Below are 112,661 nucleotides of genomic sequence, written 5' to 3'. Positions count from 1 at the left end.
ACCCCGGCATGACGCGGAAAGGCGCGCCCCGGACGGCGTTGGACGCCGTGGCGGACGCAGCGAGAACTGCTGACATGGTTGCTCCCTTATTACAAATTCTTCTATAAGGGCTGCATACTCTCATCTGCGCTTCATATTACAAACGAAGCATTTTTCATTTGGTTAGACGTTTACGCTATATGGTTTTCAAGAAACCAGCTTCGCCGCGACCGCGACCAGGGTGAAGGCCAGCAAGCCGCGCAGCAGGCGCTCCGGCACCGCGCGGGCGGCGTAGGCGCCGATGGTGATGCCGGGCAGCGAGCCGACCAGCAAGGTCAACAGCAGGCTCCAGTCGATCGAGCCCAGCCACCAGTGGCCGACGGCGGCGATCGCCGTCAGCGGCACGGCATAGGCGATGTCGGTGCCGGCCACTTCGGCGGCGGTCAGGCGCGGGTACAGCATCACCAGCAGGGTGGCGCCGATGGCGCCGGCGCCGATCGAGGAGATGGTCACCAGCGTGCCCAGCACGGCGCCGGAGATGATGGTGGCGATGGTCAGCGCCCTGCCCTGCAATTGGCGCTCGGGGCGGGCCATGACCCAGTCCAGCATCTTGCGTTTGAATAGCAAGGCGACCACGGTCAACATCACCGAGCCGGCGATCATATAGCGTATGACCTGGCCGATTTCCTTGTTGAGCGTGCCGAAATATTTGAGGGAGAAACTGGCCAGCAAAGCGGCCGGCAAGGCGCCGAGGCAGAGCCGGCGCACGATTTCCCAGTGCACCGTGCCGCGCATGCGGTGGGTGAAAGTGCCCACGCCCTTGGTCAACGAGGCGAAGGCCAGGTCGGTGCCGACCGCTACCGAGGGGGACACACCGAACAGCAGCGTCAACAGCGGCGTCATCAGCGAGCCGCCGCCCACGCCAGTCATGCCGACCAACAGGCCGACCGCGAAACCAGATGCGACAAATGACAAATCCATGCAAATCCCCAAGAGTAGACTGCAGAGTAACTACTCTAGGGGAATATCCAAACAACGCAATCCTTATTTGCTTATGCGTTTATTTATTTGGCTGGGGTGTGACGCGCAAGTAAGGTCGTGCCGCGGTATAACCCTTCGGATACTTTTGCTTCAACACGTCCGGATCCTGCACGGTCAGCGGAATGATGACGTCGTCGCCGTCTTTCCAGTTGCCTGGCGTGGCCACGGTGTAGCCGTCGGTCAGTTGCAGGGCGTCGATAACACGCAACACTTCGTCGAAGTTGCGGCCGGTGCTCATCGGGTAGGTCAGGCTCAGGCGCACTTTTTTGTTCGGATCGATCACGAACAGCGTGCGCACGGTGGCCGTGGTCGACGCGTTCGGGTGGATCATGTCGTACAGCGTCGACACTTTACGGTCGGCGTCGGCGATGATCGGGAAGCCGACCACGGTGCCCTGGGTTTCCTGGATATCGGCGATCCAGGCCTGGTGCGATTCGGCCGGGTCGACCGACAGCGCGATCGCCTTGACGTTGCGCTTGTCGAACTCGGGTTTCAGCTTGGCGGTCAGGCCCAGTTCGGTCGTGCAGACCGGCGTGAAGTCGGCCGGGTGCGAGAACAGCACCACCCAGGAATTACCAGCCCACTCATGAAAGTGCAGCTTGCCGATGGAAGAATCTTGTTCAAAATCAGGGGCGGTATCGCCCAGTCGTATCGTCATGGTCAGCTCCAGATGGGAAAAAGAACACCGGCTCTCAGTCAGCCGTCAGCCTGCTATTCTGCGCCTTTTCTACTAAAAAATACAATGTTTCGAGACCTTCCGGCCGTGATTACTTGGGCTGGTAGATCTGGTCGAACAGGCCGCCGTCGGCGAAGTGCACCTTCTGCGCCCTGGTCCAGTCGCCGGCCACGTCGGACAGCTTGAACAGTTTCACGTTCGGGAATTGGGCAGCGTATTTCTTCGCCTCTTTTTCCACGGCCGGACGGTAGTAGTTCCTGGCGATGATTTCCTGCGCTTCATCGGTGTACAGGAAGTTCAGGTAAGCCTCGGCCACCTTGCGGGTGCCGCGCCTGTCGACCACTTTGTCGACCACGGCCAGCGGCGGCTCGGCCAGGATGGACACCGACGGCGCGATGATGTCGAACCTGGTCGGGCCCAGTTCCTTGATCGCCAGCAGCGCCTCGTTTTCCCAGGCGATCAGCACGTCGCCGATGCCGCGCTCGACGAAGGTGGTGGTGGCGCCGCGCGCGCCGGCATCGAGCACCGGCACGTTCTTGTACAGCTTGCCCAGGAAGTCCCTGGCCGACGCTTCGCTGCCGCCCGGCAGGCGCAGCGCGTAGCCGTAGGCGGCCAGGTGGTTCCAGCGGGCGCCGCCGGAGGTTTTCGGATTCGGCGTGATGACGGCGATGCCTGGCTTGACCAGGTCGTTCCAGTCCTTGATGCCTTTAGGATTGCCCTTGCGCACCAGGAACACGATGGTCGAGGTGTACGGCGTGCTGTTGTGCGGCAGCTTCTTCTGCCAGTCCGGCGCCAGCAGCTTGTGCCCGGCGATGGCGTCGATGTCGTAGGCCAGCGCCAGCGAGACCACGTCCGCTTCCAGGCCGTCGATCACGGCGCGCCCCTGCTTGCCGGAGCCGCCGTGCGATTGTTTGATTTTCAGCACGTCGCCGGTCTTGGCTTGCCAGCTTTTGGCAAAGGCGGCGTTGACGTCCTGGTACAGCTCGCGGGTCGGGTCGTAGGACACGTTCAACAGCGAGATTTCAGCCGCCAAGGCTGGAGCGACGGCGGCGACGGCGAGTATGGCGGCAGCAATAATTTTCTTGGACAGCATGTTGTGGATCCCCTGGTAGTGAAGGTCTCCAGCTTACGGCGGTCCTTTATAAATTAAAACTAAGCTTTTAGCAGTTCCTTATACCGAAACTTTATATACGCTCAATAGAAACGGTTGAACAGCACCACGCCCCAGGCGCCCGCCGCCAGCAAACACGTCAGCAACACGGCGGCGCTGCCGAAGTCCTTGGCGTTCTTGGACAGCGGATGGCGTTCCAGCGATACGCGGTCGACCACGGCTTCGATGGAGGAATTGATCAGTTCCACGATCAAGATCAACATCAGCACGCCGATCAGCACCAGTTTCTCGAACGCCGAGATGCGCAGCGCCAGCGCGACGATGGTGCCGACAGCAAACAGGCTGACTTCCTGGCGGAAAGCATGCTCATGCTTCCAGGCCGACTTGAAGCCGTCGATCGAGTATAAAAAGGCCGAAAAGATACGTTTCAGGCCGCTCTTGCTCTTGAATTCGCTCACTGGTTCCATGAATAAGCCGCAAATGGTGAATCTATCATTATGCATCAATTCCTATTTTTTTCACATTATGGTATAAAGTAGCTATCGCATACTGCACCGCACCAACCACATCATGAAAATCGAAACCGTTCCAGAGCAAAAGACCACTATCCAGGTGATCGAGCGCATGGTGGCGCTACTCGATGCGCTCGCCAAATATCCCGACCCTGTCAGCCTGAAGGAATTGTCCAAGGTTTCCGGGCTACACCCTTCGACCGCCCACCGGATTCTCAACGACATGGTGCTGACGCGCTTTGTCGACCGCATCGAACCGGGCACCTACCGGCTGGGCATGCGGCTGCTGGAACTGGGCAATGTTGTAAAGAGCCGACTGTCGGTGCGCGAGGCCGCGCTGGACTTCATGCGCGCACTGCACAAAAAAACCCAGCAGACCATCAACCTGTCGGTGCGCCAGGGCGACGAGATCGTCTACATCGACCGCGCCTTCTCGGAACGCTCGGGCATGCAGGTGGTGCGCGCCATCGGCGGCCGCGGCCCGTTGCACCTGACCTCGACCGGCAAGCTGTTCCTGTCGGTGGACGAGCCGAAAGCCATCCGCGCCTACGCCACGCGCACCGGACTGGCCGGCCACAACAAGAATTCGATCACCGATCTGGCCAAGCTGGAGCGCGAGCTGAGCCTGGTGAAGTCACGCGGCTACGCGCGCGACAACGAAGAGCTGGAGCTGGGGGTGCGCTGCATGGCCGCCGGCATCCACGACGACAGCGGCAAGCTGATTGCCGGGCTGTCGATCTCGGCGCCGGCCGACCGTCTGCAGGACGAGTGGCTGGAAGACCTGGTCGCGACCGCCAACCAGATCTCCGCCACGCTGGGTTACATACCGGTCGAATAAGACGAAGGTGAACTGAGCGGCGAGCTGAGGGCGGCGGGCTTCAGCGCCTCCAGCCATTTGCGCATGCGGCCGGCATCGGCGGTACGCGACTGCTTGCCCTTGGAATCGAGGAACACCATGATGACCGAGCGGCCTTCGATGACCGCCTGCATCATCAGGCAGCGCCCCGCTTCGTTGATGAAGCCGGTTTTCTGCAAGCCGATCGCCCAGTCCGGATTGGCCACCAGGTGGTTGGTGGTGCCGAACTGCATCGTACGGCCGTTGGTTTCGACCATGGCCTTGGCGTCGGTCGAGTACTGGCGCAGGATGGGCTGCTGATAAGCGGCCATCGCCAGCTTGGCCAGATCGCGCGCGCTGGCCACATTCATTTTCGACAGGCCGCTGGAATCGACGTAATGGGTGTCGACCATGCCCAGTTCGCGCGCCTTGGCGTTCATCGCCTCGACAAACGCAGCCTTGCCACCCGGATAGTTACGGCCCAGGGCCGACGACGCGCGGTTTTCCGAGCTCATCAGAGCGATGTGCAGCATGTCGGCGCGGCTCAGCTGGGTGCCCACCTTCAGGCGCGAGCTGCTGAATTTTTCGCGGTCGACATCCTCGTCGCTGATGCTCAGGATCTCGTCCATGTTCTGCTTGGCTTCGACCACGACCAGGCCGGTCATCATCTTGGTGATCGAGGCGATCGGCAGGGCGACGTTGGAATTCTTTTCAAACAGTACTTCGGAATTGGCCTGGTCCAGCACCAGCGCCACGTTCGATTTCAGGTCCAGCGGATCGCGCGTCATGTTCAGGCCGGCCAGGTCGCCCATGGTCGGCACCGCCGGCGCGGCCACGATCATGCGCTGGTACACCACTTTGCGGCGGCCATTGACCTTGATCACACGCTTGACCACGCGTTCGCCAGGCTCGGCGGCGGCCACCCGCACAGGTCCACGCGCCTTGACCTTCTTCACATGGTGTTTTTTCGATCCGGCGCCATCGGCAGCCTGGGCTGCTGTTCCAGTGAGCGCCGTGGCGGCGAACATCAGCGAAATGAGCGCACTTAAAGCTAGTTTATACATTCATATCCCCGAAAAGAACGGTGTGGAGAAAGCGAAAGACCTGTTGCAGTGTAGCAAAATACTGAGCAATCGCAAGCAAATTTAACATTGAGAGCATCGATGGTTGCGTCGACACAATATGGCGCCGTAGGTTTTAAACAAGCTAGCTCTAACCAACAAATTTAACAAATTCCTCAAGCGCCATACGCTCCGTGATCAAGGTATTTTCAACTTTCGAGCGATCGGCGTAACCGAGCGCCATGCCGCACACCACGGTTTCGTTGTCCGGCAATCCCAACTGGCTGGCTATGATTTTATGATACTGGGTAAAGGCCGCCTGCGGGCAAGTATCTAGGCCCCGCGCCCGCGCCGCCACCATGATGTTTTGCAGGAACATGCCGTAGTCCAGCCACGAGCCCTGCTCCATGATGCGGTCGATGGTAAAGATGAGACCTACCGGAGCGCCAAAAAATTCATAATTGCGGCCGTGTTGCGCGGCCATGCCGACCTTATTGTCGCGCGTCAAACCCAGCAAGGCATACAAATCCCAGCCAACCTTGCGACGGCGCTCGATGAAGGGGGAAACCCACTCGCGCGGATAGTAGGCGTATTCCTCGCTATGCTGTTTTGCCTGCTCTGGATCACTATGTGCGGCCAGAATCGCCGAAGACAACTGCTGCTTGCGCTCGCCATCGAGCACATACACTTTCCACGGCTGGGTATTGGTGCCGGACGGCGCCCGCGCCGCCACCTGCAAAATCTGCGCGACATCCTCGCGCGCCACGGCCTGCGGCAGGAAGGCGCGGATCGAACGGCGGCTGGTGATGGCGGCGTCCACCGCCTGCTGGTCGGGAGTTGAGATCATATGCACTCGCTTAGTTGGTTTTCTTGACTACAAATATCACACCGGTGACCGCCAGCGCCATCCCTGCCATGCCGAGGGCGTTGAAAGCCTCGCCAAACATCAGCCAGGCCATGACGGCGGTGGTTGGCGGCGTCAGGTACATCAGACTGGTGACCTGGGTGGCGTCGCTGCGGCGTATCAGCGCGAACAACAGGAAGATGGCGCCGATCGACAAGCCCATCACCGACCACAGCAAGGCGCCGACGAAGCGCGGCGTCCACTGCACCGCAGCAAAGTCCGGCGTCAAGCCTTCGAAGACGATCGCCAGCGGCAACACCAGCACCAGCGAGGCGGCAAACTGGATCACGGTGCCGGTGCGCAAGTCGAAATGCGGGCAATAGCGCTTTTGATACAGGGTGCCGGCGGTCATCGACAGCAGCGCCAGCACGCACAGCAGGATGGCGTCGACCGACAATCCGACCAGCTTGATCTTGGCGGCCACCACCAGCCCCACCCCGGCCAGGCCGAAGACCAGACCCAGCCATTGTAGCGGCCGCACTCGTTCGCCGATCAGCGGCGCGGCGAAGGCGGTCAGGATGGGCTGCATGCCGACGATCAGCGCCGACAGCCCGGCCGGCATGCCCAGTTTGATGGCGCACCAGACGCCGATCAGGTAGCCGGCCTGCACCAGCAGCCCGGCCAGGGCGATCTGCCAGACCTTGCCCTGCGGCCAGGGCGCCTTCAGCAGCAGCACGGCCGGCACCAGGAACAGCAACACGCCCACAAAGCGCATCACCAGGAAGGTCAGCGGCGGCGCGTACGGCAGGCCGAACTTGGCGACGATGAAGCCGCTGCTCCACAACAGCACGAAAAACAGCGGCAGCGGCGACAGGAAAGTGGCGTGTTTGACGACCGCGGCGGCGCTCGGGGTGTTGGGCATGGGGAAACCGGTAAAACTTGCTTGCAGCATGAAAGGGAATCGGCGCCGGTTTGCGGCGCCGACTCGACAGCGTGCAAGTCTATCACGGCGACCGTTACGCCACCGGCGATGCCTTGTCGAGGCGCATTTCCCCCATGGAAATACTTTCCTTAAGCTAGATTTGGTTCTTTGGTGCAACGCACAAAAAATCGCTTGACTTAATTTCTGAAGGCCGTAAAATCGGGTTTGTTGCGTTGCACAATTAGTTGTTCGGTCTGAAACGTGGATAGCCTGTTTCTCACCGGCCGTAAGAAACAGCATTACCTAAGCAGTACTTAATCAATGACTACTTTCCTGGAGATTCAAATGTTTTCTATCCCTGAGCAATTTTCCAATGCGACCAAAGCCAATTTCGAAGCTCAATTTGCGATCTTCTCGGCCCTGACCAACAAAGCTTTTGAAGGCGTGGAGAAGTTTGTCGATCTGAACCTGACCGCTGCCAAGGCATCGCTGGAAGAGTCGTCGATCACCACCAAGCAACTGCTGTCGGCCAAAGACCCACAAGAATTCTTCTCGCTGGCTTCGGCACAAGCCCAGCCTAACGCAGAAAAAACCATCGCTTACGGCCGTCACCTGGCGACCATCGCTTCGAGCACCGGCGCCGAATTCAGCAAAGCTGCTGAAACCCAGATCGCTGAAACCAACCGTAAAGTCATCTCGCTGGTGGAAGAAGTCAGCAAGAACGCCCCAGCTGGTTCGGAAAACGCTGTCGCCATCCTGAAATCGGCCATCGGCAACGCCAACGCCGGCTACGAGCAGTTCGCCAAGACCGCCAAGCAAGCTGTTGAGTCGATCGAATCGAACATGACCTCGGCCGTGAACCAGTTCACCGCTGCTGCTGCAAAAGCTGCTCCAGCCAAGAAGTAATCAAGGAATTCCGGCGCGGTAGGGCGCCGGTTCCTTCAAAAGCCTCGGCCATGGCCGAGGCTTTGTTATTTCAGAATCACACCACGATCCAAAGACTCATCTACTTGCCGATTGAACGTCAGCATTGCCGAGCTCACACGCGACGATTCTTCCGCATCCAGCACGTTTTCACCGCACGCCGGACAACTATTCCCCTCAACCGCTGTGATCAAGACCGACCGGCCTTTGTACATGTAAGCGATATCGCGAATATCATGCACCAACGCAGCTTCGCCACAGACGGGACATATCATATCTATAGCTCCTTAAACGACACAATGAGCACGCCATCGATAACAGTAAGTTTTAGATAAACTCTACCAACCTTGGTAATGGGCCGATAAACATCTTGCCAAACACGATGGTCCGCCTGTGTAGTCATGCTCTTGTAAAAGTCACGCGGGCAAAGTGCCATGACTACGCTAAGCATCTCACCAAATCCTATACCAAGCGCTGCGGCGCCGGACAATGCTGACAGGGTCGCTCTAACTTTTCCTGAAATGACCAAGGCTTTCACAACAGACAGCCGGTAATGAGGCCTGTGCTTTTCCATTTCATATTAACCCATATGCCAAATTCGACGCGATTCAAACACTACCTTGCCTAGTAGCGCATGAGGACAAATCACCGCATTGGGAATAGTCAGAAGTAAACCAAAAAACCGGAGCAAGCTCCGGTTTTTTTAGCGGCAAAAGTCACTATTCGCCGAGGTAGGCCGCTTTGACGCGCGGGTCGTCCAGCATGTCCTTGGCGTTGCCGGTCATGGTGATGTGGCCGGAATCCATCACATAGCCGCGATGCGCCGCTTGCAGCGCCAGCTTGGCGTTCTGCTCCACCAGCAGGATGGTGATGCCCTCTTTCGAGACGTTGCGGATCACTTCGAAAATCTTCTCGACCATGATCGGCGACAGGCCCATCGACGGTTCGTCCAGCAGCAACAGCTCGGGATGCGACATCAGCGCGCGCGCCATCGCCAGCATCTGCTGCTCGCCGCCCGACAGCGTGCCCGCCATCTGCGCCGCGCGCTCCTTCAGGCGCGGGAACACGTCGAACCACTTGCCGATGTCGGCGTCGATGCCGGCCTTGTCGTTGCGGGTGTAGGCGCCCATCATCAGGTTTTCCTGGATCGACATGCGGGTGAACACGCCGCGCCCTTCCGGCACCATCGCCAGCCGCTTCTCGACCAGATGGAAGGACTTGCTGCCCTTCAGCGACTCGCCCTTGTACGACACCGTGCCCTCGACCTTGCAAGGCGGCAGCGTGCCGGTGATGGCTTTCAAGGTGGTGGTCTTGCCGGCGCCGTTGGCGCCGATCAAGGCCACCAGCTCGCCCTTGTTCACTTCCAGATCGATGCCTTTGACGGCCTTGATGCCGCCGTACGCGACTTTCAGTCCCGATACTTTAAGAACGTTGTCGCCCATTAGTGCGATCCTCCCAGGTAGGCGTCGATAACCGCCTGATTGCTTTGTATTTCCGCCGGCAGACCTTCGGCGATCGGCTTGCCGTATTCCAGCACCATCAGCCGGTCGCACAAGCCCATCATCATCTTGACGTCGTGCTCGATCAGCAGCACGGTCTTGCCTTCGTTCTTGATCTTCACCAGCAGTTCGCGCAGCGCCAGCTTCTCGGTGGCGTTCATGCCGGCCGCCGGCTCGTCCAGCGCCAGCAGTTGCGGATCGGTGGCCAGCGCGCGGGCGATTTCCAGCCGGCGCTGGTCGCCATACGACAGGAACTTCGAGGTGCGGCTGGCGAACTGGCCGATGCCGACGAAGTCCAGCAATTCCTGCGCGCGCTTGCGGATGGACGCCTCTTCCTCGCGCGCCGCCTTGTGGCGGAACACGGCGCCGAACACGCCCTGGTGCGAGCGCACGTGGCGGCCGACCATGACGTTTTCCAGCGCGGTCATCTCGCCGAACAAACGGATGTTCTGGAAGGTGCGGGCGATGCCGGCCTTGGCCACCGCATGCGGGGCGGACGGCGAATACGGCTTGCCGGCCAGCTCGAAGGTGCCGGTGTCCGGCTGGTACAGGCCGGTGATGACGTTGAAGAAGGTGGTCTTGCCGGCGCCGTTGGGGCCGATCAGGCCGTAGATCTGGCCCTTCATGATCTTGATGCCGACATCGGTCAGCGCCTGCAAGCCGCCGAAGCGCTTGTTGACGCCGGCGATGTGGAGAATAACTTGTTCGCTCATGTCTGCTTTCCTCAGGCCGCCACGGTGCCGGACGATTGATCTTTGGTGTCGGTGTCGCCGTCGGGACGGTCTTCATGCTTGGGCGCCGGCCACAAACCCGCCGGGCGGTTCAGCATGATCAGCACCATCGCCAGGCCGTACAACAGCTGGCGCAGCACTTCCGCTTCGATCAGCACGTGGCCGAACAGTTTTTGCTGCAACGGCTCGACCACGTGGCGCAGCACTTCCGGCAGCGCCGCCAGCAACGCGCCGCCCATGATGACGCCAGGGATGTGGCCGATACCGCCCAGCACCACCATCGCCAGCACGGCGATCGACTCGGTCAGCGAGAACGATTCCGGCGACACAAAGCCCTGGAACGAGGCGAACATGGCGCCGGCGACGCCGCCGAACGAGGCGCCCATCGTGAACGCCAGCAACTTGACGTTGCGGGTGTTGATGCCCATCGCCTTGGCGGCGATCTCGTCTTCGCGGATCGCGACCCAGGCACGGCCCAGGCGCGAGTGCTGCAGGCGCGAGGTGATGAACACCACGGCTATGCACAGGAACAGGAACAGGAAGTAGTAGGCGTTCACCGACGGCATGGAGTAGCCGCCGACGATGACGTTGGCGCGCGAACCCGCCTCGCCCGCCAGGTTGACGCCGAACACGCGGATCGGGTCGATCAGGTTGATGCCCTGCGGACCGTTGGTGAAGTTGATCGGCTCGTTCAGGTTGTTCATGAAGATGCGGATGATCTCGCCGAAGCCCAAGGTCACGATGGCCAGGTAGTCGCCGCGCAGCTTCAGGGTCGGCGCGCCCAGCAGCGCGCCGAACAGGCCGGCCAGCGCGGCCGCCAGCGGCACGATCAGCCATACCGACAGGTGGATGCCGTTTTGCTGGATGTCCGGTCCCAGGATGGCGACCAGGGTATTGCCGACCATCGGGTACCCGTTGATCAGCGATTCGAGCAAGGTCGCGAACTGCGGCGAAGCCAGCAGGCCGGTCATGTAGGCGCCCACCGCGTAGAAGGCGATGTAGCCCAGGTCCAGCAGGCCGGCGAAGCCGACCACGATGTTCAGGCCCAGCGCCAGCATGATGTACAGCAGCGCCATGTCGATGATGCGGACCCAGGAGTTGCCGAACTGCGAGGCGACGAACGGGAAGATCAGCAAGCCGATCAGGACCACAGCCATGCTGCTGTAGGCCTTGCGCGGGTTGCGGGTGGTGTCGAAATTCAGAATAGCCATGTGTAGTTCCTCCGCTTAGGCACGGTCCGCAACGCGCTCGCCCATGATGCCGGACGGACGCACCGTCAGCACAATGATCAGCACGACGAAGGCAAAGATGTCCTGGTAGTGGCTGCCGAGGAAGCCGCCGGTCAGGTCGCCGATGTAGCCGGCGCCCAGGCTCTCGATGATGCCGAGCACGATACCGCCTATCATCGCGCCATAGATGTTGCCGATGCCGCCCAGCACCGCGGCCGAGAAGGCTTTCAGGCCGGGCACGAAGCCCATCGCAAACTGGATCGACGCGTAGTTGGCGCCCCACATCACGCCGGCCACGGCGGCCAGGCCCGCGCCCAGCGCGAAGGTGGCGACGATGACCTTGTTGGAATCGACGCCCATCAGGCCGGCGACCCGGGGATTTTCCGCCGTGGCGCGCATGGCGCGGCCCATCTTGGTTTTTTCCACCAGCAGCACCAGGCCGGTCATCGACAGCGCGGCCAGCACCAGCAGCAGGATCTGGGTCTGCGAGATCAGCGCGCCGCCGACCGTGATCGGTTCCGACGACAGCAGCTGCGGGAAGGCCAGCGGGTTGCGGGTCCAGATCATCATGGCGACGGTTTGCAGCAGGATGGAGACGCCGATGGCGGTGATCAGCGGCGCCAGGCGCGGCGCATTGCGCAGCCGGCGGTAGGCGACGCGCTCGATCAGGATGTTGACGACGATGCAGACCGGAATGGCGCCGCCGATGGCGATCGCCAGCTTGACGTAGCCAGGCAGGTCCGGTGCGTATTCGTTCAGGTATTTGAGGATGGTCAGGCCGGTCATCGCACCGATCATCAGCACATCGCCGTGGGCGAAGTTAATCAGGTTCAACACGCCGTACACCATGGTGTAGCCCAGCGCGACCAGTGCGTACATGCTGCCGAGCACCAGCCCGTTAATAAGTTGTTGGATAAATGTATCCATGAAGAGTGCCTTTACTTTTTGTGTTATGCCTGCACAGCGGTTCATCTAACAAAAACGGCACCCGGAGTAGGTCTCCGTAGTGCCGCCGTTGACTACACGTTCATGATGCAAATTTCATGCCTGAACCAGTAGCGTCTCCCTGCGAGCCGCGCCCTCTTTTTATAAGCCTAAACGACAACTTTTTGAGAGCGAGGCAATGATAGCGAGATTCTGGAAAAACTAACTGCGGAATAACGGAAAGATGCAAAATTTAATTCCGTTTCATCCCGAAAGTTGTTAAACCACGCCCTCTGCCGGTGCAGCTTTCTGTCCATCCAGGCCTCTGGGCAGCGGGAAAGTGACCGCTTCCTGCACCCCGTCGAGCGTGCGCACGCTGCGCGCGCCCAGTTCCTTCAGGCGGTCGATGACCGCTTGCACCAGCACTTCGGGCGCCGACGCACCAGCGGTGACGCCGACGCGCAATTTGCCTTCCAGCCAGAGCGGATCGATCTGCGTGGCGTTGTCGACCATGTAGGCCGGCGTGCCCTTCTTCTCCGCCACTTCGCGCAGGCGGTTGGAATTGGAGCTGTTCGGGCTGCCGACCACGATCACCACTTCCACTTGCGGCGCCATGAATTTCACGGCTTCCTGGCGGTTGGTGGTGGCGTAGCAGATGTCGCCCTTTTTCGGCTCGATAATCGCCGGATATTTACGCTTCAGCGCTTCGATGATGTCGGCGGTGTCGTCTACCGACAACGTTGTCTGCGAAACATAGGCCAGTTGGTCCGGCTTGGTGACGTTCAGCTTGGCGACGTCGGCCACCGTTTCGACCAGGTACATGCCCTCATCGGTCTGGCCCATCGTGCCTTCGACTTCCGGGTGGCCGTCGTGGCCGATCATGACGATCTCGCAACCCTGCTTGCGCATCTTGGCCACTTCCACATGCACCTTGGTGACCAGCGGGCAAGTCGCGTCAAAGATGCTGAGGCCGCGCGATTCCGCTTCCGCCCGCACCGCCTTGGACACGCCGTGCGCCGAGAACACCAGCGTGTTGCCGGCCGGGACGTCGTCCAGGTCTTCGATGAAGATGGCGCCCTTGTTGCGCAGGTCTTCCACCACGTAGGCGTTGTGGACGATCTCGTGGCGCACATAGATGGGCGCGCCGAACTGGGTCAGCGCGCGTTCGACGATTTCAATGGCGCGGTCGACGCCAGCGCAAAAGCCGCGCGGCTGGGCCAACAGGATTTCTTTATCGCTCATGAGTTCCTCACAGCACGGAAATAAGTTTGACTTCGAATTTCAGCGGCTGGCCGGCCAGCGGGTGGTTGAAGTCGAACAAACAGGTTTCATCGCCCAGCTCGCGCAGGATGCCGGCGAAGCGGCCGCCGCCCGGCGCGGCGAAGTCGACCAGGTCGCCCACCTTGTAGTCGGCGCCCGGCACCGAGTTGTCGTCCAGCGTGGCGCGGGTGACTTCGCGCACCAGTTCCGGGTTGCGCGGGCCGAAGCCGACGCCCGGCTCCAGGTCGAACGTCTTGTGCGTACCTTCAGGCATGCCGATCAACAACTCTTCCAGCACCGGTGCCAGCTGGCCCTGGCCCAGCATCAAGGTGGCGGGATTTCCGCTGAAGGTTGTAACGATATCAGTACCGTCCAGCGAGGCGAGACGATAATGCAGAGTTAAGTAAGCCGATTTGGTGACAACAGCAGGTTGCGCGTTAGACATGACGTGGGATTCGGTAAGCTGGCAAAGGCTATATTGTAAGCCACCTTGCCTGCCGCGCCTGTCGTCTGTGCTGATTTGCGGAGGATATCGATGACAATTAACGAATGGCCGCTGGAACGCCGCCCGCGCGAACGGCTGATACGCGAGGGCGCGGCGGCGCTGACGGACGCCGAATTGCTGGCGGTTTTCCTGCGCACCGGCGTACCGGGCAAGGACGCGGTGCAGCTGGGACAGGAGATGTTGCACCATTTCGGCTCGCTGCAATCCATGTTCGGCGCCAGCCTGGCGGAGTTTTCCGCGCTGCGCGGGCTGGGCGCGGCCAAGTTCGCCCAATTGCAGGCGGTGATGGAGCTGGCGCGGCGCGCCATCCTGGAGGAAATCAAGACCGGCAACACGCTGAGCTCGCCCCGTGCGGTGAAGGAATACCTGCGCATCACCTTCAGCGGCAAGGACTTCGAATCGTTTTACGTGCTGTTCCTGGATGTGAAGAACCGCCTGATCGACGCCAAGGAAATGTTTCGCGGCACCTTGACGCACACCAGCGTCTACCCGCGCGAGGTGGTCAAGGCGGCGCTGGCCTGCAACGCGGCCAGCATCATGCTGGCCCACAACCACCCGTCCGGCACGCCCGATCCCAGCGAATCGGACTTGCTGCTGACGCGGGCGCTGGTGCAGGCCATGGCGCTGGTCGATATCCGCATCCTCGACCATTTTGTCGTGGCCGGCCACCAAGTTCACTCGTTTGCCGAGCACGGCCAGCTGTGAGTTTACCCCTATGGGCTCAAGGGTTTACGAGCGAATTCATAATTGTTAAATATTTTTAGATATGCGAGACACAATTGTTTTTCACAAGTCATTGAAAAAGCTGAGGTTTTTGGATATACTCTTGTTTTTCCAATTGTGGAATGTCTTTTAAGGAGTGCGTTATGGCACGTGTTTGCCAAGTTACTGGGAAGAAGCCGATGGTCGGCAACAATGTTTCCCACGCAAACAACAAAACCAAACGTCGTTTCCTGCCTAACCTGCAGAACCGTCGTATTTTTGTTGAATCTGAAAACCGCTGGGTCTCCCTGCGTCTGTCCAACGCTGGTCTGCGCGTAATCGACAAAGTCGGCATCGATGCCGTACTGGCCGACATGCGCGCCCGTGGCGAAAAAGTCTAATTAGGAGCTACCATGGCAAAAACTGGCCGCGACAAAATCAAACTGGAATCGACCGCAGGTACGGGTTTCTTCTACACCACTACCAAGAACAAGCGCACCACGCCTGCTAAAATGGAGATCATGAAGTTCGATCCTAAAGCACGCAAGCACGTTATGTTCAAAGAAACCAAGATCAAGTAATTCGATCTTCGCTTCTCGCAAAAAAGCCGCTCAGCATCAGCTCAGCGGCTTTTTTATTTTATAAACAACCTTCGATATATTGCACTTCCTTCCAGGCGCCGGCGTAGATCGCGCCCACTTTGCCTTTGCTGGTGTCGAAGCGGATCGCGTACTGGCCGCCGCCGGCCTTGATGGTCAGGGTTTGTTCGCTGTCATCGTAGCCCTGCGGCGCGGTGGTCACCGCCTCGCCGTAGACTTGCCTTATCTTTTCCACCGGGTCGCCCAGGCCGATGCCGCGCTCGGAGAGTATGCCCTCTTCCATCACGTCCACCCGCTTCAACACATCGCCGACAAACATCAGCAGCAAACCGGGCTGGCGCGCCGGCTCCAGCTGGAAGCAGTTCGGCGAGCCGCGCAACGCTTTCGGCGTGCGCTCCATGTGATCGCCCAGCACTTTGTTGACGGCGTCGAAGCGCATGCCGATCTTCAACGGGCCGGCGCCGTCGAAGCGCACGGTCCAGTCGGCGGCATGCGCGCCGCACAGCGGCAGCGCCAACGCCAGCGCCGCCAGGTGGGTTCGCAATCTCATGTTGGTCCTTGAAATGGAAAACGGCCCCGAATCTCGGGGCCGTTCAATTGTATCAATACTTTCTTATGCGTAGCTGCGCAGGCGGAGCGAGAAGTCTTGCAGCGACTTGATGCCCGACGCTTCCGCGCGGTTGCACCAGTCTTGCAGCTTGTGCAGCAACTGGTCGCGGGTGAAGTGCGAACGCTCCCAGATCACGCCCAGCTCCACGCGCATGGTGTGCATGGTTTCCAGCGCCTTGCTGTGCTGAAACAGTTCCACCAGCTGTTGCTGCTGCGGCGCCTCCAGCTTGCCCGGCTCGCGCTGCAACAGCTTGCGCGACGATTTCAGGAAGCGGGCTTCCAGCTGGGCCTTGTCTTTCAGGTGTTCCAGCTCTTCTTTCCAGGCGTGCTTGACCGATTTGGCGTACTTGGCCATCACGTCGTAGCGGTTGGCGATGACCGATTGCAGCGTGTCGAAGTCGGCTTCGATCTTGCCTTTGGCGAACTTCGGCTCCGGTGCGCGTTTCTTGACCTTGGCCAGGCCCACCATTTCCAGCGCGCGGATGTAGCCCCAGCCGATGTCGATCTCATACCACTTCGACGACAGCTTGGCCGAGGTGGCGAAGGTGTGGTGGTTGTTGTGCAGTTCTTCGCCGCCGATCAGGATGCCGAACGGGATGATGTTGGTCGCCGCGTCCGAGCAATCGTAGTTGCGGTAGCCCCAGTAGTGGCCGATGCCGTTGATGATGCCGGCCGCCGTGACCGGGATCCACATCATCTGCACGGCCCACACGCTGATGCCGATCACGCCGAACAGCACGAAGTTGATCACAAACAGCGCTGCCACACCCTGCCAGCTGAAGCGGGTGTACAGGTTGCGCTCGATCCAGTCGTCCGGCGTGCCATGGCCATACTTCTCCATGGTTTCCAGGTTCTTCGATTCGGCGCGATACAGCTCGGCGCCTTGCCAGAAGACTTTCTTGATGCCGCGCGTGACCGGGCTGTGCGGATCTTCCTCGGTGTCGCACTTGGCGTGGTGCTTGCGGTGGATAGCCGCCCATTCCTTGGTCACCTGGCCGGTCGTCAGCCACAGCCAGAAACGGAAGAAGTGGCTGGGGATGGCGTGCAGCTCCAGCGCGCGGTGCGCCTGATGGCGGTGCAGGTAGATGGTCACGCTGGCGATGGTGATGTGCGTCACCGCCAGCGTATAGAAGAACACTTGCCAGGCGGTGAGTCGGGTGACGCCGTTAGACAAAAAATCCAGTACAGCATTTAAACTAAAAATCATTACTACTCCAAAGTGGGCGTGTCTCGCTATGCGGTCGTTCCGCCAAGATTGCGTTTTTAGCAGGCGCAGGAAGTCCGTCAGTCGTACTTTTGGACGTTATTGTACGCTGATTTAAACGTGATTAGCGGAAGGATTTCCCTCGGTCACCGACGATTTCCGTGGCACGGTCGTGCTTTCCTGCGGGCCCATTTGCTCCGGCATGGGGCCGAGGATGCGCATTTCGCGCTGCGGGAACGGCACGGAAATGTTGGCGCCCTTCAACGCGCGCCAGATCGCGCGGTTGACGTCCGAGATCACGCCGCTGCGGCCGTTTTGCGGATCGTTGATCCAGAAACTCACTTGCAAGTCCAGGCCGTCCGCGCCAAAGCTCATCAGCTGCGCCGACGGCAGCTTGTCCTCCTTCTGCACCCGCTCCACCGTCAAGGCGGCGTCTTCCAGCAGTTTGAGCACCATGTCGACGTCGGTGTCATACGCCACCGACACCTTGGTCGAGATATTCAGCATGCTGCTCGACAGCGAGGAATTCTGCACCGCGCCCGACACCAGCATCTCGTTCGGCACGATGGACTCGACGCCGTCCAGCCCTTGCAGCACGGTGTAACGGGTGTTGATCTGCGTCACACGACCGCTATATTTGTCGACGGTGATCATGTCGCCGATGGTCAGGCTGCGGTCCAGCAGGATCACGAAGCCGGACACGTAGTTGCTGGCGATCTTCTGCAAGCCCAGGCCCAGGCCGACGCCCAGCGCGCCGCCGAACACCGACAGCACCGTCAGGTCGATGCCCACCAGCGACAAGCTCATCAGCACGGCCACCAGGATCAGCAGCGCGCGCGCGGTGCGCGCCACCACCACCCGCAGGTTGGAGTGCATGCCCTGCACCTTCATCAACTGCTCTTCCAGCGTGGCGCCGGCCCACATCGCCAGGATCAGCAGCACGATCACCGAAACGGTGGCCTGCAGGATGTCGGCCAGCGACACCTTGTATTTACCCAGCGGCAGGATGGTGCCGTCCATGAAGTCGAACACTTCCTGGTACAGGCCGGTGACATACAGCACGAAAGCCAGCCACACCAGCAACTGGAACACTTTCTCGAAGGCCAGCATGGTGGCGCTGATCTGGCCGTGGCGCGCAAACACGCGGCGCAGCAGGTAGACCGTGAAGCGGATCACCACCAGCGAACCGAAGATGGGCAGGGCCACCTTGATCAGGTTGACGTGGAAGTGGTACTTGGTCAGCGCCACGCGCGCCAAGGCCAGCAGGCAGACCACGGCCAGCGGCGCCATCACGCGGCCGAAACTCTCCACCCCGAAGCCCAGCACGCCGCTATGCACTTCCTGGCGGCCAAAGCGTTTCTTCAGCAAGCGCGCCAGGCCCCAGCCCAGGATCACGGAACCGATGATGACGGCGAATTGCCAAAGTCGGCTGGGATCCTGCAGGTCGCCGGTCAGGTCCTCGATCAGGTTGAGCAGGGGCTGTTGTTGAGTCATAGCGCTGGGTGTGTAGTCTGGGGTGTGTAGATTAACGTAAAAAAGGCCGGAAGCCCGGCCTTTTGCGATGAGACGTGCGGCCGATTACTCGTCGCCGGCTTGCTCGTCATCCTTGACGATGACTTTCTTGGCCATCGGCTTGCGCTCGAACACGGCGGCGAAGAAGCCGTCGGTCTGGTGCTTGTGCGGCAGCAGCTTCAGATAGTCGCCCATCTCCAGCTCGATACGCTGCTCTGCCAGAACCTTGCTCATCGGCACCAGCTCGAAGTCCGGATGGGTATCCAGGAATTGCTTGGCGATGAACTCGTTCTCGTCGTCCAGGAAGCTGCAGGTGGCGTAGACCAGGCGGCCGCCGCCCTTCAACAGGCGCGCGGCGCCGGCCAGGATGGCGGCCTGCTTGACCTGCAGTTCGCCGATCGCGCTCGGCTGCTGGCGCCATTTGACGTCGGGGTTGCGGCGCAGGGTACCCAGGCCCGAGCACGGCGCGTCGACCAGCACGCGGTCGATCTTGCCGGCCAGGCGCTTGATCTTGGCGTCGCGTTCGTGCGCGATCTGCACCGGATGCACGTTCGACAGGCCGCTGCGCGCCAGGCGCGGCTTCAGCTTGGCCAAACGCTTCTCGGACACGTCGAAGGCGTACAGGCGGCCGGTGTTGCGCATGGTCGCGCCCAGCGCCAGCGTCTTGCCGCCGGCGCCGGCGCAGAAGTCCACCACCATCTCGCCGCGCTTGGCGCCGACGATGGCCGACAGGATCTGGCTGCCCTCGTCCTGCACTTCGATATGGCCGTCCTTGAACAGCGGCAGGTTTTGCAGCGCCGGCTTTTGCAGCACGCGCAGGCCCAGCGGCGCGAACGGCGTCGGCGTGCTGCGGATCGGCGCTTCGGCCAGCTTGGCGGCGACCTCGTCGCGGGTCGCCTTGATGGCGTTGACGCGCAGGTCCAGCGGCGCAGGCGAGTTCATGCCGTCGGCCAGCGCCAGCGTTTCCTCTTCGCCCATCTGCTCGACCAGCTTGTCGAACAGCCACTTCGGCATGTTCGAACGGCTCGACTTGTGCATCAGCTTGCGGTCGATCAGCAGGATGCGCTCGACCCAGGACACTTCGTCCTCGGTCAGGCCGCCCAGCGATTCAACGCCGACCGCGTCCGCCATGCCCAGCAGGGTCAGGCGACGCATGGTGGCGCCGCCGCCCGCTTCGGAGAAATCGGTATAGAACGATTTATTGCGCAGCACGTTGTAGATGCACTCGGCGATGGCGCCGCGCTCACGGCCGCCCAGGCGATGGTGGTCTTTGAAATAGCGCGACAGGGTGGTGTCGGCCGGCGCGGCAAAGCGCAAAATCTCGCGCAACACTTCTTCGGCGTTGGCGAGTATCGCTGGTGGCAATCTCATGGAATTCCTTGGTTAGTTTTACTTTGTGTGGTCCACGTGGACCGCGCCCTGCGCTATCGTCAACCTGTCTTCGACAAACCAGCGTATCGCACGCGGGTAGATGACATGCTCCTGCTGCAGCACGCGGGCGGACAGGGTTTCAACCGTATCGTCGGGCAACACGGAGACGGCGGCTTGCGCCACCATCGGCCCGTGATCGAGTTCGGCCGTCACGAAATGCACCGTCGCCCCATGCTCCGCCACGCCGGCGGCCAGCGCCTGCGCGTGTGTCGCCAGGCCGGGGAACAGCGGCAGCAGCGATGGATGGATGTTGAGCATGCGGCCGGCGTAATGCGCGACAAACTGCTCCGTCAAAATCCGCATGAACCCTGCCAGCACCACCAGATCGGGCTGGAAGCCGTCGATCACGGTCTGCAGGGCCGCGTCGAACTCGGCGCGGCTGGCATAGTCTTTATTGGCAACAATTGCCGTCGGGATTCCATGTTCAGCAGCGAATACCAGCCCGGAGGCGTCGGCGCGGTTGCTGATGACGGCGGCAATACGGGCAGGCCAGCGCTCGGCTTGCGCCGCGCGGACGACCGCTTCCATGTTGCTGCCGCGACCGGAAATCAAGATGACGATGTTTTTCATAGGCCGACATTGTACCTTGTTCAGGCAGTCGGGACTACAACTGAACAAGATTTGTTGCAATGCAGCAGGGCACGCCGGGGCGCAGAACACCCGCTCCCACGCTGGCGTGGGAGACGGTTCCGGCTTACTCGAAGGAGTAAAATACCCGGAACGGGACTTTTTTGTCGGCCCAGTAATCGGCAGCGTCGCGGAAAACGTCCAGCAGGGTTTCCCTTGCTTCCTTGTCAAATTTCTGGGTATTGGGCAATTGCTCCAGCACCACCAGGAAACCCTGCTGGGCGCCGGCGCCGGCCATGGTTTCGGTCAATGTTGTCCGCAAACCATCGAAATTCTTGCCTATACCCTTGGGGAACTGAAACGATTCCGCAATGATGCCCAGCACTTGCTGCTTGGTCGCGCCGGCGATGCAATGCGCGTACAGGAAGTGGTGTCCGAGGCGGGCCGCTTCCTCTTGCAGTTCGACCACGCGGAAGGCGCGGATCGATTGCACGAGGTTGGGCGGCACGGTCATTAGCAAACTCATGTTTCCCTCAATTTGACCTGATATGTACGGTGTGTCCACTTTTCTGTCGAGCGTGCCTATTTTGTGAATTAAAGAGTAAATAATTTGAGCACCTGTCCACTTTACACGGCAAACTGGTCTGCGTTTGCCATGGCTGATTCAATATGTTTCTCGAATCCCATACGCATATTAGGGTAACGTGTTGTTCCTCCTAGATCAACACGAATGTGATGGCCCACGTAATATTTGTTAAAAACAGAACATTTTGTAAGTGTTTTAGGGGTCAAATCGGCACATTTCCCACTTTTGGCCGGGCGACGCCGTTTTGTGACCACTGTTACAATTTGTTGCCACAGATACCTGTCTAACACTAGTTGCGACCTGCATACGGGATTACTATACCAACCATGCAATATCAGAGCCCCTGATAAGACATCCAAACTGAAACGAGGTACCAAATGAACTTGCAAGCCAAATTGATCGCATCCGTACTTTGCTTAGGCTCCCTGCCTTTCGCCGCTCAAGCCGCCGATTTCGAAGATTTCGGCCGTGTGGTTCGTGTGACCCCGCAAGTGGAGCAAATCAATCGTCCGCGCCAGGAATGCCGCACCGAAGTTGTCCAGGTCCAGCAGCCGGCGCCATCGCGCGGCGTGGGCGGCGCCATCATCGGCGGCCTGATCGGCGGCCTGGCCGGTAACCAGGTCGGCGGCGGCACCGGCCGCTCGGTCGCCACCGCGGCCGGCGCCATCGCCGGCGCCGTGGCCGGCGACCGCATCGACAACGCCAACACCCCGTCCAGCGGCGGCGTGCAGGAACAGCAAGTGAAGCAGTGCCGCACCGTCGACCACTGGGAATCGCGCACCTCCGGCTATGAAGTCACCTACGACTATCGCGGCCGCAACTACACCAGCGTGATGTCCTACGATCCGGGCGAGCGCGTGCGCCTGCGCGTGGTGGTGGAACCGATGCAGCGTTAATCTCCCGCCGCTCCCCCAGCACTGCCGGTCCGATGACCGGCAGTGTCGTTTTCAGGCTTGCTTTGCTGCAAGGCATCGCGGGATAATGACGGTTCACCTCTGTCGCCCCTCCATGCCATGCTGATCAAACGAAAATCCGTCGAACAAGTAGAATCCTCCCGCCCGGCATCGCCCCCCGCCCGCAAGCCCAAGTACGCGCCGGTGACGCTGTCGGAGCAGGATGGCGTGCGCTACCTGCATTTCGGCACCGAGTGGGTGCAGGGCGCGATGCGCCTGCGCAAGCCGAACTGGCCCGAGCTGGAATACGCGCAACAGATGATGGCCTGGATGCTGTGGCTGGAAAAACCGGCGCAGATCGCCCAGCTGGGCCTGGGCACGGCCACGCTGACCAAATACTGCTACACCACCTTCCCCGAGGCCGCCGTCACGGCCGTCGAGCTGAACCCGTCGGTGATCGCCATCTGCGCCTCGATGTTCAAGCTGCCGGACAACGACGCCCGCCTGCGCGTGGTGGAAATGGACGCCCTCGACTACGTCAACGACGAGGCCAACGCCGGCACGCTGGACGTGCTGCAGGTGGACCTGTACGACGCCACCGCGCGCGGCCCGGTGCTCGACAGCGCCGAGTTCTACCAGTCCTGCAACGCCTGCCTGACCGACGACGGCATCATGACGGTCAACCTGTTCGGCGACCATCCCAGCTACGCGCGCAACATCAAGGCCATCAAGTTCGCGTTCGAGCAAGTCATTTGCCTGCCGCAGGTACATGATGGTAACGTGGTGGCGATCGCCTTCAGGCGCAAGCGCGCGATCGACCTGGAGGCGCTGGCCGCGCGCGCCGCGCAGATCGCCGCCGACACCAAGCTGCCGGCCAAGACCTGGGTCATGGGCATCGCAGCGAAGTAAGCAGCAGAGGCAATGCGGCAGCGGGCCGTTCCGCCGCCGACTTTTGAAAGTGGCACGATGTCCGCAACGTCCGCACCCAGCATCAGTCCCGCCGTCAAACCGGCGCCGCTCGATCTGCAACAGATCTACACCTGGCTGCTGGCCGACGGCATGATACGCAAGGCCGAAGTCAAGGAACTGTACGCGCACAGCCAGGGCATCCTGAAGAACGCCATCGGCCCCATGCATCCGCTGTGCGCGGTGGCGCATGGCAAGCTGCTGTCGGCGCTGCCGCCGCACAAGCTGCTGACCCTGGACGCGCTGTGCGAATGGCTGGCGGCGCGCACCGGCCTGGCCTTCACCCGCATCGATCCGCTCAAGATCGACTTCACCCGCGTGGCCGACGTGATGTCGGCCAGCTACGCGGCGCGCTTCAACATCCTGCCGCTGGAGCTGAACGGCGACACGCTGGTGGTGGCCACCGCCGATCCCTACGCGGTCGAGTGGGAGGCGGAGATCGCCAAGATCTCGCGCCGCACGATACGCCGCGTGATCGCCAACCCGCTCGACATCGCGCAATACACCACGCAGTTCTTCAGCCTGGCCAAGTCGATCAAGAAGGCCAACAAGAACAACAGCAACGACCTGGCGCTGCGCAACAACTTCGAGCAGCTGGTCGAGATGGGCAAGACCAACAAGCAGGTCGACGCCAACGACCAGCATGTGATCAACATCGTCGACTGGCTGTGGCAGTACGCGTTCGAGCAGCGCGCCTCGGACATCCACCTGGAGCCCAAGCGCGACATGGCGGCGATCCGCTTCCGCATCGACGGCGTGCTGCACCAGGTGTACCAGGTGCCGGCGGTGGTGATGATCGCCATGACCGCGCGCATCAAGCTGCTGGGACGCATGGACGTCATCGAGAAGCGCCGCCCGCAGGACGGCCGCATCAAGACCCGCACCGCCGGCGGCCAGGAAATCGAGCTGCGCCTGTCGACGCTGCCGACCGCCTTCGGCGAAAAACTGGTGATGCGCATCTTCGATCCCGACGTGGTGGTCAAGACCTTGCCGGAACTGGGCTTCCCGGCCGACGACGCGCAGCGCTGGGACGAACTGACCGCGCGCCCGCACGGCATCATCCTGGTGACGGGGCCGACCGGCTCCGGCAAGACCACCACCCTGTACACCACGCTGAAGGCGCTGGCGACGTCGGAGGTCAACGTCTGCACGGTGGAGGATCCGATCGAGATGGTGGAGCCGGCCTTCAACCAGATGCAGGTGCAGCCGGGCATCGACCTGTCCTTCGCCGACGGCGTGCGCGCGCTGATGCGGCAAGACCCGGACATCATCATGGTCGGCGAGATCCGCGACCTGGCCACCGCCGAGATGGCGATCCAGGCCGCGCTGACCGGCCACCTGGTGCTGTCGACCCTGCACACCAACGACGCGCCGTCGGCCGTGATGCGCCTGCTGGAACTGGGCGTGCCCTACTACCTGCTGGAGGCGACGCTGATCGGCATCATGGCGCAGCGCCTGGTGCGCACGCTGTGCGCCGAGTGCAAGAAGGACGACGGCGAACTGACCGACGACATCTGGCACAGCATAGGCGGCGCCTGGGACTTGCCCAAGCCGACCACCGTGTATCGCGCGGTGGGCTGTCCCGAATGCCGGCAGACCGGCTATCGCGGCCGCACCGGCATCTACGAGCTGCTGACGGTGACCGAGGGCTTCAGCGACATGGTGCGCGAGCAGACCGACATCCAGGCGCTGCGCCGCCAGAGCGTGGCCGACGGCATGAAGCCGCTGCGCATCGCCGGCGCGATGAAGGTGCAGGAAGGCGTGACCACGGCCGACGAAGTGCTGAAGGTGACGGCGGCCTTGGGCATGAAATAAGAAGCAGCTAAATTGTTTTCACAAAACCCTTTGCAGTTCGCGGCAGGCTGTATATAATACGGCCTCTTTCGGGGGTCGTTAGCTCAGCTGGTAGAGCAGCGGACTTTTAATCCGTTGGTCGCAGGTTCGAATCCCGCACGGCCTACCACCGAATTCGCAGTAGCAAAATGAAGCAGTTACGAGTGATCGTAATTGCTTTTTTTGTTTCCGGGGCCAGTCCTTGGCCGGCCTCTGCGTCAGGGCCGCGCCGCGCCAACGTATTGCTTCACGATCGAGTCATACGCGCCATTGCCGCGGATGATCTTCAGGCCGGCATTGAAGGCGTCGCGTACGCGCACATCGCGAAATACCGCCTTGCGCGGGCTTTCCGCGAAAATCCTGTGGTAGGTGACCGCCTGCGTGGCGTCGATCTGCGGTTCGAGCTTGTCGCGGAAATAGTTGAAGATCAAGCGATCCCCCACCACCACATCGACCCTTCCCATAAAGAGCAGCTTGTTTTGGGTGATCTGCGTTGGCAATTCCCTATAGTCAGAATGCCCGCTCACGACCAAAGCAAAACGCTCGCCCAGAACCATGCTGGCATTCTGGAAAGCCGCCACGGAATAGTTGGACAAATCCTCGATTTTGCGAAGTTTCAAGTTGCGGCTGGTGAGCGTGGTGGCGACGTTTTGATAGACGATGTAAGCATCGGTAAAGTAATCCTGGCCGCCGATTCCTTCCGTCGTCGACAGCATGCCGTCGAGCCGGCCGGCGCGCAGCATCGCCAGCGCTCGCGTCTGCGGCAACATATGGCCAAACAGCTTGTAGCCGCCGGCCGCCAGCGCCTGTTTGGCGATATCGTAGTCCAGACCTGCCGTACCCGATTCCATGATGTAGGGTGGCTTGGGCAAGCCCATGCCCACATGCACTTCCTGCAATATCAATTCTTGTGCGCTCGCCGTCCCGCCCAGCGCGCAAGCGCTAGCAAGCAGGAAGACCAAGAGCGACCATTTGCCCGGTTGCGCGCGCAACCACGGTGCATGGTGAAACAGCATGCCGCCCCCAAAGCTGTGGATGATAGGCAAGACAATATACCAAGCTGAGGGAAATGCATACTATCTCTCCGCCGCTGGCGCCATTCCTAGCTGGGCGTGCGCCAGGAGCGCTGTATGGTGGCGCGACCCGAATCTTCCCATGTGGCCAAAGGTTGCAGCATCAAATCGCGCAAGCCTTGCAAATCCAGAGGGTTCACTTCCGTCACCCCGTACCAGCCGTCGCGGCCACCGTTCTTCACCCGATACAGGGACGCATCCGCAAGCTCCCTGACCGCCTGCCAGTCCAGCGCACGGGGAAATTGACGGGCGGGCGGGAAACACGCATAACCGACCGAGCAGGTTTTCGACAGCAGGCGTCCGTCCGGCAGCGCGAACGGCTCGCCGGCCACCGCCGCGCGCGCGCGCTCCGCCAATTCCGCCGCGCGCTCGCGCCGGGTGCCGCGCGCGACCACCAGGAATTCCTCGCCGCCCCAGCGAATCACATAATCGCTCTCGCGGAAGATGCTGAGCAAGCGGTGGCGCATCTGGCTGAGCACCGCGTCGCCGCCGCCGTGCCCGTACTGGTCGTTGACCTGCTTGAAATGATCGATATCGATCAGGAAGAAGATCAGATCGGCCTCCTCGCCTGGCGTCTCGGGGCGGCGCTGGCGGTCCTCATGGTGGCGGATCGACAGCGCGATGTCCGCATCGATGCGCTCGGCAAGAAAGCGGCGGTTGTGCAAACCGGTCAGCGGATCGGTCAGGCTGGCCATCTCCAGCGCCTGCGACTTGACCGCCAGCGCGGCCGCCATTTCCTGCAGCTCCGCGGTGCGCTCGGCGATGCGCGATTCCAGTTCCTCCTGGCCGCGGCGCAGGCGCAGCGTGCGCCACTGCACCAGGCCCATCACGGCGGCGCCCGCCAGCGCCAGCATGGCCAGCCTGGCCCACCATGTTTCCCACCAGGCCGGCAACACCTTCACCGCCAGCGACGCCTGCGCATCGCTCCATACGCCGTTGCGGTTGCTGCCCTGCACCTGCAGCGTGTATTCGCCGGGCGGCAAGTTGTCGTAGCTGGCCACGCGCAGGTTGGCGGCCGTTTCGCGCCAGCCGGTATCGTACCCAAGCAGCCGGTAGCGATAGCGGTTGCGCTCGGGGGCGCTGTAGTCGAGCGCGGTGAACTCGGCGCGGAACGAGCGCTGCGGCGGTGCGACGGTGATCCCGCCCGACGCCGGGAGCTCCACCTGCCGCGCGCCGACCGACAGCGCGGTCAGCAACACCGGCGGACGATACGACCAGACCGCGTACTTGTCCGGCTCCACCACCAGCAGGCCGGACGAGCCGCCGAACAGCATGCGCCCGTCGCGCAATTGGGCGTACGAGCGGAACCAGCCGGTGCCGATATCGACCCCGTCGGCAAGGCTCAATTCGTCATAACGCCCGGAGGCGGGGTCGTACATGCCGCGCTGGGTCCAGATCCTCCCGGCCCGGTCGCGCAGTAAATTGACGCCGATCGGATGCCCGCCCGCCCCCTTGTTGTCGATGGCCAGCGTATAGCGCGCCGCGTCTCCGTCAAACCGGTCGACGCGATAGCGCCCGCCATCGGAGTCGATCCAGAGCCCATCGGCATCGGCCAGCATGCCTTTCACGGCGTAGTGGCCATCGGCCGGTGTCGGCCGCGCTTGCAGTTTGTGCGCCGTGGCGCTGGCGGCGTCGATGCGGAACACGCCGGCGCCAGTGCCGGCCCACAGACGCCCGGCGGGATCCTGCGCCACGGCGTCGACGATGCCGCGCATGAGGCCGCCGCCCGCCAGCAGCACCGGCGCCGGCGCCCCCGCGTCCGGGGCCTTGCGCAGCAATCCATTCGGGGTAGCGATCCATAACAGGCCATCGCGGTCGGCCAGCATCCGCCGGGCGCCGCCGGCGACGTCGAAGCGCCGGATCAAGCGACGGCCCTGGTCGAATTCATACACGCCGGTGCCGGTGCCGGTCCAGACGTGTCCGTCGCGCCCCTGCGCGAGACTGATCACCTGCTCGTCGGGCGCGCTGCCTCTTGCGGGCTGGGCGGGCAGCGCCAGGTCGCCGCTGCGCTGCAAGGTCTGGTCGAGCACGGAAACGCCAAACTCTCCGCGCCCCAGCCAGATTTCGCCGTTGCGCAGTTCAACGATGCTGCGCGTGGCGATGCCGTCCGATGGATCGTCGAGCGCAGGCCGGTGGACGGCAATGCCCGGCAGTGGCGGCACATAGCGCTGCACGCCGCCGCCGTAGGTGCCGACAAACAGCACCCCCGAACGGTCGCGCACGATGCCCTGCACCACCGGCGCAGCCAACGAGCCTATCCGTCTGGCGATGTGCCGTATCCGCTGCTGCACCGCGCCGCTGTCGGCCGCGCGGATTTCTATGCCGTTGGTCCGCCCTATCCACATCTGGTTGCCATCGGTTTCCACGATGGCGTTGATCGCGCTGCCCGGCGCGGTCTCGCCATCGAGCAGCCAGGTGGCCTGTCCGGATGCCGGGTCCACAATCAGCAGCTCGCCGCTCAAGGTGCCGACCCACAGGCGGCCGGCGCGGTCTTCCCGCAGCCTGGACACCACCTGGCGCGCCAGCCTGGCCCTGTCCTGCGGATCGCGCAGCACCGGCAGGTAGCGGTCGGCCGCGCGCGCCTTGCGCACCAGTCCCTTCTCACTGCCCACCCACAGGTCGCCGCGGCTGTCGAGCAGCAAGGCGGCGATATTGTTGTCCAGCGGGCCGCCATCCGCGGCGCGCACATGCGAGAAGCGGCCCGTGGGCGGGTGAAAGTGATCCAGTCCCCCTCCCAGGGTGCCGATCCAGTAGCCATCCGCGCCGTCGGCAATGATGGCGCGGACCGCGCCCTGGGTCAACGATTGCGGGTTCTTCGGATCGTGACGGTAAAACACCGAGCGCCCGCTGCGCGGGTCCAGCGCCACCAGGCCGACCGAGGGCAGGCCCAGCCACAACCGGCCATCGCGCCCGGCCGCGACGGTCGAGACGAAACTGTTCAGCTCGGCGTCGTCGGCGCGCTCCTTCAGCGGGAATCTGACGAATTGATAGCCGTCATAGCGCGCCACGCCGGTGGCGCCGCCGGCCCAGATATAGCCCTGGGCGTCCTGCGCCACCGCGCTGACCACGCCGTCCACAATGCTGTTGTTGGTGAGCGTCTGCACGAACTGCGGCTCGGAAAGATGCTGGGCGCCAGCGCCCGCCTGCGACGCCTGCGCCCACAGCAGGAACAGCAGCGACCGCCGCCAGCGATGCGGCCAGCACCGAGTTCCGGCAGCGGGACGCAACCTGGCAGTCTTCAATGCTGCGCCGATCGCAAGATCGGCACCGTGATATAGCTGCGATTCGACCATTCCACCCTCAGCTTCTCCTTCGCATCGGCAATAGTTTCATCGCTCACATCCTTGCCGGTGCCGTAGTTCAGTTGTGAGAACGGATTCTTGTTCACGTTCAGGTAGACCACCAGCCGGCTCCCCTTGCCCAGTCGTTTGCTGACCAACTTGGTCATGCCCAGCGGGATGCGTTCAAGCCGGCCAGGCGTGAGCAGCATGCGGCGGCTTGCATCCTTCGCATAGCTGGCGCGATTGATGATGTAAGCGAGGTGGAAGTACTTCCCCTCCGGCGTCAGCTCGTACACAGTCACGCCCAGGTCAAAGTCGCGCTTGTTGATACGCGCGAAGATCTCGCCGCCAAAGGCGCCGTTGTACAACACCTCGTCCGCGAACGGTTCGCCGATAAAAATGTAGCCGTTGCTCGTATCGATCTCGTCCGTCACGATCGCGCCCGGGTAGTAGTCATTGTTGAACTGCTTGCGGTCCCGAAAGTCGACCACCTGTTTGAGCACGGCCGGCTTGCCCGGCTCGGTGGCGCTCAGCAGGTGCGCGCGAAGCTTGTTTGCGCTGGCGAGCGGCGCATTGCTCAAGTAGAGCTTGAGCGTTTCATTGCTCATGGCCGCCAGCGAAGGCGCGCTGCGCCACTGCTCGGTCCCCATGACCTGGTAGTTGATCTTGTCCTTCAACACGCCGGGCTTGGGCCCGCCTTTCAGGATGTAGTCCAGCCATTGATACGTGATGGCCTTGGTATCGATCAGCGCAGCATCCGGCACTTCCATGCCATTGATGAGCTTTTCGCCGCCGCGCTGCGCCCCGAAGTGGCCGTAGGGACCGATGATCAGGTAGTGCTCGGCGTTCGGCACATGGCGCAGGTGCTCGCGCAGATAGTTCACGCCGGATACCTGCGAATCGTTGTAGTAGCCGTCCACCGACAATACCGGTATCCGGATCTGGGCGAACTCTTGCTTGTACGGCGCCATCGCCTGCCAGTAGGCGTCGTAGGATGGATGCCGCATCCAGCGCTGCAGCAAGGGATTGGGCACGCCGTCGATCTTGTCAATGGTGCGATAGGCGGCGCCGCTGTTCCACCAGGCGAACTGCATCTTGCGGAAGCGCTCGCGGTCGTCGTTGACGGCGCTGTCGAGGGTCTTGTTGTTGCCGACGTAGAAGGCCCACTGGTAGTTCGGATTGATGAAGACATTGTTCTCCATCGGCAAACCCATTCCCGGGCGGTTCGCCACATAGGGCACGATGGTCTTGAGGGCCGGGTGCAAAGTCTTGGCCGCCGCCCATTGCGTAAAGCCGTTGTAGCTGCCGCCGAACATGCCGACCGCGCCATTGCTCCAGGGCTGGCGACTGATCCAATCGATGACGTCGTAGGCATCCTTGCCGTCATGCTCGTACGGTGCGATGGGGTCCGGACTCAGGTATTTGCCGCGGCTGTAGGCCATCACGGCGACATAGCCGCGGTCGGCTATCTCCTTCAGGCTCGCCAGGTCCCGCTCGGGGCGAACGTAGATGGTGAACTGCAGCACCGTCGGCAACGTGGGCGCCGCATCTGTTCGGCGCACCAGCATCCCCGACACGGTGGCGCCGTCGCGGGTCGTGAGCACTACCTTGTCTCGCACTTCGTAGTCGGCGCCCAGGGCTGGCTGCGCATCGGCCACGCCGGCCATCGACAACAGGAGTGCGATTATTACCGGGATATTCCTCATTGGCCGCCTTTCATTCCACCTGATAAGTGCCGACGTAGCGCGCACGTGGCCGTATCATACCGCCATCGGCGATCTGCTCGGCGGCGTGAGCGATCCAGCCGGCCGAGCGGGCCAGCGCGAACAGGATTTCTCCGGCCGCCGGCGGCCAGCCGCAGACGATGCTCATGGCGGCCAGCGCGAAGTCGGCATTGGCCTGCATGCCCAGGCGGGCGCCGACACGCTCGCCGATCGCCAGCACGGCGCCTGCTTGCGGCCACGCCGACATACGGGCCAGCAGGCAGGCGCCGCGTGGATCGCCTTGCGGATACAGGGGATGCGAGAAGCCGACCACGCTTGGATCGCGCCCATCGAACCAGACGGCGATGCCGCGCTCGAGCTTGTCTGCTGCCAGGGCCGCTTCCAGCATGGCGCGGATCGCGCTGCTGCCGCCGCCGTGCAGGGGACCGGACAAGGCGGCCAGGCCGGCGCTGAGCGCGGCCGCCTGGCTGGCGCCGGTCGAGGCGACGCAGCGCACGGTGAAGGTGGACGCATTCAACTCGTGATCCGCCAGCAGCACCAGCGCCGCGCGTATCCAGTCGGTCTGCGCGGCGTCGGCCTGCCAGGCCTGCGCCACCTGCAGATGCAGCTGCTGCACGGACGGTGCGCGGTTCAGCAGCAATGCCGCCAGCATGCGCATCGAGGCGGCGCCGGCGACGAAGTCGTTGCGCGCGGAGAGCGAGCGCGCGCATACAGGCAGCATGCACATTGCAGCCTCCAGCGGCGGCATGGACTGCACGCTGCCGATGGCCACGACTACGCCTGCGGAAAACGGCGCGTGTACGGCATCGGCCGCTGCGGCGAAGTAATCAGTGCCGCCGTCATCCCACAACAGGCAAGCCACCTGCTCCAGCGTGGCGTTCGCGGCCAGCGTCAACACGTCATGGCCGCGATAGTGCAGCTGGCCGTCGGCGATGCGCGAGATGCGCGTCTCCAGCACCGGCGTGCCCCAGTTCATCGCGGCGGCGACCTTGTGCCCTCCCCGTTTGCCGTCGGCCTTGCGCGCCGCCAGTCGCAGCACCTCGTCGTGCGGATAGCGTTTGCGGCGCTCGGCCTGCGCGCTGCTGGGCGTCAGCAGGCCCCGGCTGACGTAGGAGTACAAGGTGGCGAGGCTGACGCCGAGGATGCGCGCCGCCTCGGATGCGGACAGGTCTTTGTTCATGCGCCTATTGTAATGTCGATTGCAGGAATCAAGATTGACCCGCCTGGCGATGCACTTCTAGACTTCAGCCATGCAATCGCCTCCCTACAACATCTCGATTTTCCAGCCGCTGCGCCATGCGCGCTTTCGCCAGCTGTGGCTGGCCAATCTGCTGTCCAACCTGGGCAGCCGGATGCAGGCCTTCGCGGCGGCGTGGCAGATCGCCTCGCTGTCGCATTCGCCGCAGCTGACAGCGCTGGTGCAGACCGCGACGTGGGCGCCGATGCTGCTGTTCGCCCTGCCCGCCGGCGCGCTGGCCGATACGCTGCACCGGCCCACGCTGCTGTTCCGCACCAACGCAGTCATGGCGCTGGCGGCCGTCGCGATGGCGCTGCTGGCCTACAGCGACAGCCAGCCGGTGCCGGTCCTGCTGCTGCTGACCTTTGCCATGGGCGCCGGCCTGGCGTTCACCATGCCGGCCTGGCAGGCCTCGATGTCCTCGCTGGTGCCGCTGCAAGAAGTGGAGGCGGCCGCCATGCTGAATAACCTGAGCTACAACCTGGCGGCGCTGGCCGGACCCGCGCTGGGCGCAGTGCTGTTCCAGCTGGCCGGCGCCGGTCCGCTGTACCTGTTTAACGCGCTGTCGTTCAGCGCGCTGCTGTGGATCTACCGGCAATGGCGGTCGGCGGAACCACCGCGCGCGACGACGCCCATCGCCCGCCGCCACAGCGTGGGCAGCGCGCTGCGCATCAGTTGCGCCTCGCCGCGCTATCGATCGCTGCTGCTGCATGGGATGGGCATCTTCTTTGTATCGGCGGCGTTCGCGGCGCTGCTGCCGCTGCTGCACCGCGACGCCGGCACCTACGGCGCGCTGATGGGCGCGCTGGGCGCCGGCGCGGTGCTGGCCGCTGTCGTGCTGCCGGCCGTGCGCCGCCATGCGGCCAGGCGCACGGTGCTGGCCGGCGGCCTGGCCGTCCATGGCGCCATGCTGGCGACCATCGGCATGACCGCCTCACAGCCGCTGCGCCTGCTGCTGGTGGTGACAGGCGGCGTGGCATGGTCGGCCATCGTCGCCACGCTCAACGGCGCGGCGCAAAAGGCCTTTCCCGACGCGGTGCGCGCCAGGACGCTGTCGGTGCACATCCTGGCGATCGCCGCCGGCCAGACCGCCGGCAGCGCGGCATGGGGCCTGCTGGCCACGCACTACGGCATCGCTCCGGTGCTGACGGCGGCGGGCGTGGCCACGCTGGCCTGCGCGGCCTCGGTCGCCTGTTCGGAAGATTTTTTGGAGACCACATGAACGACATCCTCATCAGAACCCTGCAACATAAAGACGCCGCGCCGCTGCTGCAATTCGAGCGGGAGAACCGGGCCTGGTTCGAGCGGCACATCGCGCCGCGCGCGCGGGAGTTCTATACGCAGCAAGGCGTGCGGCAGCATATCGGGCTATACCTGGACGGCTACGCCGCCGGCGCCTGGCATCCCTGCGTCATGCTGGACGGGCAAGGCCGCATCGTCGGACGCGCCAACCTGAAGGACATCGACCGCCAGGCGGCCAGCGCGGAAGTCGGCTATCGCATCGCCAGCGACCAGGCCGGCCAGGGCTTGGCCACGCGCGCGCTGCACCACCTGATCGCGCTGGCAAACCAGCGTTGGCAGTTGCGCTGCTTGCTGGCCTACGTCGCCGACGACAATCCCGCCTCGGCCCGCGTGCTGCGCAAATGCGGCTTCGTGCAGGGCGAGCATCAGGCGGGGATGGAAGTGATCGCCGGCGCGCTGCGCGACGGCCATCGATTTGTCCGCCTATGCCCATGAGACGCCGGAGCGATAGTGGTGTAAACTTGTCATCAAAGCGCGCTCAATGCGCTATGGAGAGAGACAGATGGCAGGACAGCAAAGCAGGTGGAGCCGGCTGCTCGGTGCGGCATGCTGCGCGCTCGTGCTATCGGCCAGCCTGCCGGTCCATTCCATCGTGCTACGCACCGCCGCGCAGGAAGGTACGGAACCCAAGTTCATCGCCGACGGCAAGGACCACATCATCGGCCTGTGCATCGACATCCTGCGGGCCGTCGAACAGATCGACCCCACGCTGCAATTCGTCGGCGACCAGCAATGGAAGCCGCTGATACGCGCCTACTCGGAAATGGAAACCGGCCAGCTGGACGTGCAGTGCGCCATGCAACGCACCGCCGAGCGCGAACAGCGCTTTCATTTTCTCGGCCCGCCGCTGTACAGCATCAATTACCACTTCCTGGTGCGCGCCCAGGACCCGATCAATATCACGCAGTGGGACGACGTGCGCCGGCTGGCGCCCGACAATATCGTACTAATCAATCGCGGCTTCGCGGCCGGCGAGGTCCTGGCCGCGATGGGTGGCATCGAAGTCGACGCCAACTCCACCAATCCGCAACTGAATCTGCAAAAGCTGATCGCCGGACGCGGACGCATGTTCTTCCACCGCGGCCCCGGCCTGCAACGGCTGCTGGCGCGCACCGGCACCGCCGACAAGGTGCGCATCCTGCCGCAGGTGATGTACAGCGCCAAGCTGTATTTCGTGACCAGCAAAAAACTCGCCGCCTTCATCAACGAGCGGCTGGAGCGCGCGCTGTTCCAACTCGAAAAAAGCGGCGAGCTGGAACGGCTGATGCGCAAATGGGACTAGCATGAAGCCCGGCGTCCTGGCGATGCTGGCGTTGCTGCTGTCGACGACGGCGCGCGCGCAGGACGGCGAGCTGACGCTGCGCATGGCGCCGCAGCAGGCGCAGCAAGCGATCCTGCAAGCGGTGCAGCGCCTGCCCGCGCAACGCGAAGAACACCGGCGTTACCGCATGGCCCTGCCCTACGGCGCACCGCTGTTCCCGCCCGACGCCGACCTGGCCTTGCCGCCGGCCAGCCCGGCGCTGACGGCATGGCTGCGGCTGCCGGCGGAACAGCGCCGCCACGATGTGCTGATCACGCCCGATATCGACTACTACTGGAACGCCGAGGGCCGCCGGTACGCCTGCCAGTTCATCGTGCACCTGCGGGCGGCGGGCGGCGGCCAGTCGCAACTGGCCGTGCTGCAAGTGCGGCCCACCGTCTACGCCGGCAAGTCCTTCAAGCTGCTGGGCCGCACCGGTCCCGGCGCCTACCAGGATCTGCGGCCCACCACACCGTCAGCCCAGAGCGCGGCCGAACTGCGCGCCTTCCTGGCGGCGGCGCTGGCCCAGCCACAATAGCGGCAGGCCGACCACCACCAGCCACAGGCTACCGGGCGAGGGCACGGCCGTCACCGCCAGCGTGACCGCGAGCGGCGCCAGCTGCACGTCCGACGCTTGCAGGAAGATACCACCGGCCAGCGGATCGCCGCTCCACCATTCGCCGGACAGCGAGAAGCTGCCGCTGTCGCTCATGCCCGGCACGGCGAACGAAAAAATCTGCAAGCCATACAGGCCGGTGTGCGCCAGCGCATCGAAAGCCACGCTGGCGCTGGCGCCCGGCGCCAGCGTCGGGAAGTCGAAGTAGCTGGCGTCCGGTATGCCGATGCTGAACGACGACGCGTTCAGCTGGGTCGGCACGAACCAGTTCAGCGTGTCCGTGTTGACCAGCTGGTAGCCCCACCCCACCGTATCGCCGGGATTGCCGGTCAGCGCGCCGCCGGCAGGCAAGGTGGCGAAGGTGAACACCACCGGCGCCGCCTGCGCGACGGGCGCCCACAACAAAGAGCACAGCAGCATATTCCACAACAGCGCGGCCAGCGCGCACAAGTATCGGGGTTTCATAGCGGTTCCTCCGGTTTATTTAGAGATGACGGATTGGGCCTGCGAGTAGGCGTAGATCACGCCGCCCAGGTCGGTGACGCTGCCGTTTTCGATCACGCTGAAGCGCTGCACGGTGGCGGGCACGTTGAACGTCAGGCGCACGGTGAAGAAGCTGCCGACGTCGACGTTCGGCGTCACCATCGGCAGCGCCGGCGACAAGGCGGTGTTGAGCGTGACGGTGCCGGTGCCGGCCAGCGTGCGCAGCGACAGCGAGGACAAGGTCATGTCGCGCGCGGTGCCGACGCCGATGTTGGTGAGCCGCACATCGACGCCGATGACGCCGGGCGCCACGGTTTCCTGGCCGACGATGGCGGCGGTAAAGTCGGGCCGCCCCGGCACCTGCACCGCGCCGGTGACGAACACCGTCAACGAAGCGCTGTTGTGGACGGTGGCGACACTGGTGCTCTGCGCCGAGACCGTGATGCTGTCGGAACTGCCGATGCGCGCGCTGGCCGGCGGCGTCAGCGTGACGCCGACATTGGCGCTCTCGCCGCTGGCCAGGGTCAGCGTGGTGGGCGTGACCGCGGCGATGTAGTGCTGGTCGTCGGTGGCGCTGATGGTGAAGGTGCCGGCCGGGCCGTCGTTACGCACCTTGTACATCAGCGTGGTGCTCATGCCGGGCCGCAGGTCCTGGCGCGACGGCGGCGTCACCGACACCGTCTGCGGCTGCACCATCACGCTGACCAGGCGCTGATACGGGAAGCCGGAGCTGTCGCTGCCGGTGGCGTAGGCGACGAAGGCTTCATTCGGGATGGTCAGCGCGCCGAAGAACTTGCCGCCGTCGGTCTGGTCCTGCTCCAACGCCAGCGCCGACAGCGGCTCGAAGTTCTTGCGGCGCAGCTGGAACTGCGGCGCGCTGGCGATGCCGGTCAGCGTGGCCACCGCATACAGCGCCTGGCCCGGCCCCGGCTCGCCGTCGATGGCCAGCAAGCCCTGGTGCGGCGGCTGCGCGCCGAAGCGGTTCAGGCGGAAGGAATTGAAGGCCAGGTCGGCCACGCCGTTGACGTTGACGTAGGTCTGGCTGGCCGAGCCATTGATGGCCAGCGTCCAGGCGCCGCGCGGCGGGCTGTCGATCGAGATGATGACCCCGCTCGACAGGCTCAGGAACTTGGTGGCGTTGGCGGCGGTGATCACCACGCCGTCCGGCCGCGTCAGCGTGACCACCGGCTGCACGCCCTGCGAGGTGCCGCTGACCGACACCGTCAGCCGGCTCATGCTGCTGTCGACCGGCACCGTGTAGCTCTTGGCGGTGGGATAGGTGTCGACCAGCGACAGCACTTGCACCACGTTGTTGCGCACCACCAGGTCGGCCAGCTGGGTGACGTTGGCGGCCTCGCTGCCGAACAGGAAGAACACCTGGCCGCCGGTCTCGGCCGCCGCCTGCAGGAAGCCCGGCGTCAACGGCGAGCAACTGCCGAACAGCACCGGATAGATCTTGATGTCCTTGCTCTTGGCCAGGCTGATGACGGCGCCGGCCAGGCCGGCGTCCTTGGCGGTGGCGTCGGTGTACATGAACAGGTCGCCGCCCGGATCGGCCAGCGACAGGCCGTTGTACATGCCGGTCATGGCCAGCTCGGGACAGTCGCCGCCGCCCGAGGCGCCCAGGCCGCTGATGGCGCCCTTGAACAGGCCGGCGTCGTTGGTGGCGATGGTGGGGCCGGTGAACGGGTCGCTGAACGGCGCCAGCACGTATTGCAGCGGCTCCTCGTCGGTGCCGAGGCGGGCGTCGACGATGCTGGTGGCCGAGGCGCGCACGCCGGCGATGATGCCGCCCATGCTGCCGGTGGTGTCGATGGCGAAGGCCAGCGTGGGGCCGGCGCCGAGCAGCGCCTTCAGCTGGGCCGGCGTGATCTCGGCCTTGATGTCTTCGACGAACTGCTGGGTGCCGGCGATGGCGGCCGCCGCCGCCGTGCCGTGGAAGCCGCTGTGCGGCGAGATGTCGCAGTACAGCGTGTCCTTGTTGATGCCTTCGCGGAAGTAGCCGAGCAGGTCGCTGGACGGCGAGCTCTTGTCGAGCGGGCCGCCGTGGCTGCACTTGAAGGCGCCCGGCTTGACCCGGTCCTCGCCGCCGTAGTAACCGCTGGTGAGCAGGCTGCCGGTCAGGTTGGACGAGTTGGCGCAGAACAGGCCGGTGTCGGTGAAGCCGGCGCAGGTCGGCGTGGCGGGACCGGCGAAGGCCAGCGGGCCGGGCCGGCCGACGCCGGGATGGGCGCCGCTGTTGCCCTGCTCGACCCAGTTGCTGTGCGAATAGAAGTCCTGGATGGTGTGCAATGCGCTGCCGAGGTTATCGCGCGCGCCGGTGGTGTTGATCGGATCGCTGCGCAGCGCGTCCAGCACGTTCTGCTTGAGCGTGGCCAGCCGCAGCTGGGCGCCGGCCGCGTTCTCGCCGTCGAAGTGCTTGGCCGAGCTGGTCTGGTCGTCATCGACCTTGGCGTCGGCCTCGATGATCTGGTCCAGCGCCTTCTGCATCGACGCCGTCAGCTTGGGCACGGCGAAGTAGCGCTTGTCGAGCGCTTCGATGCCGCGTTGGGTGATGTCCTGGTGGGTCAGGCTGCCGGCCGACTTGGACGTGATGAAACAGACAAAGCCGTTCTTGGGACAGAAGGCGTTGCCGGGAACGCTGGCCGCCAACAACAGCGAGGCCAGCAACAGAGAGGGAGCAATGCGCATACGATATCCTTTCCCATGCGTGGAAACACCAGTCCGCGCCATGGCGGACACGCGGCGGTCCGACGCAACTATCGTGCCGTGCTCTGCTCTTCCTTTGTAATCAAGCGATTGGCGCGCGCGGGGCGGCCGGCGCGCATTCCATTGTCAAGTTCGCCGACAGGATCACAACGGCGCGCCCAGCAATTTCAGGTGCTGGACGGCATTGCCGTTTTTCGGATCCAGCTGCAGCGAGCGCTGGTAGTGCTGGATCGCCAGCGGCTTGTCCTTGGCGGTCTCATAAGCTTCGGCCAGGCTGTCGTGGGCATTGCCGCTGTCCGGATGCAGCGCCGTCACCAGCTTGAGCACGGCGATGGCGCCCTGCTGGTCGCCGGCGCGCAGCAACTGGTAGCCCCAGTAGTTGAGGGACGACTCGCTCACTTCGAATTTGGGATCCAGCTTGCGCATGCCGTCGTACACCTTCTGCACCTCGGCAAAGCCGCTGGCGGCCGCCTCGTGGGCCAGCATTTCCAGCGTCGGCGGCGGGCCTTCCGACAAGTGGGTCGACACCGTCAGCAGATGGTTCGGCACGCCGTTCTGGGCGGGCGGCTTGGTCAGGAAAGCCTTGGCGCCGGCCTGCTCTTTAAGGTAGGCGTCCAGGAATTGCAGCGTATAGCGCGCCATCCAGCCGTGGGCCTGGCTCACTTCCGCCGCCGTGTAGTCGTTGTAGGCATCGTCGCCGATGAAGCGCAACGCCTCGGAGGCGAAGGCGAAATGCTCCATCGCCGGCAACGTCACGGTGTACAGGTCGGAATACTTGAGGTCGTTGAGGAAGCTGGCGTTGGGCTTGCCGCGCTTGGCGAGATCCTCCAGCGAGCGCGGACGCGCGGCCAGGAACAGCATCGGCACGGCCACGCGCGCCGGCTGCACATACTTGGCTTCCTGGACGCGCTCCGGCCAGTAGCGCACCGAGCCATCCAGATTGACCAGCGCCTTGACGCGGCTGTCGCGCGCGGCGACGAACACATTCGAAATGCCGCCCCAGCTGTAGCCGGCGACGGCGATGCGGCCGGTGTCGGCCTGCGGCAGCGTGTGGGCATAGCCGATCAGGAAGGCGATGTCGCCGGCCTGCGCTTCGATGCCTTCGAGGTCGTCGGTCATGACGCGCGCACGGGCGCCCATGCTGGGACTGGCGATGACGACATAGCCGTGGCTGGCCAGGTATTCGCACAGGTCGGCGTTTTCAAAGGTCTGGGCGCCGAAGCTCGGCGCATAGATCACCACCGGGAATTTGCCGGCGGCCGGCTTGGCGTCGCGCAACGCCCACATGCGGCGCTTCATTTCCTCGCGCGCCCGCGCGGCGCCGACCGGTGCGCCAGTCAGGCGGGCTTCGACGTTGGCCGCGATGGCCGCCTCCGTCTGGTCGAAGCGCTCCTCGCTGGCGGCCAGGCGGAAGTAGTCGCCGTACACCACCGCCTTGCCGGATTTTTGCGCCGGATACCAGATCACCGTTTGCATCGGCCGCGCGCTTTCGCCGCTGACCGGCTTGCCGGTGACGACATCGTATTTGCCGAGATAGCCGCGCCCGTAGTCGTACTGCCCGACCACGCGCAGGCCGACGCTGTGCGGCCCCGGCGCGACGTCGAAGCTGAAGTTGGACGCCTGCCCGAGGCCGGCGGCAAAGCACATAATCAGGGTGAGCAAGTTACGCACTGGTATACTTTCCTAAAGTAGAGAAAAGTAAGTATATAGCAACATTTCACCGCTAGGGCAGATATGTCGCCGAGGAGGAAACCGCGCAGGACGATGGCCGCAGGCATGCTGCTGATGCTGCTGGCCGCGCCGTCGCCCCCGACTGCGGCGCAGCCGGTGACGCTGCGGGTGGCGGCGCAGGAAGGCACCGAGCCCAAGTTCATCGCCGCCGGCCAGGACCGCATCGTCGGCCTGTGCGTGGATATCTTCCGCACCATCGAGCGCATCGATCCCGGCCTGATCTTCGTCGGCGACCAGCAATGGATGCCGCTGATACGCGCCTACTACCTGGTGGCGGCGCAGCAGCACGACGCGCTGTGCGCGGTCCGGCACAGCGAGGAACGCGACCGGCAGTATGTGTATCTCGATCCGCCGCTGTTCCCCATCAACTACATGCTGCTGGTGCGCGCCGGCGACGAGGTGGTGATCAACAACTGGGACGATGTGCGCAAGCTCGGCCAGGACGGCGTGGTGCTGGCCAACCGCGGCTACGCCACCACCGATTTCCTGATCGCGCAGGGCGGCTTGCAGATCAACGCCAGCGCCACCAGTCCGGTGATGAACCTGCAAAAGCTGGTGGCCGGGCGGGCGCGCTTCTTCCTGCATCGCTCGCCGGGGCTGGCCGGCGTGATCGCCAGCGCCGGCGCCACCGGCAAGGTCAAGGTACTGCCGCAGGTGATGTCCGTCGCGCAGCTGCACATGGTGATGGGCCGGCATGTCGACCCCGGTGTGGTGGCCCGGGTGCGGCGCGCGCTGGAGCAGATGGAAAAAACCGGCGAGCTGGCGCGCCTGCTGAAGAAGTGGGACTAGTGGCGGGAAACTAGTCGCCCAGCATGCGGGCATTGCCGGAGACGCGGATCGAACTGCCGGCCTGCCTGGAAATCTCCACCCGCAGATGACAAGGCGCGCCCATGTCCTCGCCCTGGATGATGTCGATGGCGCCGCCGTGCGGCCAGTCGAGGTCGCGCAGATAGCCGCCCAGCGCGGCCGCCGCGGCGCCGGTGGCCGGGTCCTCGTACACGCCGCCGGAGGCAAACGGATTGCGCGCATGGAAGCGCTGCAAGGTTTCCGCGTGCACCAGCGAAATCGTCGCCAGGCCGTGCTCGCGCATCAGGCTGCGGCCGTCCGCCAGTTGGTAACGCATCGCCCGCAACTGCTCGCGGCTGGCCAGCGCCAGCACCAGGTGGTTGGCGCCGCCGTTGGCGATGGCCGGCGGGATGCGGTCGTCCAGGTCGGCAAGGCTGTAGCCGAACAGCGCCAGCGCCGCCGTCACCAACGCGGCCGGAGCCGGCGCGCTGGAGGTGGCCGGCGATTGCAGCGCGGCGCTGCCCTGCCCGCCCTTGCTATGCGCTTCGACGGTGACGCGGGCGTGGTTGGTGGTCAGCGGGAAGATGCCGTCGCCGTTCTGATGCGCCAGCACCGCGCCCAGCGCGATGGTGGCGTGGCCGCAGAACGGCACTTCGCCGTCCGGCGAGAAATAGCGCACCCGCCAGCCGTCGCCTGTCGGCGCGGCAAACACGGTTTCCGAGTAACCCATCTCGGCGGCGATGCGCTGCATGGCGGCCTCCTCCGGCAGCGCCGAACGGATCATGACGCCGGCCGGATTACCGCCCAGTTCGCCTGCGGTGAAGGCGGCGACTTTGTGGATCTTGGTGATGGTCTGCATAGATGGCTACTCCACGGGTTGGATGGATACTTGATTGACAGCAATGGGAGATTTGGTCACTATCGACGCTTCACCGACTTTCGAGCGACCTCGTCATGACTATACCGCGACTTTCCATTTTTGCCATATTGATTTCGGCCGGCCTGGCCGGCGGCCCGGCGACGGCCGCCGACGCGGCCGCGGCCGCCAGGCACGCGATCACCCACGAAGACGTGTGGCTGATGAAGCGGGTCGGCGCGCCGCTGCCCAGCCCGGACGGCAAATGGGCCGTGTTCTCGGTCACCGATCCGGCCTACGACAGCAAGGAACAATGGTCGGACCTGTGGATCAAGTCGCTGACCGACGACACGCCGGCGCGCCGCCTGACCTTCAGCAAGAGCGGCGAGAGCGGCGCGGTCTGGTCGCCGGACGGCAGGCAGCTGGTGTTCGTGGCCAAGCGCGACGGCGACGACGCCGCCCAGCTGTACCGCATCGACGTGGCGGCCGGTGGCGAGGCGCAGCGCCTGACCACGCTGACCCTGGGCGCGCGCCAGCCGAAGTTCAGCCCGGACGGCAAGCAGCTGCTGTTCGTCAGCGATATCTACCCCGGCAACGCCAGCGAGGCCGACGTCAAGCAGAGCGCCAAGGAACGCAAGGACCGCAAGTACACCGCGCGCGCCTACGAGACCTTCCCGCCGCGCTTCTTCGACAAGTGGCTCGACGATAAAAAAGTGCGCCTGTTCGTGATGGACGCGGAAGTCGGCGCCAAGCCGCGCGACCTGCTGTCCGGCAGCAAGCTGGCGGCGCTGCCGGGCTTTGGCGGCGGCCAGGGCGACGAGGGCCAGTCGCTGGACGCGATCTGGTCGCAGGACGGCAAGACGGTGGTGTTCTCGGCCTCGACCAACCGCGACGAAGCGGCGCGCGCTTCCGGCTACACGCAGATCTTCAGCGTGGCGGCGGCCGGCGGCGAGCCGCAGCGGCTGACCCAGGACAAGCACAGCTACCACGGCCTGAAATTCAGCGCCGACGGCAAGACGCTGTTCACGCTGACCGAGGCCGAGGAGGAAGGCAAGGTCTACGACGTCAGCCGCCTGGCCAGCTTCGCCTGGCCGCTGAGCAATCCAACGCCGAAAGTGTTGACGGCCACGCTGGACCGCTCGATCTCGCGCTTCGCGCTGCCGGCCGGCGCCAACCGCATCGTGTTCAGCTACGAGCACGCCGGCCTGGAGCAACTGCATTCGATCAACTACGCGGGCGGCGACCTGCGCGACGAGGCCTCGCCGCCGACCGGCAGCATCGGTTCGCTGGCGGCCGGCGGCAAGGCCGTGGTGGGCGTGTGGGAATCGTCGATCAACCCGCCCGAGGTGTACGCCTTCGGCAACGGCGCGCCCAAGCGCCTGACCTCGTTCAACACCGAGCGCGCGGCCGGCATCGACTGGCAGGCGCCCGAGCATTTCTGGTTCAAGGCCAGCGACGGCCGCATGATCCACAACATGATCGTCAAGCCGGCCAATTTCGATCCGGCCAAGAAATATCCGCTGTTCGCGGTGATCCACGGCGGCGCCGCCAATATGTGGCGCGACCAGTTCGTGATCCGCTGGAACTACCACCTGCTGGCGCAGCCGGGCTATGTGGTGTTGCTGACCGATTACAAGGGTTCGACCGGCTACGGCGAGGAATTCGCCCGCGCCATCCAGGGCGATCCGCTCAAGGGTCCGGGCGACGAGGTCAACGAGGCGGTCGACGAGGCGGTCAGGAAGTACGGCTATGTCGACGGCAGCAAGCTGGCGGCCGGCGGCGCCAGCTACGGCGGCCACCTGGCCAACTGGCTGCAGGCGACCACCACGCGCTACAAGGCCTTCGTGTCGCACGCGGGCGAGATGGACCTGGTGATGCAGTGGGGCAGCAGCGACAGCATCCACGGCCGCGAAGTCAACAGCGGCGGCCCGGTGTGGGGCGACAAGGCGGTGTGGCGCGAACAGAGTCCGGTGATGCAGGCGGGGAATCATGCCAAGGGCACGGGCTTCACCACGCCCATCCTGATTTCGGTGGGCGAGCTGGACTACCGGGTGCCGGCCAATAACGCGCTGATGAATTATGCGACCCAGCACCGCTTGAACGTACCGGCCAAGCTGCTGGTGTTCCCGGACGAAAACCACTGGATCTTGAAGGGCGATAACAGCCGCTACTTCTACAGCGAAGTGCACGGCTGGCTGGCCAAGTACCTGAAGTAAAACCGGCGGGCCATGAAAAAGCCCCGCCTGCACCGGGCGCGCTGTTGAGCGCGTCCAGGCAGGCGGGGCTTTTTAACGCCTGAAGGATCAGGCCTGCTTGCGGCGGCGAGCCACGCCAACCAGCGCCAGGCCGGCCAGCATCATCGCGTAGGTTTCTGGTTCAGGCACGGCGGTCACCGAGTTGATCCAGGAAATATGCGAGTAGGTCGCGGTGGAACCGGACAGGTCGCCGTAGCTGGAGCCGTTCTTGTCCGCGACATCGCAACCGGCCAGGCCGATGATGCCGCAAGCGCTGGTGCCTTGCCAGCCCCACGAGTGCACGCCGGACAGCAGCCATTCCGTACCGTTCCAGACGAAGTCACCACCGCCGGAATCGCCACCGGCGATCAGCGCTTCACTCGCGCCACGTCCAGCGCTGCTACCCCAATGATTACCGGTGATGTCGGCAATACGGCCCAGCGTGTTTTGATCGGCGCTGCCGTTGTCGAAGTCACTCATATAGGTGGCGCCCGGAGCGTAGTCGGCAGGGTTGTAGCCCCAGTCGGCGACTTTATCGCCATACGCTTGGTTGAAGGTCTTGCTGTCGACGTCGAAGGTGTTGTAGCCGTAGTGGCCGTAGCTGCCATCGTTCCAGTTGGTCGGGCTATTGGTGGTGGCCTTCTGGGTGGTGCCATAGCCGGCCATCAGGTAGTCCTTGCCGACGTCGTTGGTCGTGCTCAGGTTGTAGCCTTTGATGCCGGTGACGACGGTGTCCAGTTTCAGGATCGCGATGTCGGCGCCGGTGTCCAGCGTGCCGGTCCATGCCTTGTTCACATAGGCATTGCCAACGGAGACATTGCGGGTCACTGCTGCCTTGCCGGCCTCCCAGCCGAACTGCACAGTCATCTTGGTGAAGTCATCGGCGCAATGGGCGGCGGTCAGCACGTATTGGCCGCCTGCCAGCAGCGAACCGGAACAAGCCCAGTTGCCATCAGCATTGCTGAAGCTCAGCCGAGCGACGCCGTCCAGAGCGCCAACCACGCCGTTAAAGCTCTGGCCCGCGGTGAAGCGCCAGTTGGTCACTGCCGAGGTGTTACCGGTCATTGGATCCAGCTTGGTCAGATCGGCGGTCAGGCCGGCGGAAGCTTGGGCTGCACCGGTGGCCATCAGGGCTGCGGCCAGGGCAACGAGTTTGAATTTTGGAGTATTGAAGATCATGAAAACTATCCTTACTATTTTGGTTTCTTGTGGAAAGATTTATAGCCCTGAAATATCAACCGCCAGCCATCATCACCGAAGTGCATCCCAGATGGCTGTGGTCTGAAAAGCAATATAGCATTGTTCTTTTATGAAGTAATCTTGTTGTAACAATATTTATTTTCGTGCCACTTTATTGATATTTGTTACGATTTGTGACAGATATTGCAGAGTTCGCCTAAATCTAGTTGAAACTTAGACCACTGTTGTTGGCGTTGCTCAACGTTTTAGCTTTCAGGTCGATGGTGAAGTGATCGCTGGGCTTGCCCGAGCCCAGGCCCTTGAAGATCGCGTACACCTGTTTGAACTGGTTCTGGAACAGCACGTGCACCGGATTCTGGTCCGACGGCAGATCGCCGATGCGCACGATGGCCGCCGGCGACGCCGGGAAGGCCGCCATCAGCAGCTTGTACCGGGCCACCCGGTCCGCGCCCATGTCGCGCAGCGCCAGCTCGCCGGCGTAGACGGTGCGGTGGAAGTCGCCGTAGAACTCGTAGGCGCTGATCTTGGCGAAATCGGCCAGCTTCAGGTTGGCGGCGGCGGCCAGTTGCTCGGCCTTGGCGGTGGCGCTCGCCCAGTCGGCCGTCAGCTGGCTGGCGGCGACGCCGCCGTCGGCCGGCGTGCCCTTGGCGGCGCAACTGGCGGTGAGCGGCAGCACGCCCGGATTGTCCTTCAGCTGCGCCAGCGTGACCCTGGTTTGTAGCTGCGACAGGATCAGCATCTGGCGCGCGTCCAGCGCCATCGCCGCCTCCTTCATCTCGCACGGCCAATAGTCGCTCATGAAACGCAGGCGCGACAGTTCGCCGAAATAGGTGCGGGTGAATTCGCCGTAGGACTTGGTGTCGAGGATGGAACGGTTCCAGCGCTTGGCGACGTCGGCCGCCAGCACGCTGCCTTGCAGGTAGTCGTACTCGGTCTGGTACAGCGGGAACAGCTCGTTGTAGCGGGCGACATTGTCCAGGCCCACGGTCTGCACGTCGATCAGCTCCTTGCTCTGGTAGCTGACGATCTTGTAGGCCGCGCCGAACACCGCCAGCGACGGCGCCTGCACATTGACCAGGTAGTTGCCGGCCGCGTCCTTGTAGTCGTTGGTGCCGTTGAAGTGCATATGGCCGCCCATGTGCAGCGGCAGGCCGGTGGCGGCCAGCGCGGCGGTGGTGGCGGCGGCCGGCATGCGGGCGACCTGGAACGCGCCCGCCTTGAACACCGCCTTCATGGCGTCGGTCTGGTTGGCGTAGAAGTCCATGGTCGGGTAGTGCGAGAAGGCCATCAGCTGCTTGCCCTGGGCCTTGGCGCGTTCGGTCACGGACTTGATCCACTCCATCTGGTGGATCTTGTGGGTGAGCACCTTGTTCCAGCCGGCGTCGCCGGCGCCGTCATAGCCTTTGAACGCGCTCGGGTTGGCCGGGTCGAACTTGGCGTTGGGGACGTGGACGTTGGCGTCCAGCGCCAGCAGCCAGATGCCCTTGACCGGCTCGACCAGGTAGCTGGCGTCGATGATGTTGCCGCAGCGCGTGTAGGATTTGCCGAGCTTGGTTTCGCCGGCGGCCTTGTAGCTGCCGCCCTCGCCTTCGGCGCAGATCTCGAACTGGCGCTTGCCGAGGTCGGCGGCGGCGCTGGCGGCGGCGTAGCTGTACTTGCCGTCGGCGTATTTGGTGAACGGGGTTTCCCAATACACGTCGGCCTGATTGGGCATGTAGCCGAAGTCGCCCAGCTTGGTCAGCAGCTTGGCATAGCCCTGCTCCAACAGCTGGTTGGTGCAAAGCACGGTCGGGTCCTTGGCCTTGCAGGCGGCGGCGCCGGTGGCGTAGATTTTCTGTTCCTTGCCGTCGCGGGTCAGGAAGTCGTTCTTGCCGGCCTCGTCGTCGTCGAACGGTTCGTTGGGGTCGTGGTTGCCGGGCGCGATGAAGAAGCGCATGCCCTTGGCCTGATACTCGTGCAGGATGTCGGCGATGCCGTCGATGTTGATCGGCTGGGCGTCGTCGGAGATGTCGCCCGGCAGCGCCACCAGGCGGATGTTCTTGCCGTAGGCGTCGTCCAGCGCGGCGCGGAAGGCGAAGTAGTTCTCGTTGAACAGCCGGGTCGAGGTCAGCTGTGCGTACATGGTGCGGATGGTGGCGTTCTTGCCGTCCTTGGTGGGGATGCCGGCAAACTGGGTGCTCTTCAGGTCGCCGTAGATGTTCTCGAAGTGGACGTCGCTCATGAAGGCCACCGGGCTGGCGTTGTAGCCGTTGCCGGGATTGGTTTCGGTAACGGGCAGGCCGTCGCTGCCGCAGGCGGTCAACAGCGAGGTCAGGACGGCGGCCGCGATCAGCGGTAGGGCAAGGCGCATGCAAAACTCCATCGGTCAGTGTAAGGGCGAGCGCATTGTTGCATCGGCAAGTGACAAGCCGATTACATTCTGGAAGCGATTCCAGCCTCGCTCGCGGCGCAAAGCCGTGTAGCATGTCTTTCCATCAACAAATCAACAGGAGCAGGGATGACGATTGCAAACTGGTGTGTTTTGGCGGCCTGCCTGCTGCCGACCGCGACGGTCGGGCTGGCGAAGCTGGCGTCGGCCAGGCTGCCGTCCGGCGGCGGACGCTATGACAACAAGCAGCCGCGCGCGTGGGCGGCCGGGCTGAGCGGCTGGCAGGCGCGCGCCAATGCGGCGCAGATGAACGGCTTCGAGAGCCTGCCGCTGTTTATCGCGGCGGTGGTGCTGGCGCAGCAGGCGCACGCCGACCAGGCCGGCGTCGATCTGCTGGCGCTGGGCTTTATCGGCCTGCGGCTGGCCTACATCGGCCTATACCTGGCCAATGTCGATGTGCTGCGCTCCCTGGTGTGGTTTGCCGGCGTGGGCGTCAGCATCGCGCTGCTGGCGATGGGCTGACGCCCTGGCCTCACGCGGCCTTGGCCGGCGCGGCGGCACTGGTGGCCGCGGCCACGGCCGGCTTGCGGATCAGCAGGATGATGCCGGCCGCCACCAGGCAGGCGGCGCCGGCGGCGAACAGCGCCGGATTGTAGGTCAGCATCAGGGTGCGCACGCGGCCGGCGCCGTACGCGGCCACGGCGGCGCCAAGCTGGTGGCCGGCAAACACCCAGCCGAACACCATGCCGGCCTTTTCCTTGCCGAAGGTGGCGCCCGCCAGCCGCACGGTCGGCGGCACGGTGGCGATCCAGTCCAGGCCGTAGAACATGGCGAACAGCGACAGGCCGTACAAGGTGAATTCCGAATACGGCAGCCAGAACAGCGACAGCCCGCGCAAGCCGTAGTACATGAACAGCAGCTTGCGGTTGTCGTAGCGGTCCGACAGCCAGCCGGAGGCGATGGTGCCGACCAGGTCGAAGGCGCCCATCATCGCCAGCACCGAGGCGGCCGGCACCGCCGACAGGCCGGCGTCGCCGCACAGCGAGATGAAGTGGGTCTGGATCAGGCCGTTGGTGCTGAGGCCGCAGATGAAGAAGGTGCCGAACAGGATCCAGAACACGCGATTATTGGCGACCTCGGCCAGCACCTTGAACGGCGTGGCGAAGGTGATCCGCATCGGCGGCGCCAGCGGCGCGACCGGCGTGCCGGCCGGCGCGCCATACGGCGCCAGGCCCACTTCATTGGGGCGGTTGCGCATCAACAGCAACACCAGCACCGCCACCAGCGCGCAGGCCAGCAGCACCGGGATCACCGCCGTGCGCCAGCCGTAGTGCTCGATCAGCCAGGCGCCGATCGGCAGGAACACCAGCTGGCCGGTGGCCGAGGCGGCCGTCAGCATGCCGACCACCAGGCCGCGGTGGGTGTCGAACCAGCGGGTGGACACCACGGCGCTGAGCACCAGCGCCGTCATGCCGGAACCGACGCCGAGCATGATGCCCCAGAACAGCACCAGCTGCCAGAACTGCGTCATCTGCATGGCCAGCGCCATGCCGCTGGCGACCAGGGTCAGCGCGGTGACGACGACATTGCGCAGGCCGAAACGTTCCATCAGGATGGCGGCGAACGGCCCCATCAGGCCGAACAGCACGAAGCGCACCGCCAGCGCCGACGAGATCTGCTCGACGTCCCAGCCGAATTCCTTCGACAACGGTTGCAGCAGCGCGCCCGGCAGGCCCAGCGCGGCCGAAGAGCTGAGCCCGGTGAGGAAGGTGATGGCGACGATCACCCACGAAAAGTGCAGGCCGCGGCGTTGCAGCCAGCGGGAAAACGGTAAGGCGAACATGACGGTCCTCGCGTAGTCGGTGCGCGCGGAAGGCACGCTCGCACCGATTTTAAATGACGATCATCATGAATGCAAGAAAAAAAAGGGACCGCGGGCCGGCGGTCCCTGACGGCCCGGAGGCCGGCGGGGGACAACTTACTTGATGCGCAGCGAACTCTGCACCTTGTTCACGCCCTTGACGTTGCGGGCCACATCGACCGCCTTGTCGACTTCCGCCTGCGAAGGCACGAAGCCGCTCAGCATGACGGTGCCGTTGGTGGTTTCCACGTGCACGTCCAGCGATTTCAGTGCGGGCTCTGCCAGCAGTTCGGTCTTGACCTTGGTGGTGATCACGGAATCGGCCACAGTGTCCTTGGCCATCGCACCCTTCTGCTTGGTTTCGCAGGAAGCCTTGTCGGTGCCGCTCATGGTGCTGCAATCGATGCCGGTCTGGGCGACGTCGGCCATTTTCTTGCCGGCCTTGGCGTCGTTGATGGCGGCCACGTGGACCGACTTGGCGGTGCCCAGGCAGCTGTCCTTGTCGGCGCCGGTCATGGGCGCGCATTTGGCCTTGGCCAGGTTGTAATCGGCGTCAGCCACTTCGGTCTGGGCTTTCTGCACCGAGCGCTTGTCGTTCTTGTACTGCAGCGTGGCGTTGGCCTCGCTGTTGGCGCGGGCCACCTTGGCCTGCTCGACGCAGATATCCTTGGCGGTGCCCGCTTGCCCGTCGCAAGCCGCCTTGGCGCTCTTGTAGTCGATCTCGGCCTGCTTGACCGTGGCCTTGTACGCCACCGTATCGTTATTGGGCGTGCTGGCGGCGAAGCTGGCGCTGGCGGCCGTGGCCATGACGAAGAGGAGAATTTTGTTCATGATGTGTCCCTTTGTGGTGGTTGATGGACACATTAAACGCCCGCCGGCGCTCCCGCTCTGTGCGGAAACGTACAGAGTCGCGGAATTGGCCTGCGGGGGCTATTCGTCGTGCAACAGGCCCTGGCGCCACAAGCTGGCGGCCTGCTCGAACAGGGGCTGGGCGGGGTTGAAGGCGGCGCCGGTGGGCGCCAGTTGCAGCCAGGCCAGCGTACCGTGCGAACTGGCGGCGGCGGTGGCGGTGGCGGACGCCGGTTGACGCACCTGCCGCATCCAGGCGGCGACGGCGTTGTATTGTTGCGGATGGCGGCGCTGGGTCCAGGCCAGCGCGACCAGGTCGGCAAAGCCCTCCTCGCGCCGGGTCAGGCGCAGCGCCTGGGCTTGTTCCAGCGCCGGCCGGGAGGACTCTTCAAAGCCGGCCGGCAGCACATGCCACACGCCCTGCGCATAGCGCCAGCAGTGGCCGATCTCGTGGGCCACCATAGCTTCGATCATCAGCGCCTGTTGCTCGGCGGGCACGCCGGCGAGGACGTCTTCCGCGTTGGGGTTGCCGCGCATCGACAGCACCAGCTTGCAGCGGCCGCCCTGGAAGCCCAGCGCCAGCGGCACGTCGGTGGGGCGGGCCTGCGGTTGCACGGTGATATCGATCGGCAGCTTGAGTTCCTGCTTGGCGTAGCCCAGCACGGCGGAACCGGCGGTGAGCCAGCGGGTTTCCATATCGGTCAGCTGGGCGGCGGAAGCCAGGCCGGCGGACGACAGGAGCAGCAGGAATAAGGCGCGCTTGATCATGATGATCAAACTGTAGCATGTGACGGGCAATATTTATTGCCACCAAGCAGGTTCTACAACAGATTATTTCTACGTAGAAAAAGATGAATGATTGAGGTTTTGAAACGGCCGGGGGTCAAGTCTGACATTCGGACACGGCCTCTACCGTAGCAGTCGCTACGGTAGAGGCCGTGTCCGAATGTCAGACTTGACCCCCGTGGTTTATTTGCCCAGCAGCGTGTTGGCGGTCTTGAATTCAGGACGGATGTCGTTCGGCACCGTCTTCATCTTGTCCAGCGCCTTTTGCACGTCGGGACGGATCACCACGTACTTGGCCATCATCTCCTTGGCGCGGGCGTAGTCGCCGGTGGCTTCGATGGTCAGGAACTCGCGGTCCAGGTCGATCACCGCCTGCTTGATCTTCTTGTAGTCCACCGCGAACGTACCGTCGCCGTGCGAGATGAAACCGCCCTTGTCGAGGATGTAGTTCATCTGGATCGCCATGCCGCGCGCGTGCGAGTCGGTCAGGCCGAAGTGCAGCGTGCGGAAGGCCGAGGCCAGGAAGGTGGTGTACAGCTTGCGCTCGGCGGCCGCGCCCTGCCCCAGCGTGCCGGCCAGCTGGCCCTTGTCCATCATGTAGGCCAGCGCGTACAGGCCGGTGATGTCGGCCTTGGCTTCTTCGATGGTCGAATAGGCTTCCTTCAGGTCCTGGCGCGGCGTCGATTCGGCGCCGTTGTTCTTCGTGATGTGCGGCCCCAGGCCGTGCGTGATTTCATGCGCCAGGATGTGGGTGAAGAAGGAGTCGAAATCGACATCCTTCTGGTCGGCCGGCTTCAGCACCAGCTTGGAGATCGGCGTCAGCGTGGATTTGAATTTGGCTTGCTGCACGTTCTTCAGCATCACGCGCTTGGAGCCGCGCTGGCTGATGATGCGCTCGTCGTTCGGCAGGTTGTAGGCGGCCGTCTGCACGCCCATGTTGCCATCGCCGGCGCCGTACACCTGGTTGACCACCACCATCGGCGCCAGCGCGCCGACTTTCGGGTTGCGGTACTTGGCGTCCAGCGGCAGGTTGTCTTCCAGCTCCTGCATGTGCTTGGCGAAGAAGTCCAGCTTCTGCGTTTCCTTCTGGTCGCGGATGTTGACGTAGGCCTCGAACGCGGCCTTGTAGCCGAACAGTTCGTCGTTATAGGTTTCGTATGGGCCGATGGTGATGTCGACCGGCGCATCCAAGTCCATCCAGGCGAAATCGGAGGCCAGGTAATCGTTGCTCAGGAAGGCGTCGGCGCGCAGCTGCAGGAACTTCTTCAGCGAGGCGTTATCGGTGTCGGCGGCGGCTTGCTTCAACAGCGCGGCGGCCTTCTCCAACTCCGGCTTGTACTCATCCGAGTACTTGACGATGCTGAACTGGCCCGCCGCGTTCTTGCGGATGGTGGTGAAGAACCACTGGGCCTGCTCTTTGTCTTTGGCAGGCAGCGCGTTCATCCAGCTTTCCAGGGCTTGCTTGGTCGCGCCTTCGGGATAGAAGTTGCCGGCTTCCGGCTTCTTGGCCGGGATGGCGATGCCGGACAGTTCGGCCGGCAGGAAGCTTTGATGGTCGTCCAGGATCGACCACGGCCCCTTGTTGAGCCAGAAGTAGTTCAGGCGCGCCTTGCCCAGCGGCGTTTGATCCTTTTGCAGCGCGGACCACAGCGCCTCGTTGCCGGACCAGCGCTGGCGCAGTTGCAGCACGTCGATGATCTTGGCCGCTTCGATCAGCTTGGCGATGGCCTTCTTGTCGCCGGCCGAGAGTTGGCTGGTGTCGGCGGTCAGGGCGACCGGCGCGAAGCGCTTGGTCATCTTGTCCAGATCGGTCACGCTGGCCGGTGCGGCATAAGCGGAGGCGCAGGCGACAGCCAGGGCCAGAGGGAGCAGTATTTTTTTCATTCGAACCTCAGGGTGGAGTGAGATCCGCATTGTAGTACAACGGATCTCACTCCCTCACCTCTACCAGGCCCGATAGACCTGCCCCGTTTGAGCGCCATCGACGCTGCGGGCGTAGGACAACGCTGCGCGGCTGCCCTTGATCGGCTCGAAGCCGGTGAACAGGTTGCCGAACAAATGCACCGACTCCTGCAACACCGTCGGGCTGACCGCATTGATGCGCAGGCCGCGCGGCAGCTCGATCGCGGCGGCCCGCACAAAGCCCTGCACCGCCGCATTGGCCGTCGATGCCGCCACCGCTCCGCGTATCGGATGCTCGGTATCGACGCCGCTGGTCAGCGTGATCGAACCGCCGTCGTTGAGGTATTCCTGCGCCACCAGCGCCACGTTGACCTGTCCCATCAACTTGCCGTTCAGGCCCACATGGAAATGCTCCGGCGTCAGCTCGGCCAACGGTCCCACATGCAGCGCACCCGCGGCCACCACCACCGCATCGACGCGGCCAACCTTGTCGAACAAAGCCCGCACCTGCGCGATGTCTTCGATGTTGACCTGTTGCTGCCCGCCGCGCGCGCCGACCACCACCACCTCATGGCGCCGCCCCAGTTGCTCGACCACGGCGCTGCCGATGGTGCCCGTCCCGCCGATCACGACTACCTTCATGCCGCTGCGCCCCAAGCGCGGTAGACCTGCCCGGTCTGGGCGCCATCGACGCTGCGCGCATACGCCAGCGCCACACGGCGCGCAGGCAGCGGCTCGAAGCCGATGAAGAACGGCCCGTAGCTGCCCATCGATTCCTCCAGCACCGTCGGGCTGACTGCGTTGATGCGCAAGCCGCGCGGCAGCTCGATCGCGGCCGCCCGCGCAAAGCCTTCGACTGCTGAGTTGACCATGGTGGCGCTGACGCCGTTGCGGATCGGCTCATCGGCCACGATGCCGCTGGTGAGCGTGATCGAACCGCCGTCGTTCAGGTATTCCTGCGCCACCAGCGCGACGTTGACCTGTCCCATCAACTTGCTGTTCAGGCCCACATAAAACTGCTCCGGCGTGAAGCCGGCGAGCGGCGCGAAGTGCAGCGACCCGGCCGCCACCACCACCGCATCCACGCGGCCGATCTTGGCGAACAAGGCGCGCACTTGCGCGATATCGGCGATGTCCGCCTGATACTGGCCGCTGGAGGCGCCGACCGTGACAATCTCGTGCCGCTGGCCCAGTTGCTCGACGACTGCCTTGCCGACCGTGCCGGCCGCACCTATGACGACTACTTTCATGCTGCTCTCCCTGTGAGTGAAAACACCAGTATCGGCCACAACGTCCAGGGAATAAATGAGCTAAGATGACGATCATTACTAACCCACGATTAGCAATCACATGGACAAGCTGCGCAGCATGGAGATCTTCGTCGCCGTCGTCGACGCCGGCAATTTCACGGCCGCCGCCAGCGCCTTCCAGCTGTCGCCCGTCATGGTCGGCAAGCACATCGCCCACCTGGAGGCCACGCTGGGCGCGCGCCTGCTGACGCGCACCACGCGCCGCCAAAGCCTGACGGAGATCGGCGCGCAGTACGTCGAGCAGTGCCGCGCCATCCTGGCGCAGATCGCCGCCGCCGAATCCGGCGCCGAAGCGATGCGCAGCGTGCCGCGCGGACGGCTCAGGATCACCGCGCCGGTTTCCTTCGGCAGCGAATGGCTGGCGCCCGCGATCAGCGACTACCTGCGCCTGCATCCCGAAGTCGGCGTGGACCTGAACCTCAACGACCGCATGGTCGACATGGTGGAGGAAGGCTACGACGCCGCCGTGCGCATCGGCCCCCTGGACGATTCCGGCATGATCGCACGCCCGCTGTTCAACTACGGGATGACGATCTGCGCCTCGCCGGCCTATCTGAGAAAACACGGCACGCCGCTCACGCCGGACGACCTGGCGCGGCACGAATGCCTGGACTTCATGGTGGGGGCGGTGGGGGTGCAATGGCGCCTGCAATCGGTACGCCAGGTACAACCAGGACGCGGCAAGCGCGAGCTGCCGGCCAGCCGCTTCCGCACCAACAGCGGCCAGGCGCTGCGCATGGCCGCGCTCAAGGATTTCGGCATCGTGATGCAGGCCGAGGTGCTGCTGGCGCAGGACATCGCCGCCGGACGGCTGGTGCCGGTGCTGTGCAACTACCTGCCGCCGGCGCGGCCGATGCATCTGGTCTACCAGCGCGACCGCCGGGCCACGCCCAAGCTGACCACCTTCATCGACTTCATCGTGGAACGCTTCGGGCCAGCGGCAGCACTGCCGCTGGCCTCTTCCGCGTAGGGACCAACGCCCGGCATTGCACCGGACGGCAAAGCTTTACTGCGCCAGCGGCTTGATCGCGCCGTTCTGCGCCACCGTCGCCAGCTGCGCCGACGGCTGCCAGCCCGCGCCCAGGGCGCGCGCCACCGACACCGCCGCCAGCAGGCGCTGGGTGTTGATCTGCACCGCCGCGCGGTCGGCCGACAGCGCGCTGCGCTGCGCGTCGGTCACGTCCAGGTAGGTCGATACGCCACGCTCGTAGCGCGCACGCGCCACCAGGTAGCCGCGCGCCGCCGCCACTTGCGAGGCCGACTGCGCCTCGCCCTGCAACTGGCGCTCCTGCACGTCCGACAAGGCGTCTTCCACTTCACGCAGGGCCGTCAACAGCTTGGTCTCATGGTTGGCGATCGCCTCTTCATAGCGCGCTTTCGAAATAGCCAGGTTGGCCTTGTTGCGGCCACCGTCGAAAATCGGCAGCGACAGCGCCAAAGGACCGATGCTGAACTGGCGCGAACCGCCCTTCCCCAGTTCCTTCAAGCTCTCCGACGCGTAGCCGAAATTGCTGGTCAGCGTCAGCGAAGGATAGAACGCGCCTTCGGCCACGCCGATCTGCGCGTTGGTAGCGCGCAGGTTGGCCACGCTGCCAGCCAGGTCCGGACGGTGCGCCAGCAGGCTGGCAGGCAGGCCGACCGGGATCGCCGGCGGCTGCGGCAGCACGGCGGCGTTGGCCTTGGGGGCCGTCAGCAGCGCCGACGGCGAAGCGCCGACCAGTGTCGCCAGGCTGTGTTCCAGCAGGTTGCGCTGGCGCTGCACTTCATGCAGGTCCGCCTGCGCATTGGCGCGCTCGATGCGGGCGCGCGACACGTCCAGTTCATTCGACAGGCCGGCGTTGAAGCGCGCCGTCACCAGTTCCTCGGTTTCACGACGGGTGTCCAGCGCGCCTTTCAGGATCGCCATCTCGGCGTCCAGGCCGCGCAGCTGCCAGTAGGTGGTGGCCAGTTGCGACGACAGCAGCAACAGCACGCCGTCGCGGTCGGCCTCGGCCGCCAATGCCTGCGCATCGGAGGCTTCGACCAGGCGGCGCACGCGGCCCAGCAGGTCGACTTCATACGACAGCGCAGCGCCCACCGCGTAGTTGTTGCCCTTGATCGAACGACCGCCCAGCGCCAGCCCTTGCGAAGTCTCGGCCGAGGTGCGCGAGTTCGACACCGAGGTGTTGACGCTCAGCGAAGGCTGCTGGCTGGAGCGCGACACGCCGGCCTGCTCCAGCGCGATCACCAGCCGCTGTGCGGCGGCCTTGATGCTCGGGTTGTCGCGCAGCGCGGTTTGCTCCAGGCGGTTCAGTGTGTCGTCGTTGAACACGGTCCACCACTGCGCGGGCAGATGCGCCTCGCTGGCGCCGGCTTGCGGCAGGTGGCGGAACGACGCGTCGGCGACGTTCTTCGGCGCGGCGAAATCGCTGCCGACGGTGGCGCAGCCGGTGATGGCCAGCGTTACGGAGACAGCGAGCGTCAGGCGCTTCAAAGCTGAATTCAACATGGTGTTACCTCACTTAAAATTTTATTGAAGAACGACGCTTAGTGCGCGCCGCCGCCACCTGCCGAAGGGGCTTTGACTTTGTCCGAGAACCACAGCACGCCGATGCAACCGAACAGCACCATCGCGACCAGGAAGAAACCGTCGTTGTAGGCCATCACATAAGCCTCGCGCCGCACGATGCCGTCGATCGCCTTGAGCGCCATGTCGCCGGCGCTGGTGGCGTCGAAGCCCTTGCTCATGAACGACTGCGTCAGCGCGGCCAGGCGTTCCTGCGTGGCGGCCGCGAAGCCGGTCACCGATTCGCCGATGCGCTGCGAGTGGAAATGCTCACGCGACGTCAGCGCGGTGGCCAGCAGCGCGATACCGATCGAACCGCCCAGGTTGCGGGTCATGTTGATCAGGCTCGATGCCGACGGCATGTCTTTCGGCGAGATGCCGTTCATCGCGAAGTTCGACAAGGTCAGCATCACGAACGGCTGGCCCAGCGCCCGCACCACCTGCGACAGCAGCAGCTGGTCGTAGCCGGTGGTGGCGTCCATGTAGGCGTTCATCAGGCAGGAGCCGCCGAACAGCAGCAGGCCGAAGGAACACAGGATGCGGTTGTCGATCTTGGACGACAGCTTGGCCACGAACGGCATGATGAACAGCTGCGGCAGGCCGACCCACATGATGACTTCACCGATCTGCATCGGCGAGTAGCCGGCGATCTGGCCCAGGTACAGCGGCAGCAGGAACGAGGAGCCGTACAGCCCCATGCCCATCGCCATCGACAGCGCGGTGGCGGCGAAGAAGTTGCGGTGGCCGTACAGGCCCAGGTTGACGAAGGGCTGCTTGCGCGTCGCCCCGGTCACCATCCAGCCCAGCAGGCCGATGATCGCCATCGCCGCGAAGGTGATGATGAAGGGCGAATCGAACCAGTCCTTGCTGTTGCCCTCTTCCAGGAAGATGGTCAGGCTGCCCAGGCCCAGGGCCATGAAGCCGATGCCCAGCCAGTCGGCGTTGAACAGCTGGTTGAGCTGGATCTTTTCCTTGTCCAGGCCGATCGCGATGCCGCCGATCAGCAGCAAGCCAGGCACCCAGTTGATGTAGAAGATCGACGGCCAGCCATACAGCTCGCTCAGATAGCCGCCGAAGGTCGGGCCCATCGCCGGCGCCAGCGTCGCCGTCAGGCCGAAGATGGCCATGCCGGTGGCGCGCTTGGACGGCGGCAGTTTGCTCATCACCAGCGTCATCGCCATCGGGATCAGCGCGCCGCCGGTGAAGCCTTGCAGCATGCGGAACACGATCATGCTCGGCAGGTTCCAGGCGAAGCCGCACAGCGTCGAGAAGACCAGGAACAGCGTGGTGGTGCCCATCATGTAGGCGCGCATGCCGAACACCCGGGTCAGCAGGGCCGTCATCGGAATCACGATGATCTCCGCCACCAGGTAGGCGGTGGCGATCCACGAGCCCTCTTCCTGCGTGGCGGACAAGGTGCCGAGGATGTCCTTCAGCGACGAGTTGGTGATCTGGATGTCGAGCACCGCCATGAAGGCGCCCAGCATGCCGGCGGCCACCGCCATCCAGGTGCGGCCCGAGACCTTCTCGCCCGGCATGATAGGCGCGAGCGCGGGTTTCCCCACGCCGCCGGCCGGCGTATCGATTGTGGTGCTAGCCATGACAGTGCTCCTTAGTGCGCGGCTTTGGCTTCGGATTGGTTCACTGCGACTTCGGCGATCGCCGACATGCCCGGCACCAGACGGCCGCTCAGTGCCTTGACGTCTTCCGGCTTGAAGGTGATCTTGACCGGCACGCGCTGGACGATCTTGGTGAAGTTGCCGGTGGCGTTATCGGCCGGCAGCAGCGCGAACTGGGCGCCGGAGGCTGGCGCGAAGCTGTCGACCTTGCCGATCAGTTCACGGCCCGGAATCGCGTCGATCGAGACTTTGACTTCCTGGCCCGGCTTCAGGTCGGCCAACTGGGTTTCCTTGAAGTTGGCGGTCAGCCAGACGTTTTCCTGCACGATGGCGGTCAGCTGCTGGCCGGCCGTCACGCGCTGGCCCACTTCGATGCTGCGCTTGCCGATACGGCCGCCGACCGGCGCCAGGATGCGGTTGTACGCCAACTGCTGCTGGGCGTCCTTCAATTGCACGCGCAGCACGTTGACCTGCGCCTTGAGCACGTCGCGCGCCGAATGGGCGGCGCTGATCTGGGCCTTGGCGGCGACGGCGTTGTCCTTGCGGGCGGCCAGGTCGGCCACGGCGCTGGCGCGGCCGGCGACGGCGCTGTCGAGCTCCGCTTTCGAGACGGCCTTCATCTGGCTGTTATACAGCTGGCCGTAGCGCTCGGCGTCCTGTTTGGCGCGCACCAGCTGCGCTTCCGACTGCGCCACCTGGGCGGCGGCGGCGCTGGCCTGGGCCTGGGTCTGGGCGATCTGCGCGTCCGACTGCGCCACTTGCTGTTCGGCGGTGGCGATCTGCGCCTGGATCTGCTCGACCTTCACGTGCTGGTCGAACGGATCCAGCTCGGCGATGACATCGCCTTCCTTGACGATCTGGTTGTCGTCGATCAGCACCTTGGTGACCACGCCGGCGATGCGGGCCGAGACCGGATGCACGTGGCCGGCCACATAGGCGTTTTCCGTCTCGACGAAATAGTGGCTGCGGTACCACATGCGGCCGCCGGCGGCCAAGGCGGCCAGCGCGACGACGGCGGCGATCACCAGCACGCGGGTATTGGACTTGGCCGGGCCGGCAGGCGCAGCGGCGGCATGCGCCGAAGGCTGGGCAGCGGGGACGGCGCTGAGCACTTTTTGTTCTTGGGTGTGCTGGATGGACATGTGCAGCTCCAAATAAATGAAATGGGAGAAGTGCATTATTAGCCCGAATTTCGGCAAAGTCAAGAAATGAAACGATTGCATTTCATTTTATTTTGGACTACGATGTCCGCATCCATTACCATGTCTGCCCATGAAGATCACCGCCAACGCCGCCGCCCTGGACGAACCGGATTGCCCGGAAGACGCCGCCAATGACTCCCCCGACTCACCCTGCTTCGGCAAGGTCGCCGGCCGCCCGCGCGCGGCCGACAAGGAAGCCCGCCTGCAGTCGCTGTTGCACACGGCGGCCAGGCTGTTCCTGGAGAAGGGCTACAGCAAGGTCAGCCTGGAAATGATCGCCCGCGAGGCCCACGTCGCGGTGCGCACCATCTATGTCAAGTTTGGCGGCAAGGCCGGGCTGCTGAACGCCGTCATCACCAATGGCCGCGCGCGTTTCTTCGCCGGCATGACGGATCTGGAGGCGGACCTGAGGCCGATCCGCGAAGTGATGGATGATTTCGCGCTGCGCTTCCTGGAGCTGGTGACGGCGCCCGCCTTCGTCAGCCTGCACCGCATGGTGGTGGCCGAGGCCAGGACCACGCCGGAGCTGGCCGACACCTTTTACCAGGCCGGCCCCTTGCGCACCCGCCAGGAACTGATGCGCTTCTTCAGCCGTCCCGACATCCGCGCCCAGCTGCGCCCGGAAATACCGGTCGAGACGCTGGCGGTGCATATGCTGGCCTGCATCATGGGCGACACCATGGTGCGCATGCTGTTCCCGGCCGACCAGCCGCCCACCACCGAAGAACTGCGCGCCCGCGCCACGCAGGGGCTGGACCTGTTCTTCCGCGCCGTGCTGCGTTAGAAGCTGTGTATTTTTGTCATTTGCTCTATACTGTTTTTTTACCCACGGAGCACACATGAGCAAATCGAATCGACTGGACTGGAGCAGGCAGGTAACGCTCATGAACGAGCGTATCAAAATGTTCCAGGCCAACCCGGGCCAGGAACAGCTCGACGCAGTCATCCAGGAAATGCAAGCCTACGCTGAAGCCGCGCGCAACGGCGGCATCGAAATCCCGACCCGCTTCACCGTCAACTGACACGCCGGCGCCGTGCGGCTGTCCACTCAGCCGCGCCCAGAGGCGCGAATTGCTCGCGCATCCAGCTGACAAATTCGGCGCTGGCGGCCAACTTATTTGCGCGACATCGCCACCAGCGCGTCCAGCACCTGCAAGGTCGCCTGGTCCAGCTGCGGACGCGGGATGCCCGGGTTGCTGGTGTCCACCATCGAAGGATTGGTCAGGTAGCGGCCGTTGACGATCAGCGTCGGCGTGCTGTTGACTTCATACGTGCTGGCCACGCGGCCGGCGCTTTTCAGCTTGGTGATGACCGAGAACGAGTTGTACATGGCCAGGTATTTATCCTTGTCGACGCCGTTCTTGACCGCCCAATCGACATTGTCCGCATCGCTCTTCAGGCGGCGGCGCTCGACGTGCCAGGTGCTCAGCAGCTTGGCGTGCAGCGACTCTTCCAGCTTCATCGCCTCCAGCGTCAGGAACATATGCGCTTCCGGATCGTTCTCGCCGGTCAGCGGCAGGTGGATGCGGCGGAACACGATGCCGTCGCCCTGCTTCTTCACCCACGCCAGCATGGCCGGCTCCAGCGCGTAGCACGCCGGGCAGTGGTACATGAAGAACTCGATCACTTCAACCTTCTTGCCGTCGGCCAGCACCGGCTGCGGCGTTTTCAGGGTGGTGTACTCGGCGCCGTTCTTCGGCGCGGTGGGCGATGCGAAGGCGGAACCGGCCAGCAGGGCGGCGGCGACAACAACGAGTTTCAGGCGAAGCATGGTTATCCTTTAAGAAAAAATCTGCACAGCGAATATAACAGCTTCCATTACTGTGCGGCGAGCGGATTAAGGCCGCATTAAGTCGGCCGCGCCTCCAGGCCGGCGATGTCCTTCATCAGCGCGATCAGGCGCTGCGCGCCCAAGCCGAGCGGACGGTCGTTGAGCCACACCACGTCCACCCACAGGCGCACCTGGTTGCTCATGTGCGCGAAGCCTATGCCCAGCAGCTCGCCCGCATCGAGCAGCGGCGCCGCCAGCCGGTGCGGCAGATAGGCCCAGCCGACGCCGGCGCGCACCAGGCTTAGTGTCGCCAGATGGCTGTCGGTGCGCCACAGCTTGCGCGAGATGAGCACGCGCTCGTCCTCGATCCGCGCGTCGCGGCTGACGATGGCGATCTGGCGCATGTCGATCAGGTCCTCCAGCCGGAACTGACCGTTGCGCTCGCGCGCCTGCGGATGCCGCGGCGAGATCACCGCCACCAGCACCTCGCTGCCCAGCTCCTGGAAGCTCTCGCGCTGGTCGATCTGCGGCCGCTCGTAGATCAGCGCCAGCTGCGCGGAACCGTCGTGCAGCATGCGCAGCGCGTCGTTCTGCGGCGCCGACAGCACGTCCACCTCCAGCGATGGGAACTCCTCGGCCAACCGCGCCAGCGGATCGCTCCACGGCGCCGACAGCAGCTCGGGCGCGATGGCCAGCGTCAGGCGCCGCTCCAGTCCCTGGTGCAGCGACAGCGCGTGCGCCTGCAAACGGCGCAGCTGGCCGGCCATCTGCCGCGCTTCCGCCTCCAATGCGCGCGCCGACTCGGTGGGCCTCACCTCGCGCGAGGTGCGGTCGAACAGCTGCAGATCGAGTTCCGCCTCCAGGTTGGCGATCGCCATGCTGACGGCCGACGGCACCCGCCCCAGGGCGCGCGCCGCTGCGGAAAAAGAACCGTGATCCAGCACGGCGAGAAAGATGGCAATGTTATCGCTGGAAAAGGCCATCCCATCATGCTGTCAGAAAAACTGATAGCTGTCGACTTTTTCAATCAGAAATCCGCTATTAACATGGTCGCATCATATTTAGAAGGAAACATCATGCAAGGATTGAAACGCAAAGTCGTCTACGTATCGCTGTTTGAACTGATCGCCGTCGGCCTGACCAGCAGCGTGCTGGTGCTGCTGATGGGGCATGACGCCGGCCACGCCAGCGTCGCCGCCGTCGCCTCGTCGCTGGTCGCGGTGGTGTGGAACTTCGTCTACAACGGCATATTCGAAGCCTGGGAAGCGCGCCAGGCGGTGCGAGGCCGCAGCTGGATGCGCCGCGCCGCGCACGCGCTGGGCTTCGAGGGTGGCCTGGTGGTGATCCTGGTGCCGCTGTTCGCCTGGTGGCTGGGCATCTCGCTGTGGGAAGCCTTTGTGTTGGACTTGGGGCTGGTGTTATTCTTTATGTTTTATACCTTTCTCTTCAGCCTGGCCTTCGACCGCATCTTCGGACTGCCAGCGTCGGCGCAAGCTTGATTGATCACCCCGGAGTCCACATGGCATTGAAACCGTTCGCGTTCGCAGCACTGGTGTTGGCAATGAGTAGCGCAGGCGCCGCAGCGTTGTCGCCGGTCGAGCAGAAAATCGTCGCCGAGGTCAAGGCGCATTCGGAACAAGGCTTGCAGTTGCTGGAGCGTTCGGTGAACATCAACAGCGGCACCATGAACCATGAGGGCGTGCGTGAAGTCGGCAAAGTGTTTCGCGAGCAGTTCGACCAGCTGGGTTTCACCACCCGCTGGATCGACATGCCGCCCGCCGTCAAGCGCGCCGGCCACCTGCTCGCCACGCGCGAGGGCAAGCAAGGCAAGCGCCTGCTGCTGATCGGCCATCTGGATACCGTGTTTGAAAAGGACAGCCCGGTGCAACTGTGGAAGCGCGACGGCGCGCGGGTGCGCGGCCAGGGCGTCAACGACATGAAGGGCGGCGACGTGATCATCGTCGAAGCGCTGCGCGCCTTGCAGCGCGTGGGTGCGCTCGACAACACGACGATCACCGTGATATTCAGCGGCGACGAGGAGAGCGCCGGCGATCCGGTCGAGATCTCGCGCGCCGACATGGTCGCCGCCGCCAAGCGCAGCGACATCGCGCTGGCGTTCGAAGCCACGGTGCGCGACAAGAACGGCAAGGACACCGGCACCATCGGCCGCCGCGCCTCGTCGTCGTGGGATCTGGAAGTGAAAGGCAAGCAGGGCCACTCCAGCGGTATCTTCACCGAGAACGCCGGCTATGGCGCGGTGTACGAAGCGGCGCGCATCGTCGACGGCTTCCGCCAGCAGGTGATCGAGCCTGACCTGACCTTCAGCCCGGGTTTGATCTTGGGCGGCACCGACGTCAGCCTCGAAGCCAGCGGCACCAAAGGCCAGGCCGCCGGCAAGGGCAACGTGATCGCGCGCACCGCCGCCGTGCACGGCGACCTGCGCTACCTGACCAACGAACAGCGCGACCGCGCGCACGCCAAGATGAAGGCCATCGTCGCGCAGAACCTGCCGGGCACCAGCGCCAGCATCAGCTTCCACGAATCGTATCCGCCGATGTCGCCGACCGCCGGCAACCTGGCCGTATTGAAGACCTATTCGCAAGCCAGCAGCGACGCCGGCCTGGGCGAGATCCCCGCCTTGCCGCCAGGCCAGCGCGGCGCCGGCGACGTGCAGTTCGTCGCCCCGCTGCTCGACAGCCTGGACGGCCTGGGCGCCACCGGCAACGGCTCGCATTCGCCCGACGAGGATCTGGAGATCGCCTCCATCGAACGCGCCACCATCCGCACCGCGATCCTGCTGTACCGCCTCACACGCTAAAGATCAAACTGTGCCGGCAAACTGAGTGCTACCATGGTCAAATTCTTCGGGAGGACACCATGGAAATCTCGACAGTAGTCAACAGCGACGGCACGATCACCATCCCCGCGGAAATAAGGGAAACCTTTGGCATTCAGGAAGGTGCCAAAGTTGAATGCATCATGAACGGGATACGCTTGGAAATGCGGGTTCTGGGCACAAAGCTGCCCATGCCAAAATCCAAGCCGGCCAGCGGCTACGGCATGATAAAGAGCAACCGGCCGTCGGTGCCGGCAGACTTGAATATCGGCGACAACATTAGGTGTGCTAGCTCGGATTAGACCTGGGACTCGACGGTGCGCTTCATCGCATCCAGCCCCTGCTCTATCATGGCGGCGACGGCGGGCGCCATGCTGTCGGGCAGCAGGTCGGCGATCCACACCAACCGGCTGCCGTGCGCGCCTTCGCCGAAGACCTGCGCGGAGGCGTTGTAATGGCTCAGCCGTCCGCCCGCCGCCGACCAGACCACGCGGTGGTCTTCATCACTGACGGTGACGATCACTTCTCGCACCACCATGCCGTTGGCAAAGGTCACCATGCGCGCCGCGCCGTCCGGCTCCAATTTGCAATCGGTGACGAAGCCCTTCGCCAGCCGAGTATGCAGCGCGCCCACGTCGCGTAGCGCATCCCACAGCTGCTCCGGTGGGACGTCAATGTCGATTTCCTTGCGTATCGATGCCATATCGTTCTCCGTCATGCGGCGAGCCTTGGACCTGCCAGGGCGACGTCATAAGTGTAGCCCCCTAAGTAGAAACTCGTCGCGAGCTTCGGGAGCTTCGCAAAAGAGCTTCGGAACTGCCCCCATTGTCCAGCTCGTAGGGCTACGCGCATGGGGGGCGCCGCCGCGCTCCTTGTGGCAAAGCCCCGATTTTCTCTTCGATTTTCCTCGATTTTTTCAAGCATTGAACTATTCCCGGATTTGCCGGTCTAAATATGGGAAAGCCGAAAAAATAGGGGAGAAAATCGAATGAATACCACAATGACCGTGCAGGTGCCCACCGATACCCTGCTCAAACTGATCGAAAAACTGCACCGCCGTGGCGGCTCGCAGGATATCTCGGAAGCGATGACTTTGGCCGTCGAACGCTGGCTCGCAGACCCGGCCGCATTCGCCCCCGGCGCCGATCCTGCAGGCTTACACGGCTATCAATGGAAAACACTGTTTTTACCCGAAGGCACCGTGTTGAAATCATGGAGCTACGGCGAGAATAATTACGCGTGCGTTGAAGGCGACCAGATTATCCACAACGGCCACGCGGTCTCACCAAACCAGTTTGCGCAATCGTTCGCGCGCTCGACGCGCAATGCATGGCTCGATTTATTCATCCGCCGTCCGGGCGACAAGACCTTCAAAACTGCGAACCGACTGCGCGACGAACTGATCGCCGCCTCGAAGGTCCCTTCGGCAACGCCTGCCGCTACGGCCATGCCTGTCCCAACTGCCGTCTCGCCGTTGCCCGCAGTATCAGCACCGGCATTAATCGCGCCACAGGCCCCACCTCAAGCCAGCGCGCCACCGCGCAACACCGACCGCGAGCCCGGCTGGGATTTACCGGAGCGCAGAAAATTCCGCTACCGGCTGGAAGACGTCGCCTACTAGTTCAGTAATGACCGTAAATTCGCGCGCCAGGTCGCCGCGTTGGGCCTGCATCCACCTGCGATCATTCCAAGCCCCTGGGCTGCCATCTTTAGCCGACCAGGGCCCCCATAGCCAAGGCTGCCAGCAGGCCGAGTGCGGCGATCAATCCATAGGCAATCAGCGCCAGCATGGCCGCGCCTTTCGCTGCCAACGGCTCGCCGCCGGCCGTGCGCGCACGCGGGGCCAGGTACCAGGCGCCGATACCGACCTGTATCACCATGCCGGCGGCGATCGACACCACCAGCGGAATCGCATTGCCCGACAAGCGGTTGAGCAGCGTACCGGCGCCCAGCACCATCAACAGAATCAGGCTGAAGATGCAGGCATCGCGCCAGCTCAGCAGCGCGCGCTTATAGAGGTAGGCCGCGAGCTTGACGAGGCTGGTGTACAGCGCGATCGACAGCAGCAGCGGAATAAACGACAGTATTGAAGACATTTTAAGAACCTATAAAAAAACCGGGAACAAGTCCCGGTTTCGTGTTGCTACGTTTGCTTAGCGCTTGCGTGGCGGAGGCAGGTCGGTGCAGACGCCTTCGTACACTTCGGCGGCCATGCCGATCGACTCGCCCAAGGTCGGGTGCGGGTGGATCGTCTTGCCGATGTCGGTGCCGTCGCAACCCATCTCGATCGCCAGCGCGATCTCGCCGATCATGTCGCCGGCGTGCGTGCCGACGATGGTGCCGCCGATGATGCGGTGCGTTTCAGCGTCGAACAGCAGCTTGGTGAAGCCCTCGGCGCGGCCATTGGCCACGGCGCGGCCGCTCGCTGCCCAAGGGAAGTGGCCCTTCTCGACCTTGATGCCCTTGGCTTTCGCTTCGTCTTCGGTGATGCCGGCCCATGCCACTTCCGGATCGGTGTAGGCCACCGATGGAATCACCTTCACGTCGAAGTGCGACTTCTGGCCCGCTGCGGCTTCCGCCGCCACGTGGCCTTCGTGCACCGCCTTGTGTGCCAGCATAGGCTGGCCCACCAGGTCGCCGATGGCGAAGATGTTCGGCACGTTGGTGCGCATCTGGCTGTCGACAGGGATGAAGCCGCGATCGGACACGATCACACCAGCCTTGTCGGCGGCGACCTTCTTGCCGTTCGGGCTGCGGCCCACTGCGACCAGCACCAGATCGTAGACCTGCGGGGCTGGCGCCGCGGCGCCGGCTTCCGCCGCCTCGAAGGTGACTTTAATCCCTTCCGGCAGCGCTTCAACGCCGACCGTCTTGGTCTTGGTCATGATGTTGTCGAAGCGCTTCTCGTTGAACTTCTGCCAGACCTTGACCGCATCGCGGTCGGCGCCTTGCATCAAGCCGTCCATCATTTCGACCACGTCGATGCGCGCACCGAAGGTCGAGTAGACGGTAGCCATTTCCAGGCCGATGATGCCACCGCCGATGACCAGCATGCGTTTCGGGATCTGGCGCAGTTCCAGTGCGCCGGTCGAATCGACGATGCGTGGATCTTCCGGCACGAACGGCAGCTTCACCACAGCCGAACCGGCAGCGATGATGGCCTGCTTGAACTGCACCACTTTCTTGCTGCCGTCGGCGGCCGTGACTTCGATGTGGTTAGCGCTCAGGAACTGGCCGACACCGGTGACGACTTGCGTCTTGCGGGCCTTGGCCATGCCGGCCAGACCGCCGGTCATGTTCTTGATGACGCCTTCCTTGTACTTGCGTACCTGGTCGATGTCGATGGTCGGCTTGGCGAAGGTGACGCCGGTGTTGGACATGTGCGAGGTTTCGTCGATCACGGATGCCACGTGCAGCAGCGCTTTCGACGGAATGCAACCGACGTTCAGGCACACGCCGCCCAGCGTTTCGTAACGCTCGACGATCACGGTGTTCATGCCCAGGTCCGCGGCGCGGAACGCGGCGGAGTAACCGCCAGGTCCGCCGCCCAGTACCATCATGTCGCAGTCGATGTCGACCTGGCCGGCGTAGGCCGCTCCGACAGGAGCGGCGCCGGCTACAGCGATCGCTGCGGCTGGTGCAGGTGCTGCGGCCGGAGCCGGAGCCGCAGCAGCAGGCGCCGGCGCGGCGGCGGCAGCGGCGGAACCAGCAGCTTCCTCCACCACCAGCATCAGCGAGCCTTCCTTGACCTTGTCGCCAACCTTGACCTTGATCTCCTTGACCACGCCAGCGTGCGAGGATGGAACCTCCATGCTGGCCTTGTCCGATTCAACGGTGATCAGCGACTGGTCGGCCTTGATCGTATCGCCAACCTTGACCATCACCTCGATCACTTCAACTTCTGCGAAGTCGCCGATGTTCGGCACTTTCACTTCTGTGCTCATAGTCGCTCCTTACAGCAGAATTTTGCGCATGTCGCCGAGCACTTCGCTCAGGTACACGGAGAAGCGAGCACCCATCGCGCCGTCGACCACGCGGTGGTCGTAGGACAGCGAGGTACCCATCATCAGGCGGGGCTGGAATGCCTTGCCGTCCCACACCGGCTTGATCGATGCCTTGGACAGGCCAAGGATCGCCACTTCCGGCGCGTTGACGATAGGCGTGAAGTGCGTGCCGCCGATGCCGCCCAGCGACGAGATGGTGAAGCTGGCGCCTTGCATGTCGGTCGGTTTCAGCTTGCCTTCGCGTGCTTGCAGCGACAGCTCGGTCATTTCGCGAGCGATCTGCGAGACCGATTTCTGGTCCGCGCCTTTGATCACAGGTACCACCAGGCCGTTAGGCGTGTCGGCCGCGAAGCCGATGTTGTAGTACTGCTTGAGGATCAGGTTTTCACCCTTCTCATCCAGCGACGCGTTAAACGCCGGGAATTTCTTCAGCGCGGCAACCGCTGCCTTGATGACGAAGGCCAGCATGGTCAGCTTGGCCGCGTCCTTGTTCTTGGCATTGGCGTTGTTGGTCTCGACGCGGAACGCTTCCAGGTCGGTGATGTCGGCATCGTCGAACTGCGTGACGTGCGGGATCATGACCCAGTTGCGGTGCAGGTTAGGACCGCTGATTTTCTTGATGCGCGACAGCGGCAGCAGTTCGGTCGGGCCGAATTTGCTGAAATCGATCACCGGCCATGGCAGCACGCTCATGCCGCCGTTGCCGCCGGCTGGCGCAGATGCGCCGGCGGGTGCAGCGGTGGTGCCAGCCATCACGCCCTTGACGTAGTTCTGCACGTCCAGCTGGGTGATGCGGCCTTTAGGACCGGAGCCAGGCACTTTGCCCAGATCCACGCCCAGTTCGCGGGCGAACTTGCGGATCGACGGCGATGCGTGCGCCAGCTTGCCGGTTTGGACCGAGCCTTGCGACGCGGCCGCAACGGCGGCAGGAGCGGCAGGCGCCGGCGAAGGCGCAGCGGTGGCTGGTGCGGCGGCTGCAACAGGTGCAGCAGCGGCGGCAGGAGCCGGAGCGGCAGCGCCGCCCGAAGCTTCAACCACCAGCACCACCGAACCCATGGCAACCTTGTCGCCAACCTTGATCTTCAATTCCTTCACCACACCAGCGTGCGACGAAGGGATTTCCATGCTGGCCTTGTCCGATTCAACGGTCAGCAGCGACTGATCGACCTTGATCGTGTCGCCAACCTTGACCATTACTTCGATGACTTCAACTTCCTTGAAGTCGCCGATGTCCGGCACCTTGACTTCGACCGGACCGGCCGAAGCTGCGGGTGCTGGTGCAGGTGCCGGCGCGGCGGCAGGCGCCGGTGCTGGAGCCGCGGCGGCTGGTGCAGGTGCGGCCGCCGCAGGAGCGGCAGCGCCGGCGCCGGCGCCTTCAGCTTCCAGCAACAGCAGCAGCGAACCCATAGCCACCTTGTCGCCGACCTTGACCTTGATTTCCTTGACCACGCCAGCGGCGGACGAAGGAATCTCCATGCTGGCCTTATCCGATTCAACGGTGATCAGCGACTGGTCCACTTTAATCGTATCGCCTACTTTGATCATCAACTCGATGATTTCAACTTCCTTGAAATCACCGATATCCGGGACATTAACTTCCACAATGCTCATAGCGTCTGCTCCGTTCTAATTATTGGGTCACCGGATTTGGCTTGTTGGCGTTCAGGCCGTACTTGACGACTGCCTGCTCCACCACCTTCGCGTCGATCTTGCCTTCTTCCGCCAGCGATTTCAGCGCAGCGACCGTGATGTAGTAACGGTTCACTTCGAAGAATTCACGCAGCGCGGCGCGGGTGTCCGAACGGCCGAAACCGTCGGTGCCCAGCACGCGGTAGGTGCGGTCTTTCGGAATGAAGGCACGGATCTGTTCAGCAAACGCACGCATGTAATCGGTCGTCGCGACGATAGGGCCGCTGGTATCCTTCAGAATCTGCGTCACGTACGGCACGCGTTGTTCCTTGGTCGGGTTGACCAGGTTCCAGCGCTCTGCGTCCTGGCCGTCGCGGGCCACCAGCGTCAGCGACGGCGCGGACCACACGTCGGCGGCGATGTTCCAGTCGTTCTTCAGCAGTTCCTGGGCGAAGATCGATTCGCGCAGGATGGTGCCGGAGCCGATCAGCTGCACGCGCTGCTTGGCTTTCTCGTCGCCTTTCTGCAGCAGGTACATGCCTTTCAGTATGCCCTCTTCCTGGCCAGGCTTGATGCCTGGGTGCGGATAGTTCTCGTTCATGATGGTGATGTAGTAGAACACGTCTTCCTGTTCTTCCACCATGCGGCGCAGACCATCCTGGATGATCACGGCGATTTCGTGACCGAAGGTCGGATCGTAAGGCATGCAGTTCGGTACAGCCGCTGCGAACAGGTGGCTATGGCCGTCTTCGTGTTGCAGGCCTTCGCCGTTCAGCGTCGTACGGCCGGCGGTGCCGCCCATCAGGAAGCCACGGGAGCGCATGTCGGCGGCGGCCCATACCAGGTCGCCGATACGCTGCATGCCGAACATCGAGTAGTACGTGTAGAACGGAATCATCACGCGGTTGTTGGTCGAGTACGACGTCGCCGCGGCGATCCACGAGCTCATGCCACCGGCTTCGTTGATACCTTCTTGCAGGATCTGGCCGGCCTTGTCTTCGCGGTAGTACATGACCTGGTCTTTATCGACCGGCTCATACAACTGGCCTTGCTGGTTGAAGATACCAACCTGGCGGAACAGGCCTTCCATACCGAAGGTGCGCGACTCATCGACCAGTACCGGCACGATACGCTGGCCCAGGCTAGGATCTTTCAGCAGCGTGGTCAGGATGCGCACGTAGGTCTGGGTGCTCGATACTTCGCGGCCTTCGGCGGTCGCGTCCAGCACGTTCTGGAAGGCGCTCAGCGGCGGCACAACCAGCTTCTCGTCGGCTTTCATGCGGCGGGACGGCAGGTAGCCGCCCAGCGCGGCGCGGCGCTCGTGCAGGTACTTGATTTCCGGCGCGTCGTCGGCAGGCTTGTAGAACGGAATGTCGGCCAGCTGGTCGTCCGGGATAGGGATCGAGTAGCGGTCGCGCATTTCGCGCACGGCTTCGTCGGTCAGCTTCTTGGTGTTGTGCGCGGTGTTGCGCGCTTCGCCGTGCTTGCCCATGCCGAAGCCCTTGATGGTTTTCACCAGCAGCACGGTCGGTTGGCCTTTGTGTTCCTGCGCGACCTTGAAGGCGGCGTAGATCTTGTGCGGATCGTGGCCGCCGCGGGTCAGGCGCCAGATGTCGTCGTCGGTCATGTTGGCGACCATCTCCAGCAGCTTGGGGTGCTTGCCGAAGAAGTTCTTGCGCACGTAGGCGCCATCCTTGGCCTTGTAGTTCTGGTATTCGCCGTCGATGGTTTCCATCATGACTTTGCGCAGGATGCCGTCTTTGTCCTGCTTCAGCAGCGCGTCCCAACCCGGGCCCCAGATGACTTTGACGACGTTCCAGCCGGCGCCGCGGAAGTCCGCTTCCAGCTCTTGAATGATCTTGCCATTGCCGCGCACCGGACCGTCCAGGCGTTGCAGGTTGCAGTTGACGACGATGACCAGGTTGTCCAGGTTCTCGCGCGCGGCCATGCCGATTGCGCCCAGCGATTCCGGTTCGTCCATCTCGCCGTCGCCGCAGAATGCCCAGACTTTACGGTCGGTGGTGTCGGCGATCGAGCGCGCGTGCAGGTACTTCAGGAAGCGCGCCTGGTAGATCGCCATCAACGGGCCCAGGCCCATCGACACGGTCGGGAACTGCCAGAAGTCCGGCATCAGTTTAGGGTGCGGATACGAGGACAGGCCCTTGCCGTCGACTTCGCGACGGTAATGGGTCAGCTGCTCTTCGCTCAGGCGGCCTTCGAGGAAGGCGCGGGCGTACACGCCCGGCGAGGAGTGGCCCTGGATGTACAGCAGGTCGCCGCCGTGGTTTTCGCTCGGCGCTTTCCAGAAGTGGTTGAAGCCGATGCCCAGCATATTGGCCAGCGAGGCGAACGAGGACAGGTGGCCACCGAGGTCGCCGTCGACGCGGTTGGCCTTGACGACCATCGCCATGGCGTTCCAGCGCATCCACGAACGCAGCTTCTCTTCGTATTCCAGGTTGCCGGGGCAGTGGACTTCGAGGTGGGCGGGGATGGTGTTGACGTAGGCGGTATTGGCGGAGAACGGGATATCCGAGCCGCTTTGGCGGGCCAGGTCGATCAGGCGTTCCATCAGGTAGTGAGCACGTTCAGGGCCCTCTTGTTCCAGCACTGCGGCCAGTGCGTCCAACCATTCTTTGGTTTCTTGCGAATCAGGGTCGGTGTGTGCCGTTACCTGGTCAAGTTGAGCTGACATGTATTAAGTCTCCTGAGTTTGAGTGCTGACGTAACGCTGATTATTTACCAATACTTCAATGCCGTGTGCGATTCTAACAGCACTTTTCCGCTTTTTCAAATTACGATACGTGATTTCGTATTGTGAAATCACCCCATGAAATTCTTGTGCGGCGCAGCATGACTAAACCGCCGGAAACGAGGCGCAGTGCGCGCTGCGGCTTTATAATCCTGCTTTCCTCTCCCACCTGGTTAAATCATGCCTGCTCAACTGATCGACGGAATCGCCCTCTCCCAAAAACTGCGCGCGGAAATTGCTGCACGTGCTGCCGCCCTCACCGCACTAGGCAAACAGCCCGGCCTGGCCGTGATCATCGTCGGCGACGACCCGGCCAGCCACGTGTACGTGCGCAACAAGGTCAAGGGTTGCGAGGATGCCGGTTTCTACTCGCTCAAGGAGCAGTATCCCGCCGACCTGAGCGAAGCCGCGCTGCTCGAGCGCATCGCCGCGCTGAACGCCGATCCGGCCATCCACGGCATCCTGGTGCAAATGCCGCTGCCTAAGCACATCGACCCGCACAAGGTCATCGAAGCGATCTCCACCAAGAAAGACGTGGACGGCTACTCGGTGCTGAGCGCCGGCGAACTGATGGCCGGCCTGGACGGCTTCCGTCCGTGCACGCCGTATGGCTGCATGAAGCTGATCGAAAGCACCGGCGTCAACCTGCGCGGCAAGCACGCGGTCGTCATCGGCCGCAGCAACACCGTCGGCAAGCCGATGGCGCTGCTGCTCTTGCAAGCCAACGCCACCGTCACCATCTGTCATAGTGCGACGCCGGACCTGGGCCTGTACACCCGCCAGGCCGACGTCGTCGTGGCCGCAACCGGCCGCCGCAATACGCTGACCGCTGATATGGTGAAGCCGGGCGCGATCGTGATCGACGTCGGCATCAACCGTGACGACGCGGGCAAGCTGTGCGGCGACGTCGATTTCGCCGGCATCAAGGAAGTGGCATCGCACATCACGCCAGTACCAGGCGGCGTGGGCCCGATGACCATCACCATGCTGCTGATGAACACCGTCGAAGCGGCCGAGCGCACCTAACATACAACCGTATCGAACTTATTGGACTCAAGATGACCGATCAAAATCCCCTGCTGGACTTTAGCGGCCTGCCGCGTTTCGATGCGATCAAGCCCGAGCACGTCACCCCGGCCATAGCCTCACTGCTGGCCAAGAGCCGCGCCGTGGTCGAGCAACTGGAAGCGCCGTCCGAGCAAGTGACGTGGGATAACTTCGTCACGCCGCTGGAAAACGCCACCGAGCTGCTGGGCCGCGCCTGGGGCATCGTCAGCCATCTGAACAATGTGGTCGATACGCCCGAGCTGCGCGCCACCTACAACGACAACCAGCCGAAAGTGACCGAGTTCTGGACCGCGCTGGCCCAGAACGAGGCGCTGTTCGGCAAGTACAAGGCGCTGCGCGCCTCGGCCGGCTTCGACAGCCTGTCGCCGGCCCGCAAGCGCATCATCGACAACGCCGTGCGCGATTTCCGCATGGGCGGCGCCGAACTGCCGGCCGATAAAAAAGAACGCTTTGCCGACATCCAGGAAGAACACGCGTCGGTCTCGACCCGTTTCTCCGAAAACGTGCTCGACGCCACCAACGACTACAAACTGCTGGTGGCCGACGAGGCCGAGCTGGCCGGCCTGCCCGCCGACGTCAAGGCCGCCGCGCGCGCCGCCGCCGAAAAGGAAAACAAGCAAGGCTACGAATTCTCGCTGCACTTCCCGTCCTACTTCCCCATCCTGCAATTCGCCGACCGGCGCGAACTGCGCGAGACTATCTACCGCGCCAACGCCACCAAGGCTTCCGAGCAGGGCGAGGTGTTCAGCAAGAAGGAAGACTGGGACAACACGCAAAACATCGTCACGCTGCTGAAGCTGCGCGACGAGGAAGCCAAGCTGCTGGGCTACCAGAACTTCGCCGAAGTCTCGCTGGTGCCGAAGATGGCGCAATCGCCGGACCAGGTGATCGCCTTCCTGGAAGACCTGGCCAGGCGCGCCCGTCCGTTCGCCGAGCAGGACCTGGCCGAACTGAAAAAATTCGCGCAGGAAGAACTGGGCATCGCCGAACTGAAAGCCTGGGACATCCCCTACGCCTCCGAAAAACTGCAAGAGCGCCGCTACGCCTTCTCGGCGCAGGAAGTGAAGCAGTACTTCCCCGAACACAAAGTGGTCGACGGCCTGTTCCGCCTGATCCAGAACCTGTTCACCGTCGAGATCAAGCCGGACGACGCGCCGGTATGGCACAAGGACGTGCGTTTCTACCGCATCGAGCGCAACGGCAAGCTGATCGGCCAGTTCTACCTCGACCTGTACGCGCGCGCCGGCAAGAGCGGCGGCGCCTGGATGGACGACGCCCGCGGCCGCCGCGCCGAGGAAGAGAAAATCCAAACCCCGGTCGCCTACCTGACCTGCAACTTCACCGAGCCTGCGGTGGTCGACGGCGTGGCGCAACCATCGCTGTTCACGCACGATGAAGTGATCACGCTGTTCCACGAGTTCGGCCACGGCCTGCACCACATGCTGACCCAGGTGGACGAGCTGGGCGTGTCCGGCATCTCCGGCGTCGAGTGGGATGCGGTGGAACTGCCGTCGCAATTCATGGAGAACTTCTGCTGGGAGTGGGAAGTGCTGGAACACATGACCTCGCACGTGAGCACCGGCGAACCACTGCCGCGCGCGCTGTACGACAAGATGCTGGCCGCGAAGAATTTCCAGTCCGGCCTGCAGACCTTGCGCCAGGTGGAATTCTCGCTGCTGGACATGCACCTGCACTACGACTACGACGCCAGCACCGGCCAGACCGTGCAGCAACTGATCGACGAAGTGCGCGCCAGGTTCGCGCTGATCGTGCCGCCGGCGTTCAACCGCTTCCAGAACTCCTTCGGCCACATCTTCTCCGGCGGCTACGCGGCCGGCTACTACAGCTACAAGTGGGCCGAGGTGCTGTCCGCCGACGCCTACGCGGCGTTCGAAGAAGCCAAGGCGCTGGGCCCGGAAGCCACCACCGCGACCGGCAAGCGCTACCTGCAGGAGATCCTGTCGGTGGGCGGCTCGCGGCCGGCGCTGGAATCGTTCACGGCCTTCCGTGGCCGCGAGCCCAGCATCGACGCGCTGCTGCGTCACAGCGGCATGGCGGCCTGATCATGAAGCGGCTGGCCGTCCTCGCCGCCGCGCTGCTGTGCCTCGGCACGGCCAGCGCCCAGGTGTACAAATGGGTCGACGACAAAGGCGTGACCCACTACAGCGACCAGCCGCCGCCGCCGTCGGCGCCGGCCAAAACAAAAGTTGAAGTGAAATCGTTTTCCACCGGTGGAGCTTCGGTGGAGTTGCCGCAGGAACTGGCCGACGCCGTGCGCAACCGCCCGGTCACGCTGTACACCACGGCCCAGTGCGACGGCTGTAGCAACGCCCGCGCCATGCTGATGGCGCGCGGCATTCCTTTCAATGAAAAAACCGTCGCCACCGTGGCCGACCAGCTGGCGTTGAAGAAGGCAGGCGGCAACGGCCAGCTGCCGCTGTTGCTGGTGGGCCGCAGCAAGCTGACCGGCTTCGAGCAGAACAGCTGGGACGTGTTGTTGAGCGACGCCGGCTATCCGCTGGAAAAACGCTTGCCACCGAATTATCAGTACCCGGCGCCGGTTTCCGCCGCGCCGCCGCCGGCCGCGCCGCCCGAAACGGTGCGCCCCGTGGAGGAGCTTGCCAAGCCTCTGCCGCCGGTCAATGCGCCGCCCGGCTTCCAGTTCTAGAATTGGCGTTCGGTAGCAACATCGGTGCCAGCGCCAATAATAATTTTCGCATAAACTGGAATCAAACAGCACCCCGCTGCATGCACTTCCCCTCTACAGAACAGATCAAATCAGCTATGACACGCATCGATTTCCACACCAACGTGCCGGACAAGATCGCCTATGCCTGCCGCCTCGTGCGCAAGGCCTGGGGCGCGAACAAACGCGTGGTGCTAATGGCAGACGATGAGGCGCAACTGGCAGAACTTAACGCGGCGATGTGGACATTTTCCCCTACCGACTTCCTGCCCCATGTGCTTGCCGGCGACGCGCTCGCCGCACACACGCCAATCATTCTCACGGACAACGATGAGGCAGATTTACCACACAAAGATTTATTGGTAAATTTGTCGCGCCGCGCGCCTTCCGCGGTCGCGCAATTCGAGCGCATGATCGAAGTAATTTCCTCCGATGAGGATGACGCGGCCGCCGGCCGCAAGCGCTATGTCGCATACAAGCAGCAAGACTATCCACTTACCCACTTTGTCACAGGAAAATCATGAGCCAAGCCCAATCGTTTGACGCCAGTATCCCTGTATTGACGGAAGTCCTGAAGGCCGAGCCGCTGGGCGATGAACTGCTGCCCGGCGAGGCCGCTTCCGGTACCCGCACCACCTTGTCCAAGCGCGCTGAAATGGCGGCCGAGCTGGAAGCCGACGCCATCGACAACTGGAGCGATGCCGAATGGGCGATGATGGAACACCGGCTGTCCGAACGCATCATGCACCAGCTGCAATCGCGCGTCGATTTCGTGCTGGAGCAACGCATCAAGGATTGCATGGCCGAAGTCCTGACCCACGCCCTGCACGGCCTGACCAATGAAATCCGCATCGGCCTGCACGACACCATCGAGAAAATCGTCGCCCGCGCCGTCTCGCAAGAGTTGACGCATCTGCAGGCCAAAAAGTAAGAATTCCCCTCCCGGTCCGTTCCCGATTCTGGTGCGCGGACCGCACTCCCCCAGCGCGACACGCATCAAAACCGGGAAATGCCACTGAAAAGTGCGAATCCCTGCGAATCTCCCTTTGCGATAAGAATAATTTGTTGTACCTTTTGGCCTTGCAGAAAAATTCTGCGGCGTTCATGAGACACCGTCGCTTATTCAACCATTGGAGAATGCATATGCTGTTCAAGACCAAGTTCATTCCACTCGCCATCGCCCTGGCTTTTGCTGGCAGCGCCGGCGCGCAAGAAGTGATCAAGATCGGCCACGTCGCGCCGGTCTCCGGTCCGTCCGCGCACCTGGGCAAGGACAATGAAAACGGCGCCAAGATGGCCGTTGAAGAATTGAACGCCAAAGGCATCAAGATCGGCGGCAAGGCGGTCAAGTTCGTGCTCGTGCTGGAAGACGACGGCGGAGATCCGAAACAGGGCACGGCGGTCGCGCAGAAACTGGTCGACGCCAAAGTCAACGGCGTGATCGGCCACCTGAACTCCGGCACCACCATCCCTGCCTCGAAGATCTACTTCGACGCCGGCATTCCGGAAATTTCGCCAGCCACCACCCAGACCAAATACACGCAGCAAGGCTTCAACTCGGTGTTCCGCGTGGTCGCCAACGACGCCAAGCTGGGCGGCACGCTGGGCGGCTACGCAGTCGGCAAGATGGGCGCGAAGAAAATCGCCGTCATCGACGACCGCACCGCCTACGGCCAGGGCGTGGCGGAAGAGTTCATCAAGGGCGCCAAGAAAGCGCTGCCGGGCGTGCAAATCGTCGGCAAGGAATTCACCACCGACAAGGCCACCGACTTCAACGCCATCCTGACCACCATCAAGGGCAAGAATCCCGACCTGATCTTCTTCGGCGGCATGGACTCGGTAGGCGGCCCGCTGCTGCGCCAGATGAAGGCGCTGGGCATCCAGGCCAAGTACATGGGCGGCGACGGCCTGTGCACCGAATCGCTGCCTAAGCTGGCCGGCGTCGACGCGGTCAAGGTCGTCACCTGCGCCGAAGCCGGCGGTGTGCCGCCCGAGCTGCAAAAGAACATGGACGACTTCCATGCGCGCTACAAGAAGAAGTACAACATGGACGTGCAACTGTACGCGCCGTATGTGTACGACTCGGTCATGACGATGGTTTCCGCGATGCAGGCGGCGAATTCGGCCGAGCCAGCCAAGTACCTGCCGTTCCTGCAAAAGATCAAGTATCAGGGCGTGACCGGCCTGATCGAGTTCGATGCCAAGGGCGACATCAAGGACGGCTCGCTGACCATGTACAACTACAACAACGGCACCAAGACCATCACTTCGGTCATCAAGTAAATAAAAAAAGCCCCGTCGGCCTGAACGCGCTCAAGATCGCGCTCAGTGCAGACGGGGCTTTTTTTTATTCTTTTTACTACGGCGCTGATTACTTCTGCGCCAGTATCCATTTCACCAGGGTCTTGGCGTCGGCGTCGGTCACCTGCGGATTGGCTGGCATCGGGATCGCGCCCCAGGCGCCGGAACCGCCCTTGATCACTTTGGTGACCAGCTTGGCTTCCGCGTCTTTCTGGCCGGCGTACTTGGCGGCGACATCCTTGTAGGCAGGGCCGACCAGCTTGGTGCTCACAGCGTGGCAAGCCAGGCAGTTCTTCGCTTTCGCCAGGTCCATGCCCGCGTCCGCCATAGCGGCTTGCGATGCGAATGCCGATGCGACTACCATGCCAACCATCATCAAATTACGTTTCATTGTCTTCTCCAGGTAAGTGCTACTCAATTCCGCCAACAATTCTACCGTGTTTTGCTATTGAACATTAAACGCCATAGCGCTTATCTTCGTTGACCCATAATAGAAGATTGCTGCCCGTAAAGCCGTTTTCTTTGTAAGATGACGTAACTGGAGGAGCACAACATGCCTATCATTTTGGTGATCTTAGCCCTGTGCGGGCTGCGGTATTTTGAAGTGTGGAAGTTCGCCCTGCTGTCCTGGTGGTGGATTATCGGGCTGATGGTGTTCGCCTTCGTGTGGTTCGAGTTCCTGGAGCCGATGCTTGGACTGGACAAACGCAAGGCGCACAACGAGGACGAAAAGCGCCGCAAGGCGCGCGTGAAGCAGAATTTCGACAAGAAGTGAAAATAACTCCCGCTCCGGGCGGAGCGGGAGTGTGGCAGTCCGGCGCTTGCTTAGCGCTTGATCTGCGACAGATCGCGCACGGCGCCGCGGTCGGCCGACGTGGTCAACGCCGCGTAGGCTTGCAACGCCTGCGACACATAGCGCTGACGGTCGACCGGCTTCCACGCCGCATCGCCCTTGGCCTCCATCGCCGCGCGACGCGCCGCCAGGTCGGCATCGCTGATGCGCAGGTTGATGGTGCGGTTCGGGATATCGATATCGATCATATCGCCCTCTTCCACCAGGCCGATCGCGCCGCCCTCCGCCGCTTCCGGCGAAGCGTGGCCGATCACCAGTCCCGACGAACCGCCCGAGAAGCGGCCATCGGTCAGCAACGCGCAAGCCTTGCCCAGGCCTTTGGACTTGATGTACGACGTCGGGTACAGCATCTCCTGCATGCCGGGACCGCCCTTCGGACCTTCGTAGCGGATGATGACCACATCGCCTTCATGCACGGTATCGCCGAGGATGCCCTCGACGGCCGCGTCCTGGCTCTCGAACACGCGCGCCTTGCCGCTGAATTTCAGGATGCTTTCATCGACGCCGGCCGTCTTCACGATGCAGCCGTTCTGCGCCAGGTTGCCATACAAGACCGCCAGGCCGCCGTCCAGCGAATAGGCGTGCGCCTTGTCGCGGATGCAGCCGGTGCTGCGGTCGGTGTCGAGCGCGTCGTAGCGCTCCGATTGCGAGAACGCCACCTGCGTCGGCACGCCGCCAGGCGCGGCGCGGAACAACTGGTGCACGGCCGGATCGTCGCTGCGCTTGATGTCGTTGCGTTCGATCGCGTCGCCCAGCGTCGGCGCGTGGATGGTCGGCAGCGAGGTGTCCAGCAGACCGGCGCGCGCCAGTTCGCCCAGGATCGCCATGATGCCGCCGGCGCGGTGCACGTCTTCGATGTGGTACTTGTCGGTCATCGGCGCGACCTTGCACAGGCATGGCACGTTGCGCGAGATGCGGTCGATGTCCTTCATGTCGAAGTCCACCTCCGCTTCGTGCGCTGCGGCCAGCAAGTGCAGCACGGTGTTGGTGGAACCGCCCATCGACACATCCAGCGCCATGGCGTTTTCAAACGCGGCCTTGCTGGCGATGGAGCGCGGCAGCACCGAGTAGTCGTCCTGCTCGTAGTGGCGCTTGGCCAGTTCGACGATCAAACGGCCGGCGCGCAGGAACAGCTGCTCGCGGTCGGAGTGGGTGGCGACGATGGTGCCGTTGCCCGGCAAGGCCAGGCCCAGCGCCTCGGTCAGGCAGTTCATCGAGTTGGCGGTGAACATGCCCGAGCACGAACCGCAGGTAGGACAGGCCGAACGCTCGATCTCGGCGACATCCGCATCGCTGACCGACTGGTCGCCGGCCTTGATCATGGCGTCCACCAGATCGAGCTTGATGATCTTCTGTTTGCCGTCGACCACCTTCAGCACCTTGCCCGCTTCCATCGGGCCGCCGGAGATGAACACCACCGGAATGTTGAGGCGCATCGCGGCCATCAGCATGCCCGGCGTGATCTTGTCGCAGTTGGAGATGCAGACCATCGCATCGGCGCAGTGGGCGTTGACCATGTACTCGACCGAGTCGGCGATCAGGTCGCGCGACGGCAGCGAGTACAGCATGCCGCCGTGGCCCATGGCGATACCGTCATCGACGGCGATGGTGTTGAATTCCTTGGCCACGCCGCCGGCCCTTTCGATCTCGCGCGCCACCAGCTGGCCCAGGTCCTTCAGGTGCACGTGGCCGGGCACGAACTGCGTGAACGAGTTCACCACAGCGACGATAGGCTTGTCGAAGTCGCCGTCCTTCATGCCGGTCGCGCGCCACAGGGCGCGGGCGCCGGCCATGTTGCGGCCGTGGGTGGTGGTGCGGGAACGGTATTGCGGCATGATGTTTCTCCAATGATAAAGGCGGGCTTAAGACCGCTGTCGTAGCATGACAGATTGCCTTTCCCCTGCGCCGGTGTCAAATATAGTATTTTCGACTCTGTGAGTCGTATAAAATATCACTGGATAGAATTTCAACAGTAAACAATATGAACATCGAACTGCGGCAACTACGCTATTTCGTCACCGTCGCCGAGGAACTCCACTTCGGCAAGGCGGCGCTGCGCCTGCACATGACGCAGCCGCCGCTGTCGCAGACGATACAGGCGCTGGAAGAGCTGCTGGGCGCCGCGCTGTTCGAGCGCAACCGCCGCGGCGTGGCGCTGACGCCGGCCGGCCTGGCGCTGCTGCCGGAAGCGCGCCGCATGCTGGCGCAATCGCAGGAGCTGCCGCAGCTGGTGCAGCGCGCCGCCGCCGGCGAGGTGGGCAGGCTGACGCTGGCCTTCATCTCCTCGGCCGACTACAGCGTGCTGCCGCCCTTCCTGCGCGCCTACCGCGCCGCCTATCCGCAAGTGCAGATCACGCTGCAGGAAGCCACGTCGGACCTGCAACTGGACGACCTGCTCAACAACCGCATCGACGCCGGCCTGCTGATCCCGCCGCTGCCGGACAAGGCCAGGCTGGAACTGGACTACCTGCCGGTGCTGAGCGAGCCGCTGGTGCTGGCCCTGCCGGCCGGCCTGCTGAAGAAGCAAGGCAAGCTGGCCTTGGCCTCGCTGCCGCCGCTGCCGTTGATCATCTTCCCGCGCGCGATCTCGCCGGCCTTGTACGACGCCATCCTGTCGGTGTTCCGCGAGGCCGGCATCACGCCGGAGATAGGCCAGCAGGCGATCCAGATGCAGACCATCGTCAGCCTGGTGTCGGCCGGCATGGGGATGGCGCTGGTGCCGCAGTCCGTGTCCAACCTGATGCGGACCGGGGTAGAATACCGGGCGCTGCGCGACGCCACGCCGCTGGTCGAAACTGGCCTGGCCTGGCGGCGCGACAACGCCTCGCCGGTGCTGCGCGGCTTTTTGGAATTATTAAGGAAGAACACCCTATGCTGATACACCCGATGCCCGACCCGATCGCCCTGCAACTGGGGCCGGTGGCGATCCACTGGTACGGATTGATGTACGTCTTCGCCTTCGCCCTGTTCATCACGCTGGGGCGCGTGCGCATCAAGCAGCCGCACATCGCCGCGCAGGGCTGGCGCAAGGAAGACCTGGACGACATGCTGTTCTACGGCATGCTGGGCGTGGTGATCGGCGGCCGCCTGGGCGAGGTGCTGTTCTATGAGCCGGTCAAGTACTTTTCAAATCCGATAGAAATTCTGAAGGTCTGGCACGGAGGCATGTCCTTCCATGGCGGCTTTCTGGGCGTGCTGATCGCCATGGCCGTGTGGGCACGCAGGAGCGGCCGCAATCTGCTGGACGTGTACGACTTCATCGCGCCGCTGGTGCCGCTGGGTTACGCCGCCGGCCGCCTGGGCAACTTCATCAACGCCGAGCTGCCGGGCAGAGTGGTCAGCGATCAATCGCTGCCGTGGGCTATGCTGTGGCCAGACAACGCCTACCCGCTGCATCCGAATCCCGTGTTCCTGCAAGGCCTGCGCCATCCGTCGCCGCTCTACCAGTTGCTGATCGACGGCCTGGTGGTGTTCGTCATCTTGTGGCTGTACTCGCGCAAAGAGCGTCCACGCCTGGCGGTCGGCGCGACGTACACGCTGCTGTATGGCTGCGCGCGATTCTTCACCGAATACTTCCGCACGCCGGACTGGGAAACCACCTTCCTCGGCATGCCGATCACCTCCGGCCAGGTGCTGTCGCTGCCGATGATCATCGGCGCACTGGCGATGCTGGCATGGGCCTATCGAAAATCATCAAACTCAAAGCAAATCCGGTAAAATTTTCTACGAGTTCTTTCTCGCCCATTCTTTTTAGCGACATAGCGGCAGGCATATGAATCAAAAAATCGACAGCTGGCTAAATTATGTGTTTGCTCATTTGGACAATGAAAGCGATCCTGACTTCGCCGGATTAGGCTTGATCTTCTACAAGCAACCACTTCATTTGCCAGTTCGCCCATTGGCAATTGATCACCGCCCTCCCGGTCTGCCGTGCAAGGGGCACTCGGAATGCACTTCATTGCTCAAAGAAGTAAGCAAGATACGATCTCCCTATCATGACGGTTTCCATTTAGTAGACTCAACCAGCCTGAACATAACGCACATCAGTCAATTCTTTGCTCCGCCGATCTTGCACAGCGAACCCGAAAGCATCCCTGATCACCCTATAGGCGCTCGATTCATGGCGGCATATCTGGGATCCTTTTTACCGGGAGTTGAATTGATCGCCACACTCAGCAAGCGAGAGGGCGCGTTGATATTTAAGAAGGGATCAATTCAAAGAAAGATCATAAAAAAAGAAAGAACTCTATGCTGACTACAACTACAAAATTAGAGCAGTTAAAAAAGTCACTCTACATCACCACCGTCCTACTCCTACTATCCCTCGCATTGATTTTGTTTGTTTGCTACGCTCTCTCGCCAGGAGAGTGGCATCGCGTAAGCGCTTCCGAAGCTTTTGAGAAGTTGCCGACGGCAGTAACCCTTACCTTCTTCGCTTGGATAGCCATCATTAAGTGGCTGTGGAAATATAGACCGTTCAGTTGGTCATTCGTATTGGGAATTCCTGTTCTGGAAGGCACGTGGACCGGGCATCTGGAATCGGATTGGACACCGGGTAAAGCACCATCTGCCGCACCTCAACTTTTCCCTATCGTATTTTGCATACGCCAAACAGCATTGGCGCTAACCGTGACCAGCTTCACCAAAGACCGGAAAGCAACTTCCAGCGTGGCGGATTTGATCGGCAATGATTCAGCCGCCACGTTACATATGGCATACATGTACACTTTGGCAAATTCGTTTTCACCCGGACTAAGCGCTCAGCACGGAGCAGGCTATGTCGAAATATCATCGGCCGATCCACGTGAGCTTCAAGGCACTTATTGGACATCAACCAAGACCCAAGGCAGGATTATCTTAGTCCATCGCACGAAAGAATGCATCGACTCGTATTCTTCAGCGATCGCCAAATATCCAGTTGCCCATTGGAAGAAGTTTTAAGCTAGCGCCTTGCGCAGCATGTAGGCTGCCAGGCCGTAGAGTACGTTACACCAGGTCATGAACGGAATCGACAGGAAGCCGCCGCCCGCACCCAGCAAACCCGCCACCAGGCCGATCACGCCGCCGGCGCCGAACATGCCGACACTGCCCGGCAGGCCGCGCTGCGCAACGCCTTCCACCACTACCGCCTTTCTGGCGAACAGTATCTGCGTGGCGGAAAAACCCAGGAACACGCAGAACAGAATCGCCTGGCCCGCAGGACTCATTTGCTTGGCGATCCATGGCCCGCACCAGGCCCCGAGCAGTATGCCCGGCGACAGCAACAACGCCACCCGCCACAGCACCGCGCCATGCAGGTGATGCGCGCGCACCGACGACATCGACGTGAACAAAATCACGCCCAGCGATGTCGCCACCGCCATATGTATGTTCACACTATCGGGAAAGCCCTTGGCGCTGAAGATCATCGTGATGAACGGCACCAGTATCATGCCGCCACCTATGCCCAGCAGGCCCGCCAGGAAGCCGCCCACGGCGCCCATCAGCAGCAGGACCAGCACCAGGCCGATATCCATCAGGCGCCTTTCTTCAGCAGCTTGACGATGGTGTTCCACTGCGCCGCCGTCACCGGCGTGATCGACAATCGGCTGCCTTTTTGCAGCACCACCATGTCCTCCAGCGCCGGGATGGTGCGCATCTCGGCCAGCGACAGCAGCCGCGTTTTCTGCGTGCCCTGCACATCGACCGAGATCCAACGCGGCTGCTCCGGCGTGGCCTTGGGATCGTAGTACTTGCTGTCCTTGTCGAATTGCGTGGCGTCGGGATAGGCGCCGCCCACCACTTTCGCCAGGCCGGCGATGCCGGGCTCCGGGCAACTGGAATGGTAGAACAACACGCCGTCGCCATCCCGCATGCCGTCGCGCATGAAGTTGCGCGCCTGGTAGTTGCGCACACCGAACCACGGCGTGGTCTGCGCGGGCGACGCCATGACATCGTCGATGCTGACTTCATCAGGCTCGGATTTCATCAACCAATATTGCATGGATTTTTCTCCAGACGAAAAAAAGCGGTTGCGCACTCACATGCTTGCAACCGCTTCTTGGTATAAGGCCCCGCCTGTGCCGTCTTTGCCGGCATCCCGAACCAAACGGTTCAAGGTGGTCACAGTTAGTTCAATTTCGGGTTCATCGGACTAGCGACGCTCACGCCCATCGAACAAAATTCCGCAACCGGTGCACATAAATGGTTCAAGGAATATATGGCAATCGCGAACACCGCAGGGTGAGACGAAGTTTACTCTCTTGTCCGCCGCAAAGGAAGGAATTTAGCGAATTAAAACAGGGTTTCTTGCGGCGTCAGTGCGCTATCGAGTACTTTGTGCATGGCGCTGATCTTCGTCTGCACATCCAGTATAGACATCTCCGACAACGGCCCCACCGGCGACTTCACCGACAGGAACTCCGCCGCCATGCCCAGCGCCGCCATCACGGCGATGCGATCGTTGCCCTTGACCTTACCGCCGTCGCGGATCGCCGTCATCTTCTTGTCCAGGAACGACGCGGCCTCGCGCAACGCGCGTTCCTCGCCCTCCTTGACGACCAGCCGATACGGCGAACCCATGATGGTGACATCGAGCTGTATCATCGTGCGTCCTCGTTTTCAGGCTGTTCTTCCTCTTCGGCGTCGCCGTCGAGCGCGGGGATTTTTTCCAGCAAGGCCTCGACGCGGCCGGCCGCCTCGCTCAACTTGCGCTGATAGCCCATGTTCTCCACCACCAAGGCGGCATTAGCCTGACGCAATTGCGCATTTTCCCGGCGCAGCGCCTGGGTCATCTCGGCCAGCTGGTCGATTTTGTCGGATAGTTCTTGGAAATCTGGAATCATCCCGCCACTATAGGCAGCGCGCGGAACGCCGTCAACCGAATCGCGCCCCCGGCCCGCATATTTGGAGGGCAAGCGCGCGATTTATTTCTTCGATGTCAACGTCCCGCCAAAAATTGCTACTTTGCCAGCAGGCGTGGCGTAATGCTCACAAAGCCCTCGATGCCGCTGGCCTGCCCCGGCTCCGCCTCGACGATCACGTTGATCTCGCGCTTGCCCACGCCTGCCTCGGCCGGCAACGGCAGCTCGAACGCCGCCAGCGCGTAGCTGTCCTTCTTGCCGATCAACCGGCCGTTCAGCCAGACCTCCGCCTTGCCGCGCACTCCGGCGAAGCGGATCATGCCGCTGCCGTCGGCCAGGTTCTTGCGCGGCGTGAAGCTGGCGCGGTACAGGTGAAACTTCGCCGCGGCCGGCGCGATCATCGGCGGCGATCCCCAACCCCAGGTGTTCATGTCGAAGCTGGCCAGCTGCTGGTTCGGGTCCGGACGCTCGCCGCTGTCCGGCGCGATGCGCCAGCTGCGCACAAAGGTCAGCGGAGCTTCGGCCGCCGCCACGTAAGGTTGCGCCGCCGCCGTCTTGACCGGAATACTGATGCGCGCCGGCGCCAGGCCGGGCGCGGTCGCGGTCACGCTGATCGCCTCCGTGCCGTCGTAGTTGGTCTGCACGATCAACTGCGCCAGGCCGTTGAACAGGCGGCGCGTCGGGCCCTTCTCGTCCTCGTGCGAGTTCGGATCGCCGTTGCCATGGCCGATGGAGCGGCCGCCGCCCGTCACGGCGAAGGTCACCTGCGCATCGGCCAGCGGAACAGCGCGGCCTTGCGCATCCAGCGCGCGCACGGTGATCGGCATCGCATCGCGGCCGTCGCCGGCCAGCTGCGCGCGGTCCGGCACCAGCTCCAGCGCGACAGCGGCGCCGGTGGTCTCGACCGCCGTGCGCGCGACTTCCTTGCCGCCGTTGTAGCCGATCGCTTCCAGCTTGCCGGGTGCGTAGGCGACGTTGAAGCTGTTCATGCGGTACGGGTCCACCTTCTGCTCGCCCAGCAGGCGACCGTTCAGCAGCAGCCGCACGCGCTCGACGTTGGCCATCACCATCACGCGGATTTCCTTGCCCTCGCTGCCGCTCCAGTTCCAGTGCGGCGCGATATGGATCAGCGGACGATCCTTGATCCACTGCACCTGGTGGATGTAGTAGGCGTTCTTCGGGAAGCCGTTCAGGTCCATGATGCCGAACACCGAGCTGACCGACGGCCATTCGTTCGGCGTCGGCTCGCCGCGATAGTCGAAACCGGTCCAGACGAAACCACCCGCCACATACGGCCGCGTGGCGATCGCCTGCCAGGCGTCGCGGTGGGTGTTGCCCCACTCCGCCGCATCGTCGTCGTAGCTGGCGATCAGGTTCTTCTCGCGGACGGTCTTGAACTCGCCGCGCGTCATATAGGCCGACGTGTCTTCGGAGCTGGTGAAGGGCTTGTTCGGATAGGCCTTGTGATAGCGGTCATAATCCGGCACCTGATAGTTGGCGCCCACCACGTCCACCGCGTGCGACACATTCAGATCGGTCAGGAAGCCGCCATTCATCGCAGCCGTCACCGGACGGGTATCGTCCAGCGCCTTCACGGCGGCCGACATGCGGCGCACCATTTCGTAGCCCACTTCGGTGGCCTGTTCCGGCTCCTCGTTAAACACCGACCACAGGATCACGCCCGGATGATGGCGGTCGCGCTTGACCATCCATTCCAGCTGCCGCATGTAGTCCGGCGACGGATTGAAGTTGCGGTTCTCGTCCATGACGACGAAGCCCATGCGGTCCACCAGGTCCAGCACTTCGGCCGCCGGCGCGTTGTGCGAGAAGCGGATCGCGTTCACGCCCAGCTCCTTCAGCCGGCGCAGGCGATACTCCCACACCGAATCCGGCACGGCCACGCCGACGCCCGCATGGTCCTGGTGGATGCACACGCCCTGCAACTTCACATGCACGCCATTGAGGAAGAAGCCCTGCGCCGCGTCGAAGCGAATGGTGCGGAAGCCGGTATGCAGCGACACCTCGTCGAGCGCCTTGCCATCCTGGAGAACCCGCGTCGTCACGCGATACAGATTGGTTTTCTCCAGCGACCATAGGGCCGGATTGACGACGGCCAGCGGCACCTGCACCGTGTTCATACCCAGCGCACCGATGCGGGCGGCGGCGCTCTGACGCGCCACCTGCTTGCCGGACGGGTCGAACACAGCCACTTCCACCGTCACTGCGCTGGTCTGCTTGCCGCTGTTTTTCAGCGTGACCTCGACCGGAATGGTCCAGTCCTTGCCCTTACCAGGGCGCGGCGTCGCGTGCACGCCGTCGGTGACGACATGCACCGGATCGCGCTTGACCAGCCACGCATGGCGATACATACCCGCCCCCTCGTACCACCAGCCTTCCATGGCCTCGGCATCGGCACGGATGGCGATGGTGTTCATCGCATCGCCGTAGCGCAGATAGGGTGTGATGTCGATATAGCTGGAATTGTAGCCGGACCAGTTGCGGTTCACCACATTGCCGTTCACCCAAACGGTGGCGTGGGTGGCGATGGCGTCGAACTGCAACTCGAAGTGGCGGCCGCGATCGGCCGCGTCCACGCGCAGATAGCGCCGGTACCAGCCGATGCCGCGCGGACGATAACCCTGCGAGACGTTGGCATTGGGATCGAACGGGCCTTCAACCGCCCAGTCATGCGGCAGGTCCAGGTGGCGCCAATCGGAATCGTCGTATTCGGTGCCGGCCGCGCCGGCGGCGTTGCCGGCCTTGGCATTGCCGTAGGATTCGCCATGCCCCTTGATCGGCGGCTGGACGATATCGCCCTGGTGGAACAGCCAGCCGCGATCGAGCGACAGCCGCTCACGCCCCGGCGTTGCGGCCTGCGCGGCCACGCAGGCCGTCAGCAAAAGGATGGCGGACCACAGCCGCCGCCAGTTGAATGTGTACGATTTCAATCCGCGCCCCCTTAACAAAAAAACGGAGCAGCGCCATCACGCACCGCTCCGCTAAAACCACGATAAAAACAGATAAACAGATTACAGCTTGAACGACAGACCCAGGTTGAAGCGGCGGCCAAACTCGGTCACTTCCTGCTGCACAGGGATGTTCGCACTGGTATAGACGGCCTTCTGGTTGGTCAGGTTGTCGATACCGAAGCGCAGCTGGACGTTCGGCGTCAGTTGCTTGGCCAGGTTCAGCGTCACATAGGTTTCGGCTTCGTTCTCGATCAACTGGCCGGCGCCCCAGGTTGGGTTGCGCACGAAAGCACTGTGGTAGTTGGCGGAGATGCGCGCCTCGTAGCCGGCCTTCTCGTACCACAGCGTCACGCCGCCGTTGCTCTTCATCAGACCTTCGATCGGATAAGGATTCACGCTCGGCGTTTTCTCGCGGATGTTACTGGTAGTGTAGGCGTAGTTGCTGGCGATGCCCAGGCCATCGAACGGCGCAGGCAGCGAAGTAAAGGCCTGCTGGTACACCAGCTCCACGCCGCGGATGTCGCCGCCGTCGCCATTGACCGAACGGGTAATGGTGGCTGGACGGCCGTTGACGGTGGTGGTGTCGCTGGTGATGGCGATGTAGCGCGAGACCTTCTTGTAGAACGCGCCGGCCGACAGCAGCGAACCTTTGCCGAAGTACCACTGGTAAGCCAGGTCGACCTGGTTGGCCATCATCGGCTTCAGTTCAGGATTACCGGCGCTGCCGGTTACCGGCTGGGTGGTATCCGTCACCACGTTCAGGTTGCGCGAAGAGCGCATCTCGTCCAGCGGCGCGCGCGACATGGCGCGTGCCACGCTGAAGCGCACCTGGCGTTCCTGCGCTTCGTCCATGTTGAAGATCAGATTCAGGCTAGGCAGGATCTCGTTGTAGGAGGTGCCGCCTTCCACCGCCGTCGGCGCCGCGCCGTTCAGCGACTGCATGCCGTAGCCGGTCTGCGTGGTGTGCACCAGGCGCACGCCGACGTTACCGCGATAGGTCTTGCCGAAGGCTTCACCGTCCAGGTCACCCTGTACAAAGGCCGAAGTGCTGCGCTCCTTGACCTTCCAGCCGGACAGCAGGTCGTTCTGCGTCTGCGGGCGGCCGTCAGGATTGAAGGCGTTCGCGCCGAAGGCCGCTGCGGTGGAAGCACCGAAGTCCTTCAATGCGACATACGACGGGAAGCCGCTGACGTTGACCGTCTCGTAGGCCGATGCAGGAATCGCCGCCGTGGGATTGAGCTGCCAGGTGGTCTGGCGGTAGCTCTTCTCACGGTCGGTGGCGCGCACGCCCACTTTCAGGCGGCTGATGATGCTGCCCTCGATCGGACGCGATGCGCTCAGGCTCGCCGCGTTCAGCAGATCCTTGACATGGCCGTCGGTGTCGACGTACAAGGTCGGCGCGCCGAAATTGGCCGGGTTGCCGGTGTCCATGCCGAAGTTGTAGCTCTGGTGCTCGTCACCGGTGAAGTCCCAGCTGATCGTGGTCGGGTTGTTCGAATACTGGCGCACGTCGCGCCACTGGCTGCTGCGCATCGCGTGGGAGGTGGACAGGTCGCTTTCCACCTTCCAGTCGCCGACGTTGAACTTGCCGTTGATGCCGCTGGCGGCAACGCTGGTGTCCTGTATCCACAGGTAGTCGTTGGTGACCACGCCGACGTTCTTCAACGTGCCGCCGGCGACGTAGCCGTTGCGGATGTCGAGGTTGCTGAAGTTGCCCGACTCGTAGCCGTCCCAGTTACCCAGGTCGCCGGTCCAGTGCTGCAGGCCCGGCTCGCGGATCGCCGCCTTGGCGTAGTAGCTGTCGGCGGTGATCAGCACGTCGCTGGACGGCTTCCATTCGACCTTGCCAAGGACGCTGGTGCGCTTGTCCTTGCCGCGCTTGACTTCGTCCTGGAAGCCCCACGGCGTCTTGTCTACCTTGCCGTCGCCGTTCAGGTCCGCCGAATGGTCTTCATTGAAGCCCCAGTGGCGCACGTTCTTTTGCAGCGAAGGCTGGTCCTGGTAGCTGGCGGCCAGCGCCACGCCCAGCGTCTTGTTGTTGAACTGGTCGATGTAGACACCACCGAGGCGCGGCGCGGTCTTGTCGGCGCCGCCGATGTCCTTGGCCAGCGCGTAGTACAGCGCATCCGCCTTCAGCGAAACCTGGCGGCCCGAGTACTTCAACGGCGAAACGGTTTGCAGGTCGATGGTGGTGGCGATGCCGCCTTCCGCCAACTCGGCGTTCTGCGTCTTGTAGATGGTGGCGCCGCTCAGCGACTCGGATGGGAACTGCTCGAAACGCACGGCGCGGTTAGGCTCCGACGAAGCCAGCTCGCGGCCGTTCAACGTGGCGCCGATGAAGCGAGGGCCCATGCCGCGCGCGACGATCTGGCTGGCGTTGCCGCGATCCAGGCCGGACGACATGCCCGGCAAGCGCGCCAGCGATTCGGCGATGGTGGTATCCGGCAGCTTGCCGATGTCTTCCGACGAAATCACTTCCACGATGCTGTTCGAAGCTTCCTTCGCGGCCAGCGCGTTACGCACCGAGGCGCGAATGCCGGTGACGTTCACTTGTTGGGTATCGGCTGCGGCTTCCTGGGCAAACGCTTGTTGGACCAGCAGAGGGGACGTGAAGAGCGTGGCGATGAGCCAGCTCATTTTTTTGTGCTTCATGTGCATCTCCAGTGTTGTGTAGTTCCGTCTCTGATTAAGGACTAGGACGAATAACTGGATGCTAGCGAAACGAAAGAAGCACTTCCAATAGCTTATTGAGTGCGGGCCATACCAAGATCGTATATCAAGCCCGCAGAGCCTTACACAGGCCGGCGATAGTGAGGATAGATGGCGGCTGCGGCATCGCGCAGCGCGAGCAGCATCGCATCGGCGCCAGGCGAGAGCTGGTGTCGTTTGCGCGTCACAATGCCGAACGAATCCATGCTGACGCCAAGATCGAACGGCAGCACCGTCATCAGGCCCGCCTCCAGATACGGTTGCACGGCGTCGGCAGGCAGCGCGACGATCATGTCGTTGCTCATCAGGAGGCTGGCAACGACGGGCAGGTCGAGGGTCTCGACGGTTTCCGCCGGCTGCTCCAACCCATGCGAAAGGAACAGCGCCGTCAGGCGGTCGCGCAGGATGCTGCCGGCGGGCGGCAGTATCCAGCACTGCTCCATCAGGTCTTCCAATTTCAAATCGGTGCGTCCGGCCAGCGGATGGCCGGCGCCTGCGATCAACAAGTGCGGCTCGTCGGTCAATGGTTCGAAATTGAGTTCGTCGGCGGCCGCCGTGTCGAGAATGCGGCCCACCACCAGATCCAGTTCGCCGCTGCGCAGGCGTTCAACCAACGCTTTACTGGTCGACATGCTGACCGAGACGTGCACCCGCGAGTGGCGCGATTTCAGCAGGTTAATCGCCTTCGGCACCAGGCCGGTGGCCGGCGCCAGCACGGTGCCTATGCCCACGCGCCCGCGCAAGCCGGACAACAGCTCCATCACTTCCTGGTGTGCCGCGTCCATCTCCGCCAACGCCGCACCGGCGCGCCGTATCAGTACTTTCCCGTACCAGGTCGGGGCGACACCGCGCGACAGGCGTTCGAACAATTGAACGCCGAGCGCGTGTTCAAGCTCGCCCAATAATTTGGACGCACCGGGTTGGGTCAGGTTGGCGGCTTGCGCTGCGTGCGCAATCGATCCGTGCCGGCCCAATTCGACCAACAACACCAAATGGCGGGTTTTCAGGTGGGAGCGGACGAAGCGGTCGGAGCTTGAATCGGTCATAGGGGTGATTTTCTGGATCGCCCATCATAAGGGCGCGCCGATGTAGCGTCAATCACCGTGGCGCGGACGTTGGGAATCGGCGACTGCGGCAGGGCCGTCGTCGAACGGGGTGTCTGCCACGCCGGGCGCCAGGCCCTCGGCCACGCCGGCCGGCAGTCCATACAGGCCGCCGCGCGCGCCCAGCAACAGCATCTGCTTCAAGTCGGCGCCGCCGAAGGCCATGCTGGCCACCGGCTCGCGCGCCAGTTCGATCTGCTGGCGCGGATGGCCGTCGGCGCCGTACTGCGCCAGCGCCCCGCCCTGCACGCTCCATAGCATGCCGGCGCTGTCGACGGTGGCTGCGCCCCGCTCCGGCGCCGGTGCAGGCATCGAAGCAAAGGTGCGCACATCGCTTACCTTGGCGCGCTCCGCGTCATAGTTGCATTGCATGATGTCGCCCCTGCTGGCGTCGGCGAAGTACATGCGCGCGCCATCCACGCTGAAGGCGATGCTGCGCGCCGTGACCACCACCGGCAAGGCCAGGCGACGCAGCCCGTGGCGCGTCGAATACTGGTAGAAGCTGCCGATGGGCCGCTGGTCGGCGCCGGTGTTAGCGGTACCAAAGACAAAATTCCCCTGCCGGTCGGTGCGGCCGTCGCTGATGACGGTGCGCGCTTCGGCGGCGTCGATGGTCGCCAGCACCTGCGCCTGGAGCGGGCGGCCGGACTGGCCGGCGGCCGGCAATTCCACCATACCGAGGCGCTTGCCCAAGCCGAGCAGCATGTGCCCGGAGCGACAGCAGGCGATCACGCCGGCGCTTTCCAGCAGGCGCACGCTGGTCGGCATGCTGTCCTGCGCGGGCCAGGCATACAGCTGGCCGCCTTGCGGGTCCGGCCAGCGCCAGCAGGCCGCCTGGGCGTCCCAGCGCAGCGCGCATCCGGCCTGGCCGACGCGTACCAACATGATGCCGGGCGTGGAAGCGAGGGGCGTACTGAGTTGGCTCATGCTGCGGGGGCTCCAGATAGATGATTTGACCGCACCAGTCTAAGCGGACCTTCCCATTCGCAGATATGAATAAATCGCCGGCTGCCATGCCGATATCGAATAGCGGCGAGCCCCCGCCCTAGCTATGCGATATTGATATGCCTACTTACGAATTAATCATATTTCCAGTCTAGCTGGCAGGCTTAGACTGGACGCTGTTCCTGAACTCACTCCCCACACCTATGAAAATCATCAAACTGACGACCTACCGTGTACCACCGCGCTGGATGCTGCTCAAGATCGAAACCGATGAAGGGGTCGTCGGCTGGGGCGAACCGGTCATCGAAGGCCGCGCGCGCACCGTGGAGACGGCGGTGCAGGAATTGGAATCGTATCTGATCGGCCAGGACCCGTCCCGCATCAACGACCTGTGGCAAACCATGTACCGCGCCGGCTTCTATCGCGGCGGCGCGATCACGATGAGCGCCATCGCCGGCATCGACCAGGCGCTGTGGGACATCAAGGGCAAGGTCATGGGCAAGCCGGTCTACGAGCTGCTGGGCGGCCTGGTACGCGACCGCATGAAGATGTACAGCTGGGTGGGCGGCGACCGTCCTTCCGACATCATTGAGCACATCAGCAAGCTGCGCGAAGGCGGTTTCGACACCTTCAAGATGAACGCCACCGAGGAACTGGGCATGCTGGACACCGCCGCCGCCGTCGACAAGGCGGTCGAGCGCGTGGCCGAGATCCGCGCCGCCTTCGGCAACAGCATCGAATTCGGCCTGGACTTCCACGGCCGCGTGGCAGCGCCGATGGCCAAGGTGCTGCTGCGCGAGCTGGAGCCGTATCGCCCGCTGTTCGTCGAAGAGCCGGTGCTGGCCGAGCAGGCCGAATACTATCCGCGCCTGGCCGCAACCACCTCGATTCCGCTGGCGGCCGGTGAGCGCATGTACTCGCGCTTCGAGTTCAAGAACGTGTTCCACGCCGGCGGCCTGTCCATCGTGCAGCCGGACCTGTCGCATGCGGGCGGCATCACCGAATGCCTGAAGATCGCCTCGATGGCGGAAGCCTACGACATCACGCTGGCGCCGCACTGCCCGCTCGGCCCTGTCGCGCTGGCGGCCTGTTTGAGCGTGGACTTCGTGTCCTACAACGCGGTGTTGCAGGAGCAGAGCATGGGCATTCACTACAATAAGGGCGGCGAGCTGCTCGACTATGTCCTCAACAAGGAAGACTTCCGCATCACCGACGGCTACATGAAACCGCTGACCAAGCCGGGCCTGGGCGTGGAAGTCGATGAAGAACGCGTGATCGCCGCCAGCAAAAACGCGCCGGACTGGCGCAACCCGGTATGGCGTCACGCCGACGGCAGCGTCGCCGAGTGGTAAGCGCGGCACTGCGTCAATAAGAATAAAGAAACGGGAGACCACATGCCATTTTTATTACGCCGCCATTCGGGCGCCGCGCTGATCGCGGGCGTCCTGGCAGGCACCGCCAGCGCCGATACGATGCTGTCCATCGACGCCAGTGCGGCCACGCCTGCGCCAAAGGCGGCAGCGCTGCGCATGGGCAGTTCCGTCGCGCCCAACGGCGACAAGCTGGGCGCCAACGCGCGCTACCTGACCCGCAACGGCGCGCCGTGGCTGCCGGTCATGGGCGAGTTCCATTACAGCCGCACGCCCGCGACACAATGGGAAGCGGAGCTGCGCAAGATGAAGGCCGCCGGCATCGACATCGTCGCCAGTTATGTGATGTGGAACCACCACGAAGAGGTGGCGGGCAAGTTCGACTGGCAGGGCAATCGCGACCTGCGCCGCTACGTGCAGCTGGCCGCCAAGGCCGGGCTGGATGTGGTGGTGCGCGTGGGTCCGTGGGCGCATGCGGAAGTGCGCTACGGTGGCGTGCCGGATTGGGTGGTCAACACCATGCCGACCCGCTCCAACGATCCGCAATACATGGCGCTGGTGGAGAAGCTGTACGCGCAGATCGGCGGACAGCTCAAGGGCCTGCTGTGGAAGGATGGCGGCCGCGTGATCGGCATCCAGCTGGAAAACGAATACAACATCGATGGTCCCGGCAAGGGCGCGGCGCACATCGCCGCGCTGAAGAAGCTGGCGCTGAAGGCGGGCATGGATGTGCCCTACTACACCGTCACCGGCTGGGACGGCACCATCTATCCAACGGGCGAAGTGACGCCGGTGTTCGGCGGCTATCCCGACGAGCCCTGGGGCACCAGCACCAAAGAGCTGCCGCCCAAAGAGACTTACGCGTTCCGCTTCGACACCCGCGTCAGCGGCGACCTGGGCGCGCAGACAGCGGCCCATGCGCCCGGCACAGCGGAGACGGACAAGGATGTGACGCCTTTCCTCGGCGCCGAATATGGCGCCGGTTTGCCGTTCATGTACCGTCGCCGCACGGTGGTGTCGGCCGACGATATCGCGTCGATGCTGCCGGTGCAGCTGGGCTCCGGCGTGAACCTGATGGGCTACTACATGTTCCACGGCGGCCGCAATCCGACTGGCCTGGGCGGCACCTCGATGGAAGAGAGTACCCTCAGCGGCGGCTACAACGACACCACCATGATCAGCTACGACTTCCAGGCCCCGCTTGGGCCGGACGGCCAGCAGCGCAAGGTGCTGGAGAAGCTGCGTCCCTTCCATTTGTTCCTGCACGATTTCGGTTCGCGCCTGGCGCCGATGACGGTGCGTAAGCCGGATGCATCGCCCGCCACGCCGGACGACCTGAAGACGGCGCGTTTCGCCGTGCGCAGCGAAGGCGATCGCGGTTTCCTGTTCGTGAACAACCATGTGCGCCAGTATCCGATGGCGGCGCAGCAGGCCACGCAGTTCTCGGTCAAGCTGCCGGGCCAGACGATCACCTTGCCAAGCACGCCGGCCGATATCGCCGACGGTGCCTATTTCATCTGGCCACTGAACCTTGATCTGGACGGCGTCAACCTCGCCTACGCCACGGCGCAGCCATTGGCCTTGCTCGACCAGGGCAAGGCCGGCATGGTGGCGGTGTTCGGCGCCAACACCGGCGTGCCGGTGGAGCTGGCGTTCGACGCCGCGCTCGCGCCGCAGATCCGGGCCGGCAGCGGACAACTTGCCGTCACTAGTGGACGCGCGCTGCTCAGCGGCGTGCAGCCAGGCGCCGGCGCGGCGCTGACCGTGCAGCGCGCCGGCAAACGGCCGCTGACCATCGTCGTACTGACGGCCGAACAATCGCAGCAACTGAGCGTGGCGGAGCTGGACGGCCAGCGCCGCCTGATCCTGAGCGGCCAGCAGGCCTATGTCGCCGACGGCGCGCTGCAAATGCGTTCGGCAGGCAGCAACAAGTTCCGCTTCGCCGTCTACCCTGCGCTGAGCGGCAAGCCAAAGGCAAGTACCGCAGCCCAGGCCTGGTCCGCCGCCGCCGCCGCGACCAGCACGAACATCGCCCTGCGCGCCGCCGGCAACGACGGCATCTTCCAAGCCTTCGAAGCCGAACTGCCGGCACGCGATCTGAAAGCCAGCTTCACGCCGACGCGCGCGGCGCAGGAAGCGGCGCCTGTCGCCATCGGCGGCGGCGCGAAAGCGGCCATGCAACCGCTGCCGGAAAACTTCAAGGCCGCAGGCGCATGGCAGATCAACGTCCCGCGCGAACAGCTGCGCGGGCTGGACGACGCCCTGCTGCAAATCGACTTCGTCGGCGACATCGGCCGCCTTTACTCGGGCACCCGCATGCTGGACGACTGGTACTACAGCGGCTACCAATGGCAGTTCGGCCTGCGCCAGGCCAGCGCCCTGCTCGACCAGCCGCTGACCGTCTCCGTCCTGCCGTTGCGCGTCGACGCCCCGATCTACCTGCCCAAAGAGGCAAGACCCGACTTTGCCGGCAAGGCCCAAATAGCCGCCGTCCGCAACGTCAGCGTGATACCCGTGTATCAGCTGCGCGTTACGCCATAAACAAAAAAATACAAACACTGGAGACTCATCATGAAACGTACCCTACTCGCCGCCGCAACCCTGTGCCTGATGGCCGCGGCCCACGCCGCCGAACCGGTCAAGATCGGCTTCCTCGTCAAACAGGCCGAGGAGCCCTGGTTCCAGGACGAATGGCGCTACGCCGAACAGGCGGCGAAGGAAAAAGGTTTTGCGCTGGTGAAGATCGGCGTCCCTAACGGCGAAAAAATGATCGCCGCGATCGACAACCTGGCCGCGCAAAAAGCACAGGGCTTCGTCATCTGCGCGCCGGACGTCAAGCTGGGCACCGCCGTCGAACGCGCCGCCAAGCGCAACAACATGAAAGTGATTTCGGTCGACGACCGCCTGGTCGACGGCGGCGGCAAGCCTATCGCCTCGATCCCGCACATGGGCATCTCCGGCTACGCCATCGGCAAGCAGGTAGGCGAAGGCATCGCGGCCGAGATCAAGGCGCGCAAATGGAATATGGCCGACGTGGGCGCGATCCGCGTCGCCTACGACCAGCTGCCGACCGCCAAGGAGCGCACGATGGGCGCGGTCGATGCGCTGAAAGCCGCAGGCTTCCCGGTGGCGAACATCGTCGACGCACCGCAATCCAAGACCGATACCGAAAGCGCCTTCAACGCCGCCAACATCGCGCTGACCAAGAACGCCCGCTTCAAGCACTGGGTGGCGGTCGGACTGAATGACGAAGCGGTGCTGGGCGCGGTGCGCGCCGCCGAAGGCCGCGGCATCAAGGCCGACAACATGGTCGGCGTCGGCATCGGCGGCGCCAAGGCCGCTGAGAACGAGTTGAACAAGCCGGCGCCAACCGGTTTCTATGGCTCGGTGATGATCAGCGCCAAAGAGCATGGCTACCAGACCTCGGTCAATATGTACAACTGGATCACCGGCAAAGGCGTGCCGCCGGCGGAAGTGCTGACCAAGGGCATGCTGATGACCCGCGCCAACCAGGCCGACGTACGCAAGCAAATGGGTCAGTGACATGACCGCGTACCTGCAGTTTGACCAGGTCAGCAAGGTCTTCCCCGGCGTGAAGGCGCTCAACGGCGTCAGCTTCGCCGCGCACGCCGGCCAGGTCCATGGCCTGCTGGGCGAGAACGGCGCCGGCAAGTCCACGCTGCTGAAGATCCTCGGCGGCCAATACAAGCCGGACGGCGGCCGCCTGCTGGTCGATGGCAAGGAGTGCCGCTTCACCAGCGCCAAGGATGCCATCGGTGCCGGCATCGCCGTGATCCACCAGGAGCTGCAATACGTGCCCGAACTGACCGTGGCGGAGAATATTCTGTTGGGCCGCATGCCCACCCGTTTCGGCCTGCTGGACAAGCCCAAAGCCCACAAGATCGTGGCGGAGAAGCTGGCCGCCATCGGCGTCGACCTCGCGCCGGACGCCAGGCTGGCCGACCTGTCGATCGCGCAGCGCCAGATGGTCGAGATCTGCAAGGCCATCATGCAGGACGCGCAAGTCATCGCCTTCGACGAGCCGACCTCCAGCCTGTCGCACCGCGAAACCGAGATCCTGTTCCGCCTCGTGAAGGAGTTGCGCGCCGACGGCCGCACGCTGATCTACATCTCGCACCGCCTGGAAGAGCTGTACGCGCTGTGCGACGCCTGCACCATCTTCCGCGACGGCCGCAAGATCGTCACCCACGACGTGATGGCCGACGTGCCGCGCGAGCGCCTGATCAGCGACATGGTGGGCCGTGAACTGAGCGACATCTACGACTACCGCCCCCGCCAGCTCGGCGAAGAACGCCTGAAGATACAAGGCCTGGACGGCAAACATGTGAAAGGCCCGCAAAGCTTTTCCGTGCGCGGCGGCGAGGTGCTGGGCTTCTTCGGCCTGGTCGGCGCCGGCCGCAGCGAATTGATGCGCCTTTTGTACAACGCCGACGCGCGCAGCGCCGGCAGCGTGGTGCTCGATGGCGCGACCGTGTCGACCTCCGGCCCGTCCGCCGCCATCGCGGCCGGCATCGTGCTGTGCCCGGAGGACCGCAAGGAACAAGGCATCCTGGCCACCGCCTCGGTGGCGGAGAACATCAACATCAGCGTGCGCCGCCACGACCTGCTGGGCGGCCTGTTCCTGCGCCACAAGCGCGAAGCGGCGCTGGCCGATGAATTCATCGCCCGCCTGCGCATCAAGACGCCCAACCGCCAGCAGGAAATCCGCCTGCTCTCCGGCGGCAACCAGCAGAAGGTGATCCTGGCGCGCTGGCTGGCCGAACCCGGCCTCAAGGTGCTGATCCTCGACGAGCCGACGCGCGGCATCGACGTCGGCGCCAAGAACGATATCTACCGCATCATCCACGAAGTCGCGGAGCGCGGCTGCTGCGTGATCGTGGTGTCGAGCGAGCTGCCGGAAGTGCTGGGCATCTCGGACCGCGTGATCGTCATGCGCGAGGGCGAAATCTGCGGCGAACTGTCGCGCGCCGACGCCAGCGAAACCGAGGTGCTGCGCCTGGCGCTGCCCGATTCGATCACCCCCACTCCCGCCCACATTGAACCGCCCGCACTTCCCAACCGGAGCATCGCATGAACGTCTCGCAATTGAATCCCGCCGCCAAGCCCGCGGTGTCCCAGGCCCAGCGTCAGTGGCTGGTTGAATACAGCATGCCGCTGGCCTACGTGGTGCTGTTCGCGGTGCTGGCCGTCACCGTCGAGAACTTCTTCTCGCTGACGAACGTGGTCGGCCTGATGCTGTCGGTGGCGCAGATCGGCATGGTCGCCTGCACCATGATGCTGTGCCTGGCCTCGCGCGATTTCGATCTGTCGGTCGGCTCCACCATCGCCTTCGCCGGCGTGCTGGGCGCCATCGTGCTGGAACAGAGCGGCAGCGTGCTGCTGGCGGTGGGCGCCGGCCTGGCCTCCGGCGCGCTGATCGGCGCCTGCAACGGCGTGTTGATCGCCTACCTGCGCGTCAACGCGCTGATCGCCACGCTGGCGACCATGCTGATGGTGCGCGGCCTGGCCTTCATCGTCTCGAAGGGCCAGGCGGTCGGCATCAGCAACGACGCCTTCATCAACTTCGGCGACACCCGCATCTTCGGCCTGCCGCTGCCGGTGCTGGTGTGCGCCTGCTGCTTCCTGGTGTTCGGCGTGCTGCTGAACCAGACCGTCTTCGGCCGCAACACGCTGGCCATCGGCGGCAATCCGGAAGCGGCGCGCCTGGCCGGCGTGCGCGTCGAGCGGCTGCGCGTGTGGATCTTCCTGCTGCAAGGCCTGGTCACCGCGATGGCCGGCTTGATCCTGGCCTCGCGCATCACCAGCGGCCAGCCGAATGCGGCGCAGGGTTTTGAATTGGATGTGATTTCGGCCTGTGTGCTGGGCGGCGTGTCGCTCCAAGGCGGCAAGGCGCGCATGTTCGGCGTGTTGATCGGTGTGCTGATCATGGGGACGGTAGAAAACGTCATGAACCTGCTCGACGTCGACGCCTTCTACCAGTATCTGATGCGCGGCGTGATCCTGCTCGCCGCGGTGCTGCTGGACCAGCTGAAGACCCGCGGCGAGCGCCACTAGTCTTCAGCCGTCCGTTACAGCGTGGCGCTTAGCTCGCCACGCCCACCAACTGCACGCCGGCGCTGCCACCCGTGATGGACGCGGTCAGCAAATCGGCAAAGGTGTGCATGCGGTCCGCCGTCCACGTGGCAGCCATATCGTACGGGCTGCTGCCGTGGTCGGCCTGCGCCACCAGTTCGGCGAAGTTGATCGCCGCCACCTGCTTGCCGCTGGCATCAACCAGGTCCAGCTCGCTGAAGGTGGTCTTGGCATAGTCGGCCACCGTGAACTGCGCGTAGGACTTGCCGCCATCGACATAGTTGATGACCAGGTCGGAGCCGTCGATGTTGGCCTTGACGCGATCGGCGGCGATGGTGACGCTGCTGAACAGCTTGTTGCCGGTGAACTTGAGGATGTCGTTGCCGCCAGCCACTTCATGCACCGTATCCTTGCCGTCGCCCATGGACATCACATAGGTGTCCTTGCCGCCGCCGTACAGGGCGTCGTTGCCCATGCCGCTGTACAGGGTGTCGTCGCCGGCGCCGCCGAACAGGCGGTTGTTGCCGGCGTACTTGTAGCCCAAGGTGTAGGCCAGCATGGTGGCGATGAAGAAGTCGGCGCCCTGGAAGTCGCCCAGGTGCAGGTTGACGCCCAGGTATTTGCCCAACCAGTTCACACCGTCGCCGCTGGCGTTGGAAGCCGTCTTCAATGCGCTCCCGGTCCAGTCCTTGGCGTCGGCCAGGGCCGTGCCGACGTCGGCATCGGCCACGTAGTTGACGCCGCTGCTGATGCCGTTCACCGCCGTGGTCAGGCCGCTCTTGCCGCCGTCGAGCGCGGACTTGAGCGGCGTGGCGACGTCGATGCCGGAAGTGGACAGGCCGGTCATGCTGGCGATGCCGGACAGCGCATCGTTGCCGACCGTATTGAGGCCGTCGGCCAACTTGCCGCCGCTGGCGGTCGCCTTGGCCAGCTCGGCCTTGATGCTGTCGGCCACGCCGCCCCAGCCCTTGCTGATCTCATCCGTGAAGGTGGTGTTCAAATACTTGGTGATGGCGTCGAAGCCCTTGCCCGCATCGGTCCAGGCCGCGTTCAGGGCGTTGGCCTTGCCCACCAGCAGGTGGTCGATCACGCCCCAGCCCAGGCCCATCATGGTGTCGTTGCCGTTGCCGCCGCCGACATAGCTGCCGGCATTGGTGGCGAAGATGGTGTCGTTGCCGTCGCCGCCGACGATCACATTGCCCACCAGGTTGAGCTTGCCCAGGTCGCCCTTGGCCAGCGCGCCGTACTGCGAGCGGATGAAATTGGCGTTCATCGCCGCGCCCACCCAGTCGCCGGCCGACTCGTAGTCGTTTTCGACGATGGCTTCTGCCGCGTTGAACACGGTAATCTCGGCCAGGCCGATGATGGTGTCGTTGCCGGCGCCGCCGATGGCGACGTTGTTCTGGCCGGACGAAACGATCAGGTCGTTGCCGGTGCCGCCCATGCCGATGGTGGTGGTGCCGGCCAGGATCATGGTGTCGTTGCCGTCGCCGGCGTGCACGAAGTTCATGCCGGTGTCGATGCTGACCTTGGTCGAGCTGGTGGTCTGCGCCTTGTCCGAGCCTTCGACCGCCTCGGTGGTCACGCTGGAGTAGCTCAGCTTGCTGCCGCCGTTGAGCACGACCAGGAAGTCGTCGCCGGCGTCGGCCAGCACCACGTTGTGGTCGCCGTACACCACAGCCGTGTCGTTGCCGGCGCCGGTCCAGCCCAGGTTGAACTGGGTGCTGCCCTTGGTGGTGCTGGTGGTGGTCTGGTTCGTGCCTTCGGCTTCGTTGGTGGTGGTGCTGGTGTTGCCGCCGCCGTAGCCGATCATCACCAGCACGTCCTTGCCGCTGCCGCCGATCACGGCGTTGTCCTTGCCGACCACGGTTTCGACGTTGTTGCCGTCGCCGGCCACGATCAGGTTGCCGTTGACGTTGACCGACTTGGACGCGGTGCCGAAGGCCAGCGCGGTCAGCACGTCGTCGCCGCTGCCGCCTTCGATCAGGTTGCCCTTGCCCAGCGCGGTGACGACGTTGTTGCCGCCGCCGGCCGACACCACGTTGTAGGTGCCGACCACGGTGACGACGTCGTTGCCGGCGCCGGTGACGATGCCGGACTTGCTACCGATGGCGCTGACCACGTCGTTGCCGGCGCCGGTCAGCACCAGGTTGTTCACGCCCAGCGCGGTGGCGACGGTGTCGGCGCTGCCGCCGATCAGCACGTTGTTCTTGCCGAACGCCGTCATCACGTCGCGGCCGCTCTGGCTGGAGGCCAGGCCCGACAGGCCGGCCTTGGCCACCAGGTCGGTGGCGGCCACGCCGGAGGTCAGCGAATCGACCAGGCCGACGGCGGTCGCGCCGATTTCGGCGTAGTTGCCGCTGGCCAGCAGGTTGTTGGCGCCCACGGCCGTGATCGTGTCCGCGCCGGCGTCGCCCCACACCACGTTGCGCGCGCCGAACACGGTGACGACGTCGTTGCCGCTGCCGCTCCACACCACGTTGTTGGCGCCGATGCCGGTCACCGTGTCGTTGCCGCCGCCGGTGTAGACCACGTTGGTGGAGCCGATGGCGCTGACCACGTCGTTGCCGTCGCCGTGAGCCACGTTGCTGCCGATGAAGGAAGCCACGGCCTTGGTGGCGCCGCCGGCCACGCTGCCCAGCTTGGCGGTGACGTCGGCCAGGCCGTCGCCCAGGCCGGTCACGATGACGTTGACCGAACCGGCCGCCGTCACCACATTGTTGCCGGCCATGTTGACGACGATGTTGTTGCCGCCCAGCGCGGTGGTGACGTTGTCGCCGCCGTTGGCCAGCACGATGTTGTTGCCGCCGACCGCCGTGACCACGTCCTTGCCGGCGCCGGTGTAGATGACGTTGTTGCCGCCCACTGCCACCACGACATCGTTGCCGGCGCCGCTGTTGAGGGCGGAGGCCAGCTTGGCGCTGGCGTTGTTGATGGCGGTGGCGACCGCCTTGCTCGGCATGGCGTCGGCCAAGACCTTAGCCAGTCCGCCGGTGGCGGCCTTGACCATGCCGCCCAGTTCGGTCAGCACGACGTTGGCGCCGCCCAGCGCGACCACGGTGTCGCCGCCCACGGTGGTGGCGACCAGGTTGGCGCCGCCCACGCCGACCAGCGTGTTGCCGCTGCCGTTGGCCAGCAGCACGTTGTTGACGCCGACGGCCACTTCGGTGTTGCCGCCCTGGTTGCTGACCAGCGCGTTGCTGTCGCCCAGCGCGGCCACCCGGTTGCCGGCGCCGCCGGTGTAGGCGATGTTGAGCAGGCCGCCCAGCACGATGTTGCTGCCGCCGCCGTCGTCGATCACCACGTTGGCGCCGCCGCCGGCCACGATGTTGTCCTTGCCGTCGCTGGCGGTGATGCCGTTGGCGCCGCCCAGCGCGACCACCAGGTCGTTGCCGCTGCCGGCGTTGATGACGTTGGCGCCGCCCACGGCCTGCACCTTGTCGTTGCCGGCGCCGGTGCCGATGACGTTGGCGCCGCCGGCGGCGTTGACCGTATCCCAGCCGGTGCCCGAAGTCAGCACATTGGCCGCGCCGTTCAGCGTGACGTTGTTGTTGCCGTTGCCGGCCTTGACTTCGTTGGCGCCGCCGTTGGCCTTGATGGTGTCGTCGCCGCCGCCCGCCGTGATGTGGTTGTTGCCGCCATCGGCCGTCACCGTGTTGGTGCCCTCGCCGGCGTCGATCACGTTGCTGGCGGCCTTGACGGTGATGCGGTCGTCGCCGCCGCCGGTGTTGATGACGTTGCTGGCGCCGTCGGCCGTGACGGTGTCGGCATCCTTGCCGGTGTTGATGATGTTGGAGGCGCCGCCGGCGTTGATGACGTTCCAGCCGTCGCCCGCGTTGACCTTGTTGGCGCCGCCGTAGACGGTGATGTTGTCGTTGCCGCCGTCGGTGTTGACGGTGTTGGCGCCGCCGTTGGCGCTGACGGTGTTGTCGCCGCCGTCGAGGTCGATGCTGTTCCAGCCACCGTTGGCCGTCACGCGGTCGCTGCCGTTGCCGGCGGTGATCTCGTTGTAGGCGCTGTTGATCGACAGCGAGTTGTTGCCGTCGCCCAGGTCGACGTCGGCCGCCGCGCCGGCCGTCACGGTGACCGTGTCGTTGCCGGCGCCGCCGGTGATCTTGTTGTAGACGCCGACTTCGACGCGGATGTTGTCGTCGCCGTTGCCGCCGTCGATGCGGTTGTAGCCGCCCACCCGCACCACGATGGTGTCGTTGCCGTCGTCGCCGTACAGGTTGTTGTAGGCGCCGGCCGTGACGGTGATGCTGTCGTTGCCGCCGTCGCCGTGGATGATGTTGGCGCCCAGCGAGCTGGCCGTGTAATGATTGTCGCCGTTGCCCAGGCTTTTCTTGGTGTAGCCCAGTTCGCTGATCTTCTTGGCTGCCGCGGCGATGTCGTTGCCCACCGACTCGAACGCCGCGCCGATGCCGTTCAGATCGCCGCCGATGTCCTTGACGGTGTCGCCGACCTTGTCGACCACCTTGGCGATCGGTTTCACCACATTTTTCTTCAACCAGCTGCCGATACTCATCTTTACCCCTTTTAATGGTTTGGTACACTTGCATTAAATCAAGGGAAAATGACAGTTTGCCAAACAGAACGATTACAAGGCTGTAATCAAGGGCCGGGATTGACGGCGGCCGGGCCAACCCTGACAATGCCGCCATGAAAGCGCTTTTAGTAGAAGATGAACAACGAATTGCCAGTTTTGTGTGCACCGGCCTGCGTGAACACGGTTTCCTGGTCGACCATTGCGAAGATGGCAACCTTGGCTATGATTACGCGCTGGCCCGCGACTACGACGTGGTCTTGCTGGACGTAATGGTGCCGGGCCGCGACGGCCTGTCCATCCTCAAGGCCATGCGGCGCGAGGGGCGCAACGTGCCCGTCATCCTGCTGACCGCCCGCAACGAACTGGACGACCGCCTGACCGGCCTCAACCTTGGCGCCGACGATTACCTGGCCAAGCCCTTCTACGTGGAGGAGCTGGTGGCGCGCATCCACGCCCTGCTGCGGCGCGTGAGCGGCGAACGGCAGAACGTGCTGACCCTGGGGCCGCTGCGGCTGGACCGCCTGAGCCGGGTGGCCGAGGTGGACGGCCGCGCCGCCGAGCTGACCGCGCGCGAAATCAACCTGCTGGAATACCTGATGCGTTCGCCGGGCCGGGTCTACACCCGCACCCAGATCCTGGAACATGTGTGGGGCTACGATTTCGAGCCGCAAACCAATATGGTGGACGTCTGCATCCAGCGCCTGCGCAAGAAGCTGGAACTGCCCGACAGCGTGGCCATCGAGGCCGTGCGCGGCGTCGGCTACCGGCTGCGCAAGCCGGACGCTGTGGCGTGAGGGCGCGCTGGCCGCGCCTGCGCTCGTTCCGGCTGCGCATCGCCCTCGGCTCCACCCTCACCGCGCTGGCCGCCATCATCTTGCTGTACGCGATGGCCAGCTACACCATCATCCAGCGCCGCGCCGCCATCATCGACCACATGCTGTCGGCCCACCTGGCCGGGCCCGGCTTCCAGGCCACGCCGCAAGCGCTGTGGCCGGCCACGGACGCCCAGCTCAACGCCAGCTTCGGCGGCTTCGCCCCGCCCGACAGCGCCCCGCTGGCGCACGCCCTGCTGCTGGTGGAGGACGCCGGCCGCGGCCCGCAGTACCGCAGCCCGGCCTGGCAGCGCGTGTTCGGCAGCGCCAGCCTGCCGCGCGGCCCCGGCCTGCACACCGTCGACGGCGGCGGCCAGAGCTGGCGCATCGGCAGTTCGGTGCACGGCTCCGTCACGATCTGGGTGGCGGTCAACCGCAGCCTGTCGGATGCCCAGGTGCGCGCCAGCCTGGTCCGTTTCGCCGCCGCCATCGGCGTGCTGGCCGTGGCCATGGGCGCGCTGGCCTGGTATCTGGCCGGACGCGCGATGCGGCCGGTGGAGCACCTGACCGGCGTCATGGTGCGGCTCACCGCGAGCGAGCTGGACCAGCGCGTCTCGGCCGCCGAGGAAGACCTGGAATTCGCCCAGATGGTCAGCGTGTTCAACGCCATGCTGGACCGCTTGCAGCGCAGCTTCCTGCAGGCGGCGCGCTTTTCCGGCGACGCCGCCCACGAGCTGAAGACGCCGCTGACCATCCTGCAGGGCGAGCTGGAACGCAGCTTCGCCCAGGCCGGGGCCGATCCGGTGCTGGAACAGGGCCTGGCGAATATGCTGGACGAGGTGCGGCGGCTGGACAGCATCGTCCGCAAGCTGCTGCTGCTGGCGCGGGCCGACGCCGGCCAACTGGCCATTCCCATGTGCCCGCTCGACCTGCGGCCCGCCCTGGACGAACTGGCCGAGGACATCGGCCTGCTCGATGCCGGGCGCCCGCTGCGGCTGGCCCTGCCCGACCGCATCGCCGTGCGCGGCGACGCCGAGCTGCTGTGCCAGGTGTTGCAAAATCTTGTCAGCAATGCCATCAAATACGGCCAGCCGGGCGGCTGGATCGCGCTGTCGGCCCGGCGCCAGGGCGAGCAGTGGTGCATCGACGTCAGCAATGCATCGGACGGCATCGCCGCCGAACACCGGCACCGCCTGTTCGACCGTTTCTACCGGGCCGACCAGGCCCACCAGCGCCGGGTGCCGGGCGTAGGACTGGGTTTGTCGCTGGCGCGCGACATCGCCGTGGCGCACGGCGGCAGCCTGGCGCTGGCCGATGCGGAGCCGGGCCAGGTGTGCTTCCAGCTGTCCCTGCCGGCCGCCTGAGCCGGCTCATTCACATCAATTCAGCAAGTATGTCTTGAAATAGCCCAATACCGTCCCTATAATTGGCACTCGTTCCAAGGGAGTGCTAACAGCGCTCTCGGCCAAACTTTCCGCCTCAGCAACCTTGTTGGTGTGGCAACAAACTGTTCCATTGTTAATTTAAGGAGTTTTGTATGAACCTTCGCCCTTTGAACGATCGCGTAATCGTCAAACGCCTCGACCAGGAAACCAAAACTGCGTCCGGCCTGATCATCCCTGATGCGGCTGCTGAAAAACCGGATCAAGGCGAAGTACTCGCCGTCGGCAATGGCAAGATTCTGGAAGATGGCAAAGTCCGTCCGCTGGATGTCAAGGTAGGCGACCGCGTCCTGTTCGGCAAATACGCCGGCCAAACCGTCAAAGTTGACGGTCAGGAACTGATGGTCATGCGCGAAGAAGACATCATGGCGATCGTCGTCAAGTAATTGACACGCACGTTCGCAATCGTACTCACCTAATTCTGGAGAAACAACATGGCAGCTAAAGAAGTAATTTTCGGCGACGCAGCGCGCGCCAAAATGGTTGAAGGCGTCAACATCCTGGCCAACGCAGTCAAAGTCACCCTGGGCCCTAAAGGCCGCAACGTGGTGCTGGAACGTTCGTTCGGCGCACCTACCGTCACCAAGGACGGCGTATCGGTCGCCAAAGAAGTCGAACTGAAAGACAAGCTGCAGAACATGGGCGCGCAGATGGTCAAGGAAGTTGCTTCCCGCACCAGCGACAACGCCGGCGACGGCACCACCACCGCGACCGTGCTGGCCCAGGCCATCGTGCGCGAAGGCATGAAGTTCGTAGCCGCCGGCATGAACCCGATGGACCTGAAGCGCGGCATCGACAAGGCAGTTGCTGCCACCGTCGAGCAGATCGCCATCCTGGCCCGTCCTTGCACCACTACCAAGGAAATCGCCCAGGTCGGCGCGATCTCGGCCAACTCGGACTACTCGATCGGCGAGCGCATCGCTGAAGCGATGGAAAAAGTCGGCAAAGAAGGCGTCATCACCGTGGAAGACGGCAAGTCGCTGAACGACGAGCTGGACATCGTTGAAGGTATGCAGTTCGACCGCGGCTACCTGTCGCCATACTTCATCAACAACCAAGAGAAGCAAGTCGCGATCCTGGACAATCCATTCGTCCTGCTGTGCGACAAGAAGATCTCGAACATCCGCGATCTGCTGCCGGTACTGGAACAAGTCGCTAAAGCCGGCCGTCCACTGCTGATCATCGCCGAAGACATCGAAGGCGAAGCACTGGCGACCCTGGTTGTGAACAACATCCGCGGCATCCTGAAAACCTGCGCAGTCAAAGCCCCAGGCTTCGGCGACCGTCGCAAGGCCATGCTGGAAGACATCGCGATCCTGACCGGCGGTCAAGTGGTTGCTGAAGAAGTCGGCATGACCCTGGAAAAAATCACGCTGGAAGAGCTGGGCCAAGCCAAGCGTATCGAAATCGGCAAGGAAAACACCATCGTCATCGACGGTGCTGGCCAGGCTGAAGCGATCGAAGGCCGCGTCAAGCAAATCCGCGTGCAAATCGAAGAAGCGACCTCGGACTACGACCGTGAAAAACTGCAAGAGCGCGTGGCCAAGCTGGCCGGCGGCGTTGCCGTGATCAAAGTCGGTGCAGCCACCGAAGTTGAAATGAAAGAAAAGAAAGCCCGCGTTGAAGATGCACTGCACGCTACCCGCGCTGCCGTGGAAGAAGGCATCGTTCCTGGCGGCGGCGTAGCCCTGCTGCGCGCTCGTGCCTCGATCACCGTCAAAGGCGACAACCCGGACCAGGACGCAGGTATCAAGATCGTTCTGCGCGCCATGGAAGAGCCACTGCGCATGATCGTGCAAAACGCCGGCGAAGAAGCTTCGGTGGTGGTTGCAGCGGTTCTGGCTGGCAAAGGTAACTACGGTTACAACGCAGCCAACGGCACCTACGGCGACATGGTCGAAATGGGCGTTCTGGATCCAGCTAAAGTCACCCGTTCGGCACTGCAAAACGCAGCATCGATCGCTGGCCTGATGCTGACCACCGACTGCATGATCGCTGAAATCAGCGAAGACAAAGCTGGTGGCGGCATGGGCGGCATGGGTGGTATGGGCGGCATGGGCGGTATGGACGGCATGATGTAATTGCCGGCATAAGCCTCGCTGCACAGAAAAGCCAGCTTCTTCGGAAGCTGGCTTTTTATTTGGATGGTTGATTGAACTTATGGCGACTGACAAGGTCTACAATAAAGTAGCCGATTGAATCCTCGGGAGACGATGATGTCCGTAACAGTCAGTGAAATTGAAGAAAGCATCAAGTCGTTGAGCTTGGCGGATAAGAAGCTTCTGCTGCGCGCCCTGCTCGAAGAAATAGAAGGTCATCAAGTACCAGGAGCCCACGCCAATGCGCGCACACTCTTGACGCTGGAAGCACTCGACGATGTCGCCTCTGATCGCTATGTAGATCACGACGACGTCAAGTCGTGGGCGAAAAGTCTGGCCACAGCAAATCAGCTGCCGCTGCCAAAATAATGAAACTGCGTTGGACAAGCAAGGCGCTGTCCGACTTGGAGCGGCTTCATGAATTCTTGAGCCAAACTGATGCTCAAGCCGCCAATCGGACTATCGGTGCGTTAGCCTCCGCTCCTGACAACTTACTCACCAATCCGCGAATTGGCGAGCGCCTCCACGAATTCGGCCAGCGCGAGGTGCGCCGCATCCTGGTCAAGCACTACGAAATCCGCTATGAGATCAACGATTCCTCGATCTACATTTTGAGGATTTGGCATACCAAAGAATATCGCTGATACCTGGACGATTGCACAACCCCATCCGCGCAGACCGAGCGATCGGATTGACCATCGGGGCCGGCACGATTGAAAGGTTAAGATTGATCTAAAGGCAATCCCTGCCTACAATCGACGTTCCTCAACTTTCCTCTGACAGGACCGCCATGCGTGCTTATCGCCTTCTTCCATTGCTGCTGTGTGCCGGCCTCGTCCATGCCCAAAAGATGCCGGCGCAGGATACCGTCAAAGGCGGCAAGGATCATCCGCTGCTGTCGCGCTTTGAAGGGTCGAAGATGGTCGGCTACGGCCTCAAGGAATTCGACGAGGTGATGCTGCCAGCCGGCAAGCGCGGCGAGAACAAGGGCGGCCAGATGGCGTTCGACAGCACGCTGCTGTTGGAAGGCAAATACACGCGCATGGCCTATAACTTCCCGCCTGAACGCTCGGCGCTGGAGGTGATGCGCAACTACCAGGCGGCGCTGGAAAAGGCCGGCCTGAAAACCATGTTCGCCTGCGCCAAGGAAACCTGCGGCAAGGGCTTCGGCGAATTCTTCCTCGACAAACGCGTCGGCGATCATTTCATCCAGGGCGGCGAAGCCAGCTGGGAGCCGTTCAACTACGGCCGCAACGACGAGCGCTACCTGCTGGCCAAAGGCACGCGCCCGGACGGCTCGCTGATCCACGTGGGCGTGTATACGGTGGCGCCGGTGCAGGACAAGCTGGGCGGCATCTACGTCGAGGTCGTCGAAGCCAAGGCGATGGAAGGAGGCAAGGTGTCGGTCAACCTGAACGCGGCCGACATGGCCAAGGGCATCGCGGCCGACGGCAAGGTGGCCGTGTACGGCGTCTTGTTCGACACCGACAAGACCGACGTCAAGCCGGAATCGAAGGCCGCGCTGGCCGAGATGGCCAAGCTGTTGCAGCAAGATGGCAAGCTGAAGTTGTACGTGGTCGGCCATACCGACAACCAGGGCGCGCTGGCGCACAACCTGGAGCTGTCGCAGAAGCGGGCGGAGTCGGTGATCAAGGTGCTGGCGGCGGACTACAAGGTCGATGCCAAGCGGCTGAGCGCCAAGGGCGTGGCCTCGTACGCGCCGGCGGCCTCGAACGATGCCGATGCCGGACGCGAAAAGAATCGCCGGGTCGAGCTGGTCAAGCAATAGACAAGTCGGAAGCGGAGGCTACAACGAGATCAGCGATGCGGGGGTGTACTGGATTCTGTGTAAACGGGTTTTCGTTTAAGTCTGCGGCACCCGGTCTTCAAACTGGATGGCGAACC

104 protein-coding genes, 1 tRNA gene and 1 other RNA gene (1 of these 106 running past the window's edge) are annotated in these 112,661 nt (G+C 63.6%); 46 read left to right on the top strand and 60 right to left on the bottom strand.

Translation table 11 applies throughout. From position 1 onward, the window contains the following. From cysT to AC1RMD_RS21190, 5 genes are all read right to left on the bottom strand, one after another. Positions 1-10: the start of a sulfate ABC transporter permease subunit CysT gene (gene cysT, locus AC1RMD_RS21210; RefSeq protein ID WP_492929253.1), read on the bottom strand. It extends 797 nt beyond the left edge of the window; 10 of the gene's 807 nt are visible here — the first part of the coding sequence; it begins with the start codon at positions 8-10; the stop codon falls past the left edge of the window. A 176-nt stretch (positions 11-186) separates the two neighbouring features. Beyond that, entirely contained in the window at positions 187-960 is a 774-nt protein-coding gene (locus AC1RMD_RS21205) for a sulfite exporter TauE/SafE family protein (RefSeq protein WP_492929097.1), read from the bottom strand. A 79-nt stretch (positions 961-1,039) separates the two neighbouring features. After that, positions 1,040-1,678: a peroxiredoxin gene (locus AC1RMD_RS21200; protein ID WP_332853109.1), complete on the bottom strand. Its 639-nt coding sequence runs from the start codon at positions 1,676-1,678 to the stop codon at positions 1,040-1,042. Positions 1,679-1,787: 109 nt separating this feature from the next. Continuing rightward, positions 1,788-2,789 carry a sulfate ABC transporter substrate-binding protein gene (locus tag AC1RMD_RS21195; protein ID WP_492929094.1) on the bottom strand — a complete coding sequence of 334 codons (1,002 nt, stop codon included), beginning with the start codon at positions 2,787-2,789 and terminating at the stop codon, positions 1,788-1,790. A 101-nt stretch (positions 2,790-2,890) separates the two neighbouring features. Further along, positions 2,891-3,274 (bottom strand): diacylglycerol kinase, encoded by a 384-nt coding sequence (locus tag AC1RMD_RS21190; RefSeq protein ID WP_492929092.1) that lies wholly within the window; start codon positions 3,272-3,274, stop codon positions 2,891-2,893. Positions 3,275-3,377: 103 nt separating this feature from the next. Here AC1RMD_RS21190 and AC1RMD_RS21185 point away from each other — a divergent pair, with 103 nt between their 5' ends. After that, positions 3,378-4,157 (top strand): IclR family transcriptional regulator, encoded by a 780-nt coding sequence (locus AC1RMD_RS21185; RefSeq protein ID WP_492929090.1) that lies wholly within the window; start codon positions 3,378-3,380, stop codon positions 4,155-4,157. Here the strand turns inward: AC1RMD_RS21185 and pbpG are convergent. From pbpG to AC1RMD_RS21170, 3 genes are all read right to left on the bottom strand, one after another. After that, positions 4,139-5,218, bottom strand: coding sequence for a D-alanyl-D-alanine endopeptidase (gene pbpG / locus AC1RMD_RS21180; protein WP_492929088.1), 1,080 nt, complete (start codon positions 5,216-5,218; stop codon positions 4,139-4,141). The genes AC1RMD_RS21185 and pbpG overlap by 19 nt on opposite strands. 148 nt (positions 5,219-5,366) lie before the next feature. Beyond that, entirely contained in the window at positions 5,367-6,062 is a 696-nt protein-coding gene (locus AC1RMD_RS21175; protein ID WP_492929087.1) for a nitroreductase, read from the bottom strand. Positions 6,063-6,072: 10 nt separating this feature from the next. After that, on the bottom strand, positions 6,073-6,981 hold the full coding sequence (locus tag AC1RMD_RS21170; RefSeq protein ID WP_492929085.1) for a DMT family transporter: 909 nt from the start codon (positions 6,979-6,981) through the stop codon (positions 6,073-6,075). Positions 6,982-7,326: 345 nt separating this feature from the next. Here AC1RMD_RS21170 and AC1RMD_RS21165 point away from each other — a divergent pair, with 345 nt between their 5' ends. Continuing rightward, the gene (locus AC1RMD_RS21165) at positions 7,327-7,887 is read left to right on the top strand and encodes a phasin family protein (RefSeq protein ID WP_020701528.1); all 561 of its coding nucleotides are present in this window, start codon (positions 7,327-7,329) and stop codon (positions 7,885-7,887) included. 65 nt (positions 7,888-7,952) lie between these two features. Here AC1RMD_RS21165 and AC1RMD_RS21160 read toward each other — a convergent pair whose 3' ends face one another. The 8 genes from AC1RMD_RS21160 to AC1RMD_RS21125 all read right to left on the bottom strand — a co-directional run bounded on the left by AC1RMD_RS21160 (position 7,953) and on the right by AC1RMD_RS21125 (position 13,993). Then, on the bottom strand, positions 7,953-8,180 hold the full coding sequence (locus tag AC1RMD_RS21160; protein ID WP_492929083.1) for a type II toxin-antitoxin system MqsA family antitoxin: 228 nt from the start codon (positions 8,178-8,180) through the stop codon (positions 7,953-7,955). A 2-nt stretch (positions 8,181-8,182) separates the two neighbouring features. Then, a complete protein-coding gene (locus AC1RMD_RS21155; protein ID WP_492929081.1) occupies positions 8,183-8,479 on the bottom strand; it encodes a type II toxin-antitoxin system MqsR family toxin in 297 nt (98 codons plus the stop codon). A 145-nt stretch (positions 8,480-8,624) separates the two neighbouring features. Then, entirely contained in the window at positions 8,625-9,347 is a 723-nt protein-coding gene (locus AC1RMD_RS21150; protein ID WP_492929080.1) for an ABC transporter ATP-binding protein, read from the bottom strand. Then, positions 9,347-10,117: an ABC transporter ATP-binding protein gene (locus tag AC1RMD_RS21145; RefSeq protein WP_020701526.1), complete on the bottom strand. Its 771-nt coding sequence runs from the start codon at positions 10,115-10,117 to the stop codon at positions 9,347-9,349. Before AC1RMD_RS21145 ends, AC1RMD_RS21150 begins: the two co-directional genes overlap by 1 nt. Before the next feature lie 11 nt (positions 10,118-10,128). Then, positions 10,129-11,346: an ABC transporter permease subunit gene (locus AC1RMD_RS21140; RefSeq protein WP_492929077.1), complete on the bottom strand. Its 1,218-nt coding sequence runs from the start codon at positions 11,344-11,346 to the stop codon at positions 10,129-10,131. Between the two features lie 15 nt (positions 11,347-11,361). Then, positions 11,362-12,291 (bottom strand): branched-chain amino acid ABC transporter permease, encoded by a 930-nt coding sequence (locus tag AC1RMD_RS21135; RefSeq protein ID WP_492929076.1) that lies wholly within the window; start codon positions 12,289-12,291, stop codon positions 11,362-11,364. 276 nt (positions 12,292-12,567) lie between these two features. Continuing rightward, positions 12,568-13,530 (bottom strand): 4-hydroxy-3-methylbut-2-enyl diphosphate reductase, encoded by a 963-nt coding sequence (gene ispH, locus AC1RMD_RS21130; RefSeq protein WP_492929074.1) that lies wholly within the window; start codon positions 13,528-13,530, stop codon positions 12,568-12,570. Between the two features lie 7 nt (positions 13,531-13,537). After that, complete coding sequence (locus AC1RMD_RS21125) at positions 13,538-13,993, bottom strand: FKBP-type peptidyl-prolyl cis-trans isomerase (RefSeq protein WP_026334141.1); 456 nt, start codon at positions 13,991-13,993, stop codon at positions 13,538-13,540. Positions 13,994-14,083: 90 nt separating this feature from the next. Here AC1RMD_RS21125 and radC point away from each other — a divergent pair, with 90 nt between their 5' ends. The 3 genes from radC to rpmG all read left to right on the top strand — a co-directional run bounded on the left by radC (position 14,084) and on the right by rpmG (position 15,336). Further along, positions 14,084-14,758: a RadC family protein gene (gene radC / locus AC1RMD_RS21120; protein WP_492929072.1), complete on the top strand. Its 675-nt coding sequence runs from the start codon at positions 14,084-14,086 to the stop codon at positions 14,756-14,758. 161 nt (positions 14,759-14,919) lie between these two features. Next, on the top strand, positions 14,920-15,156 hold the full coding sequence (rpmB, locus tag AC1RMD_RS21115) for a 50S ribosomal protein L28 (protein WP_008451488.1): 237 nt from the start codon (positions 14,920-14,922) through the stop codon (positions 15,154-15,156). A gap of 12 nt (positions 15,157-15,168) precedes the next feature. Further along, positions 15,169-15,336, top strand: coding sequence for a 50S ribosomal protein L33 (rpmG, locus tag AC1RMD_RS21110; RefSeq protein ID WP_008451489.1), 168 nt, complete (start codon positions 15,169-15,171; stop codon positions 15,334-15,336). Positions 15,337-15,394: 58 nt separating this feature from the next. On the opposite strand, the gene AC1RMD_RS21105 is transcribed toward rpmG, so the two are convergent. From AC1RMD_RS21105 to AC1RMD_RS21080, 6 genes are all read right to left on the bottom strand, one after another. Continuing rightward, entirely contained in the window at positions 15,395-15,904 is a 510-nt protein-coding gene (locus AC1RMD_RS21105) for a hypothetical protein (RefSeq protein WP_492929067.1), read from the bottom strand. Between the two features lie 63 nt (positions 15,905-15,967). Further along, the gene (locus AC1RMD_RS21100) at positions 15,968-17,170 is read right to left on the bottom strand and encodes a DesA family fatty acid desaturase (RefSeq protein WP_492929065.1); all 1,203 of its coding nucleotides are present in this window, start codon (positions 17,168-17,170) and stop codon (positions 15,968-15,970) included. Positions 17,171-17,281: 111 nt separating this feature from the next. Further along, positions 17,282-18,661: a mechanosensitive ion channel family protein gene (locus AC1RMD_RS21095; RefSeq protein WP_492929063.1), complete on the bottom strand. Its 1,380-nt coding sequence runs from the start codon at positions 18,659-18,661 to the stop codon at positions 17,282-17,284. Positions 18,662-18,745: 84 nt separating this feature from the next. Then, entirely contained in the window at positions 18,746-20,050 is a 1,305-nt protein-coding gene (locus AC1RMD_RS21090; RefSeq protein WP_492929062.1) for an RsmB/NOP family class I SAM-dependent RNA methyltransferase, read from the bottom strand. An 18-nt stretch (positions 20,051-20,068) separates the two neighbouring features. Continuing rightward, positions 20,069-20,680, bottom strand: coding sequence for a phosphoribosylglycinamide formyltransferase (gene purN / locus AC1RMD_RS21085; protein ID WP_492929060.1), 612 nt, complete (start codon positions 20,678-20,680; stop codon positions 20,069-20,071). A 124-nt stretch (positions 20,681-20,804) separates the two neighbouring features. Then, positions 20,805-21,203, bottom strand: a complete 399-nt coding sequence (locus AC1RMD_RS21080) for a barstar family protein (RefSeq protein WP_492929058.1) — start codon at positions 21,201-21,203, stop codon at positions 20,805-20,807. A gap of 437 nt (positions 21,204-21,640) precedes the next feature. Between AC1RMD_RS21080 and AC1RMD_RS21075 the strand changes: the two genes are divergently transcribed. The 4 genes from AC1RMD_RS21075 (at position 21,641) to AC1RMD_RS21060 (ending at position 25,085) form a co-directional block, all read left to right on the top strand. Beyond that, positions 21,641-22,159 carry a glycine zipper 2TM domain-containing protein gene (locus tag AC1RMD_RS21075; protein ID WP_492929056.1) on the top strand — a complete coding sequence of 173 codons (519 nt, stop codon included), beginning with the start codon at positions 21,641-21,643 and terminating at the stop codon, positions 22,157-22,159. Positions 22,160-22,276: 117 nt separating this feature from the next. After that, entirely contained in the window at positions 22,277-23,065 is a 789-nt protein-coding gene (locus AC1RMD_RS21070; protein WP_492929054.1) for a spermine/spermidine synthase domain-containing protein, read from the top strand. A gap of 57 nt (positions 23,066-23,122) precedes the next feature. Beyond that, a complete protein-coding gene (gene tfpB / locus AC1RMD_RS21065; protein WP_492929052.1) occupies positions 23,123-24,937 on the top strand; it encodes a type IV pilus assembly ATPase TfpB in 1,815 nt (604 codons plus the stop codon). A gap of 72 nt (positions 24,938-25,009) precedes the next feature. After that, positions 25,010-25,085 (top strand) — tRNA-Lys (locus AC1RMD_RS21060). 88 nt (positions 25,086-25,173) lie between these two features. Here AC1RMD_RS21060 and AC1RMD_RS21055 read toward each other — a convergent pair. The 4 genes from AC1RMD_RS21055 to AC1RMD_RS21040 all read right to left on the bottom strand — a co-directional run bounded on the left by AC1RMD_RS21055 (position 25,174) and on the right by AC1RMD_RS21040 (position 32,213). Then, positions 25,174-25,971, bottom strand: coding sequence for a substrate-binding periplasmic protein (locus tag AC1RMD_RS21055; RefSeq protein ID WP_492929049.1), 798 nt, complete (start codon positions 25,969-25,971; stop codon positions 25,174-25,176). Between the two features lie 86 nt (positions 25,972-26,057). Beyond that, positions 26,058-29,270, bottom strand: a complete 3,213-nt coding sequence (locus AC1RMD_RS21050; protein ID WP_492929048.1) for a ligand-binding sensor domain-containing protein — start codon at positions 29,268-29,270, stop codon at positions 26,058-26,060. Beyond that, positions 29,267-31,015 carry a CocE/NonD family hydrolase gene (locus tag AC1RMD_RS21045; RefSeq protein ID WP_492929046.1) on the bottom strand — a complete coding sequence of 583 codons (1,749 nt, stop codon included), beginning with the start codon at positions 31,013-31,015 and terminating at the stop codon, positions 29,267-29,269. The genes AC1RMD_RS21050 and AC1RMD_RS21045 overlap by 4 nt, the downstream gene beginning before the upstream one ends. A gap of 10 nt (positions 31,016-31,025) precedes the next feature. Further along, positions 31,026-32,213 carry a citrate synthase family protein gene (locus AC1RMD_RS21040; RefSeq protein ID WP_492929044.1) on the bottom strand — a complete coding sequence of 396 codons (1,188 nt, stop codon included), beginning with the start codon at positions 32,211-32,213 and terminating at the stop codon, positions 31,026-31,028. A gap of 70 nt (positions 32,214-32,283) precedes the next feature. Between AC1RMD_RS21040 and AC1RMD_RS21035 the strand changes: the two genes are divergently transcribed. From AC1RMD_RS21035 to AC1RMD_RS21020, 4 genes are all read left to right on the top strand, one after another. Further along, positions 32,284-33,492: an MFS transporter gene (locus tag AC1RMD_RS21035; protein ID WP_492929043.1), complete on the top strand. Its 1,209-nt coding sequence runs from the start codon at positions 32,284-32,286 to the stop codon at positions 33,490-33,492. After that, complete coding sequence (locus AC1RMD_RS21030) at positions 33,489-34,007, top strand: GNAT family N-acetyltransferase (RefSeq protein ID WP_492929041.1); 519 nt, start codon at positions 33,489-33,491, stop codon at positions 34,005-34,007. Before AC1RMD_RS21035 ends, AC1RMD_RS21030 begins: the two co-directional genes overlap by 4 nt. Before the next feature lie 67 nt (positions 34,008-34,074). Next, positions 34,075-34,854, top strand: a complete 780-nt coding sequence (locus AC1RMD_RS21025; protein WP_492929039.1) for a substrate-binding periplasmic protein — start codon at positions 34,075-34,077, stop codon at positions 34,852-34,854. A 1-nt stretch (position 34,855) separates the two neighbouring features. Then, positions 34,856-35,410: a hypothetical protein gene (locus AC1RMD_RS21020; RefSeq protein WP_492929037.1), complete on the top strand. Its 555-nt coding sequence runs from the start codon at positions 34,856-34,858 to the stop codon at positions 35,408-35,410. On the opposite strand, the gene AC1RMD_RS21015 is transcribed toward AC1RMD_RS21020, so the two are convergent. The 3 genes from AC1RMD_RS21015 to AC1RMD_RS21005 all read right to left on the bottom strand — a co-directional run bounded on the left by AC1RMD_RS21015 (position 35,348) and on the right by AC1RMD_RS21005 (position 40,351). After that, complete coding sequence (locus tag AC1RMD_RS21015; protein WP_492929034.1) at positions 35,348-35,953, bottom strand: hypothetical protein; 606 nt, start codon at positions 35,951-35,953, stop codon at positions 35,348-35,350. The genes AC1RMD_RS21020 and AC1RMD_RS21015 overlap by 63 nt on opposite strands. A gap of 15 nt (positions 35,954-35,968) precedes the next feature. Then, entirely contained in the window at positions 35,969-38,662 is a 2,694-nt protein-coding gene (locus AC1RMD_RS21010) for a hypothetical protein (protein ID WP_492929031.1), read from the bottom strand. Between the two features lie 162 nt (positions 38,663-38,824). After that, positions 38,825-40,351, bottom strand: coding sequence for a dienelactone hydrolase family protein (locus AC1RMD_RS21005; RefSeq protein ID WP_492929030.1), 1,527 nt, complete (start codon positions 40,349-40,351; stop codon positions 38,825-38,827). Positions 40,352-40,444: 93 nt separating this feature from the next. Here AC1RMD_RS21005 and AC1RMD_RS21000 point away from each other — a divergent pair, with 93 nt between their 5' ends. Further along, positions 40,445-41,200, top strand: coding sequence for a substrate-binding periplasmic protein (locus AC1RMD_RS21000; protein WP_492929028.1), 756 nt, complete (start codon positions 40,445-40,447; stop codon positions 41,198-41,200). Positions 41,201-41,210: 10 nt separating this feature from the next. Here AC1RMD_RS21000 and AC1RMD_RS20995 read toward each other — a convergent pair whose 3' ends face one another. Further along, positions 41,211-42,056, bottom strand: a complete 846-nt coding sequence (locus AC1RMD_RS20995) for a PhzF family phenazine biosynthesis protein (RefSeq protein ID WP_492929026.1) — start codon at positions 42,054-42,056, stop codon at positions 41,211-41,213. 95 nt (positions 42,057-42,151) lie between these two features. Here AC1RMD_RS20995 and AC1RMD_RS20990 point away from each other — a divergent pair, with 95 nt between their 5' ends. Next, the gene (locus tag AC1RMD_RS20990; RefSeq protein WP_492929025.1) at positions 42,152-44,269 is read left to right on the top strand and encodes a prolyl oligopeptidase family serine peptidase; all 2,118 of its coding nucleotides are present in this window, start codon (positions 42,152-42,154) and stop codon (positions 44,267-44,269) included. 87 nt (positions 44,270-44,356) lie between these two features. Here AC1RMD_RS20990 and AC1RMD_RS20985 read toward each other — a convergent pair whose 3' ends face one another. Together AC1RMD_RS20985 and AC1RMD_RS20980 are read right to left on the bottom strand one after the other, a co-directional pair. Then, a complete protein-coding gene (locus AC1RMD_RS20985) occupies positions 44,357-45,466 on the bottom strand; it encodes a trypsin-like serine protease (protein ID WP_492929023.1) in 1,110 nt (369 codons plus the stop codon). A 223-nt stretch (positions 45,467-45,689) separates the two neighbouring features. After that, a complete protein-coding gene (locus AC1RMD_RS20980) occupies positions 45,690-47,837 on the bottom strand; it encodes a metallophosphoesterase (protein ID WP_492929021.1) in 2,148 nt (715 codons plus the stop codon). 147 nt (positions 47,838-47,984) lie between these two features. On the opposite strand from AC1RMD_RS20980, the gene AC1RMD_RS20975 reads away from it, so the two are divergent. After that, complete coding sequence (locus AC1RMD_RS20975; protein WP_492929020.1) at positions 47,985-48,377, top strand: MAPEG family protein; 393 nt, start codon at positions 47,985-47,987, stop codon at positions 48,375-48,377. 10 nt (positions 48,378-48,387) lie between these two features. Here the strand turns inward: AC1RMD_RS20975 and AC1RMD_RS20970 are convergent, their stop codons facing one another. The 6 genes from AC1RMD_RS20970 to AC1RMD_RS20945 form a co-directional block, all read right to left on the bottom strand. Continuing rightward, positions 48,388-49,698 (bottom strand): MFS transporter, encoded by a 1,311-nt coding sequence (locus AC1RMD_RS20970; protein ID WP_492929018.1) that lies wholly within the window; start codon positions 49,696-49,698, stop codon positions 48,388-48,390. A 135-nt stretch (positions 49,699-49,833) separates the two neighbouring features. Beyond that, the gene (locus AC1RMD_RS20965; RefSeq protein WP_492929016.1) at positions 49,834-50,547 is read right to left on the bottom strand and encodes a BON domain-containing protein; all 714 of its coding nucleotides are present in this window, start codon (positions 50,545-50,547) and stop codon (positions 49,834-49,836) included. A 99-nt stretch (positions 50,548-50,646) separates the two neighbouring features. Continuing rightward, positions 50,647-51,333 (bottom strand): hypothetical protein, encoded by a 687-nt coding sequence (locus AC1RMD_RS20960; RefSeq protein WP_492929015.1) that lies wholly within the window; start codon positions 51,331-51,333, stop codon positions 50,647-50,649. 201 nt (positions 51,334-51,534) lie between these two features. Continuing rightward, positions 51,535-53,235: a DUF8614 domain-containing protein gene (locus AC1RMD_RS20955; protein WP_492929014.1), complete on the bottom strand. Its 1,701-nt coding sequence runs from the start codon at positions 53,233-53,235 to the stop codon at positions 51,535-51,537. A gap of 60 nt (positions 53,236-53,295) precedes the next feature. Further along, entirely contained in the window at positions 53,296-53,895 is a 600-nt protein-coding gene (locus AC1RMD_RS20950) for a short chain dehydrogenase (RefSeq protein ID WP_492929012.1), read from the bottom strand. After that, the gene (locus AC1RMD_RS20945) at positions 53,892-54,503 is read right to left on the bottom strand and encodes a short chain dehydrogenase (protein WP_492929011.1); all 612 of its coding nucleotides are present in this window, start codon (positions 54,501-54,503) and stop codon (positions 53,892-53,894) included. Before AC1RMD_RS20945 ends, AC1RMD_RS20950 begins: the two co-directional genes overlap by 4 nt. 100 nt (positions 54,504-54,603) lie before the next feature. Here AC1RMD_RS20945 and AC1RMD_RS20940 point away from each other — a divergent pair, with 100 nt between their 5' ends. Further along, entirely contained in the window at positions 54,604-55,533 is a 930-nt protein-coding gene (locus AC1RMD_RS20940; RefSeq protein ID WP_492929009.1) for a LysR family transcriptional regulator, read from the top strand. A gap of 36 nt (positions 55,534-55,569) precedes the next feature. Here the strand turns inward: AC1RMD_RS20940 and AC1RMD_RS20935 are convergent, their stop codons facing one another. From AC1RMD_RS20935 to AC1RMD_RS20925, 3 genes are read right to left on the bottom strand one after another with little or no spacing between them, the layout of a single operon-like run. Continuing rightward, positions 55,570-57,051, bottom strand: a complete 1,482-nt coding sequence (locus AC1RMD_RS20935) for an efflux transporter outer membrane subunit (RefSeq protein ID WP_492929008.1) — start codon at positions 57,049-57,051, stop codon at positions 55,570-55,572. 38 nt (positions 57,052-57,089) lie between these two features. After that, positions 57,090-58,709: a DHA2 family efflux MFS transporter permease subunit gene (locus AC1RMD_RS20930; RefSeq protein WP_492929006.1), complete on the bottom strand. Its 1,620-nt coding sequence runs from the start codon at positions 58,707-58,709 to the stop codon at positions 57,090-57,092. A gap of 11 nt (positions 58,710-58,720) precedes the next feature. After that, positions 58,721-59,869, bottom strand: coding sequence for an HlyD family secretion protein (locus AC1RMD_RS20925; RefSeq protein WP_492929004.1), 1,149 nt, complete (start codon positions 59,867-59,869; stop codon positions 58,721-58,723). Positions 59,870-59,999: 130 nt separating this feature from the next. Here AC1RMD_RS20925 and AC1RMD_RS20920 point away from each other — a divergent pair, with 130 nt between their 5' ends. Both AC1RMD_RS20920 and AC1RMD_RS20915 read left to right on the top strand, forming a co-directional pair. Then, entirely contained in the window at positions 60,000-60,713 is a 714-nt protein-coding gene (locus AC1RMD_RS20920) for a TetR/AcrR family transcriptional regulator (RefSeq protein ID WP_492929002.1), read from the top strand. Between the two features lie 55 nt (positions 60,714-60,768). After that, positions 60,769-60,951 (top strand): hypothetical protein, encoded by a 183-nt coding sequence (locus tag AC1RMD_RS20915; RefSeq protein WP_147328111.1) that lies wholly within the window; start codon positions 60,769-60,771, stop codon positions 60,949-60,951. 92 nt (positions 60,952-61,043) lie between these two features. Here AC1RMD_RS20915 and AC1RMD_RS20910 read toward each other — a convergent pair whose 3' ends face one another. Both AC1RMD_RS20910 and AC1RMD_RS20905 read right to left on the bottom strand, forming a co-directional pair. After that, positions 61,044-61,700, bottom strand: coding sequence for a thiol:disulfide interchange protein DsbA/DsbL (locus AC1RMD_RS20910; RefSeq protein WP_492928999.1), 657 nt, complete (start codon positions 61,698-61,700; stop codon positions 61,044-61,046). Positions 61,701-61,777: 77 nt separating this feature from the next. Continuing rightward, positions 61,778-62,683, bottom strand: coding sequence for a LysR family transcriptional regulator (locus AC1RMD_RS20905; protein ID WP_492928997.1), 906 nt, complete (start codon positions 62,681-62,683; stop codon positions 61,778-61,780). A 93-nt stretch (positions 62,684-62,776) separates the two neighbouring features. Between AC1RMD_RS20905 and AC1RMD_RS20900 the strand changes: the two genes are divergently transcribed. Genes AC1RMD_RS20900 through AC1RMD_RS20890 form a run of 3 tightly spaced genes read left to right on the top strand, consistent with a single transcriptional unit; the run spans position 62,777 to position 64,838 of the window. After that, positions 62,777-63,199 (top strand): PACE efflux transporter, encoded by a 423-nt coding sequence (locus AC1RMD_RS20900; RefSeq protein ID WP_492928995.1) that lies wholly within the window; start codon positions 62,777-62,779, stop codon positions 63,197-63,199. A gap of 20 nt (positions 63,200-63,219) precedes the next feature. After that, positions 63,220-64,518 carry a M20/M25/M40 family metallo-hydrolase gene (locus AC1RMD_RS20895; protein WP_492928993.1) on the top strand — a complete coding sequence of 433 codons (1,299 nt, stop codon included), beginning with the start codon at positions 63,220-63,222 and terminating at the stop codon, positions 64,516-64,518. Positions 64,519-64,577: 59 nt separating this feature from the next. Continuing rightward, on the top strand, positions 64,578-64,838 hold the full coding sequence (locus tag AC1RMD_RS20890) for an AbrB/MazE/SpoVT family DNA-binding domain-containing protein (protein WP_492928991.1): 261 nt from the start codon (positions 64,578-64,580) through the stop codon (positions 64,836-64,838). On the opposite strand, the gene AC1RMD_RS20885 is transcribed toward AC1RMD_RS20890, so the two are convergent. Continuing rightward, positions 64,835-65,239, bottom strand: coding sequence for an SRPBCC family protein (locus AC1RMD_RS20885; protein ID WP_492928989.1), 405 nt, complete (start codon positions 65,237-65,239; stop codon positions 64,835-64,837). The genes AC1RMD_RS20890 and AC1RMD_RS20885 overlap by 4 nt on opposite strands. Positions 65,240-65,524: 285 nt before the next feature. On the opposite strand from AC1RMD_RS20885, the gene AC1RMD_RS20880 reads away from it, so the two are divergent. Next, positions 65,525-66,157 (top strand): hypothetical protein, encoded by a 633-nt coding sequence (locus AC1RMD_RS20880; protein ID WP_492928988.1) that lies wholly within the window; start codon positions 65,525-65,527, stop codon positions 66,155-66,157. Positions 66,158-66,245: 88 nt separating this feature from the next. Here AC1RMD_RS20880 and AC1RMD_RS20875 read toward each other — a convergent pair whose 3' ends face one another. From AC1RMD_RS20875 to aceE, 4 genes are read right to left on the bottom strand one after another with little or no spacing between them, the layout of a single operon-like run. Beyond that, positions 66,246-66,632 (bottom strand): hypothetical protein, encoded by a 387-nt coding sequence (locus AC1RMD_RS20875; protein WP_492928986.1) that lies wholly within the window; start codon positions 66,630-66,632, stop codon positions 66,246-66,248. Positions 66,633-66,689: 57 nt separating this feature from the next. Beyond that, positions 66,690-68,480: a dihydrolipoyl dehydrogenase gene (gene lpdA / locus AC1RMD_RS20870; RefSeq protein WP_492928984.1), complete on the bottom strand. Its 1,791-nt coding sequence runs from the start codon at positions 68,478-68,480 to the stop codon at positions 66,690-66,692. Positions 68,481-68,489: 9 nt separating this feature from the next. After that, on the bottom strand, positions 68,490-70,151 hold the full coding sequence (gene aceF / locus AC1RMD_RS20865; protein WP_492928981.1) for a dihydrolipoyllysine-residue acetyltransferase: 1,662 nt from the start codon (positions 70,149-70,151) through the stop codon (positions 68,490-68,492). A gap of 19 nt (positions 70,152-70,170) precedes the next feature. After that, entirely contained in the window at positions 70,171-72,861 is a 2,691-nt protein-coding gene (gene aceE, locus AC1RMD_RS20860) for a pyruvate dehydrogenase (acetyl-transferring), homodimeric type (protein ID WP_492928980.1), read from the bottom strand. Positions 72,862-73,098: 237 nt separating this feature from the next. Here aceE and folD point away from each other — a divergent pair, with 237 nt between their 5' ends. From folD to AC1RMD_RS20830, 6 genes are all read left to right on the top strand, one after another. Beyond that, entirely contained in the window at positions 73,099-73,944 is an 846-nt protein-coding gene (gene folD / locus AC1RMD_RS20855) for a bifunctional methylenetetrahydrofolate dehydrogenase/methenyltetrahydrofolate cyclohydrolase FolD (protein WP_492928978.1), read from the top strand. 32 nt (positions 73,945-73,976) lie between these two features. Beyond that, positions 73,977-76,049: a M3 family metallopeptidase gene (locus AC1RMD_RS20850; RefSeq protein ID WP_492928976.1), complete on the top strand. Its 2,073-nt coding sequence runs from the start codon at positions 73,977-73,979 to the stop codon at positions 76,047-76,049. Between the two features lie 2 nt (positions 76,050-76,051). Next, positions 76,052-76,654, top strand: a complete 603-nt coding sequence (locus AC1RMD_RS20845) for a DUF4124 domain-containing protein (RefSeq protein WP_492928975.1) — start codon at positions 76,052-76,054, stop codon at positions 76,652-76,654. Between the two features lie 116 nt (positions 76,655-76,770). Further along, positions 76,771-77,196, top strand: a complete 426-nt coding sequence (locus tag AC1RMD_RS20840) for a DNA polymerase III subunit chi (RefSeq protein ID WP_492928973.1) — start codon at positions 76,771-76,773, stop codon at positions 77,194-77,196. Beyond that, a complete protein-coding gene (locus AC1RMD_RS20835) occupies positions 77,193-77,603 on the top strand; it encodes a DUF2486 family protein (protein ID WP_492928971.1) in 411 nt (136 codons plus the stop codon). Before AC1RMD_RS20840 ends, AC1RMD_RS20835 begins: the two co-directional genes overlap by 4 nt. 212 nt (positions 77,604-77,815) lie before the next feature. Then, positions 77,816-78,955 (top strand): branched-chain amino acid ABC transporter substrate-binding protein, encoded by a 1,140-nt coding sequence (locus AC1RMD_RS20830; protein ID WP_492928969.1) that lies wholly within the window; start codon positions 77,816-77,818, stop codon positions 78,953-78,955. A gap of 88 nt (positions 78,956-79,043) precedes the next feature. On the opposite strand, the gene AC1RMD_RS20825 is transcribed toward AC1RMD_RS20830, so the two are convergent. Next, the gene (locus tag AC1RMD_RS20825) at positions 79,044-79,364 is read right to left on the bottom strand and encodes a c-type cytochrome (protein WP_492928967.1); all 321 of its coding nucleotides are present in this window, start codon (positions 79,362-79,364) and stop codon (positions 79,044-79,046) included. A 162-nt stretch (positions 79,365-79,526) separates the two neighbouring features. On the opposite strand from AC1RMD_RS20825, the gene AC1RMD_RS20820 reads away from it, so the two are divergent. Next, positions 79,527-79,748 (top strand): TIGR04438 family Trp-rich protein, encoded by a 222-nt coding sequence (locus tag AC1RMD_RS20820; protein ID WP_492928965.1) that lies wholly within the window; start codon positions 79,527-79,529, stop codon positions 79,746-79,748. Positions 79,749-79,798: 50 nt separating this feature from the next. On the opposite strand, the gene ilvD is transcribed toward AC1RMD_RS20820, so the two are convergent. Then, the gene (gene ilvD / locus AC1RMD_RS20815) at positions 79,799-81,661 is read right to left on the bottom strand and encodes a dihydroxy-acid dehydratase (RefSeq protein WP_492928963.1); all 1,863 of its coding nucleotides are present in this window, start codon (positions 81,659-81,661) and stop codon (positions 79,799-79,801) included. A 146-nt stretch (positions 81,662-81,807) separates the two neighbouring features. Here ilvD and AC1RMD_RS20810 point away from each other — a divergent pair, with 146 nt between their 5' ends. The 4 genes from AC1RMD_RS20810 to AC1RMD_RS20795 are packed head-to-tail and all read left to right on the top strand — an operon-like array spanning position 81,808 to position 84,767. Then, positions 81,808-82,704 (top strand): LysR family transcriptional regulator, encoded by an 897-nt coding sequence (locus AC1RMD_RS20810; protein ID WP_492928960.1) that lies wholly within the window; start codon positions 81,808-81,810, stop codon positions 82,702-82,704. Further along, a complete protein-coding gene (gene lgt / locus AC1RMD_RS20805) occupies positions 82,698-83,543 on the top strand; it encodes a prolipoprotein diacylglyceryl transferase (protein ID WP_492928958.1) in 846 nt (281 codons plus the stop codon). Before AC1RMD_RS20810 ends, lgt begins: the two co-directional genes overlap by 7 nt. 55 nt (positions 83,544-83,598) lie before the next feature. Then, positions 83,599-84,081, top strand: coding sequence for a hypothetical protein (locus tag AC1RMD_RS20800; RefSeq protein WP_492928957.1), 483 nt, complete (start codon positions 83,599-83,601; stop codon positions 84,079-84,081). Then, on the top strand, positions 84,075-84,767 hold the full coding sequence (locus tag AC1RMD_RS20795; protein ID WP_492928955.1) for a hypothetical protein: 693 nt from the start codon (positions 84,075-84,077) through the stop codon (positions 84,765-84,767). The genes AC1RMD_RS20800 and AC1RMD_RS20795 overlap by 7 nt, the downstream gene beginning before the upstream one ends. On the opposite strand, the gene AC1RMD_RS20790 is transcribed toward AC1RMD_RS20795, so the two are convergent. From AC1RMD_RS20790 to AC1RMD_RS20750, 9 genes are all read right to left on the bottom strand, one after another. Then, positions 84,764-85,342, bottom strand: coding sequence for a TSUP family transporter (locus AC1RMD_RS20790; RefSeq protein ID WP_492928953.1), 579 nt, complete (start codon positions 85,340-85,342; stop codon positions 84,764-84,766). The genes AC1RMD_RS20795 and AC1RMD_RS20790 overlap by 4 nt on opposite strands. Continuing rightward, positions 85,342-85,809 carry an EVE domain-containing protein gene (locus tag AC1RMD_RS20785; protein ID WP_492928950.1) on the bottom strand — a complete coding sequence of 156 codons (468 nt, stop codon included), beginning with the start codon at positions 85,807-85,809 and terminating at the stop codon, positions 85,342-85,344. The genes AC1RMD_RS20790 and AC1RMD_RS20785 overlap by 1 nt, the downstream gene beginning before the upstream one ends. A 63-nt stretch (positions 85,810-85,872) precedes the next feature. Beyond that, a non-coding RNA gene (gene ssrS, locus AC1RMD_RS20780) (6S RNA) lies at positions 85,873-86,053 on the bottom strand. A 46-nt stretch (positions 86,054-86,099) separates the two neighbouring features. Next, positions 86,100-86,411 carry a cell division protein ZapA gene (locus AC1RMD_RS20775; RefSeq protein WP_020701461.1) on the bottom strand — a complete coding sequence of 104 codons (312 nt, stop codon included), beginning with the start codon at positions 86,409-86,411 and terminating at the stop codon, positions 86,100-86,102. Continuing rightward, positions 86,408-86,722 carry a hypothetical protein gene (locus AC1RMD_RS20770; RefSeq protein WP_492928948.1) on the bottom strand — a complete coding sequence of 105 codons (315 nt, stop codon included), beginning with the start codon at positions 86,720-86,722 and terminating at the stop codon, positions 86,408-86,410. Before AC1RMD_RS20770 ends, AC1RMD_RS20775 begins: the two co-directional genes overlap by 4 nt. A gap of 44 nt (positions 86,723-86,766) precedes the next feature. After that, positions 86,767-89,616, bottom strand: coding sequence for a beta-galactosidase GalA (gene galA / locus AC1RMD_RS20765; RefSeq protein ID WP_492928946.1), 2,850 nt, complete (start codon positions 89,614-89,616; stop codon positions 86,767-86,769). 81 nt (positions 89,617-89,697) lie between these two features. Next, positions 89,698-92,289 carry a TonB-dependent receptor gene (locus AC1RMD_RS20760; protein WP_492928943.1) on the bottom strand — a complete coding sequence of 864 codons (2,592 nt, stop codon included), beginning with the start codon at positions 92,287-92,289 and terminating at the stop codon, positions 89,698-89,700. Between the two features lie 140 nt (positions 92,290-92,429). Then, positions 92,430-93,392, bottom strand: a complete 963-nt coding sequence (locus tag AC1RMD_RS20755; RefSeq protein ID WP_492928941.1) for a LysR substrate-binding domain-containing protein — start codon at positions 93,390-93,392, stop codon at positions 92,430-92,432. A 48-nt stretch (positions 93,393-93,440) separates the two neighbouring features. Further along, entirely contained in the window at positions 93,441-94,376 is a 936-nt protein-coding gene (locus AC1RMD_RS20750; protein WP_492928938.1) for an SMP-30/gluconolactonase/LRE family protein, read from the bottom strand. A gap of 221 nt (positions 94,377-94,597) precedes the next feature. Here AC1RMD_RS20750 and dgoD point away from each other — a divergent pair, with 221 nt between their 5' ends. Genes dgoD through araH form a run of 5 tightly spaced genes read left to right on the top strand, consistent with a single transcriptional unit; the run spans position 94,598 to position 101,839 of the window. After that, positions 94,598-95,746: a galactonate dehydratase gene (gene dgoD / locus AC1RMD_RS20745; RefSeq protein ID WP_492928935.1), complete on the top strand. Its 1,149-nt coding sequence runs from the start codon at positions 94,598-94,600 to the stop codon at positions 95,744-95,746. A gap of 42 nt (positions 95,747-95,788) precedes the next feature. Then, a complete protein-coding gene (locus AC1RMD_RS20740) occupies positions 95,789-98,305 on the top strand; it encodes a beta-galactosidase (RefSeq protein WP_492928933.1) in 2,517 nt (838 codons plus the stop codon). 30 nt (positions 98,306-98,335) lie between these two features. After that, a complete protein-coding gene (locus tag AC1RMD_RS20735; protein ID WP_492928931.1) occupies positions 98,336-99,307 on the top strand; it encodes an arabinose ABC transporter substrate-binding protein in 972 nt (323 codons plus the stop codon). Between the two features lies 1 nt (position 99,308). Then, positions 99,309-100,859 (top strand): L-arabinose ABC transporter ATP-binding protein AraG, encoded by a 1,551-nt coding sequence (gene araG / locus AC1RMD_RS20730; RefSeq protein ID WP_492928930.1) that lies wholly within the window; start codon positions 99,309-99,311, stop codon positions 100,857-100,859. Next, the gene (gene araH, locus AC1RMD_RS20725; RefSeq protein ID WP_492928928.1) at positions 100,856-101,839 is read left to right on the top strand and encodes an L-arabinose ABC transporter permease AraH; all 984 of its coding nucleotides are present in this window, start codon (positions 100,856-100,858) and stop codon (positions 101,837-101,839) included. The genes araG and araH overlap by 4 nt, the downstream gene beginning before the upstream one ends. Before the next feature lie 28 nt (positions 101,840-101,867). Here the strand turns inward: araH and AC1RMD_RS20720 are convergent, their stop codons facing one another. Beyond that, the gene (locus tag AC1RMD_RS20720; RefSeq protein ID WP_492928926.1) at positions 101,868-106,382 is read right to left on the bottom strand and encodes a beta strand repeat-containing protein; all 4,515 of its coding nucleotides are present in this window, start codon (positions 106,380-106,382) and stop codon (positions 101,868-101,870) included. A gap of 134 nt (positions 106,383-106,516) precedes the next feature. Between AC1RMD_RS20720 and AC1RMD_RS20715 the strand changes: the two genes are divergently transcribed. The 7 genes from AC1RMD_RS20715 (at position 106,517) to AC1RMD_RS20685 (ending at position 112,545) form a co-directional block, all read left to right on the top strand. Continuing rightward, positions 106,517-107,197, top strand: coding sequence for a response regulator transcription factor (locus AC1RMD_RS20715; protein WP_492928924.1), 681 nt, complete (start codon positions 106,517-106,519; stop codon positions 107,195-107,197). After that, the gene (locus AC1RMD_RS20710) at positions 107,194-108,579 is read left to right on the top strand and encodes a sensor histidine kinase (protein ID WP_492928922.1); all 1,386 of its coding nucleotides are present in this window, start codon (positions 107,194-107,196) and stop codon (positions 108,577-108,579) included. The genes AC1RMD_RS20715 and AC1RMD_RS20710 overlap by 4 nt, the downstream gene beginning before the upstream one ends. Before the next feature lie 173 nt (positions 108,580-108,752). After that, positions 108,753-109,043 carry a co-chaperone GroES gene (groES, locus tag AC1RMD_RS20705; protein WP_008451606.1) on the top strand — a complete coding sequence of 97 codons (291 nt, stop codon included), beginning with the start codon at positions 108,753-108,755 and terminating at the stop codon, positions 109,041-109,043. A 48-nt stretch (positions 109,044-109,091) separates the two neighbouring features. After that, the gene (gene groL, locus AC1RMD_RS20700; protein WP_492928920.1) at positions 109,092-110,738 is read left to right on the top strand and encodes a chaperonin GroEL; all 1,647 of its coding nucleotides are present in this window, start codon (positions 109,092-109,094) and stop codon (positions 110,736-110,738) included. 132 nt (positions 110,739-110,870) lie between these two features. Then, entirely contained in the window at positions 110,871-111,125 is a 255-nt protein-coding gene (locus AC1RMD_RS20695; RefSeq protein ID WP_492928918.1) for a hypothetical protein, read from the top strand. Beyond that, complete coding sequence (locus tag AC1RMD_RS20690; RefSeq protein WP_492928916.1) at positions 111,125-111,400, top strand: type II toxin-antitoxin system RelE/ParE family toxin; 276 nt, start codon at positions 111,125-111,127, stop codon at positions 111,398-111,400. The genes AC1RMD_RS20695 and AC1RMD_RS20690 overlap by 1 nt, the downstream gene beginning before the upstream one ends. Before the next feature lie 146 nt (positions 111,401-111,546). Further along, positions 111,547-112,545: an OmpA family protein gene (locus AC1RMD_RS20685; RefSeq protein ID WP_492928914.1), complete on the top strand. Its 999-nt coding sequence runs from the start codon at positions 111,547-111,549 to the stop codon at positions 112,543-112,545. Positions 112,546-112,661 lie beyond the last annotated feature (116 nt).

The sequence above is a fragment of the Duganella sp. GW822-FHT06D06 genome (assembly GCF_058799615.1).
Note: the sequence above shows the minus strand (reverse complement) of the source record. Positions and strands in the feature narration are given on the sequence as shown.

Bases quoted from the DNA above. Each gene is read 5' to 3' on its own strand.
- AC1RMD_RS20845 (WP_492928975.1), top strand. From the start codon at position 76,052: ATGAAGCGGCTGGCCGTCCTCGCCGCCGCGCTGCTGTGCCTCGGCACG.
- pbpG (WP_492929088.1), bottom strand. From the start codon at position 5,218: ATGTATAAACTAGCTTTAAGTGCGCTCATTTCGCTGATGTTCGCCGCC.
- AC1RMD_RS20925 (WP_492929004.1), bottom strand. From the start codon at position 59,869: ATGTCCATCCAGCACACCCAAGAACAAAAAGTGCTCAGCGCCGTCCCC.
- AC1RMD_RS21020 (WP_492929037.1), top strand. From the start codon at position 34,856: ATGAAGCCCGGCGTCCTGGCGATGCTGGCGTTGCTGCTGTCGACGACG.
- AC1RMD_RS20900 (WP_492928995.1), top strand. From the start codon at position 62,777: ATGCAAGGATTGAAACGCAAAGTCGTCTACGTATCGCTGTTTGAACTG.
- AC1RMD_RS20830 (WP_492928969.1), top strand. From the start codon at position 77,816: ATGCTGTTCAAGACCAAGTTCATTCCACTCGCCATCGCCCTGGCTTTT.
- lgt (WP_492928958.1), top strand. From the start codon at position 82,698: ATGCTGATACACCCGATGCCCGACCCGATCGCCCTGCAACTGGGGCCG.
- tfpB (WP_492929052.1), top strand. From the start codon at position 23,123: ATGTCCGCAACGTCCGCACCCAGCATCAGTCCCGCCGTCAAACCGGCG.
- AC1RMD_RS21145 (WP_020701526.1), bottom strand. From the start codon at position 10,117: ATGAGCGAACAAGTTATTCTCCACATCGCCGGCGTCAACAAGCGCTTC.
- AC1RMD_RS21030 (WP_492929041.1), top strand. From the start codon at position 33,489: ATGAACGACATCCTCATCAGAACCCTGCAACATAAAGACGCCGCGCCG.
- AC1RMD_RS20685 (WP_492928914.1), top strand. From the start codon at position 111,547: ATGCGTGCTTATCGCCTTCTTCCATTGCTGCTGTGTGCCGGCCTCGTC.
- AC1RMD_RS20905 (WP_492928997.1), bottom strand. From the start codon at position 62,683: ATGGCCTTTTCCAGCGATAACATTGCCATCTTTCTCGCCGTGCTGGAT.
- araH (WP_492928928.1), top strand. From the start codon at position 100,856: ATGAACGTCTCGCAATTGAATCCCGCCGCCAAGCCCGCGGTGTCCCAG.
- AC1RMD_RS20760 (WP_492928943.1), bottom strand. From the start codon at position 92,289: ATGAAGCACAAAAAAATGAGCTGGCTCATCGCCACGCTCTTCACGTCC.
- AC1RMD_RS21090 (WP_492929062.1), bottom strand. From the start codon at position 20,050: ATGAGATTGCCACCAGCGATACTCGCCAACGCCGAAGAAGTGTTGCGC.
- AC1RMD_RS20930 (WP_492929006.1), bottom strand. From the start codon at position 58,709: ATGGCTAGCACCACAATCGATACGCCGGCCGGCGGCGTGGGGAAACCC.
- AC1RMD_RS20825 (WP_492928967.1), bottom strand. From the start codon at position 79,364: ATGAAACGTAATTTGATGATGGTTGGCATGGTAGTCGCATCGGCATTC.
- AC1RMD_RS20910 (WP_492928999.1), bottom strand. From the start codon at position 61,700: ATGCTTCGCCTGAAACTCGTTGTTGTCGCCGCCGCCCTGCTGGCCGGT.
- AC1RMD_RS20755 (WP_492928941.1), bottom strand. From the start codon at position 93,392: ATGACCGATTCAAGCTCCGACCGCTTCGTCCGCTCCCACCTGAAAACC.
- purN (WP_492929060.1), bottom strand. From the start codon at position 20,680: ATGAAAAACATCGTCATCTTGATTTCCGGTCGCGGCAGCAACATGGAA.
- groL (WP_492928920.1), top strand. From the start codon at position 109,092: ATGGCAGCTAAAGAAGTAATTTTCGGCGACGCAGCGCGCGCCAAAATG.
- AC1RMD_RS20750 (WP_492928938.1), bottom strand. From the start codon at position 94,376: ATGAGCCAACTCAGTACGCCCCTCGCTTCCACGCCCGGCATCATGTTG.
- folD (WP_492928978.1), top strand. From the start codon at position 73,099: ATGCCTGCTCAACTGATCGACGGAATCGCCCTCTCCCAAAAACTGCGC.
- AC1RMD_RS21100 (WP_492929065.1), bottom strand. From the start codon at position 17,170: ATGATTTTTAGTTTAAATGCTGTACTGGATTTTTTGTCTAACGGCGTC.
- groES (WP_008451606.1), top strand. From the start codon at position 108,753: ATGAACCTTCGCCCTTTGAACGATCGCGTAATCGTCAAACGCCTCGAC.
- AC1RMD_RS21070 (WP_492929054.1), top strand. From the start codon at position 22,277: ATGCTGATCAAACGAAAATCCGTCGAACAAGTAGAATCCTCCCGCCCG.
- AC1RMD_RS21055 (WP_492929049.1), bottom strand. From the start codon at position 25,971: ATGCTGTTTCACCATGCACCGTGGTTGCGCGCGCAACCGGGCAAATGG.
- AC1RMD_RS21190 (WP_492929092.1), bottom strand. From the start codon at position 3,274: ATGGAACCAGTGAGCGAATTCAAGAGCAAGAGCGGCCTGAAACGTATC.
- AC1RMD_RS20695 (WP_492928918.1), top strand. From the start codon at position 110,871: ATGATGTCCGTAACAGTCAGTGAAATTGAAGAAAGCATCAAGTCGTTG.
- AC1RMD_RS21125 (WP_026334141.1), bottom strand. From the start codon at position 13,993: ATGTCTAACGCGCAACCTGCTGTTGTCACCAAATCGGCTTACTTAACT.
- AC1RMD_RS20990 (WP_492929025.1), top strand. From the start codon at position 42,152: ATGACTATACCGCGACTTTCCATTTTTGCCATATTGATTTCGGCCGGC.
- AC1RMD_RS21045 (WP_492929046.1), bottom strand. From the start codon at position 31,015: ATGAGGAATATCCCGGTAATAATCGCACTCCTGTTGTCGATGGCCGGC.
- AC1RMD_RS21165 (WP_020701528.1), top strand. From the start codon at position 7,327: ATGTTTTCTATCCCTGAGCAATTTTCCAATGCGACCAAAGCCAATTTC.
- AC1RMD_RS20790 (WP_492928953.1), bottom strand. From the start codon at position 85,342: ATGGATATCGGCCTGGTGCTGGTCCTGCTGCTGATGGGCGCCGTGGGC.
- AC1RMD_RS21040 (WP_492929044.1), bottom strand. From the start codon at position 32,213: ATGAACAAAGACCTGTCCGCATCCGAGGCGGCGCGCATCCTCGGCGTC.
- AC1RMD_RS20740 (WP_492928933.1), top strand. From the start codon at position 95,789: ATGCCATTTTTATTACGCCGCCATTCGGGCGCCGCGCTGATCGCGGGC.
- AC1RMD_RS20820 (WP_492928965.1), top strand. From the start codon at position 79,527: ATGCCTATCATTTTGGTGATCTTAGCCCTGTGCGGGCTGCGGTATTTT.
- AC1RMD_RS20940 (WP_492929009.1), top strand. From the start codon at position 54,604: ATGGACAAGCTGCGCAGCATGGAGATCTTCGTCGCCGTCGTCGACGCC.
- AC1RMD_RS20775 (WP_020701461.1), bottom strand. From the start codon at position 86,411: ATGATACAGCTCGATGTCACCATCATGGGTTCGCCGTATCGGCTGGTC.
- araG (WP_492928930.1), top strand. From the start codon at position 99,309: ATGACCGCGTACCTGCAGTTTGACCAGGTCAGCAAGGTCTTCCCCGGC.
- AC1RMD_RS20950 (WP_492929012.1), bottom strand. From the start codon at position 53,895: ATGAAGGTAGTCGTGATCGGCGGGACGGGCACCATCGGCAGCGCCGTG.
- AC1RMD_RS21195 (WP_492929094.1), bottom strand. From the start codon at position 2,789: ATGCTGTCCAAGAAAATTATTGCTGCCGCCATACTCGCCGTCGCCGCC.
- AC1RMD_RS20980 (WP_492929021.1), bottom strand. From the start codon at position 47,837: ATGCGCCTTGCCCTACCGCTGATCGCGGCCGCCGTCCTGACCTCGCTG.
- AC1RMD_RS20735 (WP_492928931.1), top strand. From the start codon at position 98,336: ATGAAACGTACCCTACTCGCCGCCGCAACCCTGTGCCTGATGGCCGCG.
- AC1RMD_RS21105 (WP_492929067.1), bottom strand. From the start codon at position 15,904: ATGAGATTGCGAACCCACCTGGCGGCGCTGGCGTTGGCGCTGCCGCTG.
- AC1RMD_RS20975 (WP_492929020.1), top strand. From the start codon at position 47,985: ATGACGATTGCAAACTGGTGTGTTTTGGCGGCCTGCCTGCTGCCGACC.
- AC1RMD_RS21010 (WP_492929031.1), bottom strand. From the start codon at position 38,662: ATGCGCATTGCTCCCTCTCTGTTGCTGGCCTCGCTGTTGTTGGCGGCC.
- AC1RMD_RS20960 (WP_492929015.1), bottom strand. From the start codon at position 51,333: ATGATCAAGCGCGCCTTATTCCTGCTGCTCCTGTCGTCCGCCGGCCTG.
- AC1RMD_RS20840 (WP_492928973.1), top strand. From the start codon at position 76,771: ATGACACGCATCGATTTCCACACCAACGTGCCGGACAAGATCGCCTAT.
- AC1RMD_RS20935 (WP_492929008.1), bottom strand. From the start codon at position 57,051: ATGTTGAATTCAGCTTTGAAGCGCCTGACGCTCGCTGTCTCCGTAACG.
- AC1RMD_RS20915 (WP_147328111.1), top strand. From the start codon at position 60,769: ATGAGCAAATCGAATCGACTGGACTGGAGCAGGCAGGTAACGCTCATG.
- AC1RMD_RS20810 (WP_492928960.1), top strand. From the start codon at position 81,808: ATGAACATCGAACTGCGGCAACTACGCTATTTCGTCACCGTCGCCGAG.
- AC1RMD_RS21155 (WP_492929081.1), bottom strand. From the start codon at position 8,479: ATGGAAAAGCACAGGCCTCATTACCGGCTGTCTGTTGTGAAAGCCTTG.
- AC1RMD_RS21035 (WP_492929043.1), top strand. From the start codon at position 32,284: ATGCAATCGCCTCCCTACAACATCTCGATTTTCCAGCCGCTGCGCCAT.
- dgoD (WP_492928935.1), top strand. From the start codon at position 94,598: ATGAAAATCATCAAACTGACGACCTACCGTGTACCACCGCGCTGGATG.
- AC1RMD_RS21075 (WP_492929056.1), top strand. From the start codon at position 21,641: ATGAACTTGCAAGCCAAATTGATCGCATCCGTACTTTGCTTAGGCTCC.
- aceE (WP_492928980.1), bottom strand. From the start codon at position 72,861: ATGTCAGCTCAACTTGACCAGGTAACGGCACACACCGACCCTGATTCG.
- AC1RMD_RS20970 (WP_492929018.1), bottom strand. From the start codon at position 49,698: ATGTTCGCCTTACCGTTTTCCCGCTGGCTGCAACGCCGCGGCCTGCAC.
- AC1RMD_RS20985 (WP_492929023.1), bottom strand. From the start codon at position 45,466: ATGATCTTCAATACTCCAAAATTCAAACTCGTTGCCCTGGCCGCAGCC.
- AC1RMD_RS21015 (WP_492929034.1), bottom strand. From the start codon at position 35,953: ATGAAACCCCGATACTTGTGCGCGCTGGCCGCGCTGTTGTGGAATATG.
- AC1RMD_RS20885 (WP_492928989.1), bottom strand. From the start codon at position 65,239: ATGGCATCGATACGCAAGGAAATCGACATTGACGTCCCACCGGAGCAG.
- AC1RMD_RS20880 (WP_492928988.1), top strand. From the start codon at position 65,525: ATGAATACCACAATGACCGTGCAGGTGCCCACCGATACCCTGCTCAAA.
- AC1RMD_RS21150 (WP_492929080.1), bottom strand. From the start codon at position 9,347: ATGGGCGACAACGTTCTTAAAGTATCGGGACTGAAAGTCGCGTACGGC.
- ispH (WP_492929074.1), bottom strand. From the start codon at position 13,530: ATGAGCGATAAAGAAATCCTGTTGGCCCAGCCGCGCGGCTTTTGCGCT.
- AC1RMD_RS20965 (WP_492929016.1), bottom strand. From the start codon at position 50,547: ATGAACAAAATTCTCCTCTTCGTCATGGCCACGGCCGCCAGCGCCAGC.
- AC1RMD_RS20850 (WP_492928976.1), top strand. From the start codon at position 73,977: ATGACCGATCAAAATCCCCTGCTGGACTTTAGCGGCCTGCCGCGTTTC.
- AC1RMD_RS21185 (WP_492929090.1), top strand. From the start codon at position 3,378: ATGAAAATCGAAACCGTTCCAGAGCAAAAGACCACTATCCAGGTGATC.
- AC1RMD_RS20895 (WP_492928993.1), top strand. From the start codon at position 63,220: ATGGCATTGAAACCGTTCGCGTTCGCAGCACTGGTGTTGGCAATGAGT.
- AC1RMD_RS20715 (WP_492928924.1), top strand. From the start codon at position 106,517: ATGAAAGCGCTTTTAGTAGAAGATGAACAACGAATTGCCAGTTTTGTG.
- rpmG (WP_008451489.1), top strand. From the start codon at position 15,169: ATGGCAAAAACTGGCCGCGACAAAATCAAACTGGAATCGACCGCAGGT.
- AC1RMD_RS20920 (WP_492929002.1), top strand. From the start codon at position 60,000: ATGAAGATCACCGCCAACGCCGCCGCCCTGGACGAACCGGATTGCCCG.
- AC1RMD_RS21080 (WP_492929058.1), bottom strand. From the start codon at position 21,203: ATGAGTTTGCTAATGACCGTGCCGCCCAACCTCGTGCAATCGATCCGC.
- AC1RMD_RS20995 (WP_492929026.1), bottom strand. From the start codon at position 42,056: ATGCAGACCATCACCAAGATCCACAAAGTCGCCGCCTTCACCGCAGGC.
- lpdA (WP_492928984.1), bottom strand. From the start codon at position 68,480: ATGAGCACAGAAGTGAAAGTGCCGAACATCGGCGACTTCGCAGAAGTT.
- AC1RMD_RS20875 (WP_492928986.1), bottom strand. From the start codon at position 66,632: ATGTCTTCAATACTGTCGTTTATTCCGCTGCTGCTGTCGATCGCGCTG.
- AC1RMD_RS20795 (WP_492928955.1), top strand. From the start codon at position 84,075: ATGCTGACTACAACTACAAAATTAGAGCAGTTAAAAAAGTCACTCTAC.
- AC1RMD_RS21095 (WP_492929063.1), bottom strand. From the start codon at position 18,661: ATGACTCAACAACAGCCCCTGCTCAACCTGATCGAGGACCTGACCGGC.
- AC1RMD_RS21200 (WP_332853109.1), bottom strand. From the start codon at position 1,678: ATGACGATACGACTGGGCGATACCGCCCCTGATTTTGAACAAGATTCT.
- AC1RMD_RS20800 (WP_492928957.1), top strand. From the start codon at position 83,599: ATGAATCAAAAAATCGACAGCTGGCTAAATTATGTGTTTGCTCATTTG.
- AC1RMD_RS20890 (WP_492928991.1), top strand. From the start codon at position 64,578: ATGGAAATCTCGACAGTAGTCAACAGCGACGGCACGATCACCATCCCC.
- AC1RMD_RS21160 (WP_492929083.1), bottom strand. From the start codon at position 8,180: ATGATATGTCCCGTCTGTGGCGAAGCTGCGTTGGTGCATGATATTCGC.
- AC1RMD_RS20690 (WP_492928916.1), top strand. From the start codon at position 111,125: ATGAAACTGCGTTGGACAAGCAAGGCGCTGTCCGACTTGGAGCGGCTT.
- AC1RMD_RS20835 (WP_492928971.1), top strand. From the start codon at position 77,193: ATGAGCCAAGCCCAATCGTTTGACGCCAGTATCCCTGTATTGACGGAA.
- rpmB (WP_008451488.1), top strand. From the start codon at position 14,920: ATGGCACGTGTTTGCCAAGTTACTGGGAAGAAGCCGATGGTCGGCAAC.
- AC1RMD_RS21025 (WP_492929039.1), top strand. From the start codon at position 34,075: ATGGCAGGACAGCAAAGCAGGTGGAGCCGGCTGCTCGGTGCGGCATGC.
- AC1RMD_RS21170 (WP_492929085.1), bottom strand. From the start codon at position 6,981: ATGCCCAACACCCCGAGCGCCGCCGCGGTCGTCAAACACGCCACTTTC.
- AC1RMD_RS21000 (WP_492929028.1), top strand. From the start codon at position 40,445: ATGGCCGCAGGCATGCTGCTGATGCTGCTGGCCGCGCCGTCGCCCCCG.
- AC1RMD_RS21135 (WP_492929076.1), bottom strand. From the start codon at position 12,291: ATGGATACATTTATCCAACAACTTATTAACGGGCTGGTGCTCGGCAGC.
- AC1RMD_RS20955 (WP_492929014.1), bottom strand. From the start codon at position 53,235: ATGAAAAAAATACTGCTCCCTCTGGCCCTGGCTGTCGCCTGCGCCTCC.
- AC1RMD_RS20720 (WP_492928926.1), bottom strand. From the start codon at position 106,382: ATGAGTATCGGCAGCTGGTTGAAGAAAAATGTGGTGAAACCGATCGCC.
- ilvD (WP_492928963.1), bottom strand. From the start codon at position 81,661: ATGCCGCAATACCGTTCCCGCACCACCACCCACGGCCGCAACATGGCC.
- AC1RMD_RS20945 (WP_492929011.1), bottom strand. From the start codon at position 54,503: ATGAAAGTAGTCGTCATAGGTGCGGCCGGCACGGTCGGCAAGGCAGTC.
- radC (WP_492929072.1), top strand. From the start codon at position 14,084: ATGACAATTAACGAATGGCCGCTGGAACGCCGCCCGCGCGAACGGCTG.
- AC1RMD_RS21140 (WP_492929077.1), bottom strand. From the start codon at position 11,346: ATGGCTATTCTGAATTTCGACACCACCCGCAACCCGCGCAAGGCCTAC.
- AC1RMD_RS20785 (WP_492928950.1), bottom strand. From the start codon at position 85,809: ATGCAATATTGGTTGATGAAATCCGAGCCTGATGAAGTCAGCATCGAC.
- AC1RMD_RS21175 (WP_492929087.1), bottom strand. From the start codon at position 6,062: ATGATCTCAACTCCCGACCAGCAGGCGGTGGACGCCGCCATCACCAGC.
- AC1RMD_RS21205 (WP_492929097.1), bottom strand. From the start codon at position 960: ATGGATTTGTCATTTGTCGCATCTGGTTTCGCGGTCGGCCTGTTGGTC.
- aceF (WP_492928981.1), bottom strand. From the start codon at position 70,151: ATGAGCATTGTGGAAGTTAATGTCCCGGATATCGGTGATTTCAAGGAA.